The organism is Pedobacter vanadiisoli (genome assembly GCF_042684385.1).
GTDB lineage: Bacteria > Bacteroidota > Bacteroidia > Sphingobacteriales > Sphingobacteriaceae > Pedobacter > Pedobacter vanadiisoli.
In genome coordinates this window covers 1-115,343 of sequence record NZ_JBHULL010000043.1, presented here as the reverse complement: position 1 = coordinate 115,343, position 115,343 = coordinate 1, and the positions used below count along the sequence as shown (strand labels likewise).

The 115,343-nt window shown below is 39.7% G+C and carries 97 protein-coding genes and 1 riboswitch (1 of these 98 running past the window's edge); of the genes, 46 read left to right on the top strand and 51 right to left on the bottom strand.

Features of this window, described 5'->3' with window-relative positions; genetic code table 11:
* The 10 genes from ACFSR6_RS20690 to ACFSR6_RS20645 form a co-directional block, all read right to left on the bottom strand.
* Nucleotides 1–1,303, bottom strand: partial view of a hypothetical protein gene (locus ACFSR6_RS20690; protein WP_379082503.1) — the 5' portion only. The gene continues 227 nt to the left of window position 1, outside the view; 1,303 of the gene's 1,530 nt are visible here — the first part of the coding sequence; it begins with the start codon at nucleotides 1,301–1,303; its stop codon lies beyond the left edge, outside the window.
* Between the two features lie 11 nt (nucleotides 1,304–1,314).
* Nucleotides 1,315–1,698, bottom strand: a complete 384-nt coding sequence (locus ACFSR6_RS20685; protein ID WP_379082501.1) for a hypothetical protein — start codon at nucleotides 1,696–1,698, stop codon at nucleotides 1,315–1,317.
* 5 nt (nucleotides 1,699–1,703) lie between these two features.
* Complete coding sequence (locus tag ACFSR6_RS20680) at nucleotides 1,704–3,047, bottom strand: hypothetical protein (protein ID WP_379082498.1); 1,344 nt, start codon at nucleotides 3,045–3,047, stop codon at nucleotides 1,704–1,706.
* A 51-nt stretch (nucleotides 3,048–3,098) separates the two neighbouring features.
* On the bottom strand, nucleotides 3,099–3,383 hold the full coding sequence (gene yidD, locus ACFSR6_RS20675; RefSeq protein ID WP_379082495.1) for a membrane protein insertion efficiency factor YidD: 285 nt from the start codon (nucleotides 3,381–3,383) through the stop codon (nucleotides 3,099–3,101).
* On the bottom strand, nucleotides 3,380–3,619 hold the full coding sequence (locus ACFSR6_RS20670) for a hypothetical protein (protein ID WP_379082493.1): 240 nt from the start codon (nucleotides 3,617–3,619) through the stop codon (nucleotides 3,380–3,382). Before ACFSR6_RS20670 ends, yidD begins: the two co-directional genes overlap by 4 nt.
* 258 nt (nucleotides 3,620–3,877) lie before the next feature.
* Nucleotides 3,878–4,213: a hypothetical protein gene (locus ACFSR6_RS20665; protein ID WP_379082491.1), complete on the bottom strand. Its 336-nt coding sequence runs from the start codon at nucleotides 4,211–4,213 to the stop codon at nucleotides 3,878–3,880.
* A gap of 218 nt (nucleotides 4,214–4,431) precedes the next feature.
* Entirely contained in the window at nucleotides 4,432–5,496 is a 1,065-nt protein-coding gene (locus tag ACFSR6_RS20660) for a type I restriction endonuclease (protein ID WP_379082488.1), read from the bottom strand.
* A gap of 10 nt (nucleotides 5,497–5,506) precedes the next feature.
* The gene (locus ACFSR6_RS20655; protein ID WP_456238604.1) at nucleotides 5,507–5,857 is read right to left on the bottom strand and encodes a YegP family protein; all 351 of its coding nucleotides are present in this window, start codon (nucleotides 5,855–5,857) and stop codon (nucleotides 5,507–5,509) included.
* Nucleotides 5,858–6,241: 384 nt separating this feature from the next.
* A complete protein-coding gene (locus ACFSR6_RS20650) occupies nucleotides 6,242–6,907 on the bottom strand; it encodes a DNA-binding transcriptional response regulator (protein ID WP_379082486.1) in 666 nt (221 codons plus the stop codon).
* An 11-nt stretch (nucleotides 6,908–6,918) separates the two neighbouring features.
* On the bottom strand, nucleotides 6,919–8,562 hold the full coding sequence (locus ACFSR6_RS20645; RefSeq protein WP_379082483.1) for a tetratricopeptide repeat-containing sensor histidine kinase: 1,644 nt from the start codon (nucleotides 8,560–8,562) through the stop codon (nucleotides 6,919–6,921).
* Nucleotides 8,563–9,269: 707 nt separating this feature from the next.
* On the opposite strand from ACFSR6_RS20645, the gene ACFSR6_RS20640 reads away from it, so the two are divergent.
* The gene (locus ACFSR6_RS20640; protein WP_379082480.1) at nucleotides 9,270–10,499 is read left to right on the top strand and encodes a hypothetical protein; all 1,230 of its coding nucleotides are present in this window, start codon (nucleotides 9,270–9,272) and stop codon (nucleotides 10,497–10,499) included.
* Here the strand turns inward: ACFSR6_RS20640 and ACFSR6_RS20635 are convergent.
* Nucleotides 10,471–11,451 (bottom strand): hypothetical protein, encoded by a 981-nt coding sequence (locus ACFSR6_RS20635; RefSeq protein ID WP_379082478.1) that lies wholly within the window; start codon nucleotides 11,449–11,451, stop codon nucleotides 10,471–10,473. The two genes, ACFSR6_RS20640 and ACFSR6_RS20635, sit on opposite strands and share 29 nt — an antisense overlap.
* A 10-nt stretch (nucleotides 11,452–11,461) precedes the next feature.
* Complete coding sequence (locus ACFSR6_RS20630; RefSeq protein ID WP_379082476.1) at nucleotides 11,462–13,666, bottom strand: peptidase domain-containing ABC transporter; 2,205 nt, start codon at nucleotides 13,664–13,666, stop codon at nucleotides 11,462–11,464.
* A 114-nt stretch (nucleotides 13,667–13,780) separates the two neighbouring features.
* Between ACFSR6_RS20630 and ACFSR6_RS20625 the strand changes: the two genes are divergently transcribed.
* A complete protein-coding gene (locus ACFSR6_RS20625; RefSeq protein WP_379082473.1) occupies nucleotides 13,781–14,896 on the top strand; it encodes a sensor histidine kinase in 1,116 nt (371 codons plus the stop codon).
* A 31-nt stretch (nucleotides 14,897–14,927) separates the two neighbouring features.
* Entirely contained in the window at nucleotides 14,928–15,638 is a 711-nt protein-coding gene (locus ACFSR6_RS20620; protein WP_379082471.1) for a LytR/AlgR family response regulator transcription factor, read from the top strand.
* On the opposite strand, the gene ACFSR6_RS20615 is transcribed toward ACFSR6_RS20620, so the two are convergent.
* The 15 genes from ACFSR6_RS20615 to thiS form a co-directional block, all read right to left on the bottom strand.
* Complete coding sequence (locus tag ACFSR6_RS20615) at nucleotides 15,635–16,327, bottom strand: hypothetical protein (RefSeq protein ID WP_379082469.1); 693 nt, start codon at nucleotides 16,325–16,327, stop codon at nucleotides 15,635–15,637. The two genes, ACFSR6_RS20620 and ACFSR6_RS20615, sit on opposite strands and share 4 nt — an antisense overlap.
* A 1-nt stretch (nucleotide 16,328) precedes the next feature.
* Entirely contained in the window at nucleotides 16,329–19,490 is a 3,162-nt protein-coding gene (locus ACFSR6_RS20610; RefSeq protein WP_379082467.1) for a lantibiotic dehydratase, read from the bottom strand.
* 12 nt (nucleotides 19,491–19,502) lie between these two features.
* Entirely contained in the window at nucleotides 19,503–19,871 is a 369-nt protein-coding gene (locus ACFSR6_RS20605) for a LytR/AlgR family response regulator transcription factor (RefSeq protein WP_335319441.1), read from the bottom strand.
* 3 nt (nucleotides 19,872–19,874) lie between these two features.
* Complete coding sequence (locus tag ACFSR6_RS20600; protein ID WP_379082465.1) at nucleotides 19,875–21,083, bottom strand: lanthionine synthetase LanC family protein; 1,209 nt, start codon at nucleotides 21,081–21,083, stop codon at nucleotides 19,875–19,877.
* A 2-nt stretch (nucleotides 21,084–21,085) separates the two neighbouring features.
* Nucleotides 21,086–23,500, bottom strand: coding sequence for a TonB-dependent receptor domain-containing protein (locus tag ACFSR6_RS20595; protein ID WP_379082462.1), 2,415 nt, complete (start codon nucleotides 23,498–23,500; stop codon nucleotides 21,086–21,088).
* Nucleotides 23,501–23,547: 47 nt separating this feature from the next.
* Nucleotides 23,548–23,718, bottom strand: a complete 171-nt coding sequence (locus ACFSR6_RS20590; RefSeq protein WP_379082460.1) for a class I lanthipeptide — start codon at nucleotides 23,716–23,718, stop codon at nucleotides 23,548–23,550.
* Nucleotides 23,719–23,853: 135 nt separating this feature from the next.
* A complete protein-coding gene (locus ACFSR6_RS20585; RefSeq protein WP_183766852.1) occupies nucleotides 23,854–24,027 on the bottom strand; it encodes a class I lanthipeptide in 174 nt (57 codons plus the stop codon).
* 119 nt (nucleotides 24,028–24,146) lie between these two features.
* Nucleotides 24,147–24,326, bottom strand: a complete 180-nt coding sequence (locus ACFSR6_RS20580) for a hypothetical protein (RefSeq protein ID WP_138819077.1) — start codon at nucleotides 24,324–24,326, stop codon at nucleotides 24,147–24,149.
* A 659-nt stretch (nucleotides 24,327–24,985) separates the two neighbouring features.
* Entirely contained in the window at nucleotides 24,986–26,026 is a 1,041-nt protein-coding gene (moeB, locus tag ACFSR6_RS20575) for a molybdopterin-synthase adenylyltransferase MoeB (protein ID WP_379082456.1), read from the bottom strand.
* Nucleotides 26,020–27,144, bottom strand: a complete 1,125-nt coding sequence (thiH, locus tag ACFSR6_RS20570) for a 2-iminoacetate synthase ThiH (RefSeq protein WP_379082454.1) — start codon at nucleotides 27,142–27,144, stop codon at nucleotides 26,020–26,022. The genes moeB and thiH overlap by 7 nt, the downstream gene beginning before the upstream one ends.
* The gene (locus tag ACFSR6_RS20565) at nucleotides 27,131–27,901 is read right to left on the bottom strand and encodes a thiazole synthase (RefSeq protein ID WP_379082452.1); all 771 of its coding nucleotides are present in this window, start codon (nucleotides 27,899–27,901) and stop codon (nucleotides 27,131–27,133) included. Before ACFSR6_RS20565 ends, thiH begins: the two co-directional genes overlap by 14 nt.
* An 11-nt stretch (nucleotides 27,902–27,912) precedes the next feature.
* Nucleotides 27,913–28,548 carry a thiamine phosphate synthase gene (locus ACFSR6_RS20560; RefSeq protein WP_379082449.1) on the bottom strand — a complete coding sequence of 212 codons (636 nt, stop codon included), beginning with the start codon at nucleotides 28,546–28,548 and terminating at the stop codon, nucleotides 27,913–27,915.
* The gene (locus ACFSR6_RS20555; protein ID WP_379082447.1) at nucleotides 28,545–29,156 is read right to left on the bottom strand and encodes a thiamine phosphate synthase; all 612 of its coding nucleotides are present in this window, start codon (nucleotides 29,154–29,156) and stop codon (nucleotides 28,545–28,547) included. Before ACFSR6_RS20555 ends, ACFSR6_RS20560 begins: the two co-directional genes overlap by 4 nt.
* A 6-nt stretch (nucleotides 29,157–29,162) precedes the next feature.
* Nucleotides 29,163–31,046, bottom strand: a complete 1,884-nt coding sequence (gene thiC / locus ACFSR6_RS20550) for a phosphomethylpyrimidine synthase ThiC (protein WP_379082446.1) — start codon at nucleotides 31,044–31,046, stop codon at nucleotides 29,163–29,165.
* 74 nt (nucleotides 31,047–31,120) lie between these two features.
* Complete coding sequence (thiS, locus tag ACFSR6_RS20545; protein ID WP_379082443.1) at nucleotides 31,121–31,324, bottom strand: sulfur carrier protein ThiS; 204 nt, start codon at nucleotides 31,322–31,324, stop codon at nucleotides 31,121–31,123.
* A gap of 65 nt (nucleotides 31,325–31,389) precedes the next feature.
* Nucleotides 31,390–31,478: riboswitch (TPP riboswitch) on the bottom strand.
* Between the two features lie 395 nt (nucleotides 31,479–31,873).
* Between thiS and abc-f the strand changes: the two genes are divergently transcribed.
* On the top strand, nucleotides 31,874–33,460 hold the full coding sequence (gene abc-f / locus ACFSR6_RS20540) for a ribosomal protection-like ABC-F family protein (RefSeq protein WP_379082440.1): 1,587 nt from the start codon (nucleotides 31,874–31,876) through the stop codon (nucleotides 33,458–33,460).
* 50 nt (nucleotides 33,461–33,510) lie between these two features.
* Nucleotides 33,511–34,803 carry a protein kinase gene (locus ACFSR6_RS20535; protein WP_379082437.1) on the top strand — a complete coding sequence of 431 codons (1,293 nt, stop codon included), beginning with the start codon at nucleotides 33,511–33,513 and terminating at the stop codon, nucleotides 34,801–34,803.
* 540 nt (nucleotides 34,804–35,343) lie between these two features.
* Here the strand turns inward: ACFSR6_RS20535 and ACFSR6_RS20530 are convergent.
* From ACFSR6_RS20530 to pepT, 3 genes are all read right to left on the bottom strand, one after another.
* A complete protein-coding gene (locus tag ACFSR6_RS20530; RefSeq protein ID WP_379082435.1) occupies nucleotides 35,344–35,769 on the bottom strand; it encodes a VOC family protein in 426 nt (141 codons plus the stop codon).
* 184 nt (nucleotides 35,770–35,953) lie between these two features.
* On the bottom strand, nucleotides 35,954–36,820 hold the full coding sequence (locus ACFSR6_RS20525) for an aldose 1-epimerase family protein (RefSeq protein ID WP_379082432.1): 867 nt from the start codon (nucleotides 36,818–36,820) through the stop codon (nucleotides 35,954–35,956).
* 85 nt (nucleotides 36,821–36,905) lie between these two features.
* Nucleotides 36,906–38,159 (bottom strand): peptidase T, encoded by a 1,254-nt coding sequence (pepT, locus tag ACFSR6_RS20520; RefSeq protein WP_379082431.1) that lies wholly within the window; start codon nucleotides 38,157–38,159, stop codon nucleotides 36,906–36,908.
* Nucleotides 38,160–38,308: 149 nt separating this feature from the next.
* Here pepT and ACFSR6_RS20515 point away from each other — a divergent pair, with 149 nt between their 5' ends.
* The 3 genes from ACFSR6_RS20515 to ACFSR6_RS20505 are packed head-to-tail and all read left to right on the top strand — an operon-like array spanning nucleotide 38,309 to nucleotide 41,343.
* A complete protein-coding gene (locus ACFSR6_RS20515; protein ID WP_379082429.1) occupies nucleotides 38,309–38,950 on the top strand; it encodes a hypothetical protein in 642 nt (213 codons plus the stop codon).
* 30 nt (nucleotides 38,951–38,980) lie between these two features.
* On the top strand, nucleotides 38,981–40,720 hold the full coding sequence (locus ACFSR6_RS20510; protein WP_379082427.1) for a M14 family zinc carboxypeptidase: 1,740 nt from the start codon (nucleotides 38,981–38,983) through the stop codon (nucleotides 40,718–40,720).
* Between the two features lie 8 nt (nucleotides 40,721–40,728).
* On the top strand, nucleotides 40,729–41,343 hold the full coding sequence (locus ACFSR6_RS20505) for a rhomboid family intramembrane serine protease (RefSeq protein WP_379082425.1): 615 nt from the start codon (nucleotides 40,729–40,731) through the stop codon (nucleotides 41,341–41,343).
* 417 nt (nucleotides 41,344–41,760) lie between these two features.
* Here ACFSR6_RS20505 and ACFSR6_RS20500 read toward each other — a convergent pair whose 3' ends face one another.
* Nucleotides 41,761–42,744, bottom strand: coding sequence for a hypothetical protein (locus ACFSR6_RS20500; RefSeq protein WP_379082423.1), 984 nt, complete (start codon nucleotides 42,742–42,744; stop codon nucleotides 41,761–41,763).
* Nucleotides 42,745–42,816: 72 nt separating this feature from the next.
* Complete coding sequence (locus ACFSR6_RS20495) at nucleotides 42,817–43,953, bottom strand: hypothetical protein (protein WP_379082421.1); 1,137 nt, start codon at nucleotides 43,951–43,953, stop codon at nucleotides 42,817–42,819.
* A gap of 78 nt (nucleotides 43,954–44,031) precedes the next feature.
* Here ACFSR6_RS20495 and ACFSR6_RS20490 point away from each other — a divergent pair, with 78 nt between their 5' ends.
* Nucleotides 44,032–45,063 (top strand): dipeptide epimerase, encoded by a 1,032-nt coding sequence (locus ACFSR6_RS20490; protein ID WP_379082419.1) that lies wholly within the window; start codon nucleotides 44,032–44,034, stop codon nucleotides 45,061–45,063.
* Here the strand turns inward: ACFSR6_RS20490 and ACFSR6_RS20485 are convergent.
* Complete coding sequence (locus ACFSR6_RS20485) at nucleotides 45,041–45,238, bottom strand: DUF6358 family protein (RefSeq protein WP_183766889.1); 198 nt, start codon at nucleotides 45,236–45,238, stop codon at nucleotides 45,041–45,043. The genes ACFSR6_RS20490 and ACFSR6_RS20485 overlap by 23 nt on opposite strands.
* A gap of 203 nt (nucleotides 45,239–45,441) precedes the next feature.
* Nucleotides 45,442–45,759, bottom strand: coding sequence for a rhodanese-like domain-containing protein (locus tag ACFSR6_RS20480; protein ID WP_138819055.1), 318 nt, complete (start codon nucleotides 45,757–45,759; stop codon nucleotides 45,442–45,444).
* 129 nt (nucleotides 45,760–45,888) lie between these two features.
* Here ACFSR6_RS20480 and ACFSR6_RS20475 point away from each other — a divergent pair, with 129 nt between their 5' ends.
* The 3 genes from ACFSR6_RS20475 to ACFSR6_RS20465 all read left to right on the top strand — a co-directional run bounded on the left by ACFSR6_RS20475 (nucleotide 45,889) and on the right by ACFSR6_RS20465 (nucleotide 50,274).
* Nucleotides 45,889–47,010 (top strand): DUF4407 domain-containing protein, encoded by a 1,122-nt coding sequence (locus ACFSR6_RS20475; RefSeq protein ID WP_379082417.1) that lies wholly within the window; start codon nucleotides 45,889–45,891, stop codon nucleotides 47,008–47,010.
* A 106-nt stretch (nucleotides 47,011–47,116) separates the two neighbouring features.
* Nucleotides 47,117–48,958, top strand: a complete 1,842-nt coding sequence (locus ACFSR6_RS20470) for a M61 family metallopeptidase (RefSeq protein ID WP_379082415.1) — start codon at nucleotides 47,117–47,119, stop codon at nucleotides 48,956–48,958.
* Between the two features lie 8 nt (nucleotides 48,959–48,966).
* The gene (locus ACFSR6_RS20465) at nucleotides 48,967–50,274 is read left to right on the top strand and encodes a M20/M25/M40 family metallo-hydrolase (protein ID WP_379082413.1); all 1,308 of its coding nucleotides are present in this window, start codon (nucleotides 48,967–48,969) and stop codon (nucleotides 50,272–50,274) included.
* Nucleotides 50,275–50,539: 265 nt separating this feature from the next.
* Here the strand turns inward: ACFSR6_RS20465 and carB are convergent, their stop codons facing one another.
* Both carB and ACFSR6_RS20455 read right to left on the bottom strand, forming a co-directional pair.
* Complete coding sequence (carB, locus tag ACFSR6_RS20460) at nucleotides 50,540–53,377, bottom strand: carbamoyl-phosphate synthase large subunit (RefSeq protein WP_379082410.1); 2,838 nt, start codon at nucleotides 53,375–53,377, stop codon at nucleotides 50,540–50,542.
* A gap of 207 nt (nucleotides 53,378–53,584) precedes the next feature.
* A complete protein-coding gene (locus ACFSR6_RS20455; protein ID WP_379082408.1) occupies nucleotides 53,585–53,902 on the bottom strand; it encodes a peptidase associated/transthyretin-like domain-containing protein in 318 nt (105 codons plus the stop codon).
* 421 nt (nucleotides 53,903–54,323) lie between these two features.
* Between ACFSR6_RS20455 and ACFSR6_RS20450 the strand changes: the two genes are divergently transcribed.
* From ACFSR6_RS20450 to ACFSR6_RS20430, 5 genes are all read left to right on the top strand, one after another.
* Nucleotides 54,324–54,857 (top strand): AAA family ATPase, encoded by a 534-nt coding sequence (locus ACFSR6_RS20450; RefSeq protein ID WP_379082407.1) that lies wholly within the window; start codon nucleotides 54,324–54,326, stop codon nucleotides 54,855–54,857.
* 499 nt (nucleotides 54,858–55,356) lie between these two features.
* Nucleotides 55,357–57,801: a TonB-dependent receptor gene (locus ACFSR6_RS20445; RefSeq protein WP_379082405.1), complete on the top strand. Its 2,445-nt coding sequence runs from the start codon at nucleotides 55,357–55,359 to the stop codon at nucleotides 57,799–57,801.
* A 121-nt stretch (nucleotides 57,802–57,922) separates the two neighbouring features.
* Nucleotides 57,923–58,555 carry a thiamine phosphate synthase gene (locus tag ACFSR6_RS20440; protein ID WP_379082402.1) on the top strand — a complete coding sequence of 211 codons (633 nt, stop codon included), beginning with the start codon at nucleotides 57,923–57,925 and terminating at the stop codon, nucleotides 58,553–58,555.
* Nucleotides 58,556–58,618: 63 nt separating this feature from the next.
* The gene (locus ACFSR6_RS20435; RefSeq protein ID WP_379082399.1) at nucleotides 58,619–59,179 is read left to right on the top strand and encodes a thiamine pyrophosphokinase; all 561 of its coding nucleotides are present in this window, start codon (nucleotides 58,619–58,621) and stop codon (nucleotides 59,177–59,179) included.
* Entirely contained in the window at nucleotides 59,176–59,670 is a 495-nt protein-coding gene (locus ACFSR6_RS20430; RefSeq protein ID WP_379082396.1) for a GNAT family N-acetyltransferase, read from the top strand. The genes ACFSR6_RS20435 and ACFSR6_RS20430 overlap by 4 nt, the downstream gene beginning before the upstream one ends.
* Nucleotides 59,671–59,878: 208 nt before the next feature.
* On the opposite strand, the gene ACFSR6_RS20425 is transcribed toward ACFSR6_RS20430, so the two are convergent.
* Together ACFSR6_RS20425 and ACFSR6_RS20420 are read right to left on the bottom strand one after the other, a co-directional pair.
* Nucleotides 59,879–62,320: a TonB-dependent receptor domain-containing protein gene (locus ACFSR6_RS20425; RefSeq protein ID WP_379082393.1), complete on the bottom strand. Its 2,442-nt coding sequence runs from the start codon at nucleotides 62,318–62,320 to the stop codon at nucleotides 59,879–59,881.
* 324 nt (nucleotides 62,321–62,644) lie between these two features.
* Nucleotides 62,645–64,324 carry a dipeptidyl-peptidase 3 family protein gene (locus tag ACFSR6_RS20420; protein ID WP_379082390.1) on the bottom strand — a complete coding sequence of 560 codons (1,680 nt, stop codon included), beginning with the start codon at nucleotides 64,322–64,324 and terminating at the stop codon, nucleotides 62,645–62,647.
* A 112-nt stretch (nucleotides 64,325–64,436) separates the two neighbouring features.
* On the opposite strand from ACFSR6_RS20420, the gene ACFSR6_RS20415 reads away from it, so the two are divergent.
* Nucleotides 64,437–65,273, top strand: coding sequence for an N-acetylmuramoyl-L-alanine amidase (locus ACFSR6_RS20415; protein ID WP_379082388.1), 837 nt, complete (start codon nucleotides 64,437–64,439; stop codon nucleotides 65,271–65,273).
* Between the two features lie 233 nt (nucleotides 65,274–65,506).
* On the opposite strand, the gene ACFSR6_RS20410 is transcribed toward ACFSR6_RS20415, so the two are convergent.
* Nucleotides 65,507–67,162, bottom strand: a complete 1,656-nt coding sequence (locus ACFSR6_RS20410; RefSeq protein WP_379082385.1) for a glutamine--tRNA ligase/YqeY domain fusion protein — start codon at nucleotides 67,160–67,162, stop codon at nucleotides 65,507–65,509.
* A 113-nt stretch (nucleotides 67,163–67,275) separates the two neighbouring features.
* On the opposite strand from ACFSR6_RS20410, the gene ACFSR6_RS20405 reads away from it, so the two are divergent.
* From ACFSR6_RS20405 to ACFSR6_RS20375, 7 genes are all read left to right on the top strand, one after another.
* Entirely contained in the window at nucleotides 67,276–67,698 is a 423-nt protein-coding gene (locus tag ACFSR6_RS20405) for a cobalamin B12-binding domain-containing protein (RefSeq protein WP_379082384.1), read from the top strand.
* 3 nt (nucleotides 67,699–67,701) lie between these two features.
* Nucleotides 67,702–68,481 (top strand): enoyl-CoA hydratase-related protein, encoded by a 780-nt coding sequence (locus ACFSR6_RS20400; RefSeq protein WP_379082382.1) that lies wholly within the window; start codon nucleotides 67,702–67,704, stop codon nucleotides 68,479–68,481.
* Nucleotides 68,482–68,630: 149 nt separating this feature from the next.
* The gene (locus tag ACFSR6_RS20395) at nucleotides 68,631–70,046 is read left to right on the top strand and encodes a sigma-54-dependent transcriptional regulator (protein ID WP_379082380.1); all 1,416 of its coding nucleotides are present in this window, start codon (nucleotides 68,631–68,633) and stop codon (nucleotides 70,044–70,046) included.
* A gap of 66 nt (nucleotides 70,047–70,112) precedes the next feature.
* Complete coding sequence (locus ACFSR6_RS20390; RefSeq protein WP_379082377.1) at nucleotides 70,113–71,162, top strand: AI-2E family transporter; 1,050 nt, start codon at nucleotides 70,113–70,115, stop codon at nucleotides 71,160–71,162.
* A 74-nt stretch (nucleotides 71,163–71,236) separates the two neighbouring features.
* Nucleotides 71,237–71,503 carry a YtxH domain-containing protein gene (locus ACFSR6_RS20385; RefSeq protein ID WP_379082375.1) on the top strand — a complete coding sequence of 89 codons (267 nt, stop codon included), beginning with the start codon at nucleotides 71,237–71,239 and terminating at the stop codon, nucleotides 71,501–71,503.
* Between the two features lie 51 nt (nucleotides 71,504–71,554).
* Complete coding sequence (locus ACFSR6_RS20380; protein ID WP_183766923.1) at nucleotides 71,555–71,932, top strand: phage holin family protein; 378 nt, start codon at nucleotides 71,555–71,557, stop codon at nucleotides 71,930–71,932.
* Complete coding sequence (locus tag ACFSR6_RS20375; protein ID WP_379082372.1) at nucleotides 71,919–72,356, top strand: hypothetical protein; 438 nt, start codon at nucleotides 71,919–71,921, stop codon at nucleotides 72,354–72,356. Before ACFSR6_RS20380 ends, ACFSR6_RS20375 begins: the two co-directional genes overlap by 14 nt.
* A gap of 204 nt (nucleotides 72,357–72,560) precedes the next feature.
* Here the strand turns inward: ACFSR6_RS20375 and aspS are convergent, their stop codons facing one another.
* The 3 genes from aspS to ACFSR6_RS20360 form a co-directional block, all read right to left on the bottom strand.
* Entirely contained in the window at nucleotides 72,561–74,306 is a 1,746-nt protein-coding gene (gene aspS, locus ACFSR6_RS20370) for an aspartate--tRNA ligase (RefSeq protein ID WP_379082370.1), read from the bottom strand.
* 92 nt (nucleotides 74,307–74,398) lie between these two features.
* Nucleotides 74,399–74,740 carry a DUF6882 domain-containing protein gene (locus ACFSR6_RS20365; RefSeq protein WP_379082368.1) on the bottom strand — a complete coding sequence of 114 codons (342 nt, stop codon included), beginning with the start codon at nucleotides 74,738–74,740 and terminating at the stop codon, nucleotides 74,399–74,401.
* A 256-nt stretch (nucleotides 74,741–74,996) separates the two neighbouring features.
* A complete protein-coding gene (locus ACFSR6_RS20360; protein ID WP_379082366.1) occupies nucleotides 74,997–75,401 on the bottom strand; it encodes a hypothetical protein in 405 nt (134 codons plus the stop codon).
* An 807-nt stretch (nucleotides 75,402–76,208) separates the two neighbouring features.
* Here ACFSR6_RS20360 and ACFSR6_RS20355 point away from each other — a divergent pair.
* From ACFSR6_RS20355 to ACFSR6_RS20330, 6 genes are all read left to right on the top strand, one after another.
* Entirely contained in the window at nucleotides 76,209–76,766 is a 558-nt protein-coding gene (locus ACFSR6_RS20355; protein ID WP_183766928.1) for an RNA polymerase sigma factor, read from the top strand.
* Nucleotides 76,759–77,286, top strand: coding sequence for a hypothetical protein (locus ACFSR6_RS20350; RefSeq protein ID WP_379082364.1), 528 nt, complete (start codon nucleotides 76,759–76,761; stop codon nucleotides 77,284–77,286). The genes ACFSR6_RS20355 and ACFSR6_RS20350 overlap by 8 nt, the downstream gene beginning before the upstream one ends.
* 131 nt (nucleotides 77,287–77,417) lie before the next feature.
* Nucleotides 77,418–78,704, top strand: coding sequence for a hypothetical protein (locus ACFSR6_RS20345; protein WP_379082362.1), 1,287 nt, complete (start codon nucleotides 77,418–77,420; stop codon nucleotides 78,702–78,704).
* Nucleotides 78,705–78,903: 199 nt separating this feature from the next.
* Nucleotides 78,904–80,271: a S41 family peptidase gene (locus ACFSR6_RS20340; protein WP_379082360.1), complete on the top strand. Its 1,368-nt coding sequence runs from the start codon at nucleotides 78,904–78,906 to the stop codon at nucleotides 80,269–80,271.
* 62 nt (nucleotides 80,272–80,333) lie between these two features.
* Nucleotides 80,334–80,876 (top strand): TlpA family protein disulfide reductase, encoded by a 543-nt coding sequence (locus ACFSR6_RS20335; protein WP_379082358.1) that lies wholly within the window; start codon nucleotides 80,334–80,336, stop codon nucleotides 80,874–80,876.
* Between the two features lie 91 nt (nucleotides 80,877–80,967).
* Nucleotides 80,968–81,591 (top strand): Pr6Pr family membrane protein, encoded by a 624-nt coding sequence (locus ACFSR6_RS20330; protein ID WP_379082356.1) that lies wholly within the window; start codon nucleotides 80,968–80,970, stop codon nucleotides 81,589–81,591.
* 3 nt (nucleotides 81,592–81,594) lie between these two features.
* Here ACFSR6_RS20330 and ACFSR6_RS20325 read toward each other — a convergent pair whose 3' ends face one another.
* The gene (locus tag ACFSR6_RS20325; protein WP_379082353.1) at nucleotides 81,595–82,485 is read right to left on the bottom strand and encodes a bestrophin family protein; all 891 of its coding nucleotides are present in this window, start codon (nucleotides 82,483–82,485) and stop codon (nucleotides 81,595–81,597) included.
* A 149-nt stretch (nucleotides 82,486–82,634) separates the two neighbouring features.
* Between ACFSR6_RS20325 and ACFSR6_RS20320 the strand changes: the two genes are divergently transcribed.
* Together ACFSR6_RS20320 and ACFSR6_RS20315 are read left to right on the top strand one after the other, a co-directional pair.
* Nucleotides 82,635–84,158 (top strand): MFS transporter, encoded by a 1,524-nt coding sequence (locus ACFSR6_RS20320; RefSeq protein ID WP_379082351.1) that lies wholly within the window; start codon nucleotides 82,635–82,637, stop codon nucleotides 84,156–84,158.
* Between the two features lie 5 nt (nucleotides 84,159–84,163).
* Entirely contained in the window at nucleotides 84,164–84,415 is a 252-nt protein-coding gene (locus ACFSR6_RS20315) for a DUF6814 family protein (protein ID WP_379082349.1), read from the top strand.
* A 30-nt stretch (nucleotides 84,416–84,445) separates the two neighbouring features.
* On the opposite strand, the gene ACFSR6_RS20310 is transcribed toward ACFSR6_RS20315, so the two are convergent.
* Together ACFSR6_RS20310 and ACFSR6_RS20305 are read right to left on the bottom strand one after the other, a co-directional pair.
* Nucleotides 84,446–85,237 (bottom strand): rhamnogalacturonan acetylesterase, encoded by a 792-nt coding sequence (locus tag ACFSR6_RS20310; RefSeq protein WP_379082347.1) that lies wholly within the window; start codon nucleotides 85,235–85,237, stop codon nucleotides 84,446–84,448.
* A gap of 5 nt (nucleotides 85,238–85,242) precedes the next feature.
* Nucleotides 85,243–86,883 carry a glycoside hydrolase family 43 protein gene (locus ACFSR6_RS20305; RefSeq protein WP_379082345.1) on the bottom strand — a complete coding sequence of 547 codons (1,641 nt, stop codon included), beginning with the start codon at nucleotides 86,881–86,883 and terminating at the stop codon, nucleotides 85,243–85,245.
* Between the two features lie 293 nt (nucleotides 86,884–87,176).
* On the opposite strand from ACFSR6_RS20305, the gene ACFSR6_RS20300 reads away from it, so the two are divergent.
* The 11 genes from ACFSR6_RS20300 to ACFSR6_RS20250 all read left to right on the top strand — a co-directional run bounded on the left by ACFSR6_RS20300 (nucleotide 87,177) and on the right by ACFSR6_RS20250 (nucleotide 102,846).
* Nucleotides 87,177–88,133: a pectinesterase family protein gene (locus ACFSR6_RS20300; protein ID WP_379082343.1), complete on the top strand. Its 957-nt coding sequence runs from the start codon at nucleotides 87,177–87,179 to the stop codon at nucleotides 88,131–88,133.
* Nucleotides 88,134–88,291: 158 nt separating this feature from the next.
* Complete coding sequence (locus tag ACFSR6_RS20295; RefSeq protein WP_379082341.1) at nucleotides 88,292–89,962, top strand: glycoside hydrolase family 28 protein; 1,671 nt, start codon at nucleotides 88,292–88,294, stop codon at nucleotides 89,960–89,962.
* 7 nt (nucleotides 89,963–89,969) lie between these two features.
* Nucleotides 89,970–91,901 carry a glycoside hydrolase family 88 protein gene (locus ACFSR6_RS20290; RefSeq protein ID WP_379082338.1) on the top strand — a complete coding sequence of 644 codons (1,932 nt, stop codon included), beginning with the start codon at nucleotides 89,970–89,972 and terminating at the stop codon, nucleotides 91,899–91,901.
* 97 nt (nucleotides 91,902–91,998) lie between these two features.
* The gene (gene pelA, locus ACFSR6_RS20285; RefSeq protein WP_379082335.1) at nucleotides 91,999–93,030 is read left to right on the top strand and encodes a pectate lyase; all 1,032 of its coding nucleotides are present in this window, start codon (nucleotides 91,999–92,001) and stop codon (nucleotides 93,028–93,030) included.
* Between the two features lie 77 nt (nucleotides 93,031–93,107).
* Nucleotides 93,108–94,619, top strand: a complete 1,512-nt coding sequence (locus tag ACFSR6_RS20280) for a tagaturonate reductase (RefSeq protein ID WP_379082332.1) — start codon at nucleotides 93,108–93,110, stop codon at nucleotides 94,617–94,619.
* Nucleotides 94,620–96,266: a UxaA family hydrolase gene (locus tag ACFSR6_RS20275; RefSeq protein ID WP_379082329.1), complete on the top strand. Its 1,647-nt coding sequence runs from the start codon at nucleotides 94,620–94,622 to the stop codon at nucleotides 96,264–96,266. It abuts the gene before it with no gap.
* Nucleotides 96,267–96,405: 139 nt separating this feature from the next.
* Complete coding sequence (gene uxaC / locus ACFSR6_RS20270; protein WP_379082326.1) at nucleotides 96,406–97,806, top strand: glucuronate isomerase; 1,401 nt, start codon at nucleotides 96,406–96,408, stop codon at nucleotides 97,804–97,806.
* Between the two features lie 114 nt (nucleotides 97,807–97,920).
* The gene (locus tag ACFSR6_RS20265; RefSeq protein ID WP_379082324.1) at nucleotides 97,921–98,976 is read left to right on the top strand and encodes a PfkB family carbohydrate kinase; all 1,056 of its coding nucleotides are present in this window, start codon (nucleotides 97,921–97,923) and stop codon (nucleotides 98,974–98,976) included.
* A complete protein-coding gene (locus tag ACFSR6_RS20260; RefSeq protein WP_379082322.1) occupies nucleotides 98,969–99,631 on the top strand; it encodes a beta/alpha barrel domain-containing protein in 663 nt (220 codons plus the stop codon). Before ACFSR6_RS20265 ends, ACFSR6_RS20260 begins: the two co-directional genes overlap by 8 nt.
* Nucleotides 99,632–99,660: 29 nt before the next feature.
* The gene (locus ACFSR6_RS20255) at nucleotides 99,661–101,106 is read left to right on the top strand and encodes an MFS transporter (RefSeq protein ID WP_379082320.1); all 1,446 of its coding nucleotides are present in this window, start codon (nucleotides 99,661–99,663) and stop codon (nucleotides 101,104–101,106) included.
* Between the two features lie 114 nt (nucleotides 101,107–101,220).
* Nucleotides 101,221–102,846, top strand: a complete 1,626-nt coding sequence (locus ACFSR6_RS20250) for an NADP-dependent glyceraldehyde-3-phosphate dehydrogenase (protein ID WP_379082317.1) — start codon at nucleotides 101,221–101,223, stop codon at nucleotides 102,844–102,846.
* Between the two features lie 185 nt (nucleotides 102,847–103,031).
* On the opposite strand, the gene ACFSR6_RS20245 is transcribed toward ACFSR6_RS20250, so the two are convergent.
* The 5 genes from ACFSR6_RS20245 to ACFSR6_RS20225 form a co-directional block, all read right to left on the bottom strand.
* Entirely contained in the window at nucleotides 103,032–103,772 is a 741-nt protein-coding gene (locus ACFSR6_RS20245) for a rhamnogalacturonan acetylesterase (protein ID WP_379082315.1), read from the bottom strand.
* 1 nt (nucleotide 103,773) lies between these two features.
* Nucleotides 103,774–104,799 (bottom strand): pectinesterase family protein, encoded by a 1,026-nt coding sequence (locus ACFSR6_RS20240; RefSeq protein ID WP_379082313.1) that lies wholly within the window; start codon nucleotides 104,797–104,799, stop codon nucleotides 103,774–103,776.
* A 237-nt stretch (nucleotides 104,800–105,036) separates the two neighbouring features.
* Nucleotides 105,037–106,686, bottom strand: coding sequence for a DUF4957 domain-containing protein (locus ACFSR6_RS20235; protein ID WP_379082311.1), 1,650 nt, complete (start codon nucleotides 106,684–106,686; stop codon nucleotides 105,037–105,039).
* A gap of 19 nt (nucleotides 106,687–106,705) precedes the next feature.
* Entirely contained in the window at nucleotides 106,706–108,550 is a 1,845-nt protein-coding gene (locus ACFSR6_RS20230; RefSeq protein WP_379082308.1) for a RagB/SusD family nutrient uptake outer membrane protein, read from the bottom strand.
* Nucleotides 108,551–108,567: 17 nt separating this feature from the next.
* On the bottom strand, nucleotides 108,568–111,798 hold the full coding sequence (locus ACFSR6_RS20225; protein WP_379082304.1) for a SusC/RagA family TonB-linked outer membrane protein: 3,231 nt from the start codon (nucleotides 111,796–111,798) through the stop codon (nucleotides 108,568–108,570).
* Nucleotides 111,799–112,062: 264 nt separating this feature from the next.
* Between ACFSR6_RS20225 and ACFSR6_RS20220 the strand changes: the two genes are divergently transcribed.
* Complete coding sequence (locus ACFSR6_RS20220) at nucleotides 112,063–113,079, top strand: LacI family DNA-binding transcriptional regulator (RefSeq protein WP_379082301.1); 1,017 nt, start codon at nucleotides 112,063–112,065, stop codon at nucleotides 113,077–113,079.
* A 120-nt stretch (nucleotides 113,080–113,199) separates the two neighbouring features.
* Complete coding sequence (locus ACFSR6_RS20215) at nucleotides 113,200–114,384, top strand: class I SAM-dependent rRNA methyltransferase (protein ID WP_379082298.1); 1,185 nt, start codon at nucleotides 113,200–113,202, stop codon at nucleotides 114,382–114,384.
* A gap of 111 nt (nucleotides 114,385–114,495) precedes the next feature.
* Here ACFSR6_RS20215 and ACFSR6_RS20210 read toward each other — a convergent pair whose 3' ends face one another.
* Complete coding sequence (locus tag ACFSR6_RS20210) at nucleotides 114,496–114,930, bottom strand: carboxymuconolactone decarboxylase family protein (protein WP_379082296.1); 435 nt, start codon at nucleotides 114,928–114,930, stop codon at nucleotides 114,496–114,498.
* Between the last annotated feature and the right edge of the window lie 413 nt (nucleotides 114,931–115,343).

Below are 115,343 nucleotides of genomic sequence, written 5' to 3'. Positions count from 1 at the left end.
TAAGCTCCGCGTTTAATTGAAAGGGTTCAAATTTTCTTTCGTTATCTGACATTTCTTTAAGCCATCCTTTAAAATGGGTACCTAGAAATGTTGATAAAGTCTGATAAAAAATATCTGAATGAATTTTATCTGCTAACAGATCTTTATAAAAAGCCATATCTTTAAACTTTGGAAAATAATCCAGGTAAATTTTCATGGCATAGGAAAACAAAGCCAAAGGCTCCATAATCTGTTTGGAAGACCACTCATAAAAATGTCTGAAATCTATAGCAGCAGTTTCCTGGATAATACCGTAATCAAAATATTTTGTGATATTATTCTGATTAAGTATTTCATCAGGTTTGTTGATAAAATCGATAACTGCTGTTGCTCCTATCAACTCAACCAAGTGTGCAGGATCTAACTGTGCATCGCCACCGGCATTATATTCATATTGTTTGATCGGATTATCCCAAACATGGTAAAGGGCATTCAGTTTGCCTGCAAGGTGTTTAGCATAATAGGTTAGAGCAGCCTCTGTTTTGGCATCAAAACTTCCTGATTTGATATTGCCGTCGCCGCCAGCCTTAGTTTTATCAGCAATTTTATAATAGGGCATAACCGTTAGTGCACCAAGTTTGATATCACGTAACCTATCATCACTCTTAATTAGTTTAATTAATTGCGGAAATCCTGAAGAGCCTGTACCACCGAAAATTGAGCTTATTATAAATATCCTATCATCTGATTTTATACTTTTTGCTACAAACTGATATTCTTTAAGGGTAGATAAACTATTAAAAACCACGCATCCTATATTAGGATTTCCTTTAAAACCTTCATCTAGGCGTAAATTCAGTTCGGTATTATCGAAATTGGCATGGCTTGATGGTGTATCATCATACAACGCCCTTAAAAAATCCATGGTTACATCATTAACCAATTCTTCTTTCGGATCGATGTATTTGATAAAGGAAGTTTCGAGGTTATCGAATTTGAGTTGAAAGGAGTCATCAATCTTTTCTGCTCCGTCATTTTGGAATGAACTTAAAGTGTTAAGATTTGTATTAAAAAAGCCTGTTGCAATATCAGAACCATCAGCATTTTTTTTGGCGGTATAAGCTTTCTTCCTGATCGTCTTATAGGCTTCGAGAGCTTTTAGCGTTCGGGTAGTGTCAGCATTTTTCGCATCAACATCAATAATAACCGGTATAACCTTGTCGGTATCATTAAGTTTTGTACCTGCTGCCAATAACATGGTTAACGAACGGACTACTCTTGCCCCTGTACCACCAATGCCGAAAATAAATGTATTTCTAATCATGATTTCTTTAATTAAAAAGGCGTACGTTTTGCAAAAATGGAGAGCCTTTTGAGTACAGTTGAAAGGATAAAAAACAGTATCGCAGCCAGGATGCCATTCATGAGAGAGAACCGGAACATATAACTATCAGATTCTCCGATTACTTTAATAGCGCTGGTAAATGCAAATACAACTGCAATTATTGCCGTGAGTAATAGCGTAAATATCCAATGTCCTGTTTTAAAGAACACAGGCTTCCAGCGGCCCAATAAAAGGTAAAATATGGCCGTAATAATGACAACGATAATTAAGGTTGGTACGCCAACATTATCGTAAACTTCATCAACATAATCCGGAACGCTATGGTGTACACCCGAAATGAGTTGGTAAAGGTTTGAAAAGATACTTAAAAGCATAATTGTTATTGGTTAATTTGAAATTTTAGATCAATGAAATTTTTATCGGTATTGTTATAGGCTTCCATAATGCCATTAACCAGATACTGAAAAGCGAAGGTCTTTTTGCCTAATGTTTTTACCTGTTTATCATCCATAGTACTCCAGTTTTGATACCAGGTATCATACTGTAAGGGTAGGGTAATTTGTAATGAGGCATTTTCTAATTGAATATTCTTAATGGTTACTTTAATGATGTGTGTAGCCTGTGCAAAAAAAGTTTTCTGTTTATTGCTTTTCAATCTATCCGCACTGCCTTTTACTGATACGGTAACCGCTGCAGTACAGCCTTTTTGATTAAGTTTTAAATTTTTAGCAATGTATTCAGGTTTTTGAGCATAGGGTGGCAGGGTACTTAAATCTACCGCAGCATAAAATTCCTGAGGATTATTTTTAGCGGTCTTGACGTTTTCAATACCTACATCGCTTTGTTTGTTATCGCTTTTGATTAGTGCCCACTCGCCAACCATACCTAACTGGGTAAGGATGTGATATTGGTTAACCATATTATCGATTAGGCCAAAATGCAAAGATTGTTCTGGTTTGAAATCGGTAATCCTTATCAGTTTCTCGTCGAAAACTGGTAAAATATTATTTTTTGCAATTACCCATATATAGAAAGGTCTTACCGTTCCAGGAAGTTTTGTTTTTACATTCTGATAATCATAATACGTTCCAAAAAACTGTGAGCTGAAAGCATATAAGCTAGCTGCCTGCTTATTGTTTTTTAGATCTATAAAGGTAGAGTAGATGTTGTTTTTCAATGTACTACTAGCCGATGTTTTGTTTATTGAGGGATTTGCTTTTACTACTTTATTGGGAAAAGAAAGAATACAATCGGAAATGAAAATGGAAACATCCTCACCTTTTGTATTTAATGCTATCTTTTTAAAAATTTCGTGAAGCTGGGAGCTTTTATCTATAGCAAGTTTGGTTGTTGCGATGTGGCTACTGAATGCTGTTGCATTATTAGGAAAACTTCGGATGGTATCTGATATAAAGTTGATGCTAGTCGGAGAAATTTCTTTATCAATTTTTACCGCCAGATCAGTTACAATCTGTTTATATTCTGTGTTGCCACCAAAGTATCCATTCATACTTGCTGATGTTTCGAGATATAGCCTTACCTTGCCAATTGTTGGCAATATTGGACAGCCTTTTGGTCTCTTTCCTTTTATATTAATGCATTGATCTACTTGATCATTTGCTCCATCTCCATCTATTGTTTTGCAATTGATACATAGGCAGGTAAGGAACGTATAGAAAAAGAAAAATTTTACCTTTCCATATTGAGAATGAGATTTTTTCATGAGATTAGTAAATATTGGATGAAAATATTTTTTGATTTGTGAATAGGATATTCAGGTCTTTATAAATCTTTCCGAAATTTCATTTTCTAGGAGTAGGTTACCTTCTGGTAATATCATCGTCATGCTGTCGTCAACATGATTTTTGAAAAGATGGAATCCGTTTCTACAATTTCTATATCGATATTTCAATGCTTTAAATCCTTCGAGCAGGCCTTCTTGTTCAGTAACTTGATAAACGTGCTTAGAGCAGCTTAATCTGAAAATACATTTATACCTTTTATTTTTAGGAAATACTGCCCAGTAAATTCTAATAAGCGAGAGTAAAATTATTTTCATAAGCCTACTTTGCTAAAAACAATCATTTGATAGGAAGCTAAATAACCTGGCTTGGCACCTAATCCAAAACAACCTGGATCAGGTTTTACATATGTCGAAACACTTTCCAATCTGATGTATTCCCAACCTTGAGTTTGATATCGTTTGATTAGCTTTTCCAATTGATTAGCTACAGTAATTGTTGTTTCATTTTTTTGATCTAAGGTTGCAGTAAAGGGTACCACTTTGTATTCCATAATACTTTGTTTTTTAAGTTTATGGTTCAAAAATAGATATGCAGAAAGGCTATCCCTTACGGGAAACCGTAAAATGAAAAACAATTTTAAAAATGATATAGCTTGATTGATAGTTAGTTATGTGCCTGTAAGAAAAGGGATGGCTTCTCTCCGCAAGCGCAAATCTACCTAGACAAATTAGTTTTGCTGGGCACTTTTTGGGTTCGCTACTGCATTGCGTTTCGCCTGGAATGATATCAAACCAAGGAGTTGAAAAAATCATTCCTCAGGCTTCACCTCATCTTCTGATTTTTCTTTCTTCCACCAATTATTATCGAGGCGTTTAATGGAAATAAATGTCCGGGTAAGCCCGGGTTTCATGGTTGTGGTATCGAGGTGCCTGGGCCATACATGGATAATCGTATCTCTACCGATGCACACCCACCAGAAGGTCTTCCCGTAACGCCTGGTCGTATAAACTTCGCTGATGGTTCCGCTAATTGCTTTGGTGTTAAAGCCGGGTTCCATTAGCTGATAAGTGATTACTTTCCTTTTTTGTGCCTGGGCCATGCCCGTTGCGAAGGTTAAAATTAGCAGTGTAATGAGATGTTTCATGCCGCTAAGGTATTCAGGCTAAAAACAGATTCCTTACGGCTAACCTTAGGGTAATCCCTCCCGCTTCACTACTATTTACTGGAAGAGAGATCTACTCGTATGAAGGACCCTGAAACGAGTTCTGTGTGACGATATTTTTTAAAAATGAGCGGCTGCCCTGTCTGCTCCCAAAACTGGCCATGAAGCAGCCCCTGCATTTTTTAGTGAAGAGCGGATAATTAATAATTTTCTAAAGTTTGATGTAATTGAGCCCTGTAATCGTAAAGCTCATCCAGACTAAACAACTGTTTTTTCTCTCCGGCATGTTTTCCGTTATGGAAAGTTTCGAGGTATTTATTGGTGGTATTAAAATGGAACCTGCAGATCGGTTTGCGGTTATTATCATCCAGTAATACACCGAAATACGATTGCGTATCGCGGTAGGCAATGCGTGCAGCTGGAATTTTTTCGCGTAGAATAGCCTTCACAATCTGGAAAGCTTCCAGCTCTTCTTCGGTAGTTACAATTTTAGAAGAATCGGGATCTACGGTAACAGGCATCGCTTTTTCTCCATCCTTTTTTTCAATTTTCTCGTTAATATTCAGGGCCGATTTTAAACGATCGCTGATGGATTCGTTGATGGAAACGGCCAGGGCTTTTTTGGTATATTCTTTAAAAGCGACCATCCGGTTTGCGGTGAGCGGTTTGTCGAAAAACCGGTTTACCAATAATTTTACGATTTCGTCGGATGGGGTATCAATTTCTTTTTCAAATTCTTTCCTGATGGCTTTAATGTATTTTAAACCTTCGGCCGAATCGAGAATATTTTCCAGGTTATACTCATTTTTGGTAAAGCTTTGGAGAATTTTAATGGCATTGTCTTTCAGGTCTTCAATATCGATGGTAAAGAAAGGTTTCTCATCCATAATATTGGGCTTTTCGAGGTCGGTATAGAAATTATAAACCGTACCATTGGTTAACACACCAAACCTGGCTTTAGAAACATGGTAGTAGCGGTGTAACTGCGAATTGTGTGCATCGGCACTCTCTTTCCAATGTTTACATTCGAAAATGAGAATGGGTTCACCGTTTTTGCGGATCACATAATCTACTTTTTCGCCCTTTTTGGTTCCGATATCGCAGATGTGCTCGGGTATTACTTCTGTAGGGTTAAAAATATCGTAACCTAAGATTTGAATAAACGGCATGACAAATGCATTTTTAGTGGCCTCTTCGGTATTGATCTGGTCTTTTAAACCCACCACCCGTTGATGGAGTTGTTCTAATTTAAGTTTAAGATCCATAGCGTTTCCGTTAAATGGTTTCATCAACAATTTCAGCACCAGGTGCATTTGCCTTAACCGATTCGATACCCTTATTGCGTGCATCATCTGTAGTATATAGCTGGCTTGTGCCGATAACCTCTCCGTTTCCGGCCTTCAGGTTGAAATAATATTTGCCGTTTTTGGCGATTTTCCTGTCGTACCTGGCATCGGTGGTTGCATTGTTCTTAACTGATTCGATGCCTTTATAACACGATGCCTTTGCATTGTAACCTTCGCTGGTGAGGATCACCTGTCCGTTTGCAGCTTTAAGGTTAAACTGATATTCGTTATTGCTTCTTTTAGTAATGATAAATTTTCCCAGAGTTATTTTTTTGATCAAAAATAGGAGGGGAATAAGGACAAACCTTACGGGAAACCGTAGCTGCGCTAGTTAACTGGTTAATTGTTGATCCATCGACAGGCTATCATTAAATCCTATAGAAGAATCGTCCTTTCGACTGGAGCGTGCCGATTTTTCATCGGTAGCGAAATGGAGAAATCTATTAGAGACAGATTTGGCTTCGCTGAGCAATCGTGGTTCTCGACTGCGTTGCACTCCGCTCGAAATGACGACCCATAAGCGGGCTGTCACTCATATTGATTTTTATACAATAAATTATCCCTCAGGATAATAATTGCCCGGAAGAATGAATGGCCAGGAGCTAACCGAGACTAAGCGTCTTCACACTATGCAGGAATAAAATGCCTTACCCTTTGCGCTTGCCTAAATAATCCCGATATCTTTACAGTAAGCGATAAGCTGTTCATTTTTGGAGAAACCGAGCACTTCTTTCATCAGATTAAGACGTTTTTCTATGCTACTCAGGCCAGAAGGTTTAATATTGTTTTCCTGAAGGTAGTAAGGGATGTTTTTTTGAGGTGTACCTTCCACCAGCTGAGAGATGATGGCAATATCCAAATCTGAAAAATCGTGCGAATTATTTTCTTTCCTGGCCAGTTTTAAATCAGGCGAAAGGTATTTTTTATGGTTGAGGATGGCAGATATAGCGAGTTTTAAATACTGGCCATCATGGCGGGCTTTGCGCACATAACCATCAATGTGCATTTCTTTAAATAGCGAATCAATCACTGCAGTTTTACTTTCCCCGGAAAATACCAAGGTTTTTAAACCGGGCTGTACTTCTTTTGCGGCTTTAATAAGTTCGGCCCCTCCCGTAATTTTTTGGCGGTTATGGTCTTCCTCAAAATAAAGGTCGGTAATCAACAGGTCGTAAGGCTGCCCTGTTTTAACGGCATTTTTTATCCAGGTAAGTGCATCGTCGCAATAAAAAACATATTCAGGTTTTTCTGCACCCAGTTCGGTTAATGTTTTTTGCAGAGAAATATTCTGTGTTTCATGATCTTCGGCAATCAGTATTCTTTTAAACATATTTAATACAATTAAGAAACCGGAAAAGAGATTTGGATTTTAAGCCCCTTTTCAACTTTGGTATCAAAGGTAATGGTACCACCAATTGCATCAATACGGGTTCCCGTATTCGTTAAGCCATTTTTAGGTTGTGGCTTGCCTGCAATGCCAATGCCATTATCGGTATAATAAATGTTTATTTTTTGCTGTACCTGTTCAAACCTGATCACCACATCGCTTGCGTGGCTGTGTTTGCTCATGTTTACCATCAGTTCCTGTAGGATATGTTCTATTTCCTCTTTTGCCTGTTCTGAAACTTTCTCCCATAGTGCTGCCGAATTTCCAACAAGTACTACCCGTGTGTTTTCGGAAGCGAAAGATTTTAAGGTTTCAGAAATTTTTTCGTTGAAAGGTCGATTTTTGAATTCAGGTTTTTCATAAGAAATATCGCGCGATTGCTCATAAAGTTCCTCTATTTCATTGATGATAGGGCTGTCCTTTAAGGTTTCCTGATGATCGAGTTTACTCATAATGCGATACAATCCGTTAGCCACAACATCATGTACTTTTTGCGAGGTTTTTAGCTTATTATTGCGAATGGTGTTTTGAGCTTCTAGTTCTAATCTCTGTTTCCTTTTTTTATACCAAAGTGTACCTACGATAATAAGTAAAGGAATACAGGTAATGAGTATAATAATCTGATATCTTTTGCCATCGTTGTCCTTTTGTAGCACGAGATTATCGGCTTTGCTTTTTTCTGTTTCGTAACGGATCAGGGCAAATTGGTTTTTGGCAGCGCTACGGGTAGTTTGCAAACTGTCGTTAATGCTTTGATATTTTTGAAAATATTGTTTTGTTTTAGTGGCTGGACTAAGTTTAATTAATTTTTGAAGTGCTTCGAGCCGGTCATCAGGGCTATTGAGCTTCGTCGCAATCAAATACATCTTTTGCGCGTAATTAAATGCTGAATCTGGTTTTTTCTTTTCATAATAATCAGCAATATGTGAGTAGCTTGCATTTTGTCCCCATTCATCCTTTTCTAAATAGCGGATTTGCAATGCTTTTGAAAAATCTGCTAGTGGATTATAATTGGAATTTTGAAGCCATTTTGTTTTAGCTAAGTTGGAAAGTACTCTTGCGTATTCTTTCCTGTTACTAATTTTTTTTAAAACCTCATTGTAAATATCAATCGCATTCGAATATGCTCCACTTTTTTGATAAGCCAATGCTTTATTATTAAGGAATTGTAATTTGTAGGCATTGTTTTGGCAAAACTTTAGTGCCGAATTATAATAATTGATAGCCTCGGTATATTTTTTAAAATACGTACTATTTAAGCCGAGCTCATTATAGTTAGAAGCAAGGCAGGCAAAGTCTGTTTTTTTGTGTTCATTTAAGAAACCTAATGATAATGTTAAGCTTTCTTGCCCCCCAAAGTAATCTCCGGCATCTGATTGGATCACGGCCATATAATTATAGGCCATTGCTACCTGTAAGCTATCCTTAGAAGTAGTCGTTACCTTATTAAAGTAATAGAATGAAGAATCGTTATTTTTAAAGAAAAAGGATTCTGCCGTCTCAAAATTCTGGTTTTTAGTCGGTGCAGAAGTGTTGATCTTTTTCCTACAAGCAAATGCTGCCAGAAGAAAAAATAGAAGGGTGTATATTTTTTTCAAGAGCGAGAGTAATTATTTACTCAAATATAAAAAACAAGATTATTTTACTTAGATATTTCGAATAGTTTATAAACAAAAAGTAAGGCAGAAAATACTGCCTTACTTATCATTTGAGATAATTTTTATCTCAGATCGATTGCCAACTATGGGTTTTTTGGTGGGACATGTGAGCCTTCGCCTCCTGTGTCATCACCTGGATCCCCATCTCCTGGGTCACCTGGATCTCCAGGATCTGTATCATTAGTACTTACTACTGTACCACCGTTATGGTTGCAATTGTTATTTGTATTTGTAGGCGTTGCCAGGCCAAGTAATATGGCAATAAAAAGAGGTAAAAACATGACTTTAAATTTTTTAAGGATGATTACTAAGGAGGGTACCCGCGAACCGTTCACGAGCCCTTCTCCGGGTTTGTAAATCAGAAGGCCTTCTGAAAATTTGGGAAGTCTGAGTTTCTATCACGGGAGCTAATAACTGCTTCCCAAACCGGCTATTTACTACCGCGATTTCTACTCTTTTTATTAATCAGTTTTTTATTTAGCTTTGATAATGAATCGCCGCCTGTGCTGATCAACGATACAAATATGGGGGCTTTAAATCGTTAGTTATCAAAAGATTCCGTTCGTTCCTTTCATTCCGTTAGAATTCCGGTTAACCGTAAAAATTCCGGAAATTCCGTCTTATTTTTACGACTAAATTTTTAAAAAATGCCCGAAGAATATAGAAAAGTTGTATTTGATGCCTATCAAAAGAAAAAGAGAGAAGGGAATCTTTCGTCTAATTTATTGGATCCAACCCCTGGAAATATACGTGAAGAATGTTTAATTATTTACCGAGAAAGAGAACGCACTCCTAAAGACGACGAAATATTCAAACAATTTTTCAAAGGAGTAGATCGGGACAAAGGGTATCTTACTGTTCTTGAGAATTCTTTAGCAGAAAAATTTAAACAGATGCCGAAAATTTTAAAGGGAGGTGTGCCGAATTATGGGCTTAGGTATGCTGAACTGTTGGCATGGTTAATAGATTTTCAACCTAGACCAAGTACATCTTATTACACAAGTTTTTATAAGGATAAGCCATCAGATTTAGAAGAAGTTATCGGTACAACTAATGTTAAAATAGGTAAACCATTTACTACGATAACAAGTGGAAACGATGATGGTAAGCAAAATCCTGAAAATGAAAAAATAAATAAAGATAGGGAAGAAAATAAACAGGGCGAGATAATTAAAGATGAAAAGGAACGGATAGGTAAACCAACTACACCACCAATAGTAATTATTCCTGTAAAAACTGATGATGTCAAAATAAATGGAGGTAATATTGAACAACCGCCAATAATTCCCCCTAAACCAGAATACGTCCCCCGTTTCTCCCCCCGCTATATTACTATTTCCTGTATCATTTTATTATTTGTTGGCACCACTTCTTTTGCCGTTTGGGAACGCTTGCCTACATCAATTAGAATGCCTCATGCGGATGAGAAATTTATGTACTGGGATGAGGATCACTATGAGCCGGTTAAAGATGACAAACAAAATGTTGGCGCGCCGATAATTCCGTTAAACGTTCAAACTTTAACGGAGCAAAGAAAGATTAATTTACCAGATACGCTAACCAGTTATTCGATTGGTAAAGTGTGGTATAAAGGGTTTATGAAAGATCATGAGTTTTTTACGTCTGCGGGTGCGTACCCTATGGATACCACAAGGGTTCTAAAGAAGCTTACCCCTACAATTTTAGCGAAATATATCTCTAATAACAGATACCTGAAGAACCGTTTAATCGGGCTGCTATATGCTATTATTTTTATAACATTATTTGGCTATGGAGTAAGCAGGCTAAAGAAAGAAGTAAAACAGCCAATGAAAAAATCAATGGCTGAAGAAGGAGAGACATTAGACATTATAACGTCACAAGCTGTAAGTTGTTAAGGTATAAAGAGACACCCTCCTGTACCTTTTTTAAATCTTTACATTCGTGTTTTTCTAATACCCGGATGCTTTGCAATAATAGGTTTTCTTTCAATTTATTATAATCAGGCGAAATTTCTTCGTCTTTTAAAAAGATGCTGATGTTGTTTAAAAAAGATTCCGGTCCTTCTTTAAAATAAGAGGCTTTTACGTACATCCAGTTGTATAAAATGCTGCGGTTATAGGTGTCGGTTTCCATGGTTTCCAGCAACTCTTTAAAGAAGAAATCGTAGTAAAATAGATCGCCAAATGGCGTTTCGTGTGCCGAACTGTTTAAAACAGCCAGTTGTATAAATACCGAATCGAGGGTACTCTCTGTCATCTGCCTTATCTGCGTAAATTTTTGATGGTTCCAGTCTTTTACATATAATCCATCAGTATTTCCGCTAATAATAAAGCGGAGTATCGAGCGCAATAGCGTAAACCCTTCAAGGTATTTTTTACTGCTGAACAAAATGCGCGAAATATTCTGTAATTGTTCTATACGCCTAAACTGCAATACCTCATAACCTTCGGCCTCCAGTCCGGCACTTAAAGATAAACCGGAAACCAGAAAATCAATCCCCTGGTTAAATTGTCCGGCCTTATAGTAGTAATTGGCCCATGCCGATAGTTTAAAAAGCCTGATTAAACGTTGAGGCTCTTCTTCAAAACCTTCGAAAGCGGTATCGCCCAAAAGCAGCACGGCATGTGCTTCAGTAAGTTTATTTTTTCTGCACAGTACCACGGCATTAAAATAGGTATCTGTTACCTCCGAAATGCGGTCATTCATTTCGTCGCCCATTTTTTTTGCTGCCTCTGCATTTAACAGGATACTGAATACGCCGCGCTGTGGCTTGGCAAACTTATCTGCAGTTTTATGTTGTTGGTTTAACCTTAAAGTTTCGATAAATGAAGTTGTTGCTGTTTTCATGGCTTATTGATTAATTTCCTAATTCAAGCTGATTTTTGATCAATTCGTAATAGTAACCACGCTTGGCTACCAGGGTATTATGATTACCCTGCTCTACTACATTACCGTTATCGAGCACTAAAATGTTATCTGCATTTTTAACGGTACTTAAGCGGTGTGCTACAATGAGCACGGTTTTCCCTTCGAAAAAGTTATAAAGACGTTCCATAATTACCTTTTCATTTGATGAATCCAGTGAGCTTGTAGCTTCATCAAGAAAAATATATTCGGGATTTCTGTACACCATACGGGCAATCAGAACCCGCTGCCGTTGTCCGCCACTTAAACCTTTACCATCCTCCCCGATTTTGGTATAAATACCCAAGGGCTGACTTTTTATATACTGCTCTATATTGGCAATATGGATGGCACGGTCCATTTCTGCCGGATCGGTAAATTCTTCATTGAGGGCAATGTTATTGGCAATGGTATCAGAAAAAATAAAACCATCCTGCATCACCACGCCGCAGTGCTGGCGCCAAAACTTCGGACTAATCATGCTAAAGGGCAGGTTATCTATATAAATTTCGCCCGATGTGGGTTCTGATATTCTTTGCAGCAGCTTTAAAATGGTGGTTTTTCCACTTCCGCTACTTCCTACTATGGCTGTGGTTTTACCGCCCGGGATAGTAAAATCCAGGCTGTTTAAAACGGGCTTATTACCTGCTCCAGGATAAATAAAACTCATATTTTTAATTTGTATACTCCTTCCGGGAGGCATTTTATAGGTATAATTTTTAACAGGCGATTCTTCATCTTCCAAATGCTGTATCTGTTCCAAACGATCCATACTGATCTGTGCGTCCTGGTAAGACTGTAAGAAAGATGCCAACTGTACAATCGGGGCATTCATCTGCCCGATGATAAACTGGATGGCCATCATATCGCCAAGGCTTACCTGCTTATCGATTACCAGGCGGGTAGCCAAAAAGAGAATCAGGATGTTTTTGGCCTGGTTAATAAAAGTGGCGCCTACCTGTTGGTACTGACTTAATGAAAGTGTACTCACATTTAAACGGAAGAGCTTGGCCTGTATACCCTCCCATTCCCATATTTTTTTGGTGCCGCAGTCGTTTATTTTAATCTCGTGAATACCGTTTACTACCTGCAGGGTTTTTGCCCGGTTTTGGGCCTGAAGTTCGAAACGCTTAAAATCGAGTTTTTTCCTTTTCTCCATAAAAATGTAGATCCAGGCAAAATAAATGGCACTGCCAATAATAAATACGATGCATATAGTGGGGTTGTAGATAAACAGCACCACACTGAAAACCAGGAAAGCAATCATCATAAACAAGGTATTGAGCGTGCTGCCGGTTAGCAGGGCTTCAATCCTTTTATGATCTTCTATGCGCTGTAAAATATCACTGTTTAACTTGGTATCGAAAAAAGACAAGGGAAGGTTTAACAGTTTATTTAAAAAGTTGGATAAGATAGACAGGTTAACCCTTGCGGTAATGTGGAGCAGTATCCAGCCGCGTAACAGTTCTACTGAAGTTTGCCCAAGCGTCATCAATAACTGACCGAAAAGAAGAATATAAATAAAGTGTACATCCGCTCCTTTTACCCCAACATCTACCAGCGCTTTGGTAAAAAAAGGAAATATTAATTGTATTACAGCCCCGGCCAGTAAACCTGCGGCCAGTTGTTTCAGTAGTTTTTTATAATGAAAAACATGTTTAAGCAATATGCTCATGCTACCGCGTTTCTCGGTAATATCTTCTTCAGTGAGATAAAAATCGGGCGTTGGGCTTAACAATAAGGCTATACCAGCGGCTTTTTGGTTAATGGAGGTGTAGGCCCAGTTATTAAGAAATTCATCGTGTGTGTAAGCATGCAGGCCGCTGGCGGGATCGGAAATGTGTACTTTCTTTTTGGTGATTTTATATACCACCACAAAATGGTTTTTACGCCAGTGGATGATACAAGGGAGCTGTCCACGTTTTTCGAGCTTCTCGAAGGTGATGTTACCACCTACAGATTGGATGCCTATTTTCTCGGCCGCTTTGCTGATTCCTAAGAGCGATACACCCGTTTTACCGATCTGGCTCAGTGTGCGGATTTTTTGGATGGAGAAAAACTTGCCATAAAATTTGGTAATGATCTGCAGGCAGGTTGGACCACAGTCCATCACATCGTGTTGTTTATAGTGCGGAAAATTTGCGAGCTGTATCTTCATGCTTGTAAATATTTAATTATAGGAAAGTCTAAAACCTTCTTATTTATCAAAAGAAAAAATATATATTTATCTCTCAAGTTTTTTTCGACGAAATCACTTTTAAATGCTACAAAATTGAATATTATACATTCTGCCAAAGGGAATTTTAAGCGGGTGCAAGAGCTGGAGTGGGATATTAAATATACAACCCCGATCAGGATTGCTTTACATCTGCTCTTATGGGTTTTGCTCGGATATATGTATTACCGGGGTTACAGTAAGTTCGATAAAACCATGGGTTGGTTTTTGGTGGGGAAAGACCTTGTTGCCGTAATCAGTATTTTTTATGTGGGCTCGTATTTTATTCTCGACCGGTATTTATTTAAAGGGAAATTTTTGGCTACCGTTTTATTTGTAGTGTTAAGCTATTTATGGTGGGCAACATTGACCTATTTGGTATGTGTGTACTTAAAGGCCAACCTTTCGCCAGATTCAAAACTGATGCTCTATGCCGATTTTGTAGTCAAAAGCGGTTTTGTTGGCATCTTCTCGATTAAAATGTTCCTGTTTTATTTTCTGGATTTTTTGTACCTCCTGTTCCCGCCGCTCAGCATTAAACTCATGAAATCAATAGTGGCACAGAGCAATAAGCGTATTGCACTGGAGCGCGACAACCTGAACCTGGAGATTAATTTTTTAAAAGCACAGATCAATCCACATTTTCTGTTCAATACTTTAAATAATATTTACCGCATGGTAAATAAGAAAGATGAACAAACCGGGCCAATGGTTCTTCATCTAGCTGGTTTAATGCGTTACACCCTTTACGAATCGAATGATCCGGAGGTGTTGTTATCGCGCGAAATTGAATTTATCAGGGATTACCTTGAGCTGGAAAGCATCAGGTATGGCGATGAAGTAAAGATCGACCTTGACATCGATAAACCGGAAAAACCTTTGCGCATAGTTCCGCTCATTATATTTCCTTTTATAGAAAATGCTTTTAAACATGGGCCCGATGCCAGCATAGAATCGGCCTGGATCCGTATCAAGATCAAGGTTTTTGGTGAGCAGCTTTACTTTGAAGTGGCTAATAGCTGTACCCACAGGCTTGCAAAAACAAAATTTGGAGGGCTGGGCATAGCCAACATTAAAAAAAGGCTTTTGATCCATTATCCAAACCAGCACGAACTGATTATTAAGAACGAATCAAACGAATATACGGTAACATTAAAATTAAACCTCAAATAACCCAAATCATCATCCCTATCCGAACAACTATATGACGCTTAAATGCTTAATTATTGATGACGAGCCCCTGGCCCGCGAAACGCTGGAAGAGTATATATCAAAAATCCCGTTTCTTGAACTTGCAGGCAGCTGCAAACATGTTTTTGAAGCGATAGAAATACTACAAAGAGAACAGATTGATATACTTTTCTCTGATATCCATATGCCCGAAGTAAACGGCATTGAACTGATTAAAATGCTGCAATACCGTCCATATGTAATCTTTATTACAGCTTATGCCAACTATGCGGTAGAAGGTTTTGAGCTTGATGCTGTTGACTATATTGTTAAACCTTTCTCTTTCGAACGTTTTTTTAAGGCGGTAAACAAGTGTTTAACTATGAGCCAGCAGAAAAACAATAAACCCAGCACCGATCAGTCTAAATACCTTTTCGTTAAAGATGGTCACAAACTGCACCGTGTACTTTTTGATGAAATCTGCTACATAGAGGCGATGAAAGATTATATTAAAGTGGTGCTGAAAGACCGCAGCATTATTACACACCTGACGATGAAACGGGTAGAAGACCAGCTTCCCGAAAACCAGTTTATCCGCATACAAAAGTCGTATATCATCAACATCAACAGCTTAAAGTTTATTAGCGGTAACATGGCAGAATTACATGATGTAAGCGATAAACTGCCAATTGGCAAGCAATATAAAGACCTGATCTTTGAACGTTTTGGCTTAAAGAACGATTAATATAGTATACGCGCGAGAATGGTTTTATTATCAAGAATCAAAGTAAGCCGGGCATCTAAATTTAAAATGGCTACGTAGTTCTCATCAAGTATGCTTCCTGATGCGGGCTCTATTGTTCCTGTAAAATCAAACATATTATTGGCTTTTAACGGGCCAAGTGTGGTGAGTTTACCATATAATTCGAGGTCATCACCCAGCTGATTATCGGGGGTTATTTTAAAGACTGTGTTTTTTGAGTCATTTAGTAAGCGGGCATATTCAGAACTGATTTGTCCTTTAAACTTAAACCCTCCTTTTGATGGCACAAGCATAGCCAATGTATCTTTTTTATGGGTTTCGGTTAAAGCACCATCATCATAAAACAGTTTACCAGCAAATGGAGCGGTAATGATTTGCTTTATCCCATCATGATCAGTCAGTGCAATGGCTTCGCCCTTTTTTGCTGTAGCCCCTGATGCTTTTAAAAACTGATAAACATTTAAACTTTTTGAAAGGATAAGGGGATTTTGCTCCCGGTAAATGTTAACAGTGATAGCCTTTTTATCGGGATAATGGGTAAATGCCGATAATGCCACCAACAATAACAAAAGTAAAAGTAGGCTTCCGCCGCCCGATTTAAGCAGCCATTTTGGAGGTTCACCTACAATTTCTTTAATTTCTGCACTGTAAACGTGTTCTATCTTATCCATATCAGTATAGGTTAGTGGTTAATGCTTTTTGTTTGTTTCTGGCGATTATGCCTTGGTAATATTTGGTCAGGTAATGATAAATTACGAGTTCGTGGGTGCGCTGTTTGGTTACAAAAATTCTATTCAGCGACATGTGGATGTAACTCGGAAGAATTTCTGTCAACTCAGCATCAAGGCCAAGATCTGGGTGCTGCAGGGCATATTCTGTTCTTAAGGCGTCATAAGCCCTTATATTCTCTGCCGAGCGGATTTTGAAAAGATTAACCGCATCTGCAACCTCTTCAGTATCATCATCTCCGTTTAAAAAGCCACTGAGAGCTTTGCTAACGGCCCTGTATTTGTTGTTAAGCTGCAAAGTAAGACCCGCGCTTCCGCCAAATTCGCTGAAGAAAGCCTGCTGCATCCTGGTGGCGAGTTTAAGTTTTTGTTCATTATCCAGACCGAAATCGCCCATTAAAATATCAATGCTGCGGGCCGCAAACAACCAACGGTAATATTCGCCTTCATCACCTTCGATCATATTCAGAAAATTGATGATGGCCTTGCTATCGTAATAAAATACCGACTCGCTGAAGATCATCGTGTGCGTTCCGTAACGTTCAACTTCCTGTTTATAGGTATCGTACTGGATTTTATGTACAATCCGCTCTTCTGCCAGTTGTTTCAGGCCATCATTGATCCGGCTAATAATATTGGCCATTGTTTCGGACTTATCAGGGTGCAAAAAGCGGATCCTTAAATGGCCTTCAGGATCGTGGTACCTTAAGAAAAACCATTTTTCTATCAAACCTTCGTTGGTTAAAGTGTTTACCAGGGGCAGCATATAATCTGTTAAAATTTTCTCTGCCCATTTAGAGCCGCAGTATATTTTAACATAAGTCCACTCCGAGCCCAGGTTAAATTTACGTGGCAAATGATGTGTGTTAACAGGCGCACTTTTTACCTGTTTTTGTGCCGGTGTTTCTTTACGGAAAGGAATGATCACCTCGTTGATAAAATTTTCACCAGCATCATCAAGTATTAAAGCATGATCATCCTGATGCAGGAACTCGTATAATATGACGGTACTTTTTTTAAGATTTTGTGTAAGCAACTCAAGACCTAAAACACTGCTAAAGTCAATCAACAGTTCGCGATCGCCCTCTATTGAAACTACTTTGGTTGGCAGTTTATACTTGGCGAGGAAAAGGTTAAGCTGTTGCGGAGTGTTAATGGCTTTGGCTTCTGCATACACATCAGGGGTTATTTTCCATCTTGCACGGCTCAAAACGAAATGTTTATATTCTACCCTGGGCAAATAAGGCTGATCATTTAAAATCCCCCAGTCCCAACTGATGTTGTAAGCGCCGTGCTGGTGCTGCAGATCGCATAAAAATTTATATACGGCTATTCCGTTGTTATAATTATGTGCTGAAGAGAGCCGCGGGATCACCGTTTTGTTAAGGCGTTTTGAACGAAGTTTAATTTCGTTGTTGCTTACCGAAATCATCAGGTCTGAAACCGGGATCTGCCTGTCATTTGGTAGCGAAGAAGTACCCAAAAAAGGGATTTCGTATCCCCTTAACTGTGGGCGTTGTAAAATATTACCTACCCTCGAATCGGGCAGGTGTACAATTTCGGCTATTACGGTTCCCTCCAGGTCTTTCTCTTCAAGCTGTGCGCATTCTTTTAATTTTTGGGCTAAAAAATTGTCGTTTTGCGCAAAGCGGGCCAATAATGGCAGTGCAGAAGGTCCGCAGCAAGCGCTGAGGTTAAATTTAAAATCGCCATTATCCAGGCTTTCGGTATTTTTGCTCACGAAATTACCGATAGCATAAAAAGTTGAAGGAATTTGCTGTTCATCTTTTTTACCTATCCCATTTAAATCGTTATCGGTTAAAACCACAGGGTTGCCGTGGTTCCTGCTGCTTTCTAAGAACTTATTAAAAACCAATTCCCTGTAATTGTTCCAACTGATGTTTTTTGCAGAAGCAGTACCGTTAAGCACTAAATCATCAATTAATGGTGCATGGTTATTGTTACCGGTTCCGGCCTTATCATAACCAACTCCTGCATCGTTATCAAGCGCTTCCAGAAGTTCGATTTCCTGATCTTCGTACCGTTCCGTAAATTTTTTGATGAAATTCTTGATCCTTGCAGGTGTTTTGTTTTCGTTTAACACAGAAAGCGATTGCATTTCTGAAGCAAGAATATCCATTACCCCAATATTAATATGGTTATGATCCATCCCGATGTGAAGGTCGGTCTGAACCAAATCCTTTGCATGCGATAAGGGGAAATTTTCTTTAATGATGTGATGGACCTGGTTGCAGGTTTTAACAAAATCTTTCGGCTGAAGCAGATGATCTTCAATGGCAGTCAGCGCCGAAATGCTGGAATGATCGGGATTATTGCTTTTAAGGATCTGGGTTAGTTTTTTGTAAAACTCATCCCCTGTAACTGTTGGTTCAAGCTCTGATACCAGTATCTGTGCATCTATTACACTATCAAGATAATTTTTGGCCTCATCAACCTTAAGGTTCAGTTGGGTTAATTCATCAAGTAGAAACTGATAGCTTGCGCCGGCATTGGCTTTCTCTATCAGGCACTGAATGTATCTGGAATGTTTAATGGCCACTACATAGTAATGACGTTTTTTATTGATGAATTTATATTCAAAATAACGGTAAACACCGCCTATTTTATACAAACTGTTATTGACTTTAAAGATCAGTTTGGCTTTGATATGATCATTTTTAAGCAGCGATCTAACCAGTTCCGAAATGTAATTCATATCTAAACGGGTATATTTGGTTAGGCGGCTTTCGGGTGCTTTTAATTTAAGTTCGCTCCCCTTTTCGGTAATTTTACCGGTATTATATCCTGAAAACAAACCATAAGGAGTTGCCCTTGTACCCATTCTTAGCAGGTATTTATAAAGGGTAACCAGCAGTTTATCGTCTATGGTATCAGCAGGGCCATCAAGCCATTTTATTACTTCTGCATGCAATTCAGGACTGGCCAGGTAAATGGCATCCTGTAGTTCTCCGGATTGGTACCGGTGGTATATTTCCTGTATAAAAGCACTCCGGTTTTCTATTTTGTTTAGAGCTAAAACAGCGTTTAAGCTTTTGGCAGGAAGGCGCATTAAGTAAAAATCAAAAGGCTTGATGTTGTTTCCCATAGTTTGAGTTTTTTATTTTACTGCTTTAAATGGAATTACTTTATTAAGGCTTTCTTTAAAACTCTCAAGAGAAAATGGTTTAAACAAGATGTCCCGGGCAAACTTTAAATTATACTCATCCAAATGTTTGTGAGAGAGCGCCGTAATAACGATTATAATATAGTCTTTAATCTTGAGTTTTGCAATCTGATTAATATCGCCACCCCTAAATTTGATGTCCAAAAATAAAATATCTGCCTTATGTATATTCAAAAGGCGCTCTAAGCCCTGCATGCTGCTTACTTTTCCCAATAAAACGAGTTCATCACATTGCGAAATATATGCTTCCACCTGCTCCTGGGCAAGTGGTTCATCATCTAGTATTATGCAGTTAAATTTCATTGATTAATGGAGCCAGGTAAATTGATTAATCTTATAACGATCTGAAGTACATTGCATAATGGTTAAGGCGATACCGATTAAACCAAAGTTTAAATCAAGCTGCGCATTATCGTACTCGCCAAAGAAAAAGGATTTAAAGCCTAAATATTTATTTCGCCCGGTAGCATACGAGGGAATTTGTGCTTCCCAGTAAGCCGAAGCTTTTTTAAACGCTTCAATTCCGGTAAGCTCATAAATCCTGCTGTAAATTAAACAGGGCGAACATACTCCGTACTTAACAGACGCATCGTTTAAAAAAGTTTCTTCTTTTGTTTTTCTTTTGATGGTTTCGAGTGCAATCTGTATACCTTCTGCCAGGTAATCGTCATCCTTTAAAATTTGGGCTGCCCTGATGATCGCATAACTCGTTCCGATATCGCCATAAACAAGGCAATGATTAATTATTTTTTCGGGCTCTTTGATCCACAATGGAAAAACGGAGGTAAACAACTGGCTGTCCATGCGGTTCTGCAATAGAAATTTTAAGCCATAATGCATTAATTCAGCACATTTTTCAGGTTCAATGCCTGCCTCGCTAGCCGAAGATAAAAAATTGAGTACCATGGCACTTCCATGCGCCAAACCTGTATAAACCCTGGGTTCGCTAAAATAGTGTGTAGTCCAGAAATATCCGTTAACCTCATTACCTTCTTTTAATTCATCAAGTGCATAAAGGATCTGCAATACTGCTTTTTGGGCAACAGTTGATGATGATGCCCTATTAATGAGGTAGAAACCAATCCCTATGGCCCCTTTAGACATCCCAAAGTTGCGTTCAGCAATATTTTCTTTTACCCTTTCAGCCAGTAAATCATCAATCTGCCGCTTAAAAGAGGTATAGTCTTCTTCTATATGGCCTTCTTTTTCGAGATAGATCAGGAGACTGCCAAATTCGGCAATATCAAGGTAATAGTTTGAGGTAAGGGTAGATTTATACCTGGATGGGTTAAGATCATCAAAGGCCGCCTCCAAAAACCTTTCGGCGGCAGCATAATAAATTTCGTTTTTTGTATAACTTGCATATAGGCAGTTTAAGAGAACGGCCCCGCCTTTACCATGGCCAACACCAAAATTAGGTAGCGTATCGAGTGCATGTTTGTTTACCAGGTCAATAATTTCTGGTAAAAGTATTTGTGTATTAATTTTTCCCAAGTTATTAGAAACAGCTTCCATAATTATAATTTTAACCTTCCCAGCTCATCGCTGTTACTATTTGTTTGTACACGCCTGTCTTTACCAATTTTGCCAAAATTGTATCCAAAGGCAATTCTCGCTCTTCTTGTATCTACCCGGTGTATACTTTCTGTTATTAAGGGAACAATATTGGTAGACAGGAGCTGATTGTTCTTGTAAAAGATATCACTTACATCAAACTTGATAAACCCTTGGTTATTAAATATCTTCTTCCTGATTCCTGCTGTTACATTCGAATAGCCTTCGTAATCGTAAATACCCGAAATGGTTGGCGATTCGTAAGAGGCAGACAGCTCTGCTGAAACGGTTGGCGAAATTTTAAAGGTATGGTTTGTGCTAATTGTAAAATAATATTTCTCCCTGATCATAATACTGGCATTTGCTACCGGATCCGGGAAACGGATGTTCTGGTAATAGCCTGAAAGGCGATTATTGGTGTTCCACCAGGCAGCAAGTTTAATGGGGAACCCTAAACTGGCACTTACCAAATGGTTTTTTAGGAAATTCGCTTTTGTTTTTATAAATTTTAAAGAGTTCTGATCGTATAAAACGGTGCTCATAATTGCGTTTTCAGTTTGAGTGTATCCGAAGCGGAGACTATATTTTTGGTATAAGTTAGACCATGTAAAAGCGTGTTGGTACTCTGGCCTGAGCAATGCGTTTCCCCTGGTAAGGGTGTAATTATCGATGTAAAGCTCGTATGGAATCAGGTCATCATACGACGGACGGTTAATGGTTTTTGCGTAAGCTAATGATGTGGTGTAATTTTTAGTCACCTTATAATCGGCCCTGATGTTGGGAAACAGGTTAAAATAATTAGAGTCTAAACCCATTACCACCTTGTACTGCGTGTATTCGCCCCTTAAACCCGCCTGAAAATTAAATTTGCCTACTTCGTAATTCAGGTTAAAATAAGCTGCAGGGATTTGTTCCTTATAACCCAGGTTGTTAAAAATACTACCCGTTTCCTGCCATTGATTATTAATAAAATTAGCGGGGTTTTGGTGACTGTTATTGCTGGTATAGGTATATTTTAAACCGCTTTCCAGTTTCAATGCCGGATTAATATTTTGTGTATAATCTAATGAAGTGGTGTAGATATCGTAATTGGATGATGCCCTGTTCCTGAATAATGAAAGCTCAGGAGTTGCAGCCCCATTGTTAAATTTATCCTGGTTAAACTGTTGGTTCTGGTTGCTGATGTAATTGGTATAGTTGGCTGTTACCAACAAGTTAGAACCTATAGTGTCTAAATCGAGTTTGTAAAAGACATCATAATTGGCAAAATCTACCTTCAGGTCCAGATCATTGAAAGTGTTGATCCTGCTAGAACTTCCTGGCTGATTGATCAGCGCATTTACATCACCTTTTCCATACATGTGTGCTTTTACGAAAGTATAATCGGCACCAATGGTATTCTTTTTATTGATATAATAATTTAAACTGGCATTAATACTTCCATCAGCCGATGCGCCATCAGAAATATCTACCGTTTGGCTAAAATCACCAACACGGTTTATGCCCTGGAACAGTATCCTGTTGTCGTAGCCTTTTTCGATATGGCCACGTTTCCCATAACTGCCGTTCAATGTAAAATCGTATTTAGGTGCGCCGATTCTTAAGCCGGCGTTTGCACCACCCCCAAACCGGTAACCTTGGGTCAGGTTTCCACCGGTATTGGCTGTCCAGCCTATTTTTTTGCTTCTTTTGGTGTGAATTTCGATTACACCTCCACTGGCACTTGCGTCATATCTTGATGATGGATTCGTAATCAGCTCTATGCGGTCAATCTGATCGCCGGGTATAGAACTTAAAATGTTAGATAAGGTTGCATTAGGTATTTTTTTTCCATCGAGAATAATCAACACATTCGATTTTCCTTCCATAGAGATGTTGCCATTGATCATCTGTACGGAAGGTGCCATGCCGATGATGCTATAGGCATCGTTGCCCGCTGCAAGCACACTTTCGCCAACATTTAATATAATCCGATCTGTTTTTTGCTGTATAAAAGATTTATTTCCCACAACTTTAACTTCCTGCAGGTTCTGAACATCGGTGTTCAGGGTAATTTCGCCCAATTCTAAATCTTTATTGGCGGTCATTACAATTTTTTTTGTCGATTTAATAAAGCCCATATTGCTTAATATGAGTGTGTATTCGCCAGGTTTTGCTTCAACGCTAAATAATCCTTCAAGATCGGTAATCGCGCCTTTTATCAGTGCGCTTCCCCCGGCATTCCATAATGCAACACTAGAATAGGGAATCCCCTTTTTTTGATCGTCGATAACCCTTCCTTTTATTTTTCCCTGGGCATAAGCGAAATTAATGCCTGATAATATAAAAAGGGTTAGGAGCGTTAAATACGGGACGGAGGTTTTTTTTCTCTTTTTCATAGTGCTGATGATATAGGGTAGTTTTATAAGTAGATAGATAGGGCCAGTTAATCGCTAATAGCGTCCTGTTCTTCTTTGGTGGGGCCTTTACAGGAATCTGCCCAACAAGAAAACGCTATTGCATTACCGCCCTGAATCTCTTTTAGCTGATCTTCACTTAGTTCTGCAATAATTTCTTTTTCTAATTGCGCTTTATTTGATAACTTTACCTTTTTCATGTTAATAGATTAATATGATTTAAATCTTATCGTTTAGGCCAATACCCCAGAGCATTGGGGTAATATTAAATGTGAGAATTGATTTTGATTAATAAAGAGTGCGCCGGGTCTAAGCGGCACACTCTTTAAAGGTTCTTAGCCTCCTATTTCTTCTTCAACAGAAGCTTTAGTGTTGTTTTTGCAAGAATCTGACCAGCATGATAATTCAGCTGCGTTTCCACCTTCGATTTCTTTTAATTGATCTTCGCTCAATTTTGAAATGATTTCTTTGTCTAATTGTACTTTTTCTGATAAATTAACTTTTTTCATGATGTTTAATTTTTAAATGATTTTTAATTGATTTGATTAAGTTGTTTTCCCATTTAATTGCTCTAACCGGTATGAGTATTATGCTGGGTTTATTAATGCTAACTACGGGGCCAGCGCAGTCAGTGATTAAACTTTTGAAAACTGCCGTCGTTCTGATCGAATTGATTACGGTGTTCTTCTTTTAAATAGTGAAGAAATTGTTCTTCGCCCCCTCCACCCAAGATCATTCCTAACTCATCATCCATAAAGGGGCGAAAATCTTCTTCATTACTTTCTGGGTTAAATTCATACTTTTTCATAATGGATAATTTTTTTTAAGTTTTTAAATTGCGAAACCTGTCATGGTTGTGGTCATTGTTAATGTGTCACCTATTACAGTATTGTCTTTGTTAGCTATTCCACATTTAACATTTTCACATGTGATGATTTCTCTTTTGAGTTCTAGTTCTTCAGTGTTGTTTAAGTTGTGTTTCATAATAGTTTTTGTTTGTTGTTTATGATACAAACATTCACTTTTGATTTTATTCCATAGAATATATTCGACCAAATGATAGGTTTTCATGACCAAATCAGAGATATATCACACATTAATAATTAGCCGGGTTTGACTTTCTTATCATACGGCGTGTATAGTGATATCAGTTTGAGGCGGAGAGGTGGAAATTTGTAGTCTTAATTCCTGGTGTTTAAGCCCATTTCATGGAGTAATAAACCGGATACGCTTAGCAATAATTGGGGTTTTGTAATCTGTTTTTAATAACAGCAGGCATTATAGAATCGGTAAAACTCATTGGTAAAAAATTCGCAATCGTGGTATTACTGATGATCTTTCCTCGCCGCTGGGGAAAAAGATTTCAATGTATTTTGGTTGGGGATGCAATAAGCACTGCGTTTTCTTCCTCAGGGATGAGGATGTTTATAAAAGAGATAGGTGAGAAAGGGTGAATTTATAAGGTGGCTATGAATAATGAACCAATAACCCTCCCTTTAAACTGTAAACTTCCCCTTCATAACTTCCTTCCAGTACTTGTACCGCTATTTTGCTCCGTTGGCCGCTTTGACAGTAAAAGACTAATTTTTTGTTTTTGGGAATAGAAGCCAGCGAACCGCTTAATTCGTATAAAGAAATATTTACCCCTCCAATATTGTTTTCTTCATGTTCGTAATCTTCGCGTACATCGATCAGGAAAATTTTATCTGCCTCTGCTGAAAGCCATTGATCTAAGGTTGATTTATCAATTTCCTTTATTGTTTTAGCCGTGGGCTTGGCTATTTCGGGGTGTTTTTCATATGCAATTTTGAACACAGATACCATATTGTTCAATGCATCAATCGTCATTAATTTTCCAGAAAGGTTTTCGCCGATGTTGCAGATCAGCTTTAGGGCTTCATTGGCCATGTACAAACCGATTATTCCGGGCAGGATACCAATTACCCCACCCTCCACACAGTTGATGTTTTCGGTTGGTGGTGCCGGATAAAGATCCCGGTAATTTGGTCCTCCGTGATGATTAAATACAGCAACCTGCCCTTGAAATTGTAAAATGGAGCCGAAAATGAGTGTTTTATTTAAATTTACACAGGTATCGTTAACCAGGTAACGGGTGGTAAAATTATCCGAACAATCGATCACCAGTTCATAATCCTGGCAAATATTTATTGCATTATCTGCCTTAAAACGTTCATGGTATGCCGTGAATGCCACATGCGGATTAAGCAATTTGAGTTTTGCTGCGGCAGTTTTTGCCTTTGATAAGCCGATATCGGTATGATTATATAAAATCTGCCGGTGCAGGTTGTTCAGTTCTATTACATCATCATCTACAATTCCGATTGTGCCAACACCGGCTGCAGCCAGGTATTGCAACACCGGACAGCCTAAACCGCCGGCGCCAATTACCAATACGGTAGCGGCTTTTAACATCTCCTGGCCATTTAAGCCTAATTCAGGCAAGATTATCTGCCTGTTATAGCGGTTCAGTTCTTCTTTTACTAACATGATTTACTGATCAAACTCATATCCCAATCTTTCCAAACCGGCTCGTAGCCTTGTTTTCTGATCATTGCTGCAATTTCCTGTGCCGAACGTTCATCAGATATTTCGAACTGCTCTAAAGATTGAGGCTCTACTTTGTAACCGCCTGGATTGGTTTTAGAGCCGGCACTAATGGCAGTTACCCCTAATTTAATTACCTGGTTTCTGAATGCCTCCGTTTCGCGGGTAGAAATAGACAATTCCACTTCGCTGTTAAATAAGCGGTAAGCGCAGATCAGTTGCACCAATTCTTTATCGTTCATGGCCACTTTTGGCTCCATCCCCCCGCTAAAAGGCCGCAACCGCGGGAAAGAAATGCTAAATTTGCTTTGCCAATACTGTTTTTCGAGATAAGACAGGTGCAGGGCCGTAAAAAATGAGTCTGTGCGCCAGTCTTCCAAGCCGATGAGTACGCCAAGTCCCATTTTATGAATGCCGGCCTGCCCTAAACGGTCGGGTGTTTCCAGCCGGTATAAAAAATTCGATTTTTTACCTTTCGGGTGATGTTTCCGGTAATCCTCCTGATGATAGGTTTCCTGGTAAACCAATACCGTATTTAAACCATGTGGGATCAGGGTTTCATAATCGGCCACATCCAAAGGTTGTACTTCCATTGAAATATGGGCAAAATGCGGGCTGATCAGATCCAATACTTTTTTAAAATAGTCAGTATGCACCGTTTGGTTGGCCTCGCCTGTAACCAGCAGCACGTGGTCGTAACCCATGTCTTTAATTACCGCTACTTCCTGCATAATTTCCATTGGAGTGAGCGTTCTCCTTCTTACCTTATTGTCATAACTAAAGCCACAATAAGTACAGATATTATTGCACTCGTTAGAAAGATAAAGCGGTATATATAGCTGTATTACCCGGCCAAAGCGGTCTAAAGTTAACCGCTGACTGATCTGCGCCATCTCTTCGAGGTAAGGTAGTGCTGCAGGCGAAACAAGCGCTTTAAAATCCTCCAGATCCCGTTGTGTGCTGCTTAAAGCCCGTTCTACATCGGCGGCTGTTTTATCGTAAATACTGGCTTTGGTATCGTCCCAATTGTAGGTTTCGAATACCTCGTTAAAACTCTTCATCTAAAAACGCGGTTAGTGGGCTGCTTGCTGCAGCATAATGTTGGGGAGTACCTAATTTAGCTTCGAAAGCCATTCTGCCGGCTTCAACGGCTAGTTTAAAGGCTACAGCCATATTGGTAGGGTCTTTTGCTATGGCAATGGCTGTGTTCACCAAAACGGCGTCTGCACCGATCTCCATGGCTTTAGCTGCATCAGATGGCGCTCCAATACCTGCATCCACAATTACCGGTACCCTGCTCTGGCTAATGATAATCTCCAAAAAATCGATCGTTTTTAATCCCTTATTACTGCCAATCGGAGAGCCAAGGGGCATTACAGCAGCTGTGCCTACCTCTTCCAAACGTTTACATAAAACCGGGTCGGCATGGATATAAGGCAGCACAACAAAACCAAGTTTGGCCAGTTCTTCGGTGGCTTTTAAAGTCTCAATAGGATCGGGCATGAGGTATTTAGGGTCTGGGTGGATTTCCAGCTTGATCCAGTTGGTTTCTAAGGCTTCGCGTGCCAGTTGAGCGGCAAAAACGGCCTCCTTTGCATTGCGTACCCCAGAAGTGTTGGGCAATAAATTAATGTGCGGGTATTTGAGGTGGTGGAGAATATCATCGTCCTTTCCTTTTAAATCCACACGTTTAAGGGCTACCGTAACCAATTCGGAAGCCGAAGCAATTAAGGCGCTTTCCATTTCTTTGGCCGAACTGAATTTTCCGGTTCCGGTAAAGAGGCGTGAGCTAAAGGTTTGATTTGCTATGGTTAACATTGCTGTAATTTTTAAATCGAATGAATACTGAATTTACTGTTGATATCTTCAAGAACGGAAGCCGTTTCTGTTAGGTTGGTGAGTGCTGCCGAGATGGCAATTCCGTAAATTCCGGTTTCGAGTATCGCTGGAATATCATTGGCTTCTATGCCTCCTATGGCGATAATCGGCGTGGTGATTCCGGCTTTTCTCACTTTTTGCATTAACTTTTGGTAGCCTTCCAAACCCACAATAGGGCTTAGGTTTTCTTTGGTACGCGTAAACCTGAATGGACCCAAACCGATGTAGTCGGCACCTTCAGTTACCCTTTGCCTGATGTGTTCGAAAGTATTTGCTGTACCTCCAATGATCTGGTGTTTGCCGATAATTTTTCTGGCTTCGAGAATAGGCATATCCTGCAGCCCCAAATGCACACCATAACTGTTTACGGCTTTTGCCAGGTGTGGGTAATCATTTATAATCAGTTTGGCTCCATGCCTTTCGCATAAGGCTTGAGCAGCTTTTGCAAAAGGGAGAATTTCGGCTTCGGGTTGGTTTTTAATCCGGAGCTGGATCCACTTCCCACCCGCCTGGAGTACTTGCTCAATGGCATCGATATGGGTACCTGTTTTAGGGGCTTGCGAAATATATTGTAAAGGCTGAATCATTGTTTTATTGTTAAATTTTGAGCATAAGCCTGGCATTTGGCCTGGGCTTTCTTAAAAGTAGTTAGCGCCTGCGAAGGATCGTTCCAGATGCTGCCTAATAGCGCAACACCATCGAAATTCATTTTTTTTACCTGGTCTATATTGTTCAGGCCAATACCGCCAAGCGCAATTAACTTTGTGGTTTTTGGCTTGTTTACGCTAAAACCGGCATCAACAATTCCGGTATATCCGGGTTTGGAAAGACTGTTGAAAACAGGGCCAAAAAAACTGTAATGGTATTGACCAAGGTGGTCAACTTCTGCCAGCTGGTGTATGGAGGTGCTGAATGTGTAAGATTTTGAAAAATCGCCTACTGTACTGTTCTTCCTAAAACTTTCGGTATGGTGTAATCTGTTGATATTGTAATCATTGGCCAGTACGTGGAAATGATGTAAAGCAATGCGGTTATGGTACTCGGGCAAAATACCTTCTATAAATTTTCGGTGTGTTGCCTCATCTGCTAGGGGTTTGCGCAAATGAAATACAGGTAAACCAGCATCAAAAAGCTGGTTTACCAATAAGGTTTCACCTTTTAAAATTTTCGGATGCGCAATTACAAACAGTTCCATCGCATTTTATGAATAAATTTCGCTTCCTTTTTCGGTAAATTCTTTTGATTTCTCCTGCATGCCTTTGGCCAGTGCTTCTTCTTCGGCTACACCTTGTTTTGAGGCATAGTCGCGCACATCTTGGGTAATTTTCATCGAACAGAAATTTGGCCCGCACATCGAACAGAAATGCGCAATCTTAGCTCCTTCTGCAGGCAGGGTTTCGTCATGAAATTCTTTTGCCGTATCCGGATCGAGCGATAAATTAAACTGGTCTTCCCACCTAAACTCAAACCTCGCTTTACTCAATGCATTATCACGGTATTGTGCACCAGGATGACCTTTGGCCAGATCGGCCGCATGTGCAGCAATTTTATAGGTAATTACCCCGTCTTTTACATCTTTTTTGTTCGGAAGGCCTAAATGTTCTTTAGGTGTAACATAGCACAACATCGCCGTTCCAAACCAGCCGATCATAGCTGCACCGATGGCCGAAGTAATGTGATCATAACCAGGTGCAATATCAGTAGTAAGGGGGCCTAAAGTATAAAAAGGAGCTTCTGAACAATGTTCGAGCTGTTTTTCCATATTGGCTTTGATCAGGTGCATGGGTACATGCCCCGGTCCCTCTATAATGGTTTGTACATCATGTTTCCAGGCAATTTTGGTCAGCTCGCCCAGGGTTTCGAGCTCTGAAAACTGTGCGGCATCGTTGGCATCGGCAATACAGCCCGGTCTTAAACCATCACCTAAAGAAAAAGCAACATCATAAGCTTTCATGATCTCGCAAATTTCTTCAAAATGTGTATAAAGGAAGTTTTCTTTGTGGTGTGCCAAACACCATTTTGCCATGATCGATCCGCCACGCGAAACAATTCCGGTAATTCTTTTCGCAGTTAACGGCACATAACGGAGCAGTACACCGGCATGGATGGTAAAATAATCGACACCCTGTTCGGCCTGTTCAATCAGTGTATCGCGGAAGATTTCCCAGGTGAGGTCTTCCGCTTTGCCGTTTACTTTTTCCAGGGCCTGGTAAATGGGAACGGTGCCAATGGGTACCGGAGAATTTCGGATAATCCATTCGCGGGTTTCGTGGATATTTTTTCCTGTAGAAAGGTCCATAATGGTATCGGCGCCCCATCTGCAGGCCCAAACGGCTTTTTCTACCTCTTCTTCGATGGTAGAAGTAACCGCAGAGTTACCAATATTGGCATTAATTTTCACCAGGAAATTACGGCCAATAATCATTGGCTCCAGTTCAGGGTGGTTAATGTTACATGGAATTACCGCACGTCCGGCAGCCACTTCATCCCGGACAAATTCTGGGGTAATATATCCCCTAGGCGTATTGGCGCCAAAACTATTGCCCTGGTGCTGTTGGCTCATCACCTCGTGCTGATCGCCCAATTGGGCATTTAATAGTTCGATCTGCTGGTTTTCCCTAATGGCAATGTATTCCATTTCGGCAGTAATAATACCTTTTTTGGCATAGTGCATCTGAGATACGTTGGCTCCTGGCTGGGCTTTATAAGGTTTCTTGGTATAGTTAAAACGTAAAGTATCAAGTTTATCATCTGCAAGGCGTTGCTGTCCATAAGCAGATGATAGTTGATTGAGCTGCACTACATCCTGTCTGTCTTTAATCCATTGTTCCCTTAACCTTGGAAGCCCTTTCCGTACATCAATAACCACATTTGGATCGGTATAAGGGCCGCTGGTATCATAGACTGTTACCGGGGGATTGGGTTCGGTAAGGCCAAATCCATTGTGAATTTTGGTTTCGGTTAAGCTGATTTCGCGCATGGCCACCCGGATATCGTGGATTTTGCCCGGTACAAATATTTTACGTGAAGCCGGAAATGGACTGCGGCTGATAACTTCCTGATTTGGTGTTTTTTCTTGTTTCATATTAGATTGATTGGAGGAGAGAAAATTGAATGACTGAATGAGAGAATAATCGAAGACCTTTTGTTTTCATTCTGTTATCCCCCCTGCGTGGCTTTAATGAGTATAACCTGGTCGCCTGGGTTTAATAGGTAGGTATGCCAGACAGATTTGGAAATGATGGTCTGGTTAACGGCTATGGCAAGGCCATTTGTCTCCGTTGAAATCACAGCAGCAAGCATCTGTTCGATGGAACAGGTTTCGTTGAGCCGATAGTTTTGATTGTTTATAGTTACTTCCATATTTTAAAAAATTGGAAAAACTATAGAGATTGCCCCAAAATGGAGATCGAAAAGACAGCAATTATAAGATTGCTTTCACTTTTCCCTTCGGCAGTACTAACTGCATCAGGTTCAAAGGGTATTTCTCAGCACGTAGGCACCCCTAAAGTTTTTTGTAAAGATATGTGATTAAATTTTTAATGCAAATAAAAGTTTATATAGATAAAATCTATATTTTGTTGGCGATAATATTTTTGCCCTTCTGAATGCAATGAAGAACCTTTAAATAACGAAATACAGCTGCAAAGATATTTAAAATAAAGATCCTTCTTTATACTCAGGATGACAAATTGGCGGGAATGAACGCCCGATTTTTGGCTGATCAGACTGCTAACTTCAGACTAAAGACTAGAACTGGCCAACCGCTTTTCGCTAAAACGTAAAAAAAATCACTATCTTTGCACCATCATCAAAATCCCCGATCCATGTAAGATTCATTTCTTTTCAGAAAATAGATAACAGGCAGAGCGCTTCCGTTCCTGCAATTATTTACCGATAAAAAAGAAATTTATGCTTAATCTACAAGGGGCTGGCTATATCCATGCTAATGGAGATTTACTGTTTTCAGATTTAAATCTCACCATCAACAAATACGAAAAAATTGCACTCATTGGCAATAACGGAGCCGGAAAATCTACACTTTTAAAAATTTTGGCGGGTAAACTCCTGCCAACTGCCGGACATGCTAAAACAGAATCGGCACCTTATTATGTTCCACAGCTTTTCGGCCAGTTCAATGATTTTACTATTGCGCAGGCACTCGGGATAGAAGATAAACTAAAAGCACTGAACGAAATCCTTAACGGAAAAGTAAGCGATGAGAACCTGGGGATACTTAACGACGATTGGACCATCGAAGAACGAAGTTCGGAGGCTTTAAGTTTTTGGCAACTGGAAGGTTTAGATTTAAATCAAAAAATGGAAAGTTTAAGTGGCGGACAAAAAACCAGCGTATTTTTAGCCGGTATTGCCATACACCGCCCTGCTATTGTTTTGCTGGATGAACCCACCAATCACCTGGATTTGGAAGGCAGAAGCCGGCTATACGATTACATCCGGTCTGCCAGGGTTACTTTAGTGGTCGTGAGCCACGACCGGACTTTATTGAACCAAATGGAGAAAATCTGCGAACTAAGTCAGCGGGGAATAACGCTGTATGGCGGAAATTACGATTTCTATACTACCCAAAAGAAAATTGAAAATGAGGCATTGAACAACGATTTAAAAGCGAAAGAAAAAGCTTTGCGTAAGGCTAAAGAAGTGGAACGGGAATCGCTTGAGCGACAACAGAAGCTTGATGCAAAAGGGAAGAAAAAACAAGAAAAAGCCGGATTACCAACCATTTCAATGAACACGTTAAAGAATAATGCAGAAAAAAGTACGGCAAAACTGAAAAGTGTTCACACAGAAAAGCTAGGTCATATTTCTGCTGAATTAAGCCAGCTCCGGTCTGTACTGCCCGATGCAGATAAAATGAAAATCGGTTTTAATGCGGCTGCGCTTCACAAAGGGAAAAGCATTGTTGAAGCTAAGGAGGTTAATTTTGCCTTTAATGGTCGGTTACTCTGGAAAGAGCCTGTCAGCTTTCAGATTTTTAGTGGCAGGCGTTATGCGGTTAAAGGTCGGAATGGATCGGGTAAAACCACCCTGATCAAGCTTATTTTGGGGCAGCTGCAGCCCTTGATGGGAAGTTTAAACCGGTCAGGTGTTAGCGCTATGTATATTGATCAGGATTATTCGATGATCGATAATCAACTCACGGTTTATGAGCAGGCTCAGCAATACAACTCGGGTGCTTTGCAAGAGCATGAAGTTAAAATCCGCTTAAACCGGTTTTTATTTAGCAAAGCCGACTGGGACAAGCCCTGCTCAGCCTTAAGCGGTGGCGAAAAAATGCGGTTGATCCTCTGTTCATTAACTATCGGCAACCAATCGCCAGATTTATTGATATTGGATGAACCCACCAATAACCTCGATATCCAGAATATAGAAATTTTAACATCAGCTATTAACGGATATCAGGGAACACTGTTGGTTATCTCACACGATGAATATTTTCTCAATCAGGTACAGATAGAACATGTCATTCGCTTTTAAATAAATATATAGCCTTATCTTCGTTCAGGATTATTAAACCCCGTATACCTATGCAAAACCTGTTAGCACTACAACGTGGCGAACTTAAAGGAGCTGTATCGTTAAAACTTTCTGAAAACCTGACCGAGTTTCCGGAGGAAATATTTGAGCTGGCAGATACATTGGAAGTGCTGGATTTATCTTTTAACAAATTAAGCGCTTTACCAACAGGTTTCGGCCGGTTAAAAAAGTTGCGGATTTTTTTCTGTTCCGAAAATCTTTTTTCGGTTTTACCTGAAGTATTGGCCGATTGCCCTTTGCTGGATATTGTCGGTTTTAAATCCAACCGGATCGAAATCGTACCCCCAAAGTCGATCAATCCGAATATCCGCTGGTTAATTTTAACGAATAACAACATTGCTGAACTCCCAAAGGAAATCGGTCTTTGCAAAAGGATGCAAAAACTGATGCTTTCGGGCAACCGTTTATCAACATTGCCCGAAGAACTGAGCAATTGCCAGAATTTGGCATTATTACGGATAGCGGCGAATAAACTATATGAATTGCCGCAATGGATCACGCAACTGCCAAAACTATCGTGGATTGCATTTTCGGGCAATAATTTTAGCAAAACGCCGGCAGTTGAAACACTTTCACTGATCAACTGGCATGATTTAGAAATCAGCCATCTGTTGGGCGAAGGGGCTTCAGGTATGATTTCGAAAGCCAACAGAACCATTGGAAATGAAACCAGCGAAGTGGCAGTTAAAATATTTAAGGGTAATGTGACCAGTGATGGTTTACAGGAAGATGAAATGACAGCTTATATTGCTGCGGGTTACCACCCGGGTTTGGTAAACCTGATCGGCCAGATTGCCTCCCATCCTGAAGAAAAAAAGGGATTGGTGATGGATTTAATCCCGAATCATTTTTATAATCTCGGCAATCCACCAAGTTTAGAAAGCTGCACCAGGGATGTTTTTCCTGCTGATCGAAAACTTTCTGAAAAACAAATCCTAGGCATTGCTAAAACCATAGCCTCATTGGGCGCACAATTGCACGAAGCAGGTATTATGCATGGCGATTTATATGCACACAACACATTAATTGATGATGATGGCAGTACTTTGTTCGGTGATTTTGGTGCGGCCAGCTTTTACGATAAATCCGCTAAAATGGCAAGTGCATTGGAACGGATAGAAGTAAGTGCTTATGGTTATTTACTTGACGACTTACTGTCACTAAAAGATGAAGAGGTGAGTGAAGAGGTTGATAAAATGATCAGTGGACTTAGAGACGCATGTTTGGTTCTTGTGCCTTTAAATAGGCCTGGTTTTAAGGAATTAGTTGATGCGTTACAATAGAAAAATCGTCATCTCCTGAAGCGCAGCGAAATGCCTGCCCATTGCGGGTAGAGAGAGATCTATCGGCTGCATTAACCATAGATCTCTTCACTCCGCTATTATTGGTATTCTTTTGTAACTTATTGATATTTAATGTATTGTCTGGTTACATGTATTTCCGCCTCGTTAGGCCATGGCACAGTATCTCCGTTTCACTTAAACCCGGCCTAACAAATTTTTCGGGCTGTACTGCTCAAGCCAACCTACTAGCTTCGAAAGAAAAATTTTCAGCCGGTGTTTTTTGTTTTTTCATAAGCTTTTATGTCTTCTAATTGCACTCAAGCTAGCTACGCTGGTCTTTTTGACATCAAAAAGAAAGAAGCCTGTCTGGCGAAGACTAATAAAACACCCCGTCCTGCGGACATCCCTCTGAAAGAGGGAAATTACATATCGCACAAGGTCAATAATTAAACGTCACTCATATTTTGATTTTTACATATAAATTAGCCCTCGAAATGATGGCCACTTTTTCAGAAAAACTTTAAGCAGGTGATGGGTTTATTAGCTCCGGTTGCTAAAGTTTACCATCCACTGAATACCATATTTATCTTTGAAACTACCAAAATAATCGCCCCAAAACATGTCTTCTATGGGCATTTCAATGGTGCCACCGGCAGAAAGACCATTAAATAAACGATCGGCATCCTCACGGCTGTCGGCCTGGATATTGATATACATGTTATTGCCTTCTTTAAACACATGTCCGGCAGAAGGTACGCAGTCAGATGCCATTAAAGTGGTGTGTTTGTTAATGGGTAAAGCCACATGCATTACACGGTTTCTCTCCTCTTCTGATAGTTTATCTGAATCAGGTGCATCGCCCATTTTTGCAAAGAAGGTGAATTCTCCGCCAAAAACCGATTTATAAAAATTAAACGCTTCTTCGGCCTTGCCATCGAAGTTTAAGTAAGGGTGCATAGTTGCCATAATCTTATTTATTTTGTTGAAAACTAAGTTACAGCGGTTAAGAACAAGAAAAAGGGTGTATATAGGACAACTTTGAGGGCAGTTTGACACGAACATTAATATCAAAGCCCAAAACCTGTGCACATCGATACTAAAAGATATCTTTTCAACATTTATATCTTCACTAAGAGCAGGAAAAATCAGGTTAAAAACATTCTACCTCCCAAAATCTCGACCATTTTTCGCCAACAGCCAACTTTATTATGCCTTCCTTGTGCTCCAGTTCCTGGTCGTGGTTAACACCATCGGCCACACCGCACCATGGTTCTAAACATATAAAGGGAGCATCGGTTGCTGCCCATATTCCAAAGAAAGGAAAATCCTCGAAATGAAAGTGAAGGCCGTAATCATTTTTGGTATTCAATAAACTAATGCGATTGCTTTGCAAAGTTTTAAAAACCAGTGCATCGTTGTAAAACAGATTATGTTTAAGCTGCAGTTTATGAGAATTTAGTTCGATACTGTCGGTTTCATCTGCAACCAGGCCATCATCAAGCTTCCAGTAAGTTAATTTCTCGTCGGTATTAAAATCGAGGTAATAATCTTCGTAAACCGTATCAGGGGTATTAGGGACAGCAAATGCAGGATGTGCACCCAATGAAAACAGCAGTTCCCCGGTACCCGTGTTGCTTACTTCGTAAGATAATTTCAGCTTACGGTCTGTCAATTCATATTTCAGCTTCAGCTCAAAATAAAAAGGATAAACTTTTAAGGTTTCCTCACTTTGGCTCAAAGTAAAAACGGCTTCGGTTTCGCTTATTTTTTCGGAGTTAAAAACATGATCGCGTGCAAAACCGTGTCTTGGCAGTTCGTAGTTTTTACCTTGGTAATTAAAACTGTTGTTTTTTAAGGAGCCAACAATAGGGAATAAAACCGGGCTGTGCTTTGCCCAATACCTGGGATCTGCACTCCATAAATATTCCAATCCGGTTTCTTTGCTGAATAAGCCCTGGAGTTCTGCGCCTTTAGCAGCCAGGCTAACTTTAATATAGTCGTTTTCGAGAGTAATCATTTGCAAATCTAAATTATCAAAAGGATGTGCTTAAAAATATCTTATTTTAAAATAAGGATAATCATAAGTCTGAGTCGATTCCAGACTAACCCCGTTCTTCCCAGATGCAGGCAATATTAATAATCGTTTGTACTGCTTTTTCCATATCCTGTACACTTACCCATTCTTGTTTGCTATGAAAAGCATGTTCTCCGGCAAAAATATTCGGACAAGGTAAACCCATATAAGATAGCCTTGATCCATCCGTTCCACCGCGGATACTTTGCTGCCTGGCTACCACACCTGCACGCTCAATGGCCTCAATTCCGTATTGTACAATTTTTGGATGCTGATCAAGTATTTCTTTCATATTCCGGTATTGCGCCTTAATTTCTAAAGTATAGCTTGATTTTGGATATTTTGCCAGCACCCGTTTTACCGTTTCCTCTAAAAACTGTCCGTGTGCAGCTAATTTTTCATTGGTAAAATCGCGGATGATAAATTGCGCTTCGGCTTCTTCTACCTGCCCGTGTATGCTTACGGGATGGATAAAACCCTCTTTTTGATGCGTCGCTTCAGGAGTTAGCGTATCTTTTGGTAATGCACTCAAAATTTCTGCCAGGATTTTAATGGCACTTTCCATTTTTCCTTTTGCAAAACCCGGGTGGGTGCTTACACCATAAATTTTAAGCGTAGCACCATCTGCAGAAAATGTTTCATCTTCTATAGAACCGAGCGTTTCACCATCAATGGTATAACCAAAATCGGCACCCAGTTTTTTTAAGTCAACTTTATCTACCCCCCGGCCAATTTCTTCATCAGGAGTGAAAAGCACTTTAATGGTGCCATGTTTCACCTCTGGGTTTTTCATAAAAAAGGTAGCCGCCTCCATAATTTCAGCTAAACCGGCTTTATTATCTGCACCCAATAAAGTGGTTCCGCTGGCCGTAATAATATCATTGCCGATCTGGTGCTTCAGGTCTTTATGGTCGGCCATTTTGATCACTATTTTAGGGTCGTCAGGCAAGATCAGGTCTTGTCCTTGATATTTGTCATGAACAATCGGTTTCACATTTTCACCGCTGCAATCAGGCGAAGTATCCATGTGCGAGCAGAAAAAAATTACGGGCAATTGCTTATCCGAATTTGAAGGGATTGTACCATACACATAGCCATTATAGTCCATTTCTGCATCTGAAACGCCGATTTCCAACAATTCCTGCACCAATTCCCTCCCTAAATTCTTTTGCTTTAATGTTGAAGGGCATGTAGGAGAATCCGGATCAGATTGCGTATCAATCTTTGCATATTTGATAAAACGTGCTTCTAATGTTTTGTTAAAGTTGCTGTATGTACTCATAATTCAAAGGTAAAAGTTATAGATATTCGATAAACATATTATTTTTGTAAAAAAACAATATGATTTTTAATTTGCTGAGAGCTACGTATATAACCCTTTTGCTTGTTTTTGTTGGAAGCTTTTCTTATGCCCAGTCAAACTATTTTAAAATGTCGTACGGCTTTGGTGCTGGGGTGAACAAATCTTACACCGATGTTTATAAAGGAAGCTTTGGCTACACAGCTTATGGCGTATTCGATTATCATATCACCCCATTTGTTACAGTAGGACTTGAAGGGCAGTATGGAATGATTCAGGGAGGCGATATTGTAACCGACCCCCACAACCGCCAGTTTGTAAATAAATATATGGCTATTTCTGCAAATGCGAAATTGATGCTTGGCGAGCTGGTTGATTATGATAAAAGTGAGTTCTTGTACAATATTAGGGGTTTGTATGTTGGGATGGGTGTTGGTGCCATCAAAAATAGAATAACTGATATTGTGAGGTATAAACCGGCCTGGGCCGCTGTTGACCCTGGTTACGGTCCTTTTCCGGGAGATGATAAAAGCATTAACTTATGGGTGCCTTTAAATTTAGGATTTAACTATTTCATTAACGATGGTTATGGTTACATGCGCTATATCATCAATATCAATGCACAATCAAACTTCACTTTGGGAGAAGGTTTGGATGGTTATAACGACTCGAGCACTAAATTTAAAAACAATTCACCCGATGTTTACAACACCTATACCATTGGTTTTAAGTACATGCTGGGCAGGATTAAATCTTATCGTAAAACCCTTTAATAACAGCGTTTCATTTCTTAGCTTTAAAGCATGAGAAAATTCTTTGTGTTATGTTTGCTATCGATGCGGCTAAAAGCCATCGCACAAAAGACCCCTTTCGAGTTAAGTGGCAAAACCGAAACAACAACCTACACTGAAGCAATATCTTATTACGAAAACCTGGCTAAAACTTATCCCCAGGCCAAACTGTTGACCTATGGGCAAACAGATTTTGGAAAGCCATTACATGTACTGGTTTTATCACGTGATCAGGTTTTTGATCCGGTAAAGATCAGGCAGCAAAATAAAAGGATCTTATTGATCAATAATGGGATTCATCCGGGCGAGCCTGAGGGGATAGATGCCTCGATGATGCTGGCCCGCGACCTGCTTAGGGCCGATAAACTGCCAAAAGATGTGATCATCTGCATCATTCCCATCTACAATATAGATGGAAGCTTTAATCGCAGCGGAACATCAAGGGCTAACCAGAATGGGCCGGTTGCTTATGGTTTTAGGGGAAATAGCAAGAACCTCGACCTGAACCGTGATTTTATTAAAACCGATTCGAAGAATTCGGCAGCATTTCAACAGATCTTTAATACCTGGCAGCCCGAAATATTTGTAGATACCCATACCAGCAATGGCGCCGATTATCAATATGTGATGACGCTTATCCCTACGCAAAAAGATAAGCTTAACCCCATACTTGCGGGTTATTTAACCAAAACCCTCCTGCCAGATCTGTATGCACAAATGGAGAAAGCAGGTTATCCGATGATTCCTTATGTAAACTCGATCGGCGAAACCCCTGAAACCGGAATTACCGGGTTTATTGATCCTCCGCGTTACTCAACAGGTTATACCACACTCCATAATACCATTGGCTTTATGCCTGAAACCCATATGCTAAAATCGTATGATTTACGCGTAGACGCCACTTATAAGCTCCTGGATAGTTATATCAGGATTGTAGAGCGCGATGCTAAAGTGATCGGCGAGAATAAACACAAAGCAGATGAAGCTGTTGCTGTGCAAAAGGAATTTCCCTTAGAATGGAAGCTCAATAAAGCTGAAGTAAACGACCTGAATTTTAAAGGTTTTGAAGCCGGACAAAAGGCAAGTACTGTGAGCGGTGCCGACCGTTTATTTTACGATCGCAGTAAGCCTTATACCAAAACCATAAAAGAGTGGAATAAATTCGAGCCTGCAGTTTCTATTCAAAAACCAGTTGCCTATATTATTCCCAAAGCCTGGGACCGCGTAATCGCCTTGCTTAAACTGAACAATGTTAAAATCAGCGAACTCAAAACCGATCAGAAAATTGCGGTTGAAAGTTATTATATCAGCGATTTTAAAACAGGAACCAGGCCTTATGAGGGGCATTACCTTCATTCTGCTGTAAAATTGAATACTGTAGAACAGAAACTACAATATTATGCTGGCGACTTTGTAGTGTATACTAACCAGCCTGTTAACCGTTATATTATAGAAACTTTAGAACCTCAGGCCACCGATTCTTATTTCAATTGGAATTTTTTCGATTCTATTCTGGACATGAAAGAGCATTATTCGGCTTATGTGTTTGAAGATACTGCAACAGAGCTGCTAAAAAACAATCTTGAACTGAAAAGTAAACTGGAAGCAAAGAAATCATCAGATGCCGAATTTGCAAAGAATGGTGCCGCTCAACTTGATTTTGTGTATAAAAATTCTGATTATTACGAAAAAACACACAACAGATATCCCGTTGCGCGTTTGGTTACAGACGTTAAACTTGATTTAAAATAGCCGCCCAAATGGAATATTTCAATATTGCACCAGTTGCCTCCATAATTTTCGTTTTTACCATTATTACCAGTCTTTACGCTTTCTACGATCATTCGCTTTATGGAAAGTTTATGTTACATCCCTATAGTGTATCAAGAGGCCATAAAGTTTGGACCGTTATCACAAGTGGCTTAATACATGCCGATTGGACGCACCTCTTTTTCAATATGTTCACCTTCATGGCGTTTGCTTTTACCTTGGAACGGTTAATAGGTAGTTTCTTATTCGGTCTACTTTATCTTTTGGCCCTCATTTTAAGTGATTTGCCAACAATATTTAAATATAAGGAAAACTTCAATTACAATAGTTTAGGTGCATCTGGGGCAATCAGTGCTGTTCTTTTCAGTTTTATTCTGTTTAGTCCAAAAAGTGGAATAAGAATCCTTTTTATCCCATTCGATATTCCGGCGTATATTTTTGGAATACTTTACCTTTTATACTGCTACTATGCGTCTAGAAATTCCAGAGACGGAATCAACCACGATGCACACTTTTTCGGGGCACTAACCGGATTAATTTTTACGATCATCTTCGTCCCTGGCATTTTACAGAATTTTATTGCCATGTTAACAGGTGGGAGATAGTTAATCCGTCAACCCGAACATTTTCTCTCATTGGTCATCCTGAAACGCTAGTGAAGGATCTTTTTACAAGTAACTACATCATGTAATCTGCAATGGGTAAATTCATCTGGGTTTAAAAAAATTATCGTTCAACAGGCTACCATTGACAGTTCTTGTAGAAGAATCGTCCTTTCGACTGGAGCGCGCCGATTTTTCATCGGTAGCGAAATGGAGAAATCTATAGAGACAGATTTAGCTTCGCTGAGCACTCCACGGTTCTCGACTACGTTGCACTCCGCTCGAAATGACGACTCGTGAGAGGGTTGTCACTTATATTGATTTTTATACAATAAATTATCCCTCAAGACGACTATACCATTACAATTCAACTATCGAAAAATTTAAATCTGTGTTATCTGTGCAAACCTGTGGCTAAAACTACCCGGCAGTAGGTAAATAAGGTTTCTCGAAGAAACTCATCGGCTCATCAGGATTTTTAATAATCTCGAACACCACATATCCCCATGGTTTCCAGAAATTTTCCAGCACCTGTGCATAGATTTTATGCTGCCAGACATCAAAAAGTGGTTTGGTCATGTTGCCACGCAGGGCCATCGCTTCAATATAGATAGTGCCTTCAACAGGCATAAAGGTATATTCGGGTAAACGGTTAAAAAGGTAGGCAGAATAATAAAAACGGGCACTCAACTCTTCAAACTGCTCGGCAGTTAAAGCTTTCCCTTTTATTTCGTTAACAATGTCCTGGTGATAGCGTTTATTAGTGCCATTATCCTGCAAACAGGCAATAATGCCAAAATCTTTCATTTTTAAAGAGAAGGTCAGCGTATTAATCTCATCGCGGAAACTGAATGGCGTTTCATGGTTTTCTAATTTAACTACTGTGATTGACCAAGGCAAAAAATCTTCAAATTCCAAACTGGTGTACAGATTCTGCATCATGAAATTCAGGTTGGCGAATTTCATCATTAACGACTGCGACATATTTAACCCATCGGCAGTCATTTCTTTGCGCAAAGCCGAATGCATTTCGATATATACAAAGCCATATAAAAATTTACCGATCCAGTTAAAAAGATCCAGTTCGGGTAGTGCTGAAACAGCTTCGTAACCTTTTGCAAAAGCCGCCTCGATCTTATCTTCCAGCGGGTTTAAAAACTGCTCATTTACCTCGCTGTTTACCGGAATAACCAAAGTGTTATACGAGCGGATACTCTCATCTAAAAACTGGATCTGCTCTTCGCCGCTTAAGCCTGCCTGTTCCAATAACCATTTTGGGAGCAATGGCACTTGAATTACAGGAGAATTAAAAGTTTTGCCACTTAAAAAGCAGGTTTTATATAAAAAATCGAAATTTTTGAAAGGATTGTATAAGCCGGTATTCATCACTGCAATATTAGCCATTATATTTTTAGGGCTAAGCAACGATGTTTTATTTTAACGCAGGGATTACAACCGCCTCCACCTTGCTCGCACCTAGTAATTAGCATAATAATACCCGATATCATCAACCAACTGATTATAAATCGGTTTGGTAAACTCCAAAAACAGGGCACTTGGCGGTGGAGGTAATGTTTCTTTTCTCCTGGTCATGATCAGCTGTTCTTTACTTAAAGCCCTTTCGTCGCCCTGAAAGCTTGCCCAGCTATCACGCCAAATGTAAGTGCCCGGAAATTTCTGCTGGCGTAGCAGTTTTCTTGTTTTCCAGTCAGTAATGCTCATGTCCAACAATCCTGACGAGCTGATGTTTTTTTCAAAAATACTTAAAGTGGCTTTTACGGTGCCGTAAACGGGCCTTTTAGTACGGGTTTCACCAATCACCACACTATCGCGTTTTAATTTTTCTACCCTTTCCTTTACATAGGTCTGTCCCACTACAAAATCATCAAAATTTAAGCTTAATACCTGGTCGGGAACAATTTTTTGATTGGTGGCCTGCTCTTCACTATAGAAAATCACAAACCTGTTCCTCGTATATTTTGCGATATACTGATCGATCTGCTGCTGAAAGTAATCAGCGCTTAGTTTGTAAAAACTGCTGTTTACGATAATCGGCTGCACCACAACCCTGGTTACGGCTGCCCAATAAGCATCTTCCATTTTTGCTTTGGCATCTTTATAGTTGGGTTGAAGATTTAAGGTTTTCTCAAACTCGTAGTATGCTTTTTTGGCGGTTTGACGGGTCTTTTCTCTTAAGTAACCTAAGCCCGAATTATACCTTGCCCCAGCAGCATTATATTTGCTTTCGGCCAGTTCTGTAATGTATTTTGACGGATTGGGAACAATTGCCAGACAGGCAGGGCAGCTGTTGATCTCATCGGCCAATTGATTTATTTTTTGATAATCGTACATTATTGATTCCCACCTGAATAAGTCGTTTGACATTTTGGCTTCATCAATTTTTCGCAAATGGTCTTTTAAAGCCAGGTCATAGGCCGTTTTCAGTACTTCCATGGCTTCGCTGTTTTTTGGCGAATTTTGCAGCCTGCTTACCGATTTTTCAACTGAAGCATCATAATCACCTTTTTGTAAGGCTTTTTTCCCTGTGGTACATCCTCCAATAATTAATAAGGATAAATAAATAAAATACCGTAATCTTGAAATGTTTTTCATGGCAGGAATATTTGCGTTAATAAACAAAGATAATTTGTAACACGGTAATTACCTCATTTATTTAGAAGACGATTGATAATGAAAATTAGTTGCAAGCAATTTGAGTTAGAATTAAAACATCCTTTTTCGATTTCGAAATTTACCCGGACCAGCACCCCTTTAATGTTATTAAGGGTCGAATATGAAGGTACTGTGGGATATGGTGAAGCTTCTATGGTGCCTTATATGGGCGAGAGTTACGAAACTGCTAACGCTTTTCTCAACCTGGTAGACTGGGACAAAATCCGGTTTCCGTTCAATTTTGAAGAAATTATCGCTTATTTAGATCGCCTTGCACCCGGTCAGCCGGCCATTAAAGCGGCCATTGATATTGCGCTTAACGACATCCAGGGTAAGCTTTTAAATAAACCCTGTTACGAAATTTATGGTGCTGATCCTGCTAAAATGCCCGTAACTTCCTACACCATTGGGATTGATACGATAGAAATTATCCGCGAGAAACTGAAAGAGGCCGAATCATTTAAAGTAATTAAAGTAAAACTGGGAAGAGATAACGATCAGGAAATCATCGAAACCATAAGAAGTATGACCAGCGTACCCCTGTATGTGGATGCTAACCAGGGCTGGACAGATAAAATAAAAGCCATCGACCTGATTTACTGGCTGCATAACCAGGGTGTAGTATTGATTGAACAGCCAATGGATAAAAATAATCCCGATGGGAATGCATGGCTTACAGAACGTAGCCCAATTCCGTTATTGGCAGATGAGGCGGTACAGCGTTTAGCAGATATAGATAAACTAAAAGGCGCTTATCACGGCATTAATGTAAAGCTGATGAAAAGCTGTGGCATGTATGAAGGTTCACAAATGATTTTAAAAGCACGTTCTTTAGGTATGAAAGTGCTTATTGGCTGTATGAGCGAAACCAGTTGCGCAACTTTAGCCGCGGCAGCTTTGGCGCCTTTATGTAACTGGGCCGATTTAGATGGCCCCTGGCTTACCAAGAACAATCCGTTTATCGATCCGGCTTTCGAAAATGGCAAATATATTTTAAAAGACCTGCCAGGATTAGGGCTTGAAGGTATTACTTCGGATCTTTTTCTTTAAAAGACTTACGGATCTCTTTGGTTAACTGGTATTTGAAATAAAATAAACAACAAGCCACACCAACCAGAAAACCTGCCGGCAGGTATTTATGATTGTTGTAACACCACACCAAACCAAAAATAGATAAGATAATGGCCAGGTTGTAAAAGATATTTAAAGCAAATTTTTTACCCACGATTAGAGGATTTAGTTTGTAAGAGAATTTATGTACAAGGCACCAATGAGCAATAATCAATATTCAAACCCTACCCAGAGACAAAAAATGTTCAAAACGTTTATTGGCGTGAGGTTAAAGTTTGAAAATTGATATTTGTTTGTGCTAAATATAACCCTCCTCCAATTGATCATTGGAATTTGGTCATTTGATAGGTGGTTATTCTAATAAACCGGCATATTCGGGTCAAAAGCCTCTTGCCAGGCTAAAATCCCGCCTTTTAAATTATAAAGATTTTCAAATCCGTATTGTTGTTCTAATTGCATTACTGCGGCTGCACTTCTTTTTCCACTGCGGCACTGGATAATTACAGGTTTGTCTTTAGCAACTTTGTCGGCCTCAATTAAAATTCCACCTAAAGGGATATTCTCACCATCAAGATTGGAAACCTCGTATTCGAATGTTTCACGAACATCAATTAGTTGAAAATCTTCTTTATTATCGATTTTCTCTTTTAGCTCTTGTACCGATATTTCTTTCATTTTTATTAAATGTATTTATGCAAATATAGGAAAATCGGCTTTACCCGTTACATCAAAAAAATGCCATAAAATTTTGCCTGGAACTGTAACAACTGAAACCCTTAGGCGTTTAAATATAAATAGTTACAAATGGACAAGTTGAACCGTTTCTTTTGGTTTTGTTCCGGCGCTCATATTCCAACGCTAGAAAAATATCCTTCAGAGCAAAATAAATATACCGGCATTGGTGCCACCATTTTCTTTACGGGCTTATTTGCGGCACTTTCTGGTGGTTACGCCATGTATTTTGTGTTTAAAGGCGCCGATCTGGCCGTGGTTTTCGCTATTATTTTTGGCTTTTTATGGGGGGCGGCCATTTTTAATATGGACCGTTATATCGTATCAAGCATTGATAAAAGTGCGAGCACCAATAAACAGCTGCTACAGGCTACCCCACGTATTTTACTGGCCATTATGATCGGTATGGTAATATCGCGGCCAATCGAACTGAAAATTTTTGATAAAGAAATCAAAGAGCGCTTAAAAGTAAGCTACCTCAATGGTCAGAGGGCCAAAATTGATACTTTGAACAAAGCTTTCGAGAAAAAATACCAGGTAGAGTTTGGCAGATTAAACCAACAAAAAGCTACAAGAGATTCGCTTGAAAAAGGAATAAAAGCTGACCGACAAAAGCTGAATTTTGAGATTTTTGGGAACAAAACTACCGAAACATCGGGCATAATGGGGTATGGTCCTTATGCTAAACGCAAAGAAGCTGAAATTGCACAACGTACCTCCGAACTCGATTCTTTAAAGGCGGCCATCAATAAGTCTGAAAGCTTTGTCGATAAACGCAAAGAATTTGATGGTTTGTTTACCGAAAAACTTTACACCAAAAAGCAGTTAGACAGCTTATCGGATATTGCAGGTTTTGCCGACCGTAACTGGGCCCTGGGCCAGCTTAAATTTAACGTAGATGGCAGCCGCGACAATAATACAGCCATTGCAGTTATGTTTATTGGTCTGCTGTTTATCTTTTTTGAGTGTTTACCGGTATTTGTTAAGCTGATGAGTGCACGTGGCCCTTACGATTATGCCATTGCCGATGGAGATGAAGTTTCGATTTACCATTCTAAAAAAGATAAGGATTTTCATTTCGAAGTAGCTGATAACATCCACGAAACGAGGGTCGATTCAGAATCTTCTAAAAAGAAGGAAATTATAAAAGGGAAAGCCTACCGCGATCTGGAGAAATACGATTGGGATAGTTAATTGAGGTAAAATGGAGTAGAAAAGACGAAATCGCGTAGCGAAATACTTCCATTTTACGTGATTACATCTTCCATTTTTATTAAATTGCCCTCATCAATTGCTTTTTATGAAGACTTTTTTAGGTGCTGCCATGGTGAGCCTGTTCTCACTTACCGCTTTTGCCCAAAATGAGATCAGTTACACGGTTTCATTTCCCAATGCCATCCACCATGAGGCAGAGATCAGTATGTACATTCCTAACGTACCGGCAGGTACGCTAAAGGTGCGCATGAGCCGTTCTTCCCCTGGCCGGTATGCCACACATGAGTTTGGCAAAAATATATATCATTTAAAAGCTTTTGATGGCACAGGAAAACCTTTAATGGTTAATCAATCTGCCGGCGATGTATACGAAATCCCGGGCCATGGCAACAGCGTTAAAATAACCTATACCATTTTTGGCAACTGGATTGACGGTACCTATGCCGGTTTCGACGAAACGCATGCCCACATGAATATTCCGGCAACATTTGCTTTCCCGCTAGGCATGGATAACCGTGCAAGGACGGTAAAATTTAATTATGCCGGTAACCAAAACTGGAAAGTAGCTACGCAGCTAAAACCCCAGGCTGATGGAAGTTATTTTGCGCCAAACCTGCAGTATTTTATGGATAGCCCCATTGAAATAGCCGATTATAAAACCGCCAGCTGGCAGGTTAAAAATACTGACGGAAAAATGCAAACCATCCACCTGGTTTCACATGCCAACGATGATCAGCAAACCATTGATAATTATGCCGCAATGCTGAAGAAAATGGTTGATGAACATTTAGCGGTGTGGGGCGAATTTCCAACCTACGATTACGGTCACTATTACTTTTTGCATGATGTTTACCCTGATAATGCAGGCGACGGGATGGAGCATCGAAATTCGACTTCCATCGTGCAGCGTACACCAAAAATTGCTGGCTACGAATCTAATTTGCTGGGTACATTTTCGCATGAATATTTTCATAGCTGGAACGTGGAACGATTACGTCCCAAAACCCTTGAGCCCTTTAATTTCGAACATGCCAACATGAGCAATGAACTTTGGCTGGCCGAAGGCTTTACCCAATATTATGGTAACCTGCTGCTAACCCGTGCAGGTTTGAAAACAGAAGATAATGCCATACAGACTTTTAATGGATTGGTAAACGCGGTTTTACTCTCACCCGGAGCGCTCAATTTTTCGCCCATCGAAGCCAGCCGTTATGCCGTATTTGCCGATGCAGGTGTAGCGATCGACCAAACCAATAAAGCTAATATTTTTACTTCTTATTATACTTATGGAGCGGCAACTGCTCTGGCATTAGACCTCCGTTTAAGGGCTGAGTTTAAACTAACGCTTGATGATTACATGCGTGCGCTATGGAAAGCTTACGGAAAGCCAGAAATTGCCTATACCGTTCCGGATTTAGAAAAAACATTAGCAAGCTTAACTAAAAACCCATCTTTTGCAGCTACCTTCTTTAAAAAATACATTTATGGCACTGAAAAAAATGATTATGCACAACTGTTGCTAAATGCCGGCCTGGTGTTACGCAAGGCAAGTCCTGACAAAGCGTTTACAGGTTTTGGCCGCCTTAGTGTGCAAAATGGAAAGGTAATTTTACCGCAAACTTTAATCGGCACACCTGCTTATCAGGCAGGATTGGATGTAGATGATGTACTTTTAACCATTAATGGCACAGCGATAAAAGACCTAGAAACGGTTAACTCAATTACAGATGCACACAAACCTGGCGATGTACTTAATATCACTTATCTGTACCGTGGTGTAGAAAAAAGCACAAAATTAACCCTGGCTGAAAATCCGGCCTTAGAGTTAATAAGCATTGAAAAAACAGGCGGAACCTTAACAGCTGCCATGCAAAATTTCAGAACCAGCTGGTTAGGCACACAGGTTAAATCGAAAACAACTAATTAAATATAAAAATGAAGAGAATAGCCCTTTTTGCCCTATTGGGGATGGCAGGTTTGCAGCTTAAAGCGCAAAACATAGATAAAATTATTACCCGCGAATATACCGATCACCTGATTAAAACCTTAAGTGCCGATGAGATGCAGGGGCGTGCAACATTTACACCGGGTATCGATAAAGCGGCAACATTTATCGAATCAGAATTTAAAAAAATTGGCTTACAACCTTTGACAGGTGAAAAAACATTTCGCCAAACATTTAACAAATACCAGGTTGCCAATCAAAGTACCAGTGTTAAAATAGACGGACAGGAAATTGCACCCGAAAATTTAATCGTTACGGGCGTTACCTCAGAAAGTGTTTCGCTCGATAAATCAAATACTACTGTGGTTAAATTAGATCCTGATAAACCATTTGTGGCTCAGTTGAGAACCATGATGGGAGCCGGGAAAAACCAGATTGTTTTGGTGGATAGCAAATTTGCCGACCTTTTTAACCGTTACAAAGGTTATTTTGGCAAACCGGCAACAGTTGATGAAAAGGATATAAAAGCTACCACCAGTGCCGTACAGGTTTTTGTTTTAGGAAAAGATGCCGCAACAGATTTTTCGGCAAATTTTAAAAGCAAGGTAACCCAAATGCCATTGTTCAATGTGGCTGGTATGATTCCTGGTAAATCTAAAGCAAAAGAAATCGTGATTTTCTCGGGGCATTATGATCACCTTGGCTTTTTAAAGCCCGTAGAAGGTGATAGCATTGCCAATGGTGCTGATGATGATGCTTCGGGAACTACTGCAATGATTGCTCTTGCTAAATATTACAAGGCATTGAAAAACAATGAGCGCACGCTGATATTTGTCGCTTTTACCGCTGAAGAAATCGGGGGCTTCGGAGCGAAATATTTCTCTGAAAAATTAAATCCTGACGATGTGGTAGCCATGTTCAATATTGAGATGATTGGTAAGGATTCGAAATTTGGCAAGAATACCGCATTTATTACCGGTTATGAAAGATCTGATTTTGGTAAGATTTTACAGAAAAACTTAGCAGGAACCGAATTTACTTTCCATCCGGATCCGTATCCAGATCAAAACTTATTTTATAGAAGTGATAATGCAACTTTAGCTGCTTTAGGTGTTCCGGCGCATACCATCAGTACCGATAAAATCGATATCGATAAACTGTACCACAGCGTGAAAGACGAATACAGTTCTTTAGATGTAGAAAATATCTTATCTACCATTAAAGCCATTGCGAAAAGCGCAACCAGCATCGTAAATGGCACTGATACACCAACAAGAATACCAAAGTTGAATAAATAGTTAACTATAAAAACCTCGCAGATCTTTGAGATATGCGAGGTTTTAACCAAGTACGTCGTCCTCGTTTGTAACGAGGATGAATGAGAAAGGCGATTGCATCGCAAATAAGTACTACATTTCCCGCATTATAAATGCGGATCTCGCAAATCCCCGTTGCAAAGAAGACTATAGATCTCTCTCCCGACTTAATGTCTAGATTGTGCTTCAGTCGAGATGATACAAACAAAAAGGCCCCCGATTTATATTGGGAGCCTTTTTTCTTTTATTATTTACTTAAATACATCGACTTGTCTTTGTAAAGCTTGCGGAAGTAAGGATCTTCCAAGTCTTTGATGAAACGGATCGCTTCACCGGTCGATTTCATTTCAGGGCCAAGCTCTTTCGTAACCTCCGGGAATTTCTCGTAAGAGAACACCGGTTCTTTAATCGCATAACCTTGTAGCTTACGTTCGATGGTAAAATCTTTCAGTTTTGCTACACCCAGCATAATTTTCGCTGCAATGTTAATATAAGGTACATCATAAGCTTTTGCAATGAACGGAACCGTACGGGATGCCCTTGGGTTCGCTTCGATTACATAAACCTTTTCATCTTTAATGGCAAACTGGATGTTCAGTAATCCACGTACATTTAAGGCTTTGGCAATTTTGATAGAATATTCTTCCATCGCTTTAGTTACCGTTTCTGATAAACTAAAGGTTGGCAATACCGCAAACGAATCTCCTGAGTGGATACCTGCAGGTTCGATATGCTCCATCATACCCACGATATGTACTTCATCACCATCAGAAATTGAATCTGATTCTGCTTCTTCTGCCCTGTCTAAAAAGTGGTCAATCAATACACGGTTGCCCGGCAAATCACCCAGTAATTTTACCACTGCTTTCTCCAGGTCTTCATCGTTGATCACAATACTCATTCCTTGTCCGCCTAATACATAACTCGGACGAACCAGTACCGGGTAACCTACCTCATTTGCTACAAGAATTGCTTCTTCTGCATTCTCAGCAACACCATATTTCGGGTAAGGGATATCTAAATCCTTCAATAAGTCTGAAAAACGGCCGCGGTCTTCCGCAATGTCCATGTCCTCAAAAGAAGTTCCTATAATTTTGATGCCGTTTTGCGTAAGTTTCTCAGCCATTTTCAAGGCGGTTTGTCCACCAAGCTGAACAATTACGCCAACAGGTTTCTCCAGCTCGATAATTTCGCGTACATGTTCCCAGAAAACCGGTTCGAAGTAAAGTTTATCGGCCATGTTAAAGTCGGTCGAAACCGTTTCAGGGTTACAGTTCACCATGATGGCTTCGAAGCCCGATTCTTTAGCCGCCAATAAGCCGTGTACACAAGAGTAATCAAACTCAATACCCTGGCCAATACGGTTAGGACCAGAGCCTAAAACGATTACTTTTTTCCTATCTGTAGGTACCGATTCATTTTCCTCTTCGAAAGTAGAGTAATAATATGGCGTTTGTGCCGGGAATTCAGCAGCACAGGTATCAACCATTTTATATACCCTGCGGATACCTAGTTCTTTTCTGCGTGCGTAAACCTCATCTTCGGTTACATTACCCAGCAGCCACGAAATCTGCACATCCGAAAATCCTTTTTGTTTTAAGGTGTAGAAGAAATCGCGTGGGATATTGTTTAGTGAGTATCTTTTTAATTCAGTTTCTAAAGCGACAAGCTCCTGGATCTGGTTTAAGAACCATTTGTCTATTTTGGTTACCTTACGAATCGATTCTAAAGGCACACCCATTGCCATGGCATCTTTTATTAAGAACAAACGGTTCCATGAAGCATGCTCAAGGCCGTCCATAATTTCTTCGATATTACGTACTTGTCTGCCATCTGCACCTAAACCTGCACGGTTGATCTCTAAACTCTGACAAGCTTTTTGTAAAGCTTCGATGAACGTACGGCCGATAGCCATTACCTCACCTACCGATTTCATTTGCAAACCAAGCTCTTTGTTTGCGCCTTTAAATTTATCAAAGTTCCAGCGTGGTACTTTAACGATTACGTAATCTAAAGTTGGTTCGAAATAAGCAGAAGTAGTTTTGGTAATCTGGTTTTCGATTTCATCCAGGTTGTAACCTATAGCTAACTTAGCTGCGATTTTAGCAATCGGATAACCGGTTGCCTTACTTGCCAATGCTGATGAACGCGATACACGTGGGTTGATTTCGATGGCGATGATTTCGTCATCTACCGGATTAACCGAGAACTGAACATTACAACCACCTGCAAAATTACCGATTGCGCGCATCATTTTAATCGCCTGGTTACGCATTTCCTGGTAGCAGCGGTCAGAAAGTGTCATGGCTGGAGCAACCGTAATCGAATCTCCGGTGTGGATACCCATCGGGTCGAAGTTTTCGATCGAACAGATAATGATTACGTTATCGTTGCTATCTCTTAACAATTCCAACTCATACTCTTTCCAGCCTAAAACTGCTTTTTCTACCAAGACCTCGTGGGTTGGCGAAGCTTCCAGGCCGCGTTTTAAAGCAGCATCAAACTCTTCTTTTCTGTGTACGAAACCACCACCAGAACCACCCAGGGTATATGAAGGACGGATTACCAATGGATAGCCGATTTCTTGTGCAGCCTCTTTACCTTCTAAAAATGAATTGGCAATTTTAGATTGTGCAACACCAACACCGATATCAACCATTAACTGGCGGAAAGACTCACGGTTTTCTGTTTTTTCAATCGCATCAACATCTACACCAACTACTTTTACGCCATATTTTTCCCAAACACCACGTTCTTCAGCCTCTTTACAAAGGTTTAACGCTGTTTGACCGCCCATTGTAGGAAGTACCGCATCAATTCTTGGCAAATCCGCAGAGTCAATATGCTCTTGTAAAATAACCTCTATTGAATCAACAGTTAACGGCCGCAGGTAAACATGGTCGGCGATAACCTTATCCGTCATAATAGTAGCCGGATTGGAGTTGATAATGGAAACGGTAATCCCTTCTTCTTTTAAAGAAAGGGCCGCTTGCGAGCCCGAGTAATCAAATTCACAGGCCTGGCCAATAATAATTGGTCCGGATCCTATAATCAGTACTGAGCGGATGGAAGTGTCTTTAGGCATGATAAAGCTTAAACAATAATTAAAATTCTAAAGTGTTGAACCCGAAGGTGAAGAAGCAAGAAGGTTTTTTGCTTGTTATGAGGAAAATCCCAACTGTTCTGTCGGGATGCAAAGATACATCTTTGGCGCGAGTTTGGGACGTTTTTTTTAAAATAAAAAAGAGTGCGATTTAAGCACTCTTTTTAGATTTTTCTTTTGCGAAATGAGCTACTGTAATAATTTAATTTCGCCTAAATCAGTGGTGGCACTATCTTTCACAGCCACCTTCTCAATTACTGCATCTTTATATGGTGCATTAGCTTTTACCACAACAGTATAAACACCTTCTTTGAGGTTGGTAAAAGTAAAAACACCTTGACTGATCTGTGCTTTTAGCGTGTCTGTTGCTGCGACAAGCGAAACGCCAGAAGCGGCATCACTTGGTGTAATTTTTCCGACTATCCCACCCAATTTAATATTTGTAAAGGCAATTGAACCTAAAGCAAAAACAATTAAAAGAGATAATGCAACACATAACTTTTTCATGATATAACGTTTTAGTTGTTAATGTCCGAAATAAATAACAGCATTTAGTACAAAAAGTTTTAAATAATGAACACTATTTTCATGATTGTACTATAAATTATACATGAGTGTAAAAGTCAACCGTATGGTTTTTGTTATAAATGTTAATTATTGTTAAAAGAATTTTGTAAAAACGGGCCTATTGGTCACAATTAAGTCACGAAGTTGTGATACCCGAAATATTGGCAATAATGTTGTAATAAGCAAAACACATATACGTTTTGTATATACTTTAGATAAAGATCTAAAGCTTCCTCCGCGGATTAGTTACCCGCCATGAGGATTTCTTCATAAATAGTTTGTTTGGTTTATTATCCGGTTGGAGGAGCCCTCCTCAACCGGATTTTTTCTTTTACATTTGACCGTATTCAGAAAACGTATCGTGAATAAAAACATTAAAAAGATTGCAATTGTTGGCCCGGAAAGTACGGGGAAATCTACTATATCTCAGTTGCTTGCAAAATATTATAAAGTTCCGTGGGTGCCTGAGTATGCCCGTTACTATTGCGAAAACCTGGTCGCCGATTACACCCTGCAGGATGAAGTGAATATGTACTATGGGCAGGTCGCTTTAGAGGATGCCATTTTAGTAACTACCGAAAGTGATTTTATTATCTGCGATACTACTTTTATCACGGTAAAAATCTGGAGCGACGAAGTACTCGGTGAAACACCTCAGGTGGTATTGGATGCACTACCGAAAAAGCCGTATGATTTGTACCTGCTCATGGATATCGATTTGCCATGGCAAGACGATCCGCTGCGCGACTTCCCGGATAAACGGGAGTATTTTATGCAGGTTTGGCATAACGAACTCCGTGCCTTAAATGCAAATTATAAAGTAGTTGGCGGTTTGGGCGATGAGCGGGCAGGCAATGCGATCAAGGCAATTGATAGCTTTTTGTCCAGAATCTAAGAGGATATTATAATTTTTGGAAAGCGGGCTGAAAATGCCAAAGGGGTAGAACCTTTCATTTCCAACTAATAATAGAATATTTTTCTTTTCAGGAAATGAAAAGACAGTGTTTTATGGCAACTGTAGTCCCGCCATCCGTTGTACTAAATCTAAAATGCAAAAATCAGCTGTTAGGTAATCTGTTGTTAAAGATTTAAGTCAGAAAATATCAAAAAACACGCTTATTGACAAATATTTTCTACATTTGCTCCATCATTAGGGGTGCCTTGTTTAAAAAAACACAAAAACAGGCTGAGATCATACCCATTTTATGGTGGAAGGTAAAAGGTGAAAGGTAAAAGGTTCTGCATGTTGCAAAGACCCTAAGCCCTAAGCCTCTAAACCCTAAACCTTAAATGCACCTGATCCGGGTAATGCCGGCGTAGGGATTGGAGTTATGGAAGTTTAACTTAAATCGGGGAAACCCCTTTTCCGATGTGTTTAACTAAAAATAAAAACATTGAAAAATTTACTTTTTGCAGCGCTCGTTGCAATATTGCCCTACTTTGTATCGGCACAGATTTCTGTTACAGGGAAAGTTACGGATCAAAACCAGCAATCCCTTCCGGGTGCTACGGTTAAATTAAGGAATCAAAAAACAGCGGTTGTGAGTGATGCCAGTGGAAATTACACCATTACAAACCTTTCGGCCCGAAAATATACCGTCGTTGTGAGTTATGTTGGCTATAAATCGGTGGAAAAAACGATAGACCTTACACAGAGTGCAACTTTAGACTTCAGCCTGTCGCCGCAAAATTTCCTGGCTGATGAGGTAATTGTGCGTGCAACCCGTGCGACAGACAAATCGGCAACTACTTATAAGAATATCAGCAAAGAAGAAATCCAGCAGAATAATTTCGGACAGGATCTGCCTTTTATCCTACAAAATACCCCGGGTGTAGTGGTTAACTCTGATGCAGGTGCCGGTGTGGGTTATACCGGTATCCGAATCCGTGGGAGCGATAACAGCCGGATTAACGTAACAGTTAACGGTATTCCGATCAATGATAGCGAAAGCCAGGGGACGTTTTATGTGAACATGCCCGATTTTGCTTCTTCTGTAGATAACGTACAGATCCAACGTGGTGTTGGTACCTCAACCAATGGTGCAGGTGCATTTGGCGCTAGTTTGAACATCCAGACCACCGCCAGCGAAACTGAGCCCTACGCCGAATTGAATAATACTTACGGTAGTTTCAATACCTGGAAAAACACCGTAAAAGTGGGAACGGGCCTGATTAACAACCGTTTCAGCTTTGATGGCCGTTTATCGAGAATCAGTTCTGATGGTTATGTAGACCGCGGATCTTCATTGTTAAAATCGTATTTTCTATCGGGTGCCTACCACGGAGATAAAGATTTACTGCGCGTAAACGTGTTCTCTGGAAATGAGAAAACCTACCAGTCGTGGAATGGTATTCCTCAATCGCGCCTGGAAAATGATGTGGCCGGGATGAATGCCTATATCGAACGGAATGGCCTGAGCGCTGAAGATGCGGCTAACCTTTTAAACTCTGGCCGGAGGTACAATAGTTTCCTTTACAATAACCAAACAGATAATTATGTTCAGAACCACTATCAGCTAATTTATGCCCGCCAGTTTTCTGATCAGTTTTCTTTTAATGGCGCGTTGCATTATACCAAAGGTGAAGGCTATTATGAAGAATACAGGGTACAGGATAAACTGACTGCTTATGGCTTAAACCCCGTTCTTATTCCTGGCGGAAGCCCGGTTACCAAAACTGATTTAATCCGTCGCCGCTGGCTGGATAATGATTTTTACGGGCTTACCTATGCTTTTAATTATGCGCCTCAAAAAAAGTTAAACTTTACTTTGGGGGGTGCCTACAATGAATATAAAGGCGCGCACTTTGGGCAGGTAATCTGGGCACAATATGCCTCAAATGGAAATATCGACAGGCATTACTATGATAACGACGGTTTTAAAACCGATTTTAATGTTTATGGTAAGGTAAATTATAGTCCTGTTGAAGATTTAAGTTTATTTGCCGACCTGCAATACCGCCGCGTATATTATGATATAGCCGGAACAGAAAACAAGTTGAATACTTTGGCAATTAACCAAACCTTAAATTTCTTTAACCCTAAATTTGGCGCTACTTATTTTATCAACCCACAGAGCAATGTTTATGCTTCGTTCAGCGTGGCCAATAAAGAACCTAACCGCGATGATTATACCGATGCAGCGGCAGGCGCGACCCCTAAACCAGAAAGGCTGAACGATGTAGAATTGGGTTACCGTTTTAAGAATGACCAATTTAATATAGGTGCAAATGCTTACGGCATGTTCTATAAAAACCAATTGGTGGTTACCGGCAAAATAAACGATGTGGGCGGGAATTTCCGTCAAAATGTAGACCGCAGTTACCGCTTAGGGATAGAGCTTGATGGTTCCTATATCATTAGCAAACAGTTTATTGTAAATGCAAACGCTGCTGTAAGCCGCAATAAAATTAAAAACTTTACCGAATATTACGACGATTACGACAACGGAGGCCAGGTGGTAAACAACTATCAGCTTACTGATATTTCCTACTCACCGCGTGCAGTACTTTTTGGCGAATTGGTTTACAAGCCTGTTAGTGGTTTTGCCATTGCTTTACAAAGCAAATACGTAAGCAAACAGTATTTAGATAACACCCAAAATAACGACCGCACCATTAACGGTTACTGGGTAAGCAATGCCCGTTTAGGCTACGATTTTAAATTTGCAGGGGTTAAAAACATCAATCTGGGCTTATTGGTTAATAATATCTTCGATAAGCGTTACGAAAACAATGGTTATACTTATGGCTATCAGTTTGGTGGTAGCAGAATTACCGAAAATTTCTTTTACCCGCAGGCAGGAACCAACTTTTTACTAAGCCTTAACGTAAAGTTTTAAGTAAGCAGAAAGACTGAAACATAAAGCTTAAATCGTCATTGGGTACAAACGCTCAATGACGATTTTGTTTATATTGGGATCGTATAATCCTTAAAAAATATAAATCCTGAGCACAATCACCATGAAATACATCGAAAAGTTCCAGTACATTACCCACGATATCCCAAACCTAACGCACATTGAACAGACCCAACTGGCTTGCGAAGCGGGAGCAAAATGGATTCAATACCGTTGTTTGAGCAAAAGTGACGAAGAGCTCTTAAAAGATATTAAAGCAATAGCCGAAATCTGTGATGATTGGGGTACAACACTGATTGTTACTGATCACATTCATTTAAATGGGAAAGCCGATATTCAGGGTTTTCATATAGAAGATATGGATGCCGATTTTATTACGCTGCGAAAACTGGTTGGCCATGACATTACTCTCGGTGGATCTGCAAATACAGTAGAAAATCTAATGAGACTTGCCCGCGAAGGGGCTGATTATGCGGGTTATGGCCCATTTGCAGAGACTGAAACCAAACCCAATAATCTACCCCTTGTAGGAATTGAAAATTATTACAAAGCAGTACAGGAGCTTAAAGCGGCAAATAGTCAGTTACGCGTTTTAGCGGTAGGTGGTATTAAAATTTACGATGTTGAAACCTTAATGCAAACCGGTATTTATGGCATAGCCGTTTCTGGGGCTGTTAATTCGGCTGATGATTTTATTGAAGCTTATCAGAATTTTCACGATGCCGTAAAAAGTTAAATTATATCCAATAGCCTTACAGTACGCTACATACTACTTGCATCTATTTCTTATATTCGCAACATGTCATCACATCATATTGTAAAAGAAAAACAAGAACCGGCTTTATATATCGACGAGCTAGGGGATTTTAACGAAGAGCTTCTGGGGCAACTGCTCGAATGGAGTCCTACACTTTTGGTTAACGGAGAAAACTACGATAAGATTTTTTCGTTGGGCTTAAAGATTGATGTACTGGTAAATGGGAACGGGCAGGAAGCACAGGAAAATACAAAAGTTGTTCAGGGGCCTGTTGATGCTTTAATGGTAGCTGTTAATTATCTGTACGAAGAGAAATATCCGGCAGTAAATGTAATCGCTAAAAAATTCGACCTCGAAAAATTTGCAGGATTTGAAGACAAGATTAACCTTGTGGTATTTACCGAAAGGGCAAAGCACTATCCCATACGATCGGGATTCTCTGTCTGGAAACCTGCCGGAAGCGAATTTCTGATCCATGGTAACCGGTATATAGAAGTAACTAACCTGGCGCAGAATGAAGAAGAAATTTTTATCGTAGTTAAAGATGGCTTTGTAGAATTTACCTTTTCCGGACAACCAATTTTTATTAGCGAACCTATATGATTACCCTCAGAAAAGCGAAAGAACAAGATATCGAAATCATCAGGGATATTGCTGCGGCAACCTGGCCATCAACCTACCTAGATATTATAGGGCAGGCACAGATTGATTATATGTTGGATAAAATGTATAACAAAGGGGAGTTACTGAATCAATTGATGGACGGATACATTTACCTGATTGCAGAAGAAGGAGAAAATCAACTCGGTTTTGCTGGGTATTCTATTATCGACCACGAAGCACGCATTTACAAATTGCAAAAACTATATGTGCTGCCATCAGCACAGGGAAAGGGTGTTGGGAAAATCTTAATAAACGAAGTTTTTAACAAGGTAAAAGATGCAGGGGCAAGTGCTTTACAATTGAATGTAAACAAGGGTAATAAAGCCAAAGATTTTTACCTGAAAGGCGGTTTTACCATTAAAGAATCGGTAAAGCTTGATATAGGTGAGGGTTATTTTATGGATGATTATATCATGGAATATAAGTTTTAAACCTTCGAGGGCTGTCTTCAGGAAATTGTTTCAGGATCCTATAGCAGGATAAATGCTGAAACAAGTTCAGCAGCACGAGTGCCCGGGATGTCAGTCTCTTAAATTTGTAATCCTGAGCCTGTCGAAGGACCAACCTAAATATTATAAAGTGTTTCGACAGGCTCAACATGACAGATCTTAACTGATAGTATGATCTCCTTTTTTACGGCTAATTCTTCATCCTTCCCTGCTCAGCTTCTGTACCTGTTGAGCGACGACGGGCCGGTTTAATCTCATTTTTGCCAAAACGGTAAGTGAAACTGATCCTACCTATCTGACTTTCGTTCTTTTGGCGTACTTCGTAGGTTAAACCAGAGTAAATACTCGATAAATTGGTTTTATAGGTGTTAAATACATCAGATAATGCTAATTTTAAACTTGCCTTTTTATTAAATAGCGATTTACTCAAACCAGCATCAATAGAGTAGCGGGGTCTGATGGCAAAAGTACCATAATCAAGCGGCGACTCGTAGCTGCCATTCAGTTCTGCCGTAAAACCGCTCATAATCGTAAAGGTTTGCTGTGCTTTAAACTGGAAGGATGTTTTTCCGGTTTTTAATGCATTTCCAGCTAAATCTGGCGCCTTAAAACTCAGGTAAAAAACATTTAAGTTATTGTTCATCTGCCACCATTTGGTTACCTGAACGGGGATATTCAAATTGGCATTATAACTGATGTTTTTGGCAAGGTTTGCATTGGTTTGATATAAAGCTTTTTGAGCAGTATCAGGTAAAAGTACCTCCATAATGACGTCGTTAACCCTGCTATAACCAATTGATAGCATATATTTTTGTAATAAAGTATAGCTCAACTCAAAATTATTGGTGTATTGTGGGTTCAAAAAAGGATTACCTTTATTATAGGTATATTGATCAAGGTAATATATAAAAGGATTTAAGGCATCATAACTTGGCCGATCGATCCTCCTGCTGTAAGAGAAACCCAGTTGATGGTTTTTTGAAAGGGTCTGTTGAACAAATAATGTTGGGAAAAAATCCCAATAACTCCGCTCAACCACGGTATTGTTGGTGATTAAATTCCCTTTCGAATTGGTCTGTTCTACTCTTAATCCAACCTGTACACTCGTATTTTTAAATTGTTTATTTAAATTAGTATAAGCCGCATTTACATTTTCATCGTAAATAAACTGATTACTACGCCTCACATCGTTCTGCCAGTTATTGTTCACAAATTCTTCGGCCTGAAGATCGTTATTGGTTTTAACCCAGCTGCTTTTTACACCGGCTTCCAATTTTACCGTTTTACTCAATGAAACATTATAATCAACCTTAAAAGCCTTAATATCGATTATAGAAGGTGTATTGTTTCTGGTGTAAACAATAGGGCGCATTCTCTCTCCATTGGCAAACAGGTAATCGTTATCATATTTTGAACCGTCATTCCCGGTGTACCTCGAATAATCAACATCTGCCGAAATTTCTGAACCAGCAGTATCTAAAACCGATTTATAGTTCAGGTTATAAGACAGGTTATTATACTTATTGGTTTGGAGTGTATTTGAAATTAATATAGAATCTACTTTTTGAAAAGATGGACCAATTAACGTATTATTTACAGATGCTTCTGTTCCGTGGTTAAAATAGCCGTTTACCAATACCCCAATGGTATTGTTCTTGTCGATAAAATAATCCAGGCCTGCCTTAAAGTTATTATTCTGTTGCTTTCTAAGACTGCTGCCAACCTGCATAAAATAGGTGTCTGGCGTTCCATTGGAAATCCGATCGATGTCGATGAGGTTGTCGCGCCCATTTCTTCCATAATTATAGTTACCAAAAAGATTGAGTTTTTGTGTCCTGTGGTTTAGGTTTAAACCTGCATTTCCCCTAAAGTTTTTGCCATAACCGGCAGTTCCAGTTACACTGCCATTGGTTCCGCCATTTTTATTTTTCTTCGTTTTGATGTTGATAATGCCCGAATTGCCAGAGGCATCATATTTGGAAGAAGGATTGGTAATCAGTTCAATGCTTTCTATTTCAGAGCTCTGCATATTACGTAGCAGGTTCGCTACATCGGCACTGCTCATATAAGTTTGTTTTCCATCCAATTGAATCAATACACCCTGTTTACCCATCATCGAAATCTTATCATTCTGATCAACCGTTACGCCCGGTGCTTTTTGTAAAACTTCGAGCGCAGTAGAACCCGTCATAATCGAACTATTCGAAACGTTCATTACAAGTTTATCCATTTTCCTTTCGATTAAGGGTTTGGTTGCCGCCACGTTTACTTCTTTTAAGTTTTGAGTATTTGCAATAAGCTGTGCCGATCCAAAATCTACCTTTTGATTATCTTCTGTCAGAACAATGGTTTTACTTTTAAGTGTTTGATAACCCATACTACTGGCTTTATAAAAATAGCTCCCCTTGCCAGGAATACTAAAATTAAATGTCCCGTTTGGATCGGTAAAAGCCGTTTTAACCACACTTGAATCGGCTGCTTTAAAGAGCACTACAGTAACGTAATCTGCAGGTTTTTTGGCTTCGTCTAAAATTACCCCGCTGATGTTAGGCTTGGGATTTGTTTGTGCAAAGCCTGCCATAACAGTAAAAAAAAGGGCAATAGTTATTGTTATTCTGTAAAATGTTTTCATGTTTAGGTATTTATTCTTAAAAAAAACGGGCAAAAAGATTTCTATGCCGCATGTTCATGCGCTTTCAATTTAATTGCTTGCTTATTTTAAAGTTTAGCCGGAAACGAAAGGTTTCCGTTGCTTAGTTATAGATAAGACGACCGTTTTTTGAAAAGGTTACAGGGATTTTGAAAAAGTCTGGAGTTGGGAGTCCGAAGTATATATCGCGTAACCTTAATGTAGTTTTCCCAATAAACTCATGACCAATAAGCTAATAAACAAAAAAGCCATAGATCAATAGGTTTACCCAATCTTTCTATGGCTTTAAAATTCTTTATGGAGCTATTATTTCACGCCCAACACATCAACGCCTTGTTCAAAAACAACATCAACGGGAATATTTTTTTTGGTCAACCGTTCAAGATCTGTTTGCAGTTCAGGATGGATAATCGCTTTTTCTTTTTGTGCTTTTTCTACCGCAGCTTTATCGCCATTACCTTGAAGGGTAAGGATAAAAGCGCTTAAATCGTTCATTGCGGTTGCAAATTTTTCGAAATTTACTTTGTAAGTGCCTTTGGCTGTACGTTCAAAAGCTCCTTTTTCCTGAAAATAATTAAAACACTGCATGTTGGCCTTTCCGTGTGCTTCAGAAACACCAAAACGCACTGAACGCAAAATGCCGGCCATAAACGTAGTATAATAATCCCTTATATCGCCCTTTAACTCGCCTTTTTTGAGTAAACCGGTTACCATGTATAACCCTAAAATATCGGCCTTACCTTCTTCCAGCCAGCTGTATTGTTCTTTTAATGCTGCACGCACATAACCTTTTCCGGTAATCGTTTTTTTAATTCCTAAGCCATGGGCAACTTCGTGAAACATCACGTTTGCAAAAAAAGCATCGAACTTGATGTACTGTTGCTGGTCGGCTTCAATTAATTCTTTTGATATTGGTACCAGGATCTTATCAAATTTTGCCTGCATTGCATTTTTCAATTGCGAACGGCGGGTACCTTTTTCCTGCTGAATTTTTTCATCGTTCGGGAGATTAACGGCGATGGTTTTTGATCCCGCATTACAGTCTCCTGCATAATAAACTACATCGTATGCATTTAGCTCAGAGTCAGTTCCGGGTGTTTCTGTTTTGTATTTTGCCGCCACAGGAAGGTTTTTCTGTAATTCGGGTAGTATTTTTACATACTTTGCCAAACGCTTACTCCACTCTTTGTCTTTGATCAAAACATAGGCCTCGTAGCTGGTGCGGGCATTAAAGAGTTTGTCTTCGTAATTTTCAATCGGGCCGATAATAATATCCAGGCCATTGGTTTTCATATCTAACCAGGCATAATCACTTGCGGTAAAATTATCTGTTACCAGGGCATCGGCCCTTAAGTTTAAATATTTTTTTAAACCCGCATCCTCAGCAATCAGAGCGGCCTGTTTTAACAATGAGCTTGCTTTTTGTAATTCTGAAGCGAATAATACATGATAAGGTACAGTTGATAATTTGCCTGTGCTGTCTTTTTTAACAACAGAATACGCACCAAATTTATCGTTAAGGTCAGATTTTTCTATGGCTTCTTTTGTAATTCCGTATGGATAAAAAGAACCTCCTTCCGGTTTGGGGCCTACACCTTCAACAAAAGGTTTATCGTTATTTAACCTATCCCATGGACCATAGTTGATATTAACAAAATCGCGTGTTTTTTCATCTTTAATGGTGGCCAGCAGGCTATCTCTTTGTGGGTAGGCTTGTTTCCAGTAAAGCTGATCCATAATTTCTGCAGCCTGAATTAACAAGGGCAAAATTTTACGATCGTTAACACTTAACTGATTAATATTGGAAGTTAATTTTACCCTTTCGTAAATGGGTAACCTTTGGGCAACATAATTGGTAAGACTGTCTTTTTGTACTACCACAGTTTTTTCATCTTTAGATTTATTATTGCCGGTACAAGACGGTAATGCACCTACTGAAATAGCTACTGCTGATAAAAACAGGGTTGATCTGTATAAATTCTTCATATTAAAGTATATCGCTGCTAAATTAGTAAAATTTGAAAGCTTTGTATAAAGTTTGATGCATTGGGCGAAGTTTAACATAACTTTGTAACTTCGGATAGCTAACCTTCACGCCATGTTATTTTCCAGGTCATCAAAATCATTATCTATTTCAGCTTTTGCTCTTGTACTCATCTTTTCTGCCTGTGGAAGCAGCAAATACGCTGCAACAGAAAAAATCTATAAAGAAAAGGTAAAAGGTTTTTCGAAAATAATCAACGCCACACCGCCTGTTGGCCAGCTATACGATTCTTTAAAAGCAACAAACCAGGAATGGGTTGGTTCTGTAAATTTTGGGATACGTAAACCTAATTTCGTGGTGATCCACCATACCGCACAGGATAGTTTGGCACAAACCATCAAGACGTTCTTCTCAACCAAGGCCGGTACCAGTGCACATTACGTCATCAGTCGCGATGGTAAGGTGGTTCATATGGTAAACGATTATCTGCGTGCAAACCATGCCGGAATAAGTAAATGGGGCAAAGATACCGACCTTAATTCTTCATCAATCGGTATTGAGCTGGATAATAATGGCTTAACAGACCCATGGCCAGATGCGCAGATTAATAGCCTGCTTAAGCTTTTAGCCACCCTGAAAAAAAACTATAGCATTCCAACTGCCAATTTTATCGGTCATGCAGATATTGCACCTAAACGTAAAAACGACCCCAAAAACTTCCCGTGGAAAAAACTGGCCGATAATGGTTTTGGTTATTGGTACGATGATATATTGAAAAACCCACCCGCAGATTTTAATACCGAAATGGCTTTAAGGTATATTGGTTATGATACGAGCAACCTGCCAGCGGCAATTACTGCATTTAAAATCCATTTTATACAGAGTGATATCACACCAACTTTAACACCTGTTGATATTTTAGTGTTGTATAATGTTTATACAAAGTATTAGGGGGATAGAGTGGAGCGTTTGGCAGTTAGCGGAAATTAGTTGGAAAGTCGAAAGACCGGGGCCGAAGTTTATTTGCGGTTAAATAATAGAAAATGTTGAATGGATAATGGAATTATTCCGCACCATACTCACCAATGGACGAATGACTAATGAACTACCTGAACAAAAAAGCACAGACAAATCACGTTAATTCGTGTTCATCTGTGCTAATCTGTATTTAAAAGTAGCAAAAGCTAGTTTGGTTTCTTAAAAGTATCTTTTAGGGTAACCGTACGGTTAAATACCAGTTTGTCTGCCGTAGAATCTTTATCTAAACAGAAATAGCCTTTGCGGATAAACTGATAACGGCCATCTAAATCGGCATCAGCTAAAGCAGGCTCGATATAAGCATTAGGTAACACTGTTAAACTTTCAGGGTTTAAATAATCTTTAAAATTACCTTCTTCTGCATCTGGCGTTTCTGAAGTAAACAAACGGTCGTACAGCCTGATTTCGGCAGTTTTAGCGTGTGGTGCACTTACCCAATGGATAGTTCCTTTAACGTTAATCCCACTGGTATCGCTTCCGCTCTTAGATTCAGGAATATAGGTACAACGGATTTCGGTAACGTTTCCGTTTTCATCTTTCACAAAATCTTCGCATTTCACAATGTAAGCAAATTTTAAGCGTACCATTGCACCTGGTGCCAAACGGAACCATTTTTTTGCCGGTACTTCCATAAAATCTTCACGTTCGATCCAAAGTTCTTTGCTAAAAGGAATCACTCGTGTGCCTCCGCCATCTTCGGCTTCGGGATTGTTTTCGCCGATTAGATCTTCTGTTCCTTTTTCGTAATTGGTAATCACCAGTTTAATCGGGTCTAAAACCGCCATTACACGGTTAGCTGTTTTGTTCAGGTCTTCACGGATACAAAACTCCAGCAAGCTCAGCTCGATTAAGTTTTCGCGCTTGGCAATACCAATGCGCTCACAAAACTCACGGATACTTTTTGGCGTAAACCCTCTTCTGCGAAGGCCAGAAATAGTAGGCATGCGCGGGTCGTCCCAACCACTCACTAATTTTTCGTTTACCAATTGCAACAGCTTACGCTTGCTCATTACCGTACTGGTCAGGTTCAAACGCGCAAACTCATATTGTTTAGAAGGGAAAATTTCTAATTTCTCGATAAACCAATCGTACAGTTCGCGGTGCGAAACGTATTCCAATGTACAGATGGAGTGTGTGATGTTTTCGATACTGTCACTTTGCCCGTGAGCAAAATCGTACATCGGGTAAATGCACCATTTGTTACCTGTACGGTGATGTTCAGCATGTTTAATACGATAGATAATCGGGTCGCGCATTAACATATTCGGACTGGCCATATCGATTTTTGCCCTTAAAATATAAGCACCATCAGGAAATTCGCCATTTTTCATTTTCGTAAAAATGTCGAGGTTTTCTTCGATGCTCCGGTTACAGTATGGGCTATCCTGTCCGGGTTCAGTCGGCGTACCTTTCAGCGCCGCAATTTCATCTGCAGAGCTCTCATCAGCATAAGCCAAACCTTTTTCGATCAGCTTAACCGCAAAACCATATAGCTCATCAAAATAATCTGAGGCATATAATTCATTTTTCCAGTTAAAACCCAACCACCTGATATCTTCTTGCTGACTGTTCACATATTCTGTTTTTTCTGTAACCGGATTGGTGTCGTCAAAACGCAGATTAGTATAGCCGCCGTATTTTTGTGTTAGTCCGAAATTTAAGCATATTGCTTTCGCGTGGCCGATGTGTAAATAACCATTAGGTTCAGGCGGGAAACGCGTAACCAAAGTTTCATACTTGCCACTATTTAAGTCGTTCTCAACAATTTCTTCTATAAAGTTCAATGACTTCTCTTCACTCATAAAAACCTGTAAATTAGGAATGCAAATGTAAAAAGATTAGTCTAATTCTACTTGTTTTAGTTAATGATAAATTTGAGGGCCAAAATCGATACATTTACATCAACTTAATATGAATGATGAGCAAAGTATTAAATCGGCCAATCCGCGTTTTAGTAGCTAAGGTTGGATTGGATGGCCACGACAGGGGCGCCAAAGTAATCGCAACTTCTTTAAGGGATGCAGGAATGGAGGTAATTTATACCGGTCTGCGTCAAACACCTGAAATGGTGGTCAACACTGCACTACAGGAAGATGTTGATGCCATTGGGATTTCCATCTTATCGGGTGCACATATGACCGTTTTTCCAAAGATTATTCAATTTATGAAAGAAAAACAGCTGGATGACGTTTTATTAACCGGTGGAGGCATTATTCCTGAGGCAGATCGGTTAAAACTTGCAGATATGGGTGTTGGAGAACTCTTTCCTCCCGGTACAACAATGGCAAGTATTGTAGAATATATTCAGAATTGGGTTACAGAAAACAGAAATTTTTAAGCTATGGCATACCAGAATTTAATTTCAGAAATAAAAGAAAACATTTTATACGTTACCATCAACCGCGAAAAGGCACTAAACGCTTTAAATAAAGATACTTTAGCCGAACTGGCAGATGTAATTGAATTTGCAAAAAAAACCGAACAGGTAAGAGGCGTTATTTTAACCGGTGCAGGCGAAAAGGCCTTTGTTGCAGGGGCAGACATTAAAGAGTTTTCTGATTACAATGGTAAACAGGGAGAAGATTTGGCAAAACGTGGCCAGGACCAGGTTTTTAATGCCATTGAAAATTCTTCAAAGCCATTTATTGCTGCGATTAATGGCTTTGCACTAGGCGGAGGGTTGGAATTAGCCATGGCCTGCCACATGCGCATTGCATCAGACAATGCAAAATTGGGTTTACCTGAAGTTACTTTAGGGTTAATTCCGGGTTATGGGGGTACCCAGCGCCTTACACAGTTGGTTGGAAAGGGAAAAGCAATAGAAATGATTACAACTGCCAATATGATTACAGCTTCAGAAGCAGAAAAAATAGGCCTTGTAAATGGTGTTGTTCCACAAGCTGATCTGATTAGCAAAGCCGAAGAAATAATGAATGTGATTAAGCAACGCGCACCTTTGGCCATTTCTGCTGCAATAAAATCGGTAGTTGCAGCTGTAAAAAACAGCGATGGTTACACTGTAGAAATTGAAGAATTTGGCAAATGTTTCGAAACGGCCGATTTTAAAGAAGGTGTAACAGCATTTATTGAGAAGAGAAAAGCAAATTTCGCCGGAAAGTAGTAGGCGTGTAGTATTAATTTGATGATTTATATCGCAAAATTATTGCAAAAGTTTTCCAAAGCAATTTTTTTTGAGTAATTTGTGAGTTATTCATTTGCTAACCCTGATGTAACTACGGTTGCGTATGGGTTTTTATAATAACGCTACTCATGAAAAAGAAGGTACTCATTGTTGACGATGAAATCAGCATCGGTTTATTGCTATCCAAATTTTTAACTAAAAACGGATTTGAAGTTTCAAATGTAACAACCGGCAGAATGGTTACACAAATTCTGGAAAAAGAGCGGTTCGATTTGGTATTATGCGATTATCGTTTGGATGATACGGATGGGAAAGAAATTTTAATCCATATTAAGGAAAACTATCCGGCTACGGGTGTTATCATTATTACAGGTTATTCTGATATTAAGCTTGCTGTAGAATTAATAAAACTGGGCGCTTTCGATTATATTGTAAAACCGCTTTATCCTGATGAAATTTTAAATACTATAAATAAAGCCCTTGAAACGCAGGAAAATTTAAAATCAACTCCAAATTTTGAACATGCAGGTAGTAATCTTTCCGATTTTCAGGATTGCCCTGAGTATATAAATGGCGAAAGTGATGCCTCGGTGCTTTTATTGAAACAGATTCAGCTCATTGCGCCAACAGGATATACTGTTATTTTAACGGGGAAAAGCGGCACAGGGAAAGAATGTGTTGCTAAAACCATTCATCTGAACAGTGCGCGTGGTAAAGAACCTTTCATTGCAATGGATTGTGGTTCTTTAACAAAAGATTTAGCCGCAAGTGAATTTTTTGGGCATGAGAAAGGAGCATTTACCGGGGCAACGTTCACTAAAATAGGCCACTTTGAGCAGGCTAATGGTGGTACATTATTTCTTGATGAGATCGGCAACCTATCATACGAGATCCAGGCAACTTTACTCAGGGCTGTGCAGGAGCGGAAAATAAAGCGGATTGGAAGTACAAAAGAGATCGATCTGGATGTGCGGCTTATTGTTGCTACAAATGAAAATTTAGCAGAAAGCATTAAGAAGGGTTCGTTCAGGGAAGATTTGTATCATCGTTTCAATGAGTTTTCTATACATGTTCCATCATTGAAACACAGGGGCAATGATATCCTTATATTTGCCGAGCACTTTTTGGCCACAGTAAACAAAGAATTGAATAAAAACATTGAAGGCTTTTCTGATGAAGTGAAAGAATGTTTATTAGCATACCATTGGCCGGGTAATGTACGCGAGCTGAAAAATGTGATTAGGCGGATCGCCTTATTAACCGACGGAGATCGGATAGAAACCCATGTTTTACCATTAGAGCTTGGAATGACCGACTACGCTAGGGTACAACAGGAAAAAAAAGCCATTCATTTCCCGCGGGAATTAAATGGCATTAAATCACTTGATTTGCGAAATGCAGCCAAAGAAGCAGAATATACCGCAATTTTAGAAGTTTTAAAAGCCGTTAATTTCAATAAGACCAAGGCAGCAAAAATCCTGAAGATCGACAGAAAAACACTTTACAATAAAATCAAACTTATCGAGGTTGATCATGAAATATAAATTTTAAATCAAACAAAACAAAATCAGCCATTTTAGCATTTAAAGAATACGCCTGTTTTCCAAAAAATGTCAGTATTCTCCTATAAACAACGCAATAATATTAACCTGGTGATTATTATTGCACTCGGACTGTTAATTGCGTATTCCCTGCAAAGTATTTTTGGTGCCATTTTGAGCACTTTGGTCCTTTATACCATCATGAGGCCAGCTTATATTTATTTGGCTGAGCATAAGGGATGGAATAAAAGGGTAACCGCTATTTTCCTTATCGGTATCTCGATTATATTGATTGTACTGCCTTTTTATGCATTAAGCAGCATGGTGATCAGTAAAATTTCTGAATTAAAGAACAGCGAAGTATTTTTAAAAAACCTATTGATTAAACTACAGCACCTTATTCCGGTTAAAATTAACCAGGATATTATTCAGGAAGGGTTAAACCGTTTGGTAAATTGGGCTACTCAACTCTTCCCATCGTTAATATCGAGTGCAGTAAATATTATATTAAGTTTACTGGTAATGTACTTTTTACTCTACTTTATGTTAATAGAGCGAAAAAAATTCGAATTTTCATTGATTAAATATGCACCTTTCAGAGAACAGAATGCACTGCGCTTTGGCGATGAAATGCGGAATAATACCTATGCCAATGTTTTGGGCCAGGGCTTAATTTGTTTGGTACAGGGATCGTTGGTGAGTCTTTCATTTTATGTTTTAGGATATAAAGATCCTATGTTCTGGGGGGTAATTACCGCATTTATTTCTTTTGTGCCCGTTTTGGGGCCACCGGTTGTTTTTGTTCCGGCTGCAATTTTGCAGATTGCGAACGGAAATAATTTTGCTGGCTGGGCCATGCTTATTTTTGGTTTTGTAGTGATCATCAACATCGATAATGTGCTCAGGTTTATCATTGCAAAAAAAGTTGGCAATATTCATCCTATAATTACAGTAATTGGCGTAATTATTGGTATCCCCTTATTCGGAATATTGGGCCTTGTTTTTGGTCCGTTACTGTTATCTTATTTTATATTACTTGTTAAGATTTACGAAACCAGTACGCTTGCATCAGAAAGATTGGAAAGAATTAAAACAAATAACGAGCATACGGAGTTATAAATATAGCTTAACAATAAATAAGGTAATAGTTTTTATATTGTACTTAATTGTTAAACCCTTAAAATACATTAATTATGAATGATAACTCAAAAGTTGTTGTGGCACTTTTAGCAGGATTAGCTGCCGGTGCAGCGCTAGGAATTTTGTTCGCACCGGATAAAGGTGATGAAACCCGCGATAAATTAAGCCAGTCTCTAAAAGATCTGGGCGACTCTATTAAAGATAAAGCAGCTGATGAAATTAACCATCTTGCCAGCTTAAAAGATAAAGTTGTTAACTCGATCAAAACAAAATTAAGAAGCGTAGAAGAAGAATACAGCGACGACGTAGAGCACGCTTAATCAATCATATTGCATAGCCGGGCTATTGCCCGGTTAACTATTCATCCAAATATGCAGGAAAATAAAGATAAAAGTATTGAAGATCTTGTAGACGATGCCAAAGGTTTTTTAGATGCCAGGGTAGAGTATACAAGGCTTTATATTGTAGAAAAAGCATCCAAAATTTTTGCCGATTTAGTAACGAGTACGGCATTTATAGTTTGTTTTATATTGGCCTTTTTATTTGGCTCGGTAACTTTGGCGCTGTATGTATCTGATCTTTTAGGTAGCTATGCCGGAGGTTTTGGTTGCGTTTCCTTATTTTATATCCTATTGGCAATAATCGTTTATTTAACTAAGGATAAGTATATAGAAAAGGCTATTATTAATGTAGCCATTAGAAAATACTTTGATAAACTTGCAGATAAGGAGGAAGATGAGAAGCTATAAAAATATCCGGACCCTTGAAGACCTGCAGGCTAAAAAGTTAGAACTTAAGGTTGAATATACCCTTAAGCAAAATATGCTTAAATCGGATGCCAGTGCTTATTTTAAACAGTTTACGCTAGGTGCGCTGATAAAAAAATATGCTACACCAAGTAACCTGTTTAAAGTCGACGAAAAATTAAATATCAGCGGAACAGCCATGTCATTGCTGTTGCCTACGTTTATGAATAAAACCATATTCAGAGGTGCTGGTTTTTTAACTAAAGCGGCTGTAGGATTGGTTTCAGGAAAAATCGGTAAATCGCTCGATGCCGAACACTTATCGGCAATTTTTAACTCGGTTAAGAGCTGGTTCGGTAAAAAGAAAGAGAAAAAAGAAAAGAAATTTGTAGACTACGGTATTCCACCGGATAGCGAAACTTATTAGTTCAATGGTTCATTTGTCATTTGTTCATTAGTTGGCAAATTGCAGATATCCCTTCAATAAAAAAGCCTCAGAATTTAAAATTCTGAGGCTTTTTTATTGGTTTCGTCACCCTGAATTTATTTCAGGGTCTATATAGCAAGAAGAAATATGAAGGATTTGTTTGTTAACGCTGACCGATCAACTAATGGCCAATGACCAATAAACCTATAAATCCGTTTTAATCTTCAATTCTTTCAATTGTTTCTCGTCAATAGTGCTCGGACTATCAATCATCACATCCCTGCCTGAGTTATTTTTAGGGAATGCAATGACATCACGTATAGTATCCAAACCAGCAAAAATCGAAGTCAGGCGATCGAAACCGAAAGCAATACCGCCATGCGGAGGTGCGCCAAACTCGAAAGCATCCATCAAAAAGCCAAATTGTTTTTGTGCCTCTTCTGCACTGAAGCCTAAATGTTTAAACATTAAAGCCTGCAATTCACGGTCGTGGATACGGATAGATCCGCCGCCAACTTCGGTGCCGTTAATAACCAAATCATAAGCATTGGCACGTACTTCGCCGGGTTTGCTGTCCAATAAAGCAATATCTTCTGGTTTCGGAGAGGTAAATGGATGGTGCATTGCATGGTAGCGTTCAGTTTCTTCATCCCATTCTAAAAGAGGGAAATCCAATACCCAAAGGGCCGAAAATGTATTCTTATCGCGTAAGCCCAAGCGGTTGCCCATTTCTAAACGCAATTCATTTAATTGCTTGCGTACTTTATCGGTATTGCCGGCTAAAATCAACAATAAATCGCCTTTTTCTGTCGAAAAAGCTTCACTCCATTGTTTCAGGTCTTCTTCGTTAAAGAATTTATCTACTGACGATTTAATAGTCCCATCATCGTTATGGCGGGCATAGATTAAACCTGTAGCACCAATCTGCGGACGTTTGATAAAATCGGTTAATTCATCCAGCTGTTTGCGCGTATAGCTTGCTGCGCCTTTTGCATTGATACCCACAACCAGTTCGGCGTTATCAAATACAGGGAAGCCTTTTCCTTTTACCAGGTTGTTAAGCTCAACAAACTGCATGGCAAAACGGGTATCTGGTTTATCCGAACCGTACAAACGCATGGCATCTGCATACTGCATACGCGGTACCTCGGGTAAATCGTAATTGCGCACTTCTTTAAACAAGGTACGGATCAGTCCTTCAAAGGTGTTCAATATATCTTCCTGCTCAATGAAAGACATTTCGCAATCTATCTGTGTAAACTCCGGCTGACGGTCGGCCCTTAAATCTTCATCCCTGAAACATTTTACAATCTGAAAATAACGGTCAAAACCCGAAACCATCAACAATTGTTTAAAGGTTTGCGGCGATTGGGGCAGGGCATAGAACTCGCCTTCATTCATGCGGCTAGGCACCACAAAATCTCTCGCACCTTCTGGTGTTGATTTAATTAAAACAGGTGTTTCTACTTCAATAAAATCTAATGCGTCTAAATACCGGCGAACCGATTGCGCCATTTTATGACGTAAAACCAGGTTATTACGTACCGGGTTACGGCGTAAATCCAGGTAACGGTATTTCATGCGCAGCTCGTCGCCACCATCCGTTTCATCATCAATCATAAACGGAGGTAATTTTGCAGCATTTAAAATTTCTAAAGCAGAAACTTTAATCTCCACATCGCCGGTTGCCATTTTTGGATTTTTGTTGCTTCTCTCTACAACGGTACCAATCGCTTTAATTACGAACTCACGGCCTAACGTACGTGCAGTTTCGCAAAGTTCACGATTATCGTCCATGTTAAAAACCAACTGGGTAATACCATAACGATCGCGGATGTCGATAAAAGTCATACCGCCCAAGTCTCTTGATTTTTGTACCCAACCACATAGCGTAACACTTTCGCCTAAGTTATTTAGGTTTAATGCACCACAAGTTACTGTTCTTAACATATGTATAATCTAAATTGAGCGGCAAAAATACCGATTTTGTTTTAAAGTTTAGGATAGAAGATTTTATGTTTTTTACTATTAAATTGAAACATCTACAATTGTGATTTCTTTTTGGGTAAAGAATCTACAACGGCAATCTTTTTGAAAAGCATAAATGAAAACAGTTTATTATCGTTGCTGGGAACACGATAAACACCTTTCGCTTTTAGAATATATGCGGAAATTGCAGCCATATCCCAGCCATCGACTATATCAGCAGACCATTCTGCATTATAGAGTCTAGTAAAGCCTCTTTTAATGCCATAAGATCTAACCGTTGCAATTTGTCGTTTTATATTTTCTTCAATAGAAGAATTGCCCCAAGCCCACAGCCATGTATTTGATGTTAATGAAACGGATCCAACCTCCTCATAGTCAATAATAACTTTTTGCATCCCCTTATCGCTAATATATGAGCTTGCCAGTCAATTGGTTGTAATCCCATCTTTCATACTTTCCAATTTTATATTTTTCCTGGCAGTAGGCTTGCTGTTTTTTGAGGTATTCGCATGAAATTTTTGAAAGTTGTTCGAATGAAACCGTATCTAATAGATTGATTTTTTTTGAAGTAGATCTGTTGGTACAACTTGAAAGAAACGTTATAACTATTACGATATAAAAAACTAATTGTCTGGGCATGTAAACGAAGATTTAATATTTCTCTTCCAGTACAATTTCAAGGGCAATTACCTTCCAGTCTCCCTGGATATTTTTCCAATGGTAAATTTCTTCAGTTTGTATTGTTTGTTTTTTAGTAAAAACAAGTAGCTTAGGTTTTAAAAGAACCGATTTACGGGCTATTTTTTCGGTGAAAATATCATCCTCAACAGATGATTTAATCCTATAATGGCTGGTGTGGATTTCTTTGATCCCGTTGAAATATTTCTTTAAATCGATGGTGAAATCGCGTTTATTTATGGTTGGCTTTTCAAAGGGGGTAAAACTCAATGTGTCGCCAAATATGGTCATGTAAGCTGTCGCATCTTTATTCTCTAAAGCCTGGTTTGCTTTTTGGTGTAACTCGTTAATAGCAGCAATAATTAAATCGGTTTCCATGGCATGAAGTTAATGGTTTGTATCAGGGTTTTCAAATTTATGATGATCCGTCAGCTGATTTTCCACAGAGGGCAAAAAAATCGGGACCATGAATTTGTCATTAATTATAAAATGTTTTTTGTGTTTTGGATGTGAAAGGTCAGCATTTCGTGGGCGTTGCAGTCCCGACGTTTGCTAACAAAGATCTGTTTTTAATGCCTTTTTGCATTGGCTGATGAAAGATTTGAGTTCCTTTTACCGGCCGGAGTTAAATAAACCTGATCGGACGGACGCCAATTTCCTTTAAATTGGCTGGAGGGAGAGCAGGACTGAAAATGCCAAAAGCCGAGAACCGTTCATTTCCTATTCCTATTAATAAATCGGCCTGTTTTTTTGGAAATGAAAGGGCAGCATTTCATAGGTTCTTTAGTCCCGCCATCCGCTTTACTTCGTTTCACTACGTGTTCGCTGCTGTCGGATTTACTAACAAAGGTCTGTTTTTAATACCTTTTTACATTGGCTGATGAAAGATTTGAGTTCCTTTTACCGGCCGGATTAAATAAGCCTGATCGGACGGACACCAATTTCCTTCAAATTGGCTGGAGGGAGAGCAGGACTGAAAAGGCCAAAAGCACAGGCCCCCCCCTTTCCAATGCACTATAAAATACTTCTTTACAGAATGAAGAGATTGTTTTACGCTTTGTTCTGTGTGAAAAAGCTGTACTTCATCCTAATCTTAATATGGGGTTAACATATTTTTAATTTTTTTTCTACCTTGATGCAACGTTTTAAAATCCCTTATGTCTTATAATCAGAATATTCGAAATTTTGGAAGCCGTATACATCGATAAAAACCTGGAACTAGTAAAAAAATGCATGCAGGGCAGCCGCGCAGCACAGTTTGAATTATACAAGCTATATGCAAAGGCTATGTATAATGTGGCCCTGCGTATTTTAAATTACGAGGAAGAGGCGGAAGATGTTTTACAGGAAGCATTTTTAGATGCTTTTACCAGAATTGTTGATTTCAGGCAGGAAACTACCTTCGGGCTTTGGCTGAAGCAGATCGTGATCAACAAATCCATCAATTACCTGCGTAAGCGGAAGATGGAATTTGTAAGTACTGACGAAATATCGGAAGTGCCGGACGAAGATAGTTTTGATGATAGTGAGGTGCGGTTGCAGGCCGAAGAAATAAGACAGGCCATTACCCAATTGCCTGATGGTTACAGGGTAGTGCTGAGTTTATACCTTTTAGAAGGTTATGACCATGAAGAAATTGCACACATTTTAAAAATAAGTGAAAATACCAGCCGTACACAGTACATGAGGGCTAAAAAGAAGTTAAAAAGCATTTTAGAACAGAAAGGGATGAGAGATGAATAATAGATTAGAAACCTTTGTAAAGGACAACCGTAAAGCTTTCGATACCATGGAGCCACCGGTAGGGCTCTGGGCAAAGATTGAACAGGAATTAGACGCAAAAAAGAAAAAAAAACCTGTAAAGCTCTATTTATGGATGAGTGCTGCTGCAGCCGTCGTAGTGGTTTTCGGTTTAGCCTGGCTGTACGCCGGAAGGTCGCAAAACAAAGATTTAGAGATCGCCGATGTTAGCGCTTCTTATGCAAAAAAAGAAGTCCACTTTGCAGGGTTAATTACTGAAAAAAGAGACAGTCTGGCCATTTTCGCTTCGGCAAATCCGGAGCTTTACAAAAAGTTTACAGCTGATTTGAAAAAGCTTGATGAGGATTACGAAAAATTAAAAGCAGAATTGCCAACCTCGCCCGATCAAACTTTTGTGGTTAAGGCGATGGTAAAAAACCGCGAAATACAATTGCAATTATTAAAACAACAATTATTGATTATTAACCAGGTTGACGATTATAAAAAAGTTAACCAGATCTAAAATCAGGAGAAATTAACGCGGCTAAAGGCTTTCCTTTTTTTGAGGAGGGCTTGGAAAAGGACGCTCACTACATCGAAAGCTTATTGCCAGCCGGCAGGTGCTAAGCGCATAGATGTTTAACAATTAACAACATGAAAACAATAAGAATATTTTTAGCCTTTATGGCTTTAATAGCCGTAAAAACCAGTGCACAAGAAGCTGCGGTAAATAGTCCATCAGAGAAAGTAGTGTTAGAAAAACCGGAAAAATCATCAATGATAGCGATGGTTAACACTTCAAAGGATAAGCAAACGGGGGGCGATGCCGAACGTTCAAAATCTTTTAGCAAGAGTTTTAGCGTAAGTAATAGCGATAAGGTTAATTTAAACAACCAATACGGGGCAATTACCATTAAAACCTGGGACAAGAAAGAAGTAAGGGTTGATGTAGATATTAAAGCCTATAGCAATTCGGATAACGATGTGCAGAGGTTGTTGGATGGTGTGAATATCGAAGCCTCGAAATACGGTGATTTAGTTTCTGTTAAAACCAATATGGGCGATAGAAACGGACGTTATGGTCGCAGTGTTAAAAATGGGGTAACCACCTGGAGAAGAGAAATTAAGGTAATTTATACTGTGTACATGCCTGCAGTAAATCCTTTAACGGTTTCGCAACAGTATGGCAATGTAGAACTGGGCAACTTTGACGGTCCTACTTCGTTAAAGGTAGAATATGGTAACCTTGTGGCTGGCAATTTAAGTAATACCAATAACTATATTAATGTGCAGTATGGAAAATGTGATATTCAGGAACTTACTGCAGCCGTAGTGAAACATGAATATAACGGTCCGGTAACCATTGGTGCTGTGGGCACCTTAGAACTTAATGCAGAATATGTCGCTGTAAACATCAATACAATCAGAAGATCAGCTGACATTAAAGTGCAATATGGCAGGGGATTAACCATTGGTACTATTGGTGGCAACTTACTTTTAAATTCCGAATATGCGAAGGTAAATATCAATACGGTTAAGGGAAATACAGTTGCTAAACAGGCTTATGGCGATTTAAATATCGCATCAGCAGGTAAAATTGGGGTAAGTGCCGAATATTCGAACGTTACTTTAGGCTCGCTGAATGGTGATGCTAACATCAAAATGGATTACAACCGTTTAAGTGTTAACGAAATTACCCCGGCCTGTAAAAATTTCACCTTTGGCGGCGAATATGCAAATATAGGATTAGGTTTTGCAGACCGTTACAATGGCAACTTCAATGTTTCAACTTCTTATGCCGGCTTTAAATATGGCTCAAACGTAACATCAAGTTTGGTGAGTAAAGATGATGAGACTAAAAAATATACGGGCAAGATCGGGAGCGGCGGTGCTGCAAATGTAACTATTAAAACAGAATATGGTTCTGTTACCTTTAAATAAGATTTTCTAAACCAAACAAATCCTGAAGTCCTGCCGAATTGGTAGGACTTTTTATTTTATAATTGTTCGATATCGGACATTTGGCGTCCGATTATGAACACTGTTTCTTTCAAAAACGCTGTAATTTTTTAATATCAAAGCTATTCCCCTCCATGGTATAGATATTGAAGCCTAAAATCATAAAAATCAAACAAATGATATGAAGAAGATTCTTTTATTAATGCTTTTACCTCTGGCTGTTTTTGCTCAGTCTAATAAATTAACCAAAGCAGACAAAATTTATGGTTTGTCCAAATTTTGGCAGGAAGTAAATTATAACTTTGTTTATTTAAACAAAGTTGACCGTGCTCAATGGGACAGCACTTATAAAGCACTGATTATTTCTATTCCGGAAACCAAAACCGATTACGATTACTACCGTGAAATGCAGCGGTTCTGCGCAATGTTAAAAGATGGGCATACGAATATTTACATGCCAAGCGGTAAAGATTTTGAACCAATGAATACCATGTTTGGCAATTATCGCTTCTTTATCGAAAATGTAGAAAACAAAGCGATTATTACACATGTTAATCTCAGCAAAAAAGATGAAATCCCTGTTGGTAGCGAGGTTATAGAAGTGAATGGAAAACCAACCGCCAAATACATAGCCGAAGATGTTGCTCCATACATATCTTCGTCAACCAATTATGTTTTACAAGACTGGAGTATAAGTAAATTACTGCAGGGACTTGAAGGAAGCCAGTTCGAAATTAAAATCAGGAAACCAAAGGGTCAGATTTTGACCTTAAAACTCACTCACAAGCGTACAGAAGAAAAAGAGGTTTTTCCTGCGTTCCCTGCAGAATCACCCCTGCTGGATTTTAAATGGTATCCTAATAAGGTGGCTTATGTTGCACTGAATGCGTTTGATGATCAAAAAATAGATTCTCTTTTTATCACTAAACTGCCAGAATTATATCAGGCAAAATCAATAATAATTGATTTGAGAAATAACGGAGGGGGAAATACAGGCATTGGGAGTTACATCTTAAAATACTTAACCAATGATAGCCTACTTTATGGCTCCCGCTATTCTACCCGACAATTAAGCTCGGCTTTTAAGGCCTGGGGAAAATTTACCTCAGCAAAAGATACTGCAAATAATGAATGGAACAAAAAGGCATTTTTAACCTATCAGGATAACTATTTTTATAATTTAGATTACCGTCCATTGAAAAATCAACTGTTGGCAAAGCGCATCGTGGTTCCTACAGTTTTACTAATTGGCCATAATACAGCCTCTGCAGCTGAAGACTTTTTGATTTACGCAGATAACCAAAAGCATATGACCAAAATCGGTAGGAATTCTTTTGGAAGTACGGGACAACCATACATGTTTGATCTGCCTGGCGGGGGAAGTGCAAGGATTTGTACCAAAAAGGATACCTATCCGGATGGACGTGAGTTCGTAGGCTATGGCGTAAAGCCTGATATCGAAATAATTCCAACGGTGAAAGATTTTATGGCCAATAAGGATGTGACTCTGGATGCTGCGATTGATTACCTGACTAAAAAGAAAAAATAGGCAAATTATCAATCCCTTGAAGTCCTGCCAAATTGGTAGGACTTTTTTTATATTTATTGCCGATGAAAATTTACCTGATTATTCTGCTTTCTGTTTTTTCCTTAGCCGTATTTGCGCAAGATGTCCCAGTTAAATGGGCCACACAGGAAACTTTCTTCGAAGATTTAAAGGGTAAAGATTTACCACCTTTTAATGGTTTAACCATTAATAAGAAGCCGTTCTCCAATGCCGATTTAAAAAATCAGGTCGTGGTAATTAATTTTTGGTTCGAAAAATGCCCACCCTGTATAGCCGAAATGCCCGAATTAAACAATTTGGTGGCTAAATATGGCAAAAAGGCGGTAAGGTTTATCGGGATTACTCATGATAGCCCAGCCAGTGCCAGACGATTTCAAAAAAGAAACGGTTACAGGTACGAAATTGTATCGCTGAGTAATGACGGAATCCGGAAGCTGAATATAAATCATGGTTTTCCATCGAATGTGCTGGTAGGAAAAGACGGAAAGATTATCTATGCCATGGCCAATATTTCCTTTTCTGACCCACAGTTTAAAGCTAAATCGATACTTTTTGAAGAGCAGTTAAAGGCTGTGGTAGAAAATTAACGGCCAATGGCAACCTGTCATTTCTAACTTGGCATATTAAATACTTATCTTAGTTTAAGATGGGCTTTCATCTCACCCCGATCTTATTTCTATGGATTTAAATAAAAATTTCAGGCCTTTTGTTAGCTGTGCTGCTGTTGTTGTATGGTTTTCCCTGGCACTTCAGTTCTCTGTAAGTTTACAGCTCTTGAATAATGATTATCCAACAACAATTAAAGCGTTTTTATCGTACTTTACAGTATTAACCAATATTATTGTTGCCATTTGTTTTAGCCGTTTATCTTTTGTTAAACAGGTTGAATCAGGAAATTTATTTACCCAAGCACCTGCATTAACGGCCATAACAGTTTATATTGTAGTAGTAGGACTAATTTACAATATCATGTTGCGTGGTTTGGTGTTGCCTGCTGGTTTGCCTGCGAGGTTAGCTGATGAACTTCTGCATGTGGTAAACCCTTTAATCTTTTTATTATTCTGGGTTTTCTTCGTTAAAAAATCAACGCTTCAATACAAGCAATCAATCAATTGGCTGGCTTATCCGTTTATTTATGTAGTATTTATTGTGGTTAGGGGTTACCTGATTAATAAGTATCCCTATCCATTTATTGATGTGGTACAATTGGGTTATCCAACCGCCATTCTGAATGCAAGTGTGGTTATGCTTATCTTCTGGCTTTTATCCCTCTTATTTATATTTATAGGGAAGAAAACCTGAAACTTAAAGAACATATTCGTCATTTATAGGTTTAACGGGGCCCGGAATTTCGTCTTCTTCGAGCATTTGCAAAAGGTTGATCTCTATCGTGCGGGTAATCTGGTTAAGTGGAACACCTGCCGAATTGCTTTCGAAAGGGTTAATAAGGCTCATTCCATTAATCTGTGTAGATACAAATACGAAACCGATTAACCAGCCTAAAAAGATGGCTGCGGGTCCTGCATCCTTACTGATAACGAGGGTAAATGTAACCACAAACAACCAGATAAATACTTTGGTGAGATAGGTATAGGTAGTGGGGAATATGGTGTTTTTGATGCGCTCGCTCATACCCATCGAATCGGAAAATCTTGTCAGCATCTCATTGATCTCAATAAAACGGAAGCCATCAACTGCATTTGCTTTTGATAACTTTTGTAAATCTCTCGATTGAATGTTTAACAGGGCATTATGCTTATTGTTATGTTTTTCTATTTCTTTTAAATCCGCTTCGGGTAAGTATTTGGTATAAATCTCATCTACAGCGTTTCTTAAACTCGCCTTTAAGGCATATAAGAAGGCAATATGCCTGTAAACCATACGTTTTACACTTTCTTCATCCTCATCAACATAATTGATCAATGCCCTTGCAAAAGAGCGCGAATCGTTCACCAAAGCACCCCATATTTTTCGGGCTTCCCACCACCTGTCGTAAGCCTGGTTATTGTTAAAACCAATAAAAAAGGCAATGGCCGTACCTAAAACTGTTGGAATAATGGATGGAATGGAGAAATGATGCGCTATTAAATATTCGCGCACAAAATAAGCTATAGTACAAGAGGCAATCATGATCAGATCAACCTGCCATGTATTTCTTAAAATTCTACTTAATCTGATGTTCTGTATTAAAAGCATATAATCTAATGGAAAATGAATTCGTTACGGATGAAAATACAAAACTAAAGCCGAAATGTTTGGTCTTGTAACAAATTAAATGGCAAACAGTGCAGGTTGCCGTTTATGATTCAAATGTTTATCTTGGGAAACCAAATATCCTATTTCTCATGAGCGAAACTTTACCCAGGAACAATATTTTTAAAGTAATCGGTGCATCATCTTTAGGCACGCTGATTGAATGGTATGATTTTTACATTTTTGGTAGCCTTGCGGTTATCATTGGCCATCAATTGTTTCCAGAAGATGCAGGAGCATCTGCCTTAATTAATACCCTGGCTATTTTTGCGGCAGGTTTTATTGTTCGTCCGTTTGGTGCATTGGTTTTTGGCAGGCTTGGCGATTTAATTGGCAGAAAATATACTTTCCTGCTCACTTTGGTGCTCATGGGCGGATCAACATTTTTTATCGGCTTAATCCCCTCTTATAAAAGCATCGGTTATGCTGCCCCAATTTTGGTTTTAATATTAAGGCTAATACAGGGCTTGGCTTTGGGTGGCGAATACGGCGGTGCCGCAACTTATGTAGCAGAGCATGCACCAAAAAACAAACGTGGTTTTTTTACCAGCTGGATCCAGACTACTGCAACACTGGGTTTGTTTCTTTCGTTAGGCATTATCGTCATTACGAAAAATATTTTAGGGGCAGAAACATTTGGCAACTGGGGCTGGAGAATTCCCTTTCTGTTATCGATAGTATTGGTTGTGGTTTCGATTTATATCCGCATGAAAATGCACGAGTCGCCTCTGTTTTCTAAATTGAAGGCCGAAGGAAATATCTCAAAAAATCCACTTAAAGAAAGCTTCAGCAACAAAGCGAATTTTAAAATGGTATTGCTGGCTTTATTTGGTGCTACCATGGGGCAAGGGGTAATCTGGTATACGGGACAGTTTTATGCCCAATCTTTTTTAGAAAACACCTGCAAACTGGATTTTAACGATTCGAGGTATATTTTACTTTGGGGAATTGCCTTTGCAACACCATTTTTTGTGGTATTTGGTGCCTGGAGCGATAAGGTTGGCAGGAAGTGGATTATGCTTAGCGGGATGCTATTGGGGATTCTTTTTTATCGCCCTATCTATCAAATATTTTTGGATGATACCGATTATACCAAAATTGAGCAGGCTGATATTTTATCTGCTGCCCCGGCTCCGGTAACTTCTGTTTTAATTGCGAACTCCACTGATAGTTTACGTACGGCTTCCACTAAGGTAACGCTTAAAAATGGCGCTACTTTTAACAGGGTACAAACCGATACGGTTTCTGCAACAAAAGGGATCCTCTTGGGCAAAGAAGTAATAAAAGACAAAGTTTTGCCTGCACCGGTGTTCTGGAAGTTTATTGGCTTAATCTTCTTCCAGATTTTGCTGGTAACCATGGTTTATGGGCCAATTGCGGCGTTCCTGGTTGAGCTATTTCCCACTAAAATCAGGTACACTTCCATGTCACTGCCTTATCATATCGGTAACGGTGTTTTTGGTGGGCTTGTGCCATTTATTGCAACATTAATTGCAAGTTTTTCGGGAGCTACACCATTATCCGGCCTTTGGTATCCGATAGGCATAGCGACTTTAAGCTTGCTTATTGGCGCAATTTATTTATCAAATAAAAGAGATGAAAATATTAACGATTAGATAATATGAATACCTTAAAGAAATTTTTAGGCTTGGTTTGGATGGTTTTAGGGCCATTAACGATGACATTTTTGTTTATTCAGGCAGTAGATAAGGTGGGCCTGACCCATACAGATATAGAGCGTACCAATACTATTCTGCAATGGGCAATTATCCTGTTTATATTCCTCCCAATTAGTTTGGGACTGATGATATTCGGCTTTTATGCGTGGAAAGGTGAATATGACCACTTGCCGGAAAGTTCTGAAGAATTGTAACTTATACTTTCATTTGCAGGTATTTTTTCCTTAATCTGCCTGATGACTGATGTTTTTTAATTCGTTATAAACCAGCTGTGCAATTGCTTTGGCGCCTTCGGGCTGGAAGTGGGTATTATCTTTTAGCCCTTTTGGATAAGCTTGGTATTTCGCCGGGTCTAAATTCATAAAGAAATATTTACTTACAAATTCATTTCCTTTTGTAGTAAAAAAATCTGCTGAAAGTGAAGTAAGATCGATAATGGCTACGTTGAGCTCCTTAGCCACATCTTTTACCGCCTGCGGATATTCGCCATGGGCGCTGCCCAGTTTGCCATCTTTCCATGGATAATTACGTGTAACCGGCGTAATGAGGATTGGAAAAGCTCCTTTTTCTCTTGTTTCTTTCACATACAGCCTTAAAAAATCTTTATAACCTGGAATATCAACATAGCGCTCGGGTTTATCTTTGGCAGCATCATTATGCCCAAACTGGATTAATACCAGGTCATTTTTTTGCAGGGTTGACAAAACTTCTTTCCACCTACCCTCTTCAAAAAAAGTACGGGTGCTCCTGCCGCCCTTTGCTTTGTCGATAACTAAAGCGCTGTCACTTTTAATCAGCCTGTTTAATTTTTTTAAGCTATCTTTTGTTAAAAACTGTTGAAAAACTTGCTCCCAGCCTGTTAGGGGATACTTTTTCTGCAGATAACCTTCATCAAGTGTATAATCTGCTACAGTAGAATCGCCGATTAAATATACTTTAACGGGTTTGGGTTTCATAATGAAAGACATCAGGAAAACAGAGCAAAGGATTGCGATAAGGTATTTATGATTTTTCATTTTTACTAATTTAACGGTTGTACGCGGAACCAATCATATTCGGCAATTCCTGAGTCGTTTGTCTGGGTATCTCTTATGGCAAACAAGCCTATTTTAGCCCCGATCCATTGTCCTGCCGTGGCCTGAAATTCATCGCCCACATTAATGAAATTTACGCCATCTTCACTATAAAGGAATTGACATTTTGCACCTGCAGAAACTTTTACACGAAAGTAGACCAAGCCCGATTTTAGCCTTACAATTTCTCTTTCATTTTCTGCTTTGCCCTTGTCAGCACTTTGGCCAAGGCCGTACACCAGGTATAGCCCATCTTTTTTGCTCTTAATACTAACCTGCGCATAACTTCTTCCCATGATTACCAAACCCGTTTTTTCATTTTCTAATTTTGGATTGGGTTTAAACAGGAGCTTAGTGGTTACCATAAATTCATCGGCGGGAAATTTCTGCATCAACAGATTTGGAACATCCCAAAGGTTTTTAGCTTCATCAGGAATTTTTGAAGTATATAATTTCAATAAACCACCAGTAGCATCGGTAAATAACCAGGTGGGCTGCGGGTTAGCCTGCCATTGCCATTGCAAACCCAGCTGCGCTGTACTAAATTCATCACTCTCAACTGGTGTTTCGATTGGGTAAACCTTACCCACATTTGGCTTTTTATAGCTGATAACGGGTTCGCCTTTTCCATCGCCATTTCTATCAATACCGATAACGGGCCAGTTATTTATCCATTTCATAGGCTGCAGATGGATTACCCGGCCATAAGCATCTTTATCCTGAAAATGAAGAAACCAATCTTCGCCTGTTTGAGTATTTACCCAAGCCCCCTGATGAGGACCATTTATCGCAGATTTTCCCTGGTCCATCACGATTTTTCTTTCGTATGGGCCATAAATATTTTTACTTCTCAAAACCAATTGCCAGCCTGTTGAAACTCCTCCGGCCGGTGCAAACAGATAATAATAGCCATTGCGTTTATAAAATTTTGGGCCTTCGATAGTTGGATCTGATTCATGCCCATCATACACAATCCTGCCCGTTTCCGTCGCTTTTGAGCCATCGTTAGTAAGTGGCATAATGGCCACTACGCTTTTAATGCCTGCACGGCTGCCTGCATAAGCATAAGCCAGGTATGCTTTGCCATCTTCATCCCAAAACGGACAAGGATCAATCAAACCTTTACCAGCCATAACCAATTTTGGTGCAGACCACTCCCCTGTTATGGTTTTTGCTTTCGTTAAATAAATGCCAAAATCGGGATCCGGGTAATAAATGTAAAATTCGCCGTTTCGATAACGGATGCAAGGCGCCCAAACACCATTTCCGTGTTGTGTTTTTTCGAAATGCTCAAATGGAGGCTGACGTTTTAAAGCATGACCGATTATTTTCCAGTTGACCAGATCTTTCGAATGCAGAATTGGCAAGCCGGGTATGGCATCGAAGCTTGAAGCAATCATGTAAAAATCGTTACCTACCCGGATGGCATCAGGATCAGAATAATCGGCATTGATTATCGGGTTCTTATACATTCCGTTGCCTTGATCGGCAACCCAAACTTTAGAAATATATGGGTTATCGGATCTTTGTTGAGCAAATGCATTTATACCAAGGCTTAAAATTAGGATTAAACTATATAGATATTTCACTTTGTATGTTTTTTTAAATATTTGGTTAGTAATGGCTTATGAGTAAGGTGCTGAAGCGAGTTCAGCACGGTACCTCCCGGCTTGCTAACAAGATTAAGCCTTTTTTTATTTTCCGGCAAGTGGTTATTGTGCAATCGTTCCCGACATCGTTTGCAATGATTAATTTCAAAAAAACTTCCTTCTGACGGATATTAATGTTTAAAATTGTTCATCATATATTTTAAAAATACGGCTGCGTGAATAAAGTTTATACTTTACGTGGCCGATTTTAATTTAAGCCTAACCAAATTGATATGAAAGCAATCAGCCTGTTTTTACTCTTAACGATTTCAGTTGTTGCAAATGCCATAGACGTTAAACCCGATTTTATTGTGGCTGCAGATGGAAGCGGAAACTTTAAAACGGTGCAGGAAGCGATACATGCTGTACCCGATTTCAGAAACAAAACGACTATAATATTTATCAAAAAAGGCATTTATAAAGAAAAACTAATTCTGGCCGCCTCAAAGAAAAATGTAAAACTTGTTGGGGAGAACTTAAATGAAACCATTTTAACTTATGATGATTACGCGCAGAAGAAAAATATATTTGGCGAGGAAAAAGGTACTTCGGGTTCGTCAAGCTTTTATATATATGGCGAAGGTTTTTCTGCCGAGAACATTACTTTCGAAAATTCATCAGGCCCGGTGGGGCAGGCTGTTGCGGTTTGGGCCGGGGGCGACAAATTAATTTTTACCAACTGCAGGTTTTTAGGCTTTCAGGACACCCTTTACACCTATGGAGGTAATAACCGCCAATACTATAAAAATTGCTACATAGAGGGGACAGTCGATTTTATTTTTGGGGCATCTACGGCCTGGTTCGAAAGCTGTACCATTTTTTGCAAAAAGGGTGGTTATATTACAGCGGCATCAACTGCCGATACAACAAAATTTGGTTACATATTAAATAAATGCAAAATCAAAGGGGACGCTCCTGCCAATAGTTTTTACCTGGGGCGCCCCTGGAGGCCTTATGCCAAAGTTGTTTACCTCAAATGCGAACTCCCTGATTTTATCCGTGCCGAAGGCTGGAACAATTGGGGTAAAGAAAGCAATGAGAAAACAGCTTATTATGCAGAATATAAAAGTACCGGAAAAGGTGCCGATCCAAAGAACAGGGTAAAATGGTCGCACCAATTAACAGATACAGAATACAAGGATTATATTTTGGAAAACGTTTTCCGTGGATGGGATCCGGAATTGAAATAAATGGGTTAAATAGCTGATATTCAGTTGTTAGTTGCTTGTTTTTGGCGGCCTTTTTGCCTTGTTTTCCGGTAACGATTGCATAGATTTCTCTTCTGTTTTAGCCGCAAACAACGTACACTTGTTATTATAATAACCAAGTATAATTAACAGTGCAATTAATGAAATATATTTCTGGTGGGCTATTCCCTATTAAAGTTGCTCTCACATGCTTAATTCTGTCTGCAGGATCTGCCATGGCACAACAAAAGCAAAGCTTGCCCTTTATTCAGCAGGTTAAATTTAAAAACGATACAACGAGCATCACCAGCTTTGGAGCAAAAGGTGATGGCATTACCTTAAATACTGAAAGTATTAATAAAACCATCGCAAGTGTTAGCCAAAAAGGCGGAGGTGTGGTATTAATCCCGTCAGGTTTGTGGTTAACCGGTCCCATCGAGTTAAAAAGCAATGTTAACCTGCACCTAAAACGCGATGCCATTCTTCAGTTTACAGCCGATTTTAACCAGTATAAACTGGTACAGGGAAATTGGGAAGGACAGCCTGCGTGGCGGAACCAGAGCCCCATTTCTGGTGTAAACCTTGAAAATATTGCCATTACGGGAACGGGTATCATCGATGGCAACGGGGGTGCCTGGCGTATGGTTAAAAAAGATAAACTTACCGAAACACAGTGGAAAAATTTGCTTGCTTCTGGTGGTGTAGTCAGTGCTGATGGAAAAATGTGGTACCCCTCCGAAAAAACCGTTAAAGGCTCGAATACTAAAAACGCAGGGGTGATAGAGGCGGGCAAAACCGCTGCAGATTATGAAGATATCAAAGATTTTCTCCGTCCGAATTTGTTGGTCTTAACTGGCTGTAAAAAAACACTTTTAGAAGGGGTTACCTTTCAGAATTCGCCGGCGTGGAATTTACACCCTCTACTTTGCGAGGATTTAACCTTAAGAAATTTACAGGTAAAAAATCCCTGGTTTGCACAGAACGGAGATGGTGTTGATGTAGAATCGTGTAAAAATGTACTGATAGAGGGTAGCACTTTTGATGTGGGCGATGATGGGATTTGCATTAAATCTGGCCGTGATGAAGCTGGCCGCAAACGGGGTGTGCCTACAGAAAATGTAATTGTTCGGAATAATGTTGTTTACCACGCGCATGGCGGTTTTGTAATCGGAAGTGAAATGAGCGGTGGGGCAAAAAATATATGGGTGTACAACTGTTCTTTTATCGGTACGGATATCGGCCTACGTTTTAAAACGACACGCGGTCGAGGCGGGGTGGTCGAAAATATTTACATTAATAACATCAATATGATCGATATTCCTGGTGAAGCGATCCTGTTTGATATGTATTATGCTGCTGTTGACCCGGTTCCTTTGGCCGGCGAAAAACGAGAAGCGATTAAAACGGTTACTGTTCCTGTTACAGAAGCCACACCCCAGTTCAGAAACTTTTACATTAAAGATATAGTGGCCAATGGTGCAGAAAAAGCAATATTTTTTAGGGGTTTACCAGAGATGAACATCAAAGATATAAACCTGGAAAATGTAACCATAAAGGCCAAAAAAGGTATCGAAATTATTGAGGCCGCCGGCATTTTCCTGAAGAACATAAACGTAATTACTGATAATACCAGTCCGGTGGTAACAATCAGGAACGGTTCACGTATTAATATCAGCAATTTTAAATACCCTGACGGCAGCAAGGTACTGTTTGACGTTTCGGGCGAAAAATCAAAAGAGGTAAAAATTAGCGGAACCGATGTTTCCAAAGCAAAAAAAGCCTCTGTTTTAGGTGCAGAGGTAGATAAAAAAGCACTGGAAATTTCAAAATAACAGCATCATGAAGCAATCGATCATATATACGGTAGCAACGCTTATTGGTTTTTCCATTTTAACAAAAAGCGGATTTGCCCAAAAGAAACTATCAGAACAGTTAACCCTAACTGCGATGGAAAAACTGTTTCAGGATACTACGCTGTTAAAAGGTGCCAAAGGCCCCAAATGGACCTACGATATGGGTGTAGTGCTGGAAGGTGCTGCAATGGTTTGGCGCAATACCGGCGACGGGAAATATTTTATGTACATCCAAAGTTCGATGGATGCCTACCTGGATAAAGAAGGCAATATTTCTACCTATAAACCAGATGATTTTAATATTGATAATATTAAAAATGGCCGTTCATTAATATTGTTGTACCAAGTTACCGGACAGCAGAAATACCTGCTGGCGGCAACCAAATTATACGATCAGCTACAAAAACAGCCGCGTACAAAGGAAGGTGGTTTTTGGCACAAGAAAATTTATCCGAACCAGATGTGGCTGGATGGTTTGTACATGGGCGAGCCATTCTATGCAGAGTATGCCAGGTTGATGAAAAAGGACGCTGCTTTTGACGACATTGCCCGGCAGTTTATCCTGATGGAGAAAAATGCCCGCGATGCTAAAACAGGATTACTTTATCATGGTTACGATGAAAGCAGAACAGAGCAGTGGGCCGATAAAAAAACAGGACGCTCACCAAATTTTTGGGGCAGGGCAATGGGCTGGTACATTATGGCTTTAGTAGATGTGCTGGATAATTTTCCGGCAAACCATCCGCAACGGAAAGAATTAATTGCCATTTTAAACCGTACGGCAACAGCGGCGGTAAAATACCAGGATCAAAAATCAGGCGTTTGGTTCGATATTTTAGATATGCCCACCAGAAAAGGAAATTACCTGGAAAGTTCGGCATCGAGCATGTTTGTATATGGTTTGGCCAAAGGCGTGCGTAAAGGCTGGTTAGCACCATCATTTATGGCTGCTGCAAATAAAGGTTATGCGGGTTTAAAGAAAGAATTTATAGAAAAAGCAGGCGATGAAAGGGTAAACCTCACTAAAACAGTTTCCGTATCAGGTTTGGGCGGAAAGCCTAAATACCGCGATGGAAGCTTCGATTATTACATTAGTGAAAAAGTAATCACAAACGACCCAAAAGGTGTAGGTGCGTTTATCTGTGCAGCTTCCGAAATGGAAATAGCTCAACTGCCAAAACCCGCTAAAGGTTTAACGGTTACTGTTGATAATTTCTTCAACAATGAGTATATGGTTGGTCCTACCGGAGATAAAATCCCCTTTCATTACCTTTGGGAAGAAGACGATAACAATGGATTCTCTTTATTCGGAAAAGTATTTAACGACGCTGGTGCAAAAACCAATACGCTTAAAGCTGCTCCAAATGCTACAAATTTAAAAGGGACTAATATTTATATTATTGTAGATCCGGATACCGAAAAAGAAACAGCAAATCCCAATTTTATGGATGCTGCACATGCCAGGGAGCTCAGTGAATGGGTAAAATCAGGAGGTGTTTTAGTGCTGCTCTTAAACGATGCGGGTAATTGCGAAATCTCGAAATTTAACATCCTTCCCGAAACTTTCGGAATTCATTTTAATGAAGATAGCCGCAATAAAGTTCAGGGAGCAAACTTTGAGCAGGGAGCAATAAAGATCCCTGAAGGAAATTCAATTTTTAAAACAGCCAAGAAAATATATATCAAAGAAATTTCGACCATCGTGGTGAAAAGTCCGGCTGTTTCTGCTTTAACCGATAAAGGAGATGTGATTGTTGCAACGGCAAAATATGGTAAGGGAACAGTGTTCGCGGTAGGCGATCCCTGGTTTTATAATGAATATATCGACGGTAGAAAATTACCGGCAGATTTCGAAAATTTTAAAGCCACGAATGATTTGGTAAACTGGTTGATTAAGCAGGTACCGGGTAAGAAGTAAGATTTAACCACAGATAAATAATGGTTGGTGGCGACCTGAACCATCGTGTAAAATAAAAATAGCGGCCTGTAAGGACATAGGCCACTGAACAAACAAAATGATGAAAATAAAAATATTGTTAACCCTAATCTGCAGCACTTTATTACTATCGTGTTATGCACAACAGCCTACCGATTCTACAGCAGATAAAATGCTTGTTTATCAATTGGGTAATGGTGGCTGGCCTAAGCAATTGGATGATAAAAGCGTGGTTAACTATGGTGCAGCATTAACCCCTGAGTTATTGGCCAAAATAAAAGCCACTAAAGATTTACACGCCACTTTCGATAATAAAGCCACCAGCAGAGAAGTGGTTTACCTGGTAAAAGCGTATAAAAAAACACAGAACAAAACTTATCTGGCTGCTGCTGAAAGAGGCTTGGATTATATTTTATCGGCACAATATGCCAATGGTGGCTGGCCACAATATTATCCCGATAAAGCTTTTTACCGGGCAGAAATTACTTATAATGATGATGCGATGATCAATGTGCTGAATATTTTACAGGATATTGCCACGCAAACAAATGATTTCGAAGTGGTAAACCCGCTTTATATCAAAAAAGCAGAAAAAGCAGTTTCAAAAGGTATCGAATGTATTTTAAAAACACAGGTAAAACAAAATGGTGTTTTAAGTATCTGGGCAGCACAGTATGATAAAGATTCGCTATTGCCTGCAAAAGCCAGGGCATTTGAGCCAGCCTCGCTCAGCACGAGCGAATCGGTAGGCATTGTCCGTTTTTTAATGCGGTTGAAAAATCCTTCTGCAGAAGAAAAGAATGCAATCAATGCTGCGGTAAAATGGTTTGATACCTATAAAATTGCCGGTTATCGTTTCGACAGGCCGAGTGATCCTAAAACCAATATTAAAGTCGCGGCTTTGGTTGCTGATCATAACGCAAATACCTGGGCACGTTTTTATGATCTTGATAAAAACACCCCGATTTTTGGCGACCGCGACAATTCAATTAAAACAAAATTAGAAGAATTAAGTCCCGAAAGGCGAAACGGGTATGCCTGGTATGGCAATTGGGGGCAAAAATTAATTGAAAAAGATTACCCGAAATGGTTAGCTAAGGACGGAAAATAAATAAATTGTAAATCGTCAAAAGGAAATTATAAACTCACTTGGTACCTTAGTGCCCTGATGCTCAAACAATATTACCAATGATCTTAAACAAAGAAAATTTAAAAAACATTAACGGCAACAACGTTACAAAACCTACGATCGAAATTTTAGCCTTACCTGAAAAAGTAATCCAGTTTGGAACCGGTGTTTTACTGCGTGGCCTTCCAGATTATTTTATTGATAAAGCCAATCAGAAAGGGATCTTTAACGGACGTGTTTTGGTGGTTAAATCTACCTCAAAAGGTGGTGCTGACGAATTTTCGAAGCAAGACAATTTATATACCCTTTGTGTTAAAGGCATTGAGAATGGGCTTACCGTTGAAGAAAATTCAATCAATGCTTCTATCAGCCGGGTTTTATCCGCTTCACAAGATTGGGCCGAAATTTTAAAGGCAGCACACCGGCCAGAAATGCAGGTAGTCATTTCGAATACCACTGAAGTTGGGATTGTTAAAAGTGAAGATAAAATTACCGATAATCCGCCACAATCTTACCCCGGCAAATTATTGGCTTTTCTGTACGAAAGATACCAGGCCTTTAATGGATCAGCAGAAAGCGGTATGGTGATTGTGCCGACAGAATTAATCAGTGATAATGCAGATAAACTGAAAGAAATCCTGATTGATCTTGCTATTCAGAACAAATTGGGGTGGGATTTTGAAAATTGGTTAACAAGTGCCAACCACTTCTGCAAAACTTTGGTTGATCGTATTGTACCGGGAAAGCTTCCGGTAGCAGAACAAAAAGCCATCGAAAGCGAATTGGGTTATGAAGACGAACTTATGATCATGGCCGAACCTTTCAGGCTGTGGGCGATTGAATCATCGAACGAAAAGGTTAAAGAAATCTTATCGTTTGAAAAGGCAGATAAAGGTATTTTTATCGTGCCATCTATCGATAAATTTAAAGAGTTAAAACTCCGTTTGCTTAACGGCACACATACCATTAGCTGCGGATTGGCCATTTTAGCAGGTTTTAATACGGTAAAAGAGGCTATGGCGGATAAAGATTTCTCTGCCCATGTGTTAAGGTTGATGAAAGATGAGATTACGCCGGTTGTAGTTAATGAAGATATTAGCCATAATGAAGCAATTGCCTTTGCAGAGAGTGTAATTGACCGTTTCAGTAATCCTTTTTTAGAGCATCAATGGCAGGCCATTACTTTAAACTATACTTCTAAGTTGCAGATGCGCAACATGCCGCTCATCAGGGGCTATTATGCTTTAAAAAATGAAGTTCCTCAACTTACCGCCTTAGGGGTAGCCGCTTATATTGTATTCATGAATGTAAGTAAAGATGGCGATACTTACACCGCCAGTGCGAACGGAAAAACCTACCCTGTACAGGACGAATTTGCCGAAGTGTTATACGAATACTGGAAAAATCCTGAAAGTGTGGTAGATAATACTTTGGGTGACAGGCGACTTTGGGATAAAAACTTAAATAATTATCCTGGCTTTAATGCGGCAGTAAAATCTTATGTTGATTTATTACAGAACAAGGGTGCAAAAGAAACTTTAGGTAACTTGCATTCAGAAAGAACAATTTAAATGGTAACTAGAATTTTAAAAATCCATCCTAATGACAATGTCCTTGTTGCTTTGCAAAACCTGGCAAAAGGAGAAACCATTATCCACGATGGACAGGAGTATACCCTTCAGGATGACATTCCGGCCAAGCATAAATTTTTTATGCAGGATATGAATGTGGGCGATCACATCATCATGTATGGTGTACTGGTGGGCAAAGCGCAGCATTTTATTTTAAAAGGAGGTTTAATGGATACCGAAAATACCAAACATGCCTCCGATCCTTACGAGTTCCGTCCGTATCATTACGAATGGCATGCACCTGATGTTTCCAAATTTGAGGGTAGAACCTTTAATGGCTACATTAGGAATGATGGCCGTGTTGGAACCGCAAATTACTGGCTCTTTATCCCAACCGTATTCTGCGAAAACCGTAACCTGGATGTAATCCGCGAAGCTTTGCACAACGAGTTGGGTTATGCTGTAACCGATAAATACAAATCATACGCCCACCAGCTGGTAGAGGCTTATAAAAATGGTGAGATCCTGGAAGAAGCAGACCCAAACTCTATCGGAATAACCAATCCATCAGCCAACCGTGTTTTTAAAAATGTAGATGGGATTAAATTTTTGAACCATCAGGGTGGTTGTGGCGGTACCCGTCAGGATGCCGCTGTACTGAGTAAACTTTTGGCTGCTTATGCCGATCATCCCAATGTGGCTGGCGTAACCGTGTTGAGCCTGGGCTGCCAAAATTTACAGGTTAAAGATTTTATGGACGATTTAAAACAACGTAGTCCGAATTTTGATAAACCCTTGTTTGTTTTTGAGCAGCAACAATCGCAGAGCGAGGAGCAGCTGGTAAAAGAAGCCATCCGTAAAACTTTTATCGGTTTAACTGAAATCAATAAAATTGAGCGCCAGCCGGCACCCTTAAGTAAATTGGTTTTAGGCGTAAAATGTGGTGGTAGTGATGGTTTTAGCGGTATCAGTGCCAATCCGGCCGTAGGTTATACCTCCGATTTACTTGTGGCTTTGGGCGGAACTGTGCTTTTGGCCGAATTTCCGGAGCTTTGCGGCGCCGAACAACAATTAATAGACCGTACCAAAGATGAAACTGCTGCCCGTAAATTTATCCAGTTGATGACGGCTTACAACCAGGCTGCAGAAAATGTTGGTTCGGGTTTTTTTATGAATCCATCACCTGGAAATATCAAAGATGGCTTAATTACCGATGCCATTAAAAGTACCGGAGCGGCTAAAAAAGGCGGAACCTCACCCGTAGAAGATGTTTTGGATTATACCGAACCTGCAACAAAACCTGGCTTAAACCTGGTTTGTACACCTGGAAACGATGTTGAGGCTACCACTGGGAAAGCGGCATCGGGGGCAACCTTGATTTTGTTCACTACTGGCTTAGGCACGCCTACCGGGAACCCTGTTTGTCCGACTATTAAGGTATCAACCAATAATGCCTTAACCAAACGTATGGGCGATATTATCGATATCAACTGTGGTCCGGTAATCGAAGGGGAAAAAACAATCGAACAAATGGGAGAAGATATCCTGGAATATTGCATTAAAGCAGCCAGTGGCGAAGTAATCCCCAAAGCCGTTTTACTTAACCAGGATGATTTTATACCATGGAAACGCGGTGTGAGCCTTTAATTAAGTCGTGGTTGGTGTCTGCACTGACTACAACGATTAACTTAATCCTAATTCCGGCTTGTGGAGACACCAGCCGGAAACAGAAATATTAACCAGATATGACCATAACAGCTTTCATATCGTACATCTAAACCATAGCATGAAACCTTTTTTAGACGAAAATTTTCTTTTGGAAAGCAAAACTGCGGAGAAACTTTACCACAATTTTGCCAAACCATTGCCCATTATAGATTACCATAATCACCTCATCCCGGAGCAAATTGCTAATAATACCCAGTTTGCCAATATAACACAGGTTTGGCTGGCCGGCGATCACTATAAGTGGCGTGCCATGCGTGCCAATGGTGTTGATGAAAAATACATTACCGGTGCAGGATCTGATTTCGAGAAATTTGAAAAATGGGCAGAAACCGTCCCGTATACTTTGCGTAATCCATTATACCACTGGACACACCTGGAGCTGCAACGTTATTTTGGCATAACCGACCTGCTTTCGGGTAAAACTGCACAGAAAATTTACGATGAATGTTCTGCTAAACTGCAAACACCAGCATATTCGGTTCGGGGTTTATTAGCCAAAATGAATGTAGAATCGGTTTGTACAACCGATGATCCTTTAGATAGCTTAAACTTTCACCAGCAATTGGCAAGAGAAGGTGTTAACCTTAAAATGTTGCCTGCTTTCCGTCCGGATAAGGCCATGAACAGTGATGATATTGAAGGTTTAAATGAGTATATAGACAAATTAGAAAGTGTTGCCGGTAAAACCATCAGCAGCTTTCAGGAGTATATCGATGCATTGAAAAGCCGCCACGATTACTTTGCAGATAATGGCTGTTCAGTTTCTGACCATGGTTTAGAGCACATTTATGCTGAAGACTATACCGATGCTGAAATTGCCTCAATTTTTGATAAGATCCGCAGTAAACAAAATATTTCATATGAAGAAAACCTGAAATTCAAATCAGCGATGCTGGTCTATTTTGCAGAGTGGGATCACGAAAAGGGCTGGGTACAACAATATCACCTTGGTGCGCTGCGCAACAATAATGCCCGTATGCTAAGGCAATTGGGCCCGGATACCGGTTGGGATTCGATCGGCGATTTTAGCCAGGCCCGCATGCTTTCTAAATTCCTAAACCGATTGGATAACCAGGATAAACTGGCCAAAACCATTATCTATAACCTTAATCCTGCCGATAACGAACTAATTGCTACCATGATCGGTAATTTTAACGATGGCTCGGTTGCCGGCAAAGTTCAGTTTGGCTCGGCCTGGTGGTTTTTGGATCAAAAAGATGGCATGATTAAACAGTTAAACGCATTATCTAACATGGGGCTTTTAAGCCGCTTAGTAGGTATGCTTACCGATTCGCGCAGCTTTCTTTCATTCCCCCGTCACGAATATTTCAGAAGGATTGTTTGTAACCTGTTTGGAGAGGACATTGAGAATGGCGAATTACCTAACGACCTGGAATGGGTTGGCAAGATTGTTCAGGATATTTCGTACTTTAACGCAAAAAATTACTTTAAATTTTAACCAAAATCAGGCTTTCACGAAGAATTTCATTGGATTCAACGCATTTCAAACGGTTTACTTCCATTTTTATACTGTTGCAGAAAGCAGCATGAAAAAAGCTGATTATTTACAAAAATGAGTACCCAAATATTCGATTCATCAAAAAAAGGAAAAAAAGTTTTAAGCTTTGGTGAAATACTTTTGCGCATCTGCCCTGATATGGATGGTGCATGGTTAAAAGAAAATAAACTTCCATTTTATGTTGGCGGCGCAGAGCTTAATGTGGCTACCGCACTGGCACTTTGGAATGTTCATTCGGCCTATTTATCAGCGGTGCCCGATAATTCGGTCACCCGCGAAATTGTTGATTATCTTAATGTTCGTAATATTGATACCACGCCAATGGTTTATCATGGTGAGCGTTTGGGTTTATATTATCTCCCAAAAGGAAAAGACCTTAAAAATGCCGGTGTAATTTACGATCGTGCCAATTCGGCCTACGCTGATTTAAAAGTTGGGCAGATTAACTGGGATGAGGTTTTTAAAGATGTAGCCTGGTTTCATTTCAGTGCAATATGCCCTGCTATCAACCAATCTATTGCCGATGTTTGCCTGGAGGCTTTAAAAGCAGCAAGCGAACGGAACATTACTATTTCCCTTGATTTAAATTATCGTGCCAAGCTTTGGAAATACGGTAAGGAACCGATTGATATCCTGCCTGAACTGGCACAATACTGCACTTTAATTATGGGCAATGTATGGGCGGCCAATAAAATGCTGGGTACAGCGCTTCACCCTGATTTGTTGCAAACAGAAGGCTATGCAAAAGAAACGTTACTGCAACAAGCCACAGATACTTCTAAAGAAATATTAAGTTTGTTTCCAGTATGTAAAGCTGTTGCCAATACTTTCAGGTTCGATCACGGCAAAGGTATCCGCTATTATACTGCTATTTATACCGAAGGCGAACTAACGGTTTCTGAAGAGTATGTTTCAGAAGAAATTTTAGATAAAGTGGGTAGTGGCGATTGTTTTATGGCAGGCCTGATTTACGGTTTTTACAACCAGTTATCGGCTAAAGAAACCTTAAATTTTGCCACTGCGGCAGCTTACGATAAATTATACATTCCAAGTGATGCTACAACCAGTACCGTAGCGGATATAGAAAAAAGAATAATACGCAATGATTAGCAATAAGCACAAAATTTTAGACGCCATTTTAGAGCAGGGCATGTTACCGCTTTTTTACCAGGATAGCGAAGCAGGTAGCATCGAAATATTACGCACGCTGTATAAAGCAGGTGTACGTGTTTTCGAATATACCAATCGTGGTAAATCGGCTTTGCCAAACTTTAAAAAACTAAAGGAAGTACGCGATGCCGAAATGCCTGATCTTTATTTGGGTATCGGAACCATTAAAACCCCTGCCGATGCAAATGCGTTTATCGAAGCGGGGACTGATTTTATTGTGGCACCGATTGTAAATCCGGCAGTTGCCGAAATTGCCAACAAAATCGGAATGCTTTGGATCCCGGGATGCATGACACCGACCGAAATCAGCGTAGCTCAAGAACACAAGGCCATGCTGATCAAAATTTTTCCTGCAAATATTTTAGGCCCTGAGTTTGTTTCATCTATAAAAGATCTTTTCGCCGGCCAGTTATTTATGCCAACTGGTGGGGTGGAAATTAATGCCGAAAACTTAAAAACCTGGTTTAAGGCGGGCGTTTGTGCAGTTGGTATGGGCAGTAAATTAATTAGCAAAGATGTAATGAGCAAAGGCCTTTACGACGAACTGTACGAAAATACCCAACTGGCGCTCGACCTCATTAAACAAAGTAAGTAACCCCCAATCCTTAACCCCACCTAACCAAAATGAGCCAAACCAAAATGAGCAAATTCAGATGGACAATATGTACGCTGTTATTTGTTGCAACCACGATTAACTATTTAGATCGACAGGTACTCTCCCTTACATGGAAAGACTATTTTGTTCCTGAATTTCATTGGACAGATAGCGACTATGGAACCATTACGGCACTGTTCTCTCTTTTTTATGCCGGATCGATGTTGGTTGCCGGACGTTTTGTTGATTGGATGGACACCAAGAAAGGTTTCCTTTGGGCTATTGGAGTTTGGTCAGTTGGTGCCTGTATTCATGCTTTTTGCGGTATTGCCACTTCGGGTATTATTACCGGTACCTGGGCCATGAGCTTTGCAGGGGCAAAACAGGCCTTGTCTACGGTTGGTAACACTACATTAATTCTATCAACCAGTCTTTCGCTCTTTATTTTTGCCCGTTTTGTACTGGCCCTGGGTGAGGCCGGAAACTTTCCGGCTGCCATTAAGGCTACTGCAGAGTATTTTCCTAAGAAAGACCGCGCCTTTGCCACCAGTATTTTCAATGCAGGAGCAACAGTTGGTGCTTTGGCAGCCCCTGTTACCATTCCGTATATAGCCGATGCTTATGGCTGGGAAATGTCATTTATTATTATCGGGGTCCTGGGTTTTATCTGGATGTTTTTTTGGATTTTACTTTATGGCAAACCGGAAAGCCACTCGCGCGTAAGTAAAGCCGAACTGGCTTATATCCAGCAGGATATTGTTGCGCATGAGCAGGTTGTCGAAACTGTTACGGTGGCCTCGCCGGTAAAAAAACTATCATTTTCAGATTGTCTTAAATTTAAACAAACCTGGGCCTTTGCTTTTGGTAAATTTATGACTGATGGTGTTTGGTGGTTCTATTTATTCTGGTCGCCGGCCTACCTGAAAGATATTTATAAAATGAGCGGTACCGAAAGTGCTTTTCCGCTTTTTGTCTTATACGTAATTACCTTGTTGTCTATTATAGGAGGTTGGCTGCCATCTTATTTTATCGGCAAGAAAAACATGAACCCTTACGATGGCAGGATGAAAGCCATGCTCATTTTTGCTTTCTTCCCGCTGTTGGCTTTACTCGCGCAGCCATTAGGTCATTACAGCTATTGGTTGCCTGTAATTATTATTGGTATTGCAGGTGCCGCGCACCAGGCCTGGTCGGCAAATATATTTACTACTGTAAGTGATATGTTCCCTAGGCAAGCCATTGCTACCGTAACCGGAATTGGTGGTATGGCAGGAGGCTTAGGTTCATTTTTCATCAACAAAGGCTCAGGGGTACTGTTTACCTATGCCGGCGATACGCAAATGACTTTTATGGGCTTCCAAGGTAAAGAGGCTGGTTATTTTATCGTTTTCTCTTTCTGCGCAGTGGCTTATTTAGTGGGCTGGACAGTAATGAAAACCTTAGTACCGAAATACAAAGTAATAGAACTAGAATAAACCAAGGGCTGATGTTAAGGAATAATTTTCTGGTCCCATCAGTCTTTTTATTAAAACGAATCTATACTTAAACTATGGATTTAACATTAATTTAACCCTAACAACAAATTAAAATTGAGTACAACGCTAAACCTCGAAAGTATTTTCGTTGAAGAGAGCCAGATTCCAGATGAATTTAGGCTTGCGGAAGAAATCAATCAGAAAGAGTTCCTTTCCAATGGTGAAATGAAACCCTGGAACGGACCTTTTAACGAAGTTTTTTCTCCGGTATGTATCAGAACTCCTGAAGGTTTAAAACGAAAGCGGATTGGTAGTTTCCCGGTATGTACCGAAAAAGAATCGACAGAAGCATTAGATGCTGCCGTAGCTGCTTATGATAATGGCCGCGGACAATGGCCAACCATGAGCGTGGCTGACCGCATTGCCTGTGTAGAAAACTTTACCCATAAAATGATTGAGCAAAAGGAAATTGTTGCCAAACTCATTATGTGGGAAATTGGGAAATCGTATGCCGATTCGGTTAAAGAGTTCGATCGTACTGTTGAATACATTTATGCAACAATTGATGCGTTGAAGGATATTGACAGACAATCTTCACGTTTTGAGATAGAGCAGGGAATTGTGGCCCAGGTGCGCCGTTCACCGCTTGGGGTGGTACTTTGTATGGGACCATTTAATTATCCTTTAAACGAAACCTTTACTACCCTGATCCCGGCTTTGATTATGGGCAATACGCTTTTATTCAAACCACCTAAACATGGTACTTTATTACACTATCCTTTATTGGAGGCTTTCCGTTCGAGTTTCCCTAAAGGTGTGGTAAATACTATTTATGGGCGTGGCAATACGATTGTTCCGGGTTTAATGAAATCGGGAAAAATTAATGTACTTACCTTAATCGGCTCAAGTAAGGTGGCCAATGAATTGAAAAAACTGCATCCTAAAGTAAACCGTTTAAGGGCAATTTTAGGTTTAGATGCAAAAAATGCAGCCATCATCACCAAAGATGCCGATCTTGACCTGGCGGTTTCTGAAACTGTTTTGGGATCACTTTCTTTTAACGGACAACGTTGTACAGCGATAAAAATCGTGTATGTACACCGAAGTTTAGCACAGGAGTTTTTAAAACGCTTATCTGCAGAGGTAGAAAAACTGAAATTCGGCATGCCTTGGGAAAAAGGAGTAAACCTTACACCGTTGCCAGAGCTGAACAAACCGGAATATTTAAAAGACTGTATCGATGATGCCGTTTCGCACGGCGCAAAAGTGGTAAACAAAAATGGTGGACAAACTTTAGAAACTTTTGTTTATCCTGCCATTGTTTACCCGGTAAACAGCAATATGAAACTATACCGCGAAGAGCAATTTGGTCCGATTGTGCCGGTTGTGCCTTTTGATGATCTGGAAGAGCCTATTGAGTATTTAATTGGTTCGCCACATGGTCAGCAGGTGAGTATTTTCAGCAACAATGCTGCGGTAGTTTCTTCGTTAATTGATCCTTTGGTTAACCAGGTAAGCCGTGTAAATATCAACTGCCAATGCCAGCGCGGGCCAGATGTATTCCCTTTTACCGGCCGTAAAGACAGTGCTGAAGGAACACTTTCTGTAGTAGATGCACTGCGTTCATTCTCAATCCGTTCTTTAGTGGCAACAAAATTTACTGATGATAATAAAAAGCTATTAAACGAAATTGTTAAAGGAGATGATTCGAACTTCTTAAGTACGAAGTATATTTTTTAAAAAATAAGTTAATAAACAAGCCGCAGAACATAGGTTTTAATCTTTGATTTTGCGGCTTTTTTATTTTGCGCTCAGATCGTCATTTTCGTGCATCCTCGTTGCAAACGAAGACGATGATCATATTTATACGCCCAATACTGTATACTCAGTGAATTATCACTGCGTTCAGGATGACAAATTATATTTTACTTCAAACTTTTCACTAAACTCAATTTCAACTCCTTAATTCCTTTTACTACTAATCCTGCAACCTGTTTAGCTCCTTCCGGACTTAAATGTGTATTGTCTTTCCTGCCATTTGGATAGTTTACATTTCCTGAATCAACATAATTGAATAATTTGATCGATTGTTCTTCGCCCAGGCGGTTTAACAAACTTTCCGTTTTCACCAGCATATCAATCAGGGGAACATTTAATGAATCGGCTACCTGACGCGTAATACGAGGATAATCGCCATGTGAATCGATTAAAACACCATTTTTGAAACTTCTGCGGGAAATTGGGGTGAGTAAAACCGGAAAAGCTTTTTTGCTCCGGGTTTCTTTTACATAATTAACCAAATTAATCTTAAAATCTGCCAGTGAAACACCAACTGCAGGCTTATCAATTTTTTCATCATTATGTCCAAATTCTATAAAAACATAATCGCCAGGTTTTAACTGTGCCAATATTGGATCCCAGTGCTTTTCGGCCCTGAAAGATTTCGTACTTCTTCCGTTTAAAGCCCGGTTATCAACTGTAAGGTCGGATTTAAAGTATGATTGCAATACCATGCCCCAACCCGTTTCCGGATAAGCTTTTTCTTCTTTATTGGCTGCGGTAGAATCGCCAATGATATACAATTTTGTTTTCTTCTGAACGGTGGTAAAAGAGAATAAAACAGTTAAGGCCCCTGCCGTAAAAAATTTAAGGAAATTCGTTTTCATTTTATTTATTTGTGAGTGGGTTCCACTGATCGGTTCCGCTCAGAATATTTTTTAAGGTATAATTTTTAGCTTCAATATCAGTGAGCTGTTTTGTCCAGGCCAATCTTGTTTTTGGCGATGCCCCCGCACCTTTGTTTTTGTATTCAGCATAAAAAACCGTTAATTCCTTATTGGGAAACATCTTGTCGCCTTTCCAGGCATTCCAGCCCTCAGGTAAAATATGTTTCCCGATTTCACAGTTTAAGAATACCGTTTTTGCATATGGCCGCCATGGCCTGCCCAAATATGCTTTTTTTACTGCAGTATCTGCAATGAGTTTACAATTTAGAAAAACAAACCCGAATTTCTGTTGCGCGGAGGTTGAAGCCGCGGTAACATACGAGTCACTCAGGTTTTTAATGGTGCAATTTTCGAAAACAACAGTGGCTTTACCAAATATAAAATCGGTCGTGCCTTCAATATAACAGTTTTGATAATATTGACGACTATTTTCTATAGCTGCATAAAGTGTATCCTGATTGCCTAAAAACCTGCAGTTTTTAGCTGTAAAACGATCGCCTTCTACATGCAGTGCAACCGCCTGGCCAACGCGGCCAGCCGAATTGATGATGCTTAGGTTTTCGAAGTGGGTATCATTCCCTTGAACCAATACCGTAAAAGAGGTGTAAGTGCTGAATTTATCGTTCCCAAACTGGTCTTTGCCAGCTGGATTTAGCCTCCCGGAATAATCGTCGAAAGTAATAATGGTATTTTCAGGATTCTCGCCAATAATCGAAATCATGATTTTCCAGGATGGAATAATCAATTTTTCCTTGTAAATACCCTTTTTAACATAAATTTTAACTTCCTGTTCGCCTAAATCCCTCACCGAATTTACAGCTTCCTGTATGGTTTTATAGTTTGCGCTGCCATCTTTAGAGACGGTTATTATTGACGGGTATTTAGGATCCTGGGCGTGGCCGTAAAGAATAGAAAAGGCATAAAAAAAGAGGAACGTGATCAATTTAAAATAAGATATTCTTTTCATTTTGGTCAGTTAAGATCTAAAGCTAATTGTTAATTAACAACTCTTGGATTGCCATTACCAAAGAGTCGTCTACTCGAGCTAAGTGAAACTTAGCCGAGAAATCTATCTAGGGCAGGCTTCCCCACTTCGCAATGCTCCGGTCGATATAACGCCTCTTGTTTGTAGAGCCACTTAATTACCATCCCTACATAAATTTCAATAAAAAAGGGCAGATCTAAACCTGCCCTTTAAAAATAATTAATAAGTCCAGCGTGGATCGCCAATCGGGCCGCCGGTACTTCCGGCAGTTCTTAAAGGCGACACAGCAGGCAGTGAAAAATCAGTTGTGGCGGCAGTCCATCCTATATTAATACTTTGATTGCTGGCTAAAGTTGCCGTTCCAAAGGTCAGGGCTGTTCCACCAGTTAACGCACTGAACAAATTGAAATAATTGCTGTTCGAGATCCTTAATGTGCTTCCAGCTCCTGTACCTCTTATGGCAGCCGCATTTACGGTGCCTGATTTTGGCGTATTGGCTAAAATGCTGTTCTGGATGGTAAAGTTGATCGGATTGGTATTGGCATCCAGCAAGGTATACTTTGCATTACCACCAAAACCATTAAAGGTTGAATTGGTAATCGAAACCGTTGGGATAACATCACCTGTATAGGTGGTGCTTGCCGTAACCAAACCCGGGCCGGCATTATAAAAAGTAGATTTCGAAACGGTAAGCGTATTAAATTGCATCTTGTTTACATGGAAGGTATAATAGGCTGAAGAACCATTGGCCCCCATATTGTATACAATAGAGTTGTTCACGGTAATGCCTGTTATCTTAAAATCGCGGGCCGCTGTTCCCCTATCACCACGTAAAAATGCAGTTGTTGCATTATGGACTATGCAATTATCTACTACCACATTGGTAAAGGTTGCTGCAGCGCCATTTGATGCCTGCGTGCCAATAAAGTTGATAAAATAAAGTGCTGCTGCCGAAGCCCCATCAAACTCAATACCCGATAGTGTTACACCTGCACCTGTTCCTTCTAAATCCAGTTCTTTAAAGTTAACCTTTGTATCTGTCGGGTTGCCGGAGGTAGATTTGATGGTAATGGTTTTTTGGGTAATAAATGTCGATGCCGCAGTTAGATTGTAAGTGCCCGGATTTAGACCGATAATTGCACCATTAGCTGCTGAACTAATTGCAGTAGCCAGGTCGTCGCCCGGGTTTAATTTTACCGTATAAGTGGTAGGCGCAAGCGTTGTAAAAGTGGTAATTCCTTTACTCTTTGTGCCAGCAAAAAGTTCGGCAGTATATTTTGTTCCTGCGGCTAATCCTGTAATGACCTTTAAGCCCGCAGATGCATCACCAGCACTTAAAGTTGTAGTGGTGGCAGCGCCAGCTGTTGGAGTTAAAACAATAGATGTTAGGCCAGTTGTAGGAGTAAAACGCAATGTAATGCTGTTTTCTTTAATCTCGTTGTCTCTTACCTGTAAAAACAACTGAATCCCAGTTAACTGGAAGGCGCTGCTCCTGAGGTATTTCGATTCGGGCTGACTTTCGGTTGCATTGGCTTTTACCCTGGCATAATATTTTGTCCTAACGGTTAAATTATCTTCAGTTACCGTTACGCCTGCGGTATCGGCCGTTGTGCTATAGTTCACCGTTGCGAACAGCGAATCGGTAGAAAAATCGATACTGTATTTAAAGGTTTTTCCTGCTGACATTAAAGGCGGGGTCCAGGTTAATTTAGCCGAAGTTTCTCCAGCGGTAATTTTTATATCGCTGGGTTTAAATATTCTGGCCGGATCTGTTGGCGCATCAGCTTCTTTTTTACAAGAAGAAACTACCACAACCATTAATGATAAAATGATCAGTTTAAACCTTAATTGATTGATAATTTTTTTCATGATTGATAATATAAATGCGTTAATAACCAAAGTTCTGAACCATGTTCGGGTTTTCGATCAATGTGGTTTTTGGATATGGGAAAAGCTCTTTTTTGTTGGCCTCGAAGTAAAACGCGATGCCTGTAGATGTACTGGTGATCGAATTATCTTCAGATACTGCTTTTCTCCAGTTTTTAGTGGTATAACCTGTTGGTGCTGTTGAACTATTCAGGCCCGGAGAAGCAAATACATTGTTTGGAATGCCACCATAAAGATCGAGTGTGGCTACCTCATTTACGCTGGGTCCCATTAAATAATTGCCTTCTTTGGCGTAGATATAGTTGGGCACATTTGCATAATCGCCCGTTCCGGCAATTAAAGCACGTATTTTAGTACGTATTTCATCAAATTTGCTCGCCAATAAATTCCAGCGGATTAAATCATATTTACGGATACCCTCCCCGCCAAATTCCAATAAGCGCTCTTTAACAATGGCATTAAAAAATCCGGTTTTATCCATTGGCGTTACGGGGATCTGGGTTTCAAAGCCTGCATAGGCCCGTTTCTGAACTTCCTGTAAAGCACTCACTGCAGCTGCTGATGGCGCACCATTTATTTCATTATCGGCTTCTGCATACATTAACAGGATATCTGAGAAGCGTAACATGGGCCAGTTAACCCCAAAAGTTTGCGATGCAGATGAACTGTTAAAAGCAGTCCACGATTTACGGAATTTACCATCTGTCATGTTAAACAGAGTGTTGATGATTTTTTTTGATGATGCTACAATTTCGAAAACCCCGATGGTTACATCCCTGCGGCAATCTTTAGTGGGGTCAAATTCGTAAAAATAAGTAGGAATGGCATTCATACCACCGCCACCTGAACCGAAAGTAGAGGCCGAGTTAAAGCGGATACCATTGTAATAACCCAATTTACTATCGGTAGATGCATTACCCCCAAAAGCCGCTACCTCGAACATGAGCTCGTGGGCATCATCATAGCGGGTGGTGGTGTGCAGGCTTTTAAATACATTTTCGTAAACCGGGTTTAAATTATGCTCTGAACGGTGGTTCATAATATCCAGGCACTCCTCAAAAGCAATTTTATAATAGGTTAAATAATCGGAGCTGCGTTCCATAGTATGGCTGGCTGACCTTAATGAATAGCCACCTCTTGCCAATGCAATCCTGGCCCTTAAACCTTTAATAGCCCCTTTGGTATAACGGAAACTGCCATATTCGGTAATTCCGCTTCTCCATGGAACAAGATCTTCAGCCGTTTTTAAATCGGCAATAATCTGGTCGTAGGTTTTATTTCGGTCTACATTGGGGCCATATAGTGTTTCTGCATCTGCCGAAGGCACAAAAGAAGCCGGTACATCGCCCCAGTTGCGGATAAGTTCGTATAAAAACTGGGCCCTTAAGGTAAGCGCTTCACCGTAATAACGTTTCATGGCCGTTTTCTCCGCATCAGATCCATTAGTATATAATTTTGAAGCCGGAATGTACTTGATGCAGATATTCGCACGTTCTACGCCCGAATAAAGCTGCAGGAATGGATTGATCAGGTCGGTATTATCAGAACTTGCACCGTACATACTAATCCCCCTACGGTCTGATGAGCTGTAACTTCCTGAGGTTTTAAAATCATCAGCTGTTAAGCCAAATAAGGTAGAAATACGGCTTCCATAACCATTGTCTCCGCATAAACGGTTATAAATGGCAATAACTGCGGCATTGGTATTGGCTGTACTTTCGAAAACAACATCAGGAGAAGAAGTTGATGGCGATTGTACATCTAAATATTTTTTACAAGAAGTGGTTATGCTCAATGCTCCAACAGCAATTACCATTAAAGCCGATTTTATAAATTTATTGTTCATTTTCTTTAATGTTGAGTTTAAAATACCATGTTAATACCAGCAAGGATATACCTGCTGCGCGGGTAGGCAGCATAATCGATGCCCGGCGTAAGTGGGTTCGATCTGCGGGTGTTTGCCTCCGGATCGTAACCCGTATAACCGGTAATGGTATAAAGATTGTTTACTGTTCCATATACCCTTAGCTTGGAGATGAAACCTGTTTTTTTGATCAAACTTTGCGGTAAACTATAACCCAGGGTTACATTGCTGATTCTTAAAAAAGATCCGTTTTCGATGGCATAAGAAGTTAAGGCATAATTTCCTGTGGTAGGTGTCCATAAAGTGGTATTGGCATTCATTGCCGTTAATACAACCGGATCGGTTACTTTCACACCGTTGGCATCGAAATTCTGCCACCTGTCATTCATCACCGCCAGTAAATTGTTATCCTTAACGTTATATTGTGAGGTAAATTCGAGTTTATTGGCGTTATACACTTTGCTGCCGTAGCTAAAGTTTAAGAATACAGTTAAGTCGAAATTTTTGTAAGCAAACTGGTTGTTAAAACCGCCCATAAATTTCGGTTGTGCCGTGCCCAAAACGGTTCTGTCATCATCACCGATCATCATGCTCGACGAAGAGGAAAGTTTCTTAACTTTCATATCACCGGGCTGTGGATCGCGGTTGCCCAACAATACCCTGCTGTTTGCCACGGTTGGCTTAAGGGTGTAGGTATAAACCCCGGTGGTGGTATTTTGTACATAGGTAAAATCATCGACCGTATAACGCCCATCAGAAACAAAGCCGTAAAACTGGCCGACAGGTTTTCCTACTTCAACTTTAAAATCGCCCAGGCTGTTTCCCCATCCCGATTGCGTAATGTAAGAACTTACGCCGTTCTGCAGTTCTACAATTTTATTTTTATTGAATGAAATATTGAAACTGGTATTGTAACTAAAATTTCTGGTTTTAACAGCCTGATAATTTAACTGAAGTTCAAAGCCTGTATTTTGGGTTTTACCCACGTTTTGCTGTTGGGTAGAGTAACCTGTTGTTTGTGGAACGTTTGCATTTAACAACAGGTTTTTAGTCCGGTTGTCGTAATAATCCAGGTTAATTGACAGCTTGTTTTTAAACAGATCAATATCAATACCCAGGTTTTTGGAAATATTGGTTTCCCAGGTAATGTTCGGGTTTGATAAGATGTTTCCTGTTGCCGTACCTGAAATCAGGCCTGTTGATATAGCCCCATCCGTTTCGGCGTAACCACCAGTGGTAGAGCTTAGGTAAAACAGGGTTCTAAACAAATCCTGGCCAATGCGGTTATTTCCGGCGGCACCATAACTAAACCTCACCTTAAAGTTATCCAGCCAACTCAGCTGCATATCTTTAATAAATTTCTCTTCTGTAACCCGCCAGGCAACCTGTGCTGATGGAAAATAGCCCCATTGTTTTCCTGCCGCAAATAACGATGAAGCATCTGTTCTGAAGTTTACAGTGGCCAGGTATTTGTTCTGAAAACCATAAGATGCCCTTCCAAAAATTGAAAATTGCCTGGTCCCCGAAATTAATGAAGTTGGCCTGTCCTGGATCGTATTTGGCGGAGCACTGCTTACAAAAGCATCTTCGGCAGAAATATTGATCGGTAAAAATTTAAGTACTGTTGTTCTCGAGTCGATATCAACCATGTTAATTTCCTGTCCGACCAATAAATCCAGGCTGTGGTTTTTACCCAGGTTTGGCCTGTAGTTAATGGTATTGGTGTTGATAAAAGATTTTTGCGCTACCGTATCCAGTTGGATGGCAGGCAAACCTGCATTGTTTCTGGCGACATTGCTAACCGGACCGTTAAAGGTATTGGTGTGGCGGTTAACCCTGTTATAACCAACGGTACTCTTTATTGTTAAGTTTTTAAGGATTGAATATTGTATATATCCGCTAGAAATCAGGTCGTTACGGTAATCGTATTTCAGCTCCTGGTTGGCCAGGGTAATCGGGTTGGTTAATCCAGTGGTTAAATAATCTGCATCGAACAGATCGCCGGAATCACCTCCGCCCGAATAAGGCTGATAGCGTACAGAATTTCTTAAACGGTTGGTGCCCTGCGAGCCTGTAGAGCTTGTACCCACACCATCTACACGTTGACGGCTGTAGCGCGCATTTAAACCTATCCTGAATTTATCTGAAAATTTATGGTCTAAACGGATTGATGCGAAAGTTCTCCTGTAACCGGAATTAAGCATAATACCATCTTCTTTTGTATTGTTTACAGAAGCATTGTAAGTGGTTTTAGATGTGCCTCCTGATAGATTTAAGACTTCGGTATTGCTCCATGCCTGCCGCCCGAAAACTTTGTCCTGCCAATCGATATTTTGAATGTTTTTGTATATGTCAAGATCTTCAAAAGTGCCGTATTTTTTTGTGAAAGTATCTTTTACCTCCTGATTAGTGTTGTTGTTATACAGCTCATACTGATATTTGATAAACTCATAGGGGTTCATTACATCCAGCTCGTTTACAATCTGCCGTACACCTGCGTAAGCATCAAATGAAACAATGGGTCTCCCTTTTTTACCGCTTTTTGTTGTAATGATTACTACGCCATTGGCGCCCCTGCTACCATAAATCGAAGTGGAGGCAACGTCTTTTAACACATCAATAGACTGGATTTCGTTCGGCGATAAGATGGATAAAGCATTTTCAACCTGGATCCCGTCTACAATGTATAGCGGCGAATTATCACCGGTAAGTGAGCTGCCCCCCCGCACTTTAATTACAATTTCGGCACCCGGACTACCCTCCGTTGTGGTAACCGATACACCGGCAAGTTTACCCGCTAATGCCTGTGCGGCAGTACTTACCGGAAATTGGTCGATATCTTTTCCGGTAATTGAAGAAACGGAGCCAGTTAAAGCCTCTTTACGCACCGATCCATAACCGATATTTACCGTCACTTCTTGCAGGGTATTGGCATCTTCTTCTAAATTTACATCTACCTTGCTTTGATTGGTAAGGGTTACATTTTTGGTTTTGTAGCCTACATAGGTAAAAGTTAAAGTAGCGCCATTAGCTGGAACAGTGATTTTATAAGTTCCGTTTGCATCGGTACTGGTTGCAATTTTGGATTCTTTTACACTCACACTAACACCTGCCAAAGGCTGCCCATCCGTTTTATCTTTTACAGTACCACTAACCTGCCGTGTTTGTGCTTTTGTTACAGATAATCCAAAAAAAGAGAAAAATGCTAAAAAGAGTAGAACTCTGCTCATAAATTATTTATTTGAAGTGATTTGGTTATTTTTAAGATGCTGCAATTGCACGCATGTAGAATATAATTCTATTTCGGGATGTTATTGTTTGTTTATATTTGGTTACGTTGACGTAACAATTTTACAAACTAAAAACCGTTTGAAACCCAATTTTAACTAAAAAAGTGTGCAAACGTTCCCAAAAACGTTGTTGTAACGTTTATCAATATTGTTTATCAAATCTGCTTAAAGAGATATTTTTTGTAACTTGTACTCCATACGAAAATGAGATTTGAAACATCTACCATAAAGGATATAGCTAAAGCACTCGGGTTGTCAACTTCAACAGTTTCGAGGGCTTTAAGAGACCGTTACGAAATTAGTGAAGAAACCAAAAAACTGGTTTTGGCTTATGCGGAAAAGGTTAATTACCGCGCCAATCCCATTGCACGGAGCTTAAAAGAACGCCGTAGTTATTCCATAGGTATTATTGTTAGCGAAATTGCAAACAACTTTTTCTCGCAGGTGATAAATGGCATTGAATCAATCGCTTACGATAAGGATTACCATGTAATTATTTCTCAAAGCCACGAATCTTACAAACAGGAGAAACTGAATGTTGAGCACCTTGCATCGCGTTCTATTGATGGTTTACTGATTGCGCTATCATCAGAAACACAGGATATTGATTACCTTCGGAATTTGTATGCCAAGGGCTTACCGATTGTTTTTTTCGACCGTGTGCCTAAAGATTTTGAAACCCATAAAGTAATTGCGAATAATTTTAAAGGCTCTTTTGATGCTACCGAGCACCTGATTTTGTCGGGAAAGCGCAGTATAGCACATTTAACCAATTCAGAGAACCTTTCGATAACGAAAGAAAGGTTAGAAGGTTATAAGGCAGCCCTGTTTAAATACCACATTGAATTTAAGCCCGAACTGGTTAAATATTGCCAGCACGGAGGGATGCACAGTACAGAGCTGGAGCAGGCAGTAAAAGAACTTTTACCCCTGAATCCCGATGGGATTTTTATTTCGAGCGATCGCTTAACCACCGGCTGTATCATGGCACTAAAAAAAACCAATCCGGAAGTGGCGTATAAAATCGCAATCGCCGGTTTTACGAATTCTAACCTGGTCGAACTGTTTAGTCCCTCTTTAACCTCAGTTAAGCAGCCTGCTTTTGAAATGGGGCAGGTAGCCACAGAGTTATTAATTTCAATGATCGAAGCCAAAAGGCCTGTTACCGAATTCGAAACCAGGGTTTTAGATACAGAGCTGGTGAAGATGGCGAAGCGGTAGGCATTTGGCGTCAAGCATAAGGCGGTGAGCGAGATTAACGTATAATTAAACGCTTTTCGCTCTACTCCCAACGCCCAAACTCACATCTCTCAACTCCAAACTAATTCTTACCTTTGCACCATGGTAGAAATCACATTAAAAAAGGGCAAAGAGAAAGCTGCATTACAAAGACATCCATGGGTATTTTCTGGCGCACTGGAAAAAGTTAAAGGGAAACCCGAAGATGGTGATGTAGTAAAAGTTTTTGCTTTTGACCATGAATTTCTGGCCTATGGATATTTCAACAGCAATTCGCGTGTGGCCGTTCGTTTATTAGAATGGGACGAAACACAGACAATTGATATCAGCTGGTATAAAAACCGGTTAAAACAGGCCATTGCTTCACGTCAGTTTATCTTAAACAAACAGACCAATACTTGCCGTCTGGTTTTTAGTGAAGCCGATTTCCTGCCAGGTTTAATTGTTGATCAATATGCTGATTTTCTTTCGCTCCAGATTTTAAGCTCCGGAATTGAAAAAGTGAAAGCAGAAATTGTAGAAATTTTAAAAAACGAATTAAATCCAAAGGGAATTTTCGATAAAAGTGATGCCACAGCCCGTACGCACGAAGGTTTACCCATAGAAAACGGGTTGCTATGGGGTGAAAACCCTCCGGAATTTTTGGAGGTAAAAGAAAATGGAATAATCTACCACATTAATATTGCTGAAGGACAAAAATCGGGTTTTTACTGTGATCAGCGTGACAATAGGCATATCTTAGCCAGTTATACAAAAGGTAAAAAGGTTTTGGATTGCTTTAGTTATAGCGGTGGTTTTAGTTTAAACAGTTTAGCTAATGGAGCAGTAAGTGTTACCAGCGTTGATAGCTCTGGTTTAGCCGTAGAAACGCTCAAACAAAATGTTGCACTAAATAAATTCGATGTAAACAGGGTAACAGCCATTCAGTCAGATGTAAACAAACAATTACGGGCTTTTAAAGATTCAGGAGAATTATTTGATGTAATTGTACTCGATCCGCCTAAATATGCACCATCGCGTTCCGCATTAGACCGCGCTGCCAGAGCCTATAAAGACCTGAACCGTTTAGGCATGTTGTTACTGGAAAAAGGCGGTTTACTGGCTACTTTCTCATGTTCAGGAGCCGTTGATATCGAAACATTTAAACAGATTATCGCCTGGGCAGCCCTTGATGCGGGTAAAGAAGTTCAGATTATTAAACAGTTCTGCCAACCCGAAGATCACCCGGTCAGGATTTCTTTTCCGGAAGGAGAGTATTTAAAGGGATTATTGTTAAGGGTATTATAGATTTATCACTTACCGATCTACTTTAAACCACAAAGACACAAAAGCACGAATTTATTTTGAACATTAACCGGGTGTATAGTGTCTTTGTGGTAAGCTGAAATCAGTATTTGGTTATCCAACCATTACTTTAGCAGTAATGGCCAGCCGGTTCCAGGCATTAATGGTCACTATGGCCATAATAATCTGTGCCAGTTCCTGCTCGTTAAAAAAGCTCGCCGCTTTTTGATAAGTTGCATCAGAAACGTGGTGGCTAATTAAAGTTACTTCTTCTGTTAAGGCCAACACCGCTTCTTCCTGTGCTGTAAATAAAGTGGTTTCTCTCCAGGCATTGAGCAGGTACAAACGTTGTTCGGTTTCGCCTATTTTGCGGGCATCAGTTGAGTGCATATTTAAGCAAAATGCACAACCGTTAATTTGAGATGCGCGTATTTTAATTAATTCTAAAAGAATTGGATCCAGTTTGCTGGTTGATAAATATTTTTCTAAGCCATACATGGCCTGGTAAGCTGCGGGTTCTACTTTTTGGATGTTGATTCTGTTTTCCATTTTTATTTGTTTTTTGATTACGATGTAAAGGTCTGCATCTTAAAAATCAAAAAACTTAATGTAGTTTAAGAAATGAATTTTCTAACCGCAAAGGGCACAAAGGCTTTTGCGATTGCGCTAATTAGGGTTAAAAGTTCGGGTAGTTCGCCATTAAATGCTATTCGATAAATTTAGGCGATTCGTCCTTTCGACCATAGTGGAAAAATCTATGGGTAATTTATTTAACAATAGAACTTACAGATTTAGCTTCGCTGAGCACTGCGTGGTTCTCCATTCCGCTTTGCTCCAGTCGAAATGATTGTTATGATAAAAACAAATTTTACGCAGCTATATTATAGTTATTTTTATAGCTGACTTGATTTTTAATAACTGCAGCAATTCTCAATGCTATTTTGTTTCTAACGGCATTAATT

Excerpts from the sequence above, each read along its gene's own strand:
- ACFSR6_RS20685 (WP_379082501.1), bottom strand. The coding sequence starts at position 1,698 with ATGCTTTTAAGTATCTTTTCAAACCTTTACCAACTCATTTCGGGTGTA.
- ACFSR6_RS20680 (WP_379082498.1), bottom strand. The coding sequence starts at position 3,047 with ATGAAAAAATCTCATTCTCAATATGGAAAGGTAAAATTTTTCTTTTTC.
- yidD (WP_379082495.1), bottom strand. The coding sequence starts at position 3,383 with ATGAAAATAATTTTACTCTCGCTTATTAGAATTTACTGGGCAGTATTT.
- ACFSR6_RS20670 (WP_379082493.1), bottom strand. The coding sequence starts at position 3,619 with ATGGAATACAAAGTGGTACCCTTTACTGCAACCTTAGATCAAAAAAAT.
- ACFSR6_RS20665 (WP_379082491.1), bottom strand. The coding sequence starts at position 4,213 with ATGAAACATCTCATTACACTGCTAATTTTAACCTTCGCAACGGGCATG.
- ACFSR6_RS20660 (WP_379082488.1), bottom strand. The coding sequence starts at position 5,496 with ATGGATCTTAAACTTAAATTAGAACAACTCCATCAACGGGTGGTGGGT.
- ACFSR6_RS20650 (WP_379082486.1), bottom strand. The coding sequence starts at position 6,907 with ATGTTTAAAAGAATACTGATTGCCGAAGATCATGAAACACAGAATATT.
- ACFSR6_RS20640 (WP_379082480.1), top strand. The coding sequence starts at position 9,270 with ATGCCCGAAGAATATAGAAAAGTTGTATTTGATGCCTATCAAAAGAAA.
- ACFSR6_RS20635 (WP_379082478.1), bottom strand. The coding sequence starts at position 11,451 with ATGAAAACAGCAACAACTTCATTTATCGAAACTTTAAGGTTAAACCAA.
- ACFSR6_RS20630 (WP_379082476.1), bottom strand. The coding sequence starts at position 13,666 with ATGAAGATACAGCTCGCAAATTTTCCGCACTATAAACAACACGATGTG.
- ACFSR6_RS20620 (WP_379082471.1), top strand. The coding sequence starts at position 14,928 with ATGACGCTTAAATGCTTAATTATTGATGACGAGCCCCTGGCCCGCGAA.
- ACFSR6_RS20615 (WP_379082469.1), bottom strand. The coding sequence starts at position 16,327 with ATGGATAAGATAGAACACGTTTACAGTGCAGAAATTAAAGAAATTGTA.
- ACFSR6_RS20610 (WP_379082467.1), bottom strand. The coding sequence starts at position 19,490 with ATGGGAAACAACATCAAGCCTTTTGATTTTTACTTAATGCGCCTTCCT.
- ACFSR6_RS20605 (WP_335319441.1), bottom strand. The coding sequence starts at position 19,871 with ATGAAATTTAACTGCATAATACTAGATGATGAACCACTTGCCCAGGAG.
- ACFSR6_RS20600 (WP_379082465.1), bottom strand. The coding sequence starts at position 21,083 with ATGGAAGCTGTTTCTAATAACTTGGGAAAAATTAATACACAAATACTT.
- ACFSR6_RS20595 (WP_379082462.1), bottom strand. The coding sequence starts at position 23,500 with ATGAAAAAGAGAAAAAAAACCTCCGTCCCGTATTTAACGCTCCTAACC.
- ACFSR6_RS20590 (WP_379082460.1), bottom strand. The coding sequence starts at position 23,718 with ATGAAAAAGGTAAAGTTATCAAATAAAGCGCAATTAGAAAAAGAAATT.
- ACFSR6_RS20585 (WP_183766852.1), bottom strand. The coding sequence starts at position 24,027 with ATGAAAAAAGTTAATTTATCAGAAAAAGTACAATTAGACAAAGAAATC.
- ACFSR6_RS20580 (WP_138819077.1), bottom strand. The coding sequence starts at position 24,326 with ATGAAAAAGTATGAATTTAACCCAGAAAGTAATGAAGAAGATTTTCGC.
- moeB (WP_379082456.1), bottom strand. The coding sequence starts at position 26,026 with ATGTTAGTAAAAGAAGAACTGAACCGCTATAACAGGCAGATAATCTTG.
- thiH (WP_379082454.1), bottom strand. The coding sequence starts at position 27,144 with ATGAAGAGTTTTAACGAGGTATTCGAAACCTACAATTGGGACGATACC.
- ACFSR6_RS20565 (WP_379082452.1), bottom strand. The coding sequence starts at position 27,901 with ATGTTAACCATAGCAAATCAAACCTTTAGCTCACGCCTCTTTACCGGA.
- ACFSR6_RS20560 (WP_379082449.1), bottom strand. The coding sequence starts at position 28,548 with ATGATTCAGCCTTTACAATATATTTCGCAAGCCCCTAAAACAGGTACC.
- ACFSR6_RS20555 (WP_379082447.1), bottom strand. The coding sequence starts at position 29,156 with ATGGAACTGTTTGTAATTGCGCATCCGAAAATTTTAAAAGGTGAAACC.
- thiC (WP_379082446.1), bottom strand. The coding sequence starts at position 31,046 with ATGAAACAAGAAAAAACACCAAATCAGGAAGTTATCAGCCGCAGTCCA.
- thiS (WP_379082443.1), bottom strand. The coding sequence starts at position 31,324 with ATGGAAGTAACTATAAACAATCAAAACTATCGGCTCAACGAAACCTGT.
- abc-f (WP_379082440.1), top strand. The coding sequence starts at position 31,874 with ATGCTTAATCTACAAGGGGCTGGCTATATCCATGCTAATGGAGATTTA.
- ACFSR6_RS20535 (WP_379082437.1), top strand. The coding sequence starts at position 33,511 with ATGCAAAACCTGTTAGCACTACAACGTGGCGAACTTAAAGGAGCTGTA.
- ACFSR6_RS20530 (WP_379082435.1), bottom strand. The coding sequence starts at position 35,769 with ATGGCAACTATGCACCCTTACTTAAACTTCGATGGCAAGGCCGAAGAA.
- ACFSR6_RS20525 (WP_379082432.1), bottom strand. The coding sequence starts at position 36,820 with ATGATTACTCTCGAAAACGACTATATTAAAGTTAGCCTGGCTGCTAAA.
- pepT (WP_379082431.1), bottom strand. The coding sequence starts at position 38,159 with ATGAGTACATACAGCAACTTTAACAAAACATTAGAAGCACGTTTTATC.
- ACFSR6_RS20515 (WP_379082429.1), top strand. The coding sequence starts at position 38,309 with ATGTCGTACGGCTTTGGTGCTGGGGTGAACAAATCTTACACCGATGTT.
- ACFSR6_RS20510 (WP_379082427.1), top strand. The coding sequence starts at position 38,981 with ATGAGAAAATTCTTTGTGTTATGTTTGCTATCGATGCGGCTAAAAGCC.
- ACFSR6_RS20505 (WP_379082425.1), top strand. The coding sequence starts at position 40,729 with ATGGAATATTTCAATATTGCACCAGTTGCCTCCATAATTTTCGTTTTT.
- ACFSR6_RS20500 (WP_379082423.1), bottom strand. The coding sequence starts at position 42,744 with ATGGCTAATATTGCAGTGATGAATACCGGCTTATACAATCCTTTCAAA.
- ACFSR6_RS20495 (WP_379082421.1), bottom strand. The coding sequence starts at position 43,953 with ATGAAAAACATTTCAAGATTACGGTATTTTATTTATTTATCCTTATTA.
- ACFSR6_RS20490 (WP_379082419.1), top strand. The coding sequence starts at position 44,032 with ATGAAAATTAGTTGCAAGCAATTTGAGTTAGAATTAAAACATCCTTTT.
- ACFSR6_RS20480 (WP_138819055.1), bottom strand. The coding sequence starts at position 45,759 with ATGAAAGAAATATCGGTACAAGAGCTAAAAGAGAAAATCGATAATAAA.
- ACFSR6_RS20475 (WP_379082417.1), top strand. The coding sequence starts at position 45,889 with ATGGACAAGTTGAACCGTTTCTTTTGGTTTTGTTCCGGCGCTCATATT.
- ACFSR6_RS20470 (WP_379082415.1), top strand. The coding sequence starts at position 47,117 with ATGAAGACTTTTTTAGGTGCTGCCATGGTGAGCCTGTTCTCACTTACC.
- ACFSR6_RS20465 (WP_379082413.1), top strand. The coding sequence starts at position 48,967 with ATGAAGAGAATAGCCCTTTTTGCCCTATTGGGGATGGCAGGTTTGCAG.
- carB (WP_379082410.1), bottom strand. The coding sequence starts at position 53,377 with ATGCCTAAAGACACTTCCATCCGCTCAGTACTGATTATAGGATCCGGA.
- ACFSR6_RS20455 (WP_379082408.1), bottom strand. The coding sequence starts at position 53,902 with ATGAAAAAGTTATGTGTTGCATTATCTCTTTTAATTGTTTTTGCTTTA.
- ACFSR6_RS20440 (WP_379082402.1), top strand. The coding sequence starts at position 57,923 with ATGAAATACATCGAAAAGTTCCAGTACATTACCCACGATATCCCAAAC.
- ACFSR6_RS20435 (WP_379082399.1), top strand. The coding sequence starts at position 58,619 with ATGTCATCACATCATATTGTAAAAGAAAAACAAGAACCGGCTTTATAT.
- ACFSR6_RS20430 (WP_379082396.1), top strand. The coding sequence starts at position 59,176 with ATGATTACCCTCAGAAAAGCGAAAGAACAAGATATCGAAATCATCAGG.
- ACFSR6_RS20425 (WP_379082393.1), bottom strand. The coding sequence starts at position 62,320 with ATGAAAACATTTTACAGAATAACAATAACTATTGCCCTTTTTTTTACT.
- ACFSR6_RS20420 (WP_379082390.1), bottom strand. The coding sequence starts at position 64,324 with ATGAAGAATTTATACAGATCAACCCTGTTTTTATCAGCAGTAGCTATT.
- ACFSR6_RS20415 (WP_379082388.1), top strand. The coding sequence starts at position 64,437 with ATGTTATTTTCCAGGTCATCAAAATCATTATCTATTTCAGCTTTTGCT.
- ACFSR6_RS20410 (WP_379082385.1), bottom strand. The coding sequence starts at position 67,162 with ATGAGTGAAGAGAAGTCATTGAACTTTATAGAAGAAATTGTTGAGAAC.
- ACFSR6_RS20405 (WP_379082384.1), top strand. The coding sequence starts at position 67,276 with ATGATGAGCAAAGTATTAAATCGGCCAATCCGCGTTTTAGTAGCTAAG.
- ACFSR6_RS20400 (WP_379082382.1), top strand. The coding sequence starts at position 67,702 with ATGGCATACCAGAATTTAATTTCAGAAATAAAAGAAAACATTTTATAC.
- ACFSR6_RS20395 (WP_379082380.1), top strand. The coding sequence starts at position 68,631 with ATGAAAAAGAAGGTACTCATTGTTGACGATGAAATCAGCATCGGTTTA.
- ACFSR6_RS20390 (WP_379082377.1), top strand. The coding sequence starts at position 70,113 with ATGTCAGTATTCTCCTATAAACAACGCAATAATATTAACCTGGTGATT.
- ACFSR6_RS20385 (WP_379082375.1), top strand. The coding sequence starts at position 71,237 with ATGAATGATAACTCAAAAGTTGTTGTGGCACTTTTAGCAGGATTAGCT.
- ACFSR6_RS20380 (WP_183766923.1), top strand. The coding sequence starts at position 71,555 with ATGCAGGAAAATAAAGATAAAAGTATTGAAGATCTTGTAGACGATGCC.
- ACFSR6_RS20375 (WP_379082372.1), top strand. The coding sequence starts at position 71,919 with ATGAGAAGCTATAAAAATATCCGGACCCTTGAAGACCTGCAGGCTAAA.
- aspS (WP_379082370.1), bottom strand. The coding sequence starts at position 74,306 with ATGTTAAGAACAGTAACTTGTGGTGCATTAAACCTAAATAACTTAGGC.
- ACFSR6_RS20365 (WP_379082368.1), bottom strand. The coding sequence starts at position 74,740 with ATGCAAAAAGTTATTATTGACTATGAGGAGGTTGGATCCGTTTCATTA.
- ACFSR6_RS20360 (WP_379082366.1), bottom strand. The coding sequence starts at position 75,401 with ATGGAAACCGATTTAATTATTGCTGCTATTAACGAGTTACACCAAAAA.
- ACFSR6_RS20350 (WP_379082364.1), top strand. The coding sequence starts at position 76,759 with ATGAATAATAGATTAGAAACCTTTGTAAAGGACAACCGTAAAGCTTTC.
- ACFSR6_RS20345 (WP_379082362.1), top strand. The coding sequence starts at position 77,418 with ATGAAAACAATAAGAATATTTTTAGCCTTTATGGCTTTAATAGCCGTA.
- ACFSR6_RS20340 (WP_379082360.1), top strand. The coding sequence starts at position 78,904 with ATGAAGAAGATTCTTTTATTAATGCTTTTACCTCTGGCTGTTTTTGCT.
- ACFSR6_RS20335 (WP_379082358.1), top strand. The coding sequence starts at position 80,334 with ATGAAAATTTACCTGATTATTCTGCTTTCTGTTTTTTCCTTAGCCGTA.
- ACFSR6_RS20330 (WP_379082356.1), top strand. The coding sequence starts at position 80,968 with ATGGATTTAAATAAAAATTTCAGGCCTTTTGTTAGCTGTGCTGCTGTT.
- ACFSR6_RS20325 (WP_379082353.1), bottom strand. The coding sequence starts at position 82,485 with ATGCTTTTAATACAGAACATCAGATTAAGTAGAATTTTAAGAAATACA.
- ACFSR6_RS20320 (WP_379082351.1), top strand. The coding sequence starts at position 82,635 with ATGAGCGAAACTTTACCCAGGAACAATATTTTTAAAGTAATCGGTGCA.
- ACFSR6_RS20315 (WP_379082349.1), top strand. The coding sequence starts at position 84,164 with ATGAATACCTTAAAGAAATTTTTAGGCTTGGTTTGGATGGTTTTAGGG.
- ACFSR6_RS20310 (WP_379082347.1), bottom strand. The coding sequence starts at position 85,237 with ATGAAAAATCATAAATACCTTATCGCAATCCTTTGCTCTGTTTTCCTG.
- ACFSR6_RS20300 (WP_379082343.1), top strand. The coding sequence starts at position 87,177 with ATGAAAGCAATCAGCCTGTTTTTACTCTTAACGATTTCAGTTGTTGCA.
- ACFSR6_RS20295 (WP_379082341.1), top strand. The coding sequence starts at position 88,292 with ATGAAATATATTTCTGGTGGGCTATTCCCTATTAAAGTTGCTCTCACA.
- ACFSR6_RS20290 (WP_379082338.1), top strand. The coding sequence starts at position 89,970 with ATGAAGCAATCGATCATATATACGGTAGCAACGCTTATTGGTTTTTCC.
- pelA (WP_379082335.1), top strand. The coding sequence starts at position 91,999 with ATGATGAAAATAAAAATATTGTTAACCCTAATCTGCAGCACTTTATTA.
- ACFSR6_RS20280 (WP_379082332.1), top strand. The coding sequence starts at position 93,108 with ATGATCTTAAACAAAGAAAATTTAAAAAACATTAACGGCAACAACGTT.
- ACFSR6_RS20275 (WP_379082329.1), top strand. The coding sequence starts at position 94,620 with ATGGTAACTAGAATTTTAAAAATCCATCCTAATGACAATGTCCTTGTT.
- uxaC (WP_379082326.1), top strand. The coding sequence starts at position 96,406 with ATGAAACCTTTTTTAGACGAAAATTTTCTTTTGGAAAGCAAAACTGCG.
- ACFSR6_RS20265 (WP_379082324.1), top strand. The coding sequence starts at position 97,921 with ATGAGTACCCAAATATTCGATTCATCAAAAAAAGGAAAAAAAGTTTTA.
- ACFSR6_RS20260 (WP_379082322.1), top strand. The coding sequence starts at position 98,969 with ATGATTAGCAATAAGCACAAAATTTTAGACGCCATTTTAGAGCAGGGC.
- ACFSR6_RS20255 (WP_379082320.1), top strand. The coding sequence starts at position 99,661 with ATGAGCCAAACCAAAATGAGCAAATTCAGATGGACAATATGTACGCTG.
- ACFSR6_RS20245 (WP_379082315.1), bottom strand. The coding sequence starts at position 103,772 with ATGAAAACGAATTTCCTTAAATTTTTTACGGCAGGGGCCTTAACTGTT.
- ACFSR6_RS20240 (WP_379082313.1), bottom strand. The coding sequence starts at position 104,799 with ATGAAAAGAATATCTTATTTTAAATTGATCACGTTCCTCTTTTTTTAT.
- ACFSR6_RS20235 (WP_379082311.1), bottom strand. The coding sequence starts at position 106,686 with ATGAAAAAAATTATCAATCAATTAAGGTTTAAACTGATCATTTTATCA.
- ACFSR6_RS20230 (WP_379082308.1), bottom strand. The coding sequence starts at position 108,550 with ATGAACAATAAATTTATAAAATCGGCTTTAATGGTAATTGCTGTTGGA.
- ACFSR6_RS20225 (WP_379082304.1), bottom strand. The coding sequence starts at position 111,798 with ATGAGCAGAGTTCTACTCTTTTTAGCATTTTTCTCTTTTTTTGGATTA.
- ACFSR6_RS20220 (WP_379082301.1), top strand. The coding sequence starts at position 112,063 with ATGAGATTTGAAACATCTACCATAAAGGATATAGCTAAAGCACTCGGG.
- ACFSR6_RS20215 (WP_379082298.1), top strand. The coding sequence starts at position 113,200 with ATGGTAGAAATCACATTAAAAAAGGGCAAAGAGAAAGCTGCATTACAA.
- ACFSR6_RS20210 (WP_379082296.1), bottom strand. The coding sequence starts at position 114,930 with ATGGAAAACAGAATCAACATCCAAAAAGTAGAACCCGCAGCTTACCAG.